This window comes from Amycolatopsis sp. NPDC050768 (assembly GCF_040654155.1).
In the GTDB taxonomy this organism is placed as follows: Bacteria; Actinomycetota; Actinomycetes; order Mycobacteriales; family Pseudonocardiaceae; genus Amycolatopsis.
Genome location: NZ_JBFAHL010000001.1, coordinates 951,467 through 1,062,565 on the forward strand (window position 1 = coordinate 951,467; position 111,099 = coordinate 1,062,565).

Genomic DNA, 111,099 nt, shown 5'->3' on the forward strand with positions numbered 1-111,099 from the left:
GGCATCTGGGTCTCCCTTTTCCCTCGGCTGCCCCATAGGACGCAACAAGGGTGCACCCAGATACACGGAGAGCGAAGATTTCTGGGAACTTTTCGTCTCCGCTGGTCAGATGGGCTGGCGCGGCTCCCTCGGATGCGGAACCACCGTGACCCCCGGTAGGGCGGCGGCCACCGCCTCGGCCACGTCGGGCGCCAGCACCGCGGCCCAGTCGCGGTACCCGACCGGCCCCGGGTGGAAGCGGTCCTCGGCGAACGTGCCCTCGTGCAGGAGGTCGGGCGTCATCGCCGAGTACGTGACGCCCGGCAGCCGTGCGAGCTCGGCCGCCGCTGTGTCCAACGCCGTCGAGCGCGCGGACAGCGCGTCCCGCAGCGGCCGTGGCAACGACGGGAAGCTCGCCATCGGCGGCACCCCGGCCAGGACCACCGGCACCGGCCCCAGCCGTCGCCGCACGTCGACGACCACCCCGAGCAGGTCGCGCCGGAACCGCGCGGCCGAGTGCAGCTCGAGGGTGTCGTTCACCCCCAGCGCGACCACCACGACGTCAGCCGGCGCCAGCCGCGCGATCAGCGAGCTCCGGACCACGGCGGCGGTCGCCCCCGTCAGGCCGACCGCCTGCCAGCGCACCCGCAGACCTCGGCGCGCGAGCTCGTTCGCGAGCTGCCCGGTGAGGCCGTCGGCGTGCGCGGGCACTCCGACGCCGTCCACGGTGGACTCCCCGAGCACGGCGAGCCGGACCACCGGACCGTCGCCGGTGCCGCCCTCGGCGGGGCCGCCGGCGCCGGGCAGGCGTGGGGTGCCGCGGCGGACGCGCAGCGCTTGCACCGCGAGGACCGGGGCCAGCGCGGCGAAAAGGAAGAACCGGAGGAGAGCCATGCCACCGACCTTAAACACGATCACCGACCGTCCCGGCCAATCCGGCCGAGTTGTCCACAGCCAGAGCGAGTTGTGGACAACTGCCCCTCAACCGCGCGCGATCCCGACGGTTTCCCCGATCAACGCCGTATCCTCCGCCGCGTCGAGCAGGAACGTCGCAACGTCGGCGCGCGAAATGACGAAGCCGCCACGCAACGCGCCGTGCTTGCTGAAGCGCACGCGGCCCGTGGCCGGACCGTCGGTGAGCCGAGGCGGACGCACGATCGTCCACCGCAGGTCGCTGGCCCGGATCGCCGACTCCATCACGCGCAGATCGTCGAAACCGTTGCGCAGCAACGCACCCAGGATGGGCTTGACCACGAACCGCGTGAACGGGTCGTCGCCCTCGGTCGTCAGGCCGATCGCGCTCACGGCGACGAACCGCGTGGCCCCCGCCGCCGCGATCACGGCCCGCGCGCCGTCGGCGTTCACCGTGGTCGGACGGCGGTCGCGCGCCCCGAGCGCCAGCACGATCGCGTCGCGCCCCTGCAACGCCTCGGCCAGCGAAGGGTCGTCCAGCGCGTGCACCGCGACGTCCAGCCGCGGATGGCTCGCGACGTGCAGCCGCTCGGGCGACCGGACCACCGCCGTCACGTACCAGCCCCGGCCCAGCGCCTCCCGCACGGCCAGCGTGCCGATCCGCCCACTCGCGCCGAGAACGGTGATCTTCATGGCAGCTCCTCCTCGAACCCCAGGGGTGAGTGTTCACTCACCAGGTAGGGTGAGTGAACACTCACCACGCTGAGAACGTCCTCAGGGAGCACCGTTGGGAAGCCGTCAGGACCTCGTCGCCGCAGCCGCCAAGGTCATGCGAGAGCAGGGCTACGCACACGCGACCACCAAGGCCATCGCGCAGGCCGCGGGTTATTCGGAAGCCTTGCTGTACAAGCACTTCCGCGACAAGACGGCGTTGTTCCTCGCCGTGCTGAGCGAGGAACTGCCGGCGCTGGGCGCCACGGCCGCGCGCCTCACGCGCCACGCCGCGGACGCGTCGCTCGAACAGAACCTGACCGAGCTCGCCGGCACCGCACTCGAGTTCTACCGGGCGAGCTTCCCGATTTCGGTCTCGATCTTCTCGTCGCGCGACCTGCTGCGCACCCACCGCGCCGCACTCGACAGCGGACACGGCCCCGACCAGCCGATCGTCCTGGTGGAGACGTACCTGCGGGCCGAAGCCGCACTCGGCCGCATCCCCGCCCACACCGACCTCGACGCGGCCGCGCGCCTGCTGCTCGGCGCGTGCTTCCAGCAGGCCTTCCTGGACTCCTTCGAAGACACCGACAGCGGCAACGCCGTCGCGGCCCGCCTGGCGAAGACCGTGATCGCCGGGCTCCGGTGAACCGTCAGGCTTCCGCGGCCCGCCGCTTCGCCCGCTCCTCGTGCCACCGGTCGTAGAGGTTCGTGATCTCTTTCAGCGCGAACGACAGGAAATCCTGCATCTCCGCCAGCCGCTTGCCGGCCGGCGTGTCCGCGCCCAGCGCGTCGATGCCTTCCTCGGCCGCGTCGCGCCACATGATCAGGAACCGGTCGCGCTTGAGGAACGTGGCGTACCAAAGGTCGTCGTAGAGCCGGTAGTGGTCACGGCGCTCCCCCGGCTCGCGGACCTTCGTCACGAGCCCCACCTGCTCCAGGTACCGCACGGCACCGGAAACAGCCGCGGGGCTCACCGACAGCTGCGACGCCAGATCGGCGGCCGTGAGCTGACCTTCGTCGGTCGTCATCAGGGCCGCGAAGACGCGGGCGGCCATGCGCTGCATCCCGATCTGCGACAGCACGAGGCCCAGGCTCTCGACGTACCGGCGGACGGCGTCCTCGTCTCGCTGCGTCGTCATCCGTCCATCCTCTCGCACGCCCCAGGCCATGATCACTAGATCCAGACATTTTCTTAACTTCACAACTTCGTGAAACAAGTGTAGCTTCCGAAACATGGGAAACGCCATCTCGATCTCCGGCCTTCACAAGTCGTTCGGCGCGGCGAAGGCCCTAGACGGCCTCGATCTCCAGGTTCCCGTGGGGGAAGTCCACGGTTTTCTCGGCCCGAACGGCGCCGGGAAATCCACCACCGTCCGAGTTCTGCTCGGGCTGCTGCACGCCGACGCCGGCGAGGTCAGCCTGCTCGACGGCGACCCGTGGCGCGACGCGGCGAGCCTGCACCACCGCCTCGCCTACGTGCCCGGCGACGTCAACCTCTGGCCCAACCTGTCGGGCGGCGAGGTGATCGACCTGCTCGGGCGCCTGCGCGGCGGGCTCGACCAGCGCCGGCGCAAGGACCTCATCGAGCGGTTCGACCTCGATCCGCGCAAGAAAGGCCGCACGTACTCGAAGGGCAACCGGCAGAAGGTCGCCATCGTGGCCGCGCTCGCGTCCACTGTGGACCTGCTGATCCTCGACGAGCCGACCTCGGGCCTCGACCCGCTCATGGAGTCGGTGTTCCAGGAGTGCATCCAGGAGGAACGCGCGCAGGGCCGCACCGTGCTGCTGTCGAGCCACATCCTTGCGGAGGTGGAAGCGTTGTGCGACAAGGTGAGCATCATCCGCAACGGCCGCACCGTCGAGTCCGGCACGCTCGCCGAGCTGCGCCACCTCACCCGCACTTCGATCACCGCGGAGCTGGCCGGCCCACCCAACGGCCTGGCCAAGCTCGCCGACATCCACGACCTCGAGGTCACCGGCAACCGCGTGCGCTTCGACGTCGAGACGCGGTCACTCGACGACGCGTTGCGCCAGCTCACGCAGGTCGGCGTGCGCAGCCTGGTGAGCCAGCCGCCGACGCTGGAGGAGCTCTTCCTGCGCCACTACACCGAAGGGGCCGGGAAATGACCGCGACCCTCACGAGGGCGCCGGCCACGAACACGGCACTCGTCGGCACCTGGCACCTCACGCGGCTGGCGCTGCGGCGCGACCGCGTGATCGTGGCGATCTGGATCGTGCTGCTCAGCATCGTCCCGGCCGCCACGGTGTCGAGCTACGACCAGTTCTACCCCGACGCCGCCAGCCGCGCGGCGCTCACCGCGGGCGCCCTGGCCAACCCGTCGTTCTCCCTCCTCTACGGCCCGGCCTTCGACCTCACGACGGCGGGCGGTTTCATCGCGTGGCGCATGGGCGGGTTCCTCGCGCTGCTCATCGGGCTGATGGCCGTCTTCACGGTCACGCGCCACACTCGCGCCGAGGAGGACTCGGGCCGTGCGGAGCTGCTGGCGTCCACTGTGGTCGGTCGCTACGCGGCACTGACGGCGGCCGTCCTCGTGTCCGGCGCGGCGAGCGTGCTGATCGGCGTGATCCAGGTCGGCACCATGATCAGCGCGAAGCTGCCGGCCGACGGCGCGCTCGCCTTCGGCGCGGGCACGGCGCTGGCGGGCCTGGTGTTCACGGGCGTCGCGGCGGTGGCCGTGCAGCTCGCCGAGTACTCGCGTACGGCCAACGGCATCGGCACCGCCGTGATCGGCATCGCCTTCCTGCTGCGCGGCGCGGGCGACTCGACGTCCGACGCCCACTGGCTCTCGTGGCTCTCGCCGATCGGCTGGTCGCAGCAGGTGCGCCCCTTCGCGGGCGAACGCTGGTGGGTGCTGCTGCTGCCCGTCGCGGCGACACTGGTGCTCGGCGCCGCCGGCTACGCCCTCCTGCCGCGACGCGACGTCGGCACCGGCTTGGTGCCGCCCCGTCCGGGGCCCGCGGGTGGTGCGCCTTCACTGCGCACGCCGTTCGCGCTGGCGTGGCGACTGCAACGCGGCCCCCTGCTGGGCTGGGTCATCGGCTTCGCCGTCGGCGGCGCGCTGTTCGGCTCCATCGCGAGCGGCATCTCCGGCCTCGTCGGCGACACCGAGCAGACGCGCCAGATCTTCGAGCGCCTCGGCGGTTCCGACGCGATCGTCGACGCGTTCCTCGCGACGATGGTGAGCCTGTTCGCCATGCTCAGCGCGCTGTACGGCGTGCAGGCGACGCTGCGGATGCGCACCGAGGAAACGGGCATGCGTTTCGAACCGCTCCTCGCCACCCGCGTCGGCCGCCTCCGGCTGGCCGCGAGCCACCTCGTGTTCGCCTACGCCGGGACGGCGCTGCTGGTGCTCGTCGGCGGGGTGCTGCTCGGCATTTCGCACGGCCTGCGATCCGGCGATGTCGGCGGTTCCGTGGCCGACATGCTGACGGCCGTGCTGGTGCAGGTACCGGCGACGTGGGTGATCGTTTCGGTGTGCACGCTACTTTTCGGGCTGCTGCCGCGATTCACCGGGCTTGCCTGGGCCGCGGGCGCGCTGGGGCTGCTGATCAGCCTGTTCGGGCCGGTGGTGAACGCGCCGCAGGCGGTGCTGGACGTTTCGCCGTTCCAGCACCCGCCGAAGCTCCCGGGCGCCGCATTCACGGCGACGCCGATCGTGTGGCTGCTGGTGGTCGCGGTGGTGTGCCTGATGGCTGGGCTCTTCGGCTGGCGCCGGCGGGACGTGGGTTAGCGAACGGTCCCGTCGGGCCCCACGACCAGGCGGGCTTGGACTCCCGGTTCGCCGCACTGGCTCGCTCGGGGCGCCTGGGGGTGGACGGTCGTTCGCCGGGGTTCGCCGCCGTCGAACACGACCTTGACGTCAACGGGCGCGGCGGGCAGTCCGGGGATCTCGACGAACCCGTACCGCCCGCCGGTCGGCACGGCCGATGCTGCGCAGGCGGTCGGGGTGCAGGTGGTGGGGCCGGGGGTGGTTGTTTGTCGGAGCTCCACCTGGCGATGGGTGCACTGGGTGGCCCAGCACGCGGTCACTTCGGCTCGGCTGAACTGCCCTGCCGGCACGTCGATGGCCAACCCTGCGGGCGCCGCGACCGCGGGGCACGTCGGCGGTGGTGGGCTGCAGGCGGTGAGGCCGAGCAGGAGAACGGCGGCGGCTAGGTGTCTTCGCACGTCAGCCAGACGTGCGGTACCGGCCGGCTGGTTGCATCCACCACTGCGGCGACGCGACGTTCGGCGCGATGGCCGACGTCGGCCCCAACGACGTCGGCGACCCCGACCCCGTCACCGGCGCCGGCGGCTCGCGGGTTACGGAGACCGTCGACGTCGTCGTGCTCGGCGGCGGCGGAGGTTCCGACATCGACTGCGACTGCGGCTGCGTGACCGTCACCGGGGGTGGCGGCTGGCCCGTCACCGTCACCGTGACCGGTTGCGCGGGTGGCGGCGACGACGGAACGGACGAATCGGCCGGACGGGTCGGTGAGTTCCCGGCCACGAGGAGTGCCGCCACAAGCAGACCGACGGCAAAGCCCGCCAGCCCGGTTACGACGACAGAACCCCAGGTCGGAGCCGTGTTGGACAAACCGGCACCTCCCTCGCCGAGCCGACGCGCGGGTACGAGGAGTAGTCGCGTTGATCTTATGCGCCGTTACAGACTGTGCAAGTTGAGCTGGTTTAACTCAAGTTTGTGATCAGGTGGCATCGAGCCTCAGATTCGAGGTGCTCGGAGAGGTGTCCCGGCTGGCCTGGCCAGGAGCAAACGTTGTTCAGTACCACCGGGTTTTACCGATTTCGTCTCGCCACCGGCGCTGCCCCTCGCGACCCTGCCGCTCTGACGGCACTCGCACCGGCACCGCGGCTCTTCACCGCCGCCGCAGCGCCCCGCTCGACGCTCGCCAAATGCCTTTTGCGAGGCGCTCACCAGGCAAAACCCCCGCCCTCCCAAGGGGGGCGTCCCATCTCCATTCTACCGGCCGGTGCTGACAGGACCGTTGAAAAGCTGCGCAGAGGGCCGAGTTGTCCACAACTCGGGGTCACTGTGGATAACTCGGGCGATCGCGAGGGGAACCTCGGCGGGTTACGGGGAAAAGGTCACAGAGAGTCGAGGGCGCAGGGGTCGAGGTTGGACGCGGCGCAGCGACCACAGGCGTTGGGTAACTAAGGAAACGATGGCCGGGGTCCGGTTCCGCCTGACCAGAGAGGCCGCGGGCGGATCTCGCCTGGCCAGAGTCGCGAGGGCCCGGGCCCCGCCCGCCCTGGTCGGGCGGGGATCCAGGTGAACCCCCAGCCGGGGCGTGGCCCGGGTTCACCTGCCGGAATGCCGCCAAGCAGGAATGCGGTGGAAGACCCTGCGACTCAAAGGGCCCGCGGCCGGCGCCTGCCTCCTGATCCGCGCGGCGCAACCAAGGCGCGCACTCTCGTCACTCCACGATCCGAAATCGCCAAAAGCTGTAAAAGGCAACGAGATCGTCCGAGCTGCTCGGCATGGTCGCGAGGCTGTTCCACTCGATGCCCATGACTCCTCAGTCATGACCTCGGACTCCCGCCGGTCGCGATTGCGCCACTGATCCTCACCGGCGCGATCCGGCCAGACTTCACCGCTGCGGAGACTCAGGACCCTGCCGAACCAACCGCGCGCAGACCGTCAAGCAGGACACGAACCAGATGATGGCTACCCGGCGAATACCGCTCCACCGCCAAAGCCCCGACGATCAGCGCACGGAGGTCATCCCCATCGAGGTCGGTGCGAACCGCTCCCGCGGCCTGCGCGCGTTCGAGCAGGGCGGCGAGGTTCGTGCGGAACTCGGTGCCGATCTCCGCCTTGTACGCGGAGCCTGTGGTGGCGCCCAGTGCTTCGCAGATCGCGCGGTTGAGGGAGGCCTGCTTGATCACGCGCGCGAAGTAGTCGTAGAACGCCGCGCCCGGGTCTTCGGCGTCGGCGAGTTCGCGGGCCTCCAAGGCGAACTGCTCCAGGCGTTCCAGCACCACGGCCTGGAAAAGCGCCTCCTTGCTGGGGAAATGCCGATAAACAGTGCCCGCGCCGACGCCCGCTAGCCGCGCGATGTCGTCGAGAGGCACGGCCAGCCCGTCGGCCGCGAAGGCCTCCTCGGCGGCAGCCAGCACCCGCGCCCGGTTGCGGCGCGCGTCGGCGCGCAACAGTGGCTTGTCCACGGGCGTCCTCCTCGATCTCGTTGACAACCGGAGCGCTCACTCCGTATCGTGGGAACCGGGTGCACCGTTCCGATTCAACCCTATTCTTCCTCGGAGAAGTCCTGATGAGCCGAACCGTGTCCGAAATCTCGCAGCTCTTCGTCCGCAGCATGCAGACGCTCGACCCTGGGCCGCTCGCCGACGTCTTCGCCGCCGAAGCCGTGTACGAGCTCCCCTTTCACGGCCACCGCGTCGAAGGCCGGGAAGCGATCCTGGCGACGCTCGGCGACGGCGCCGTCCGAGCCCGTGCGCTCGGGCTGGACTCCGTGCGGGTCGGCATCCGCGAACTGGCCGACGGGTTCGTCGCAGAGCTCACCGTCGAGGGCCGCAATCCGCATACCGGTGAGAGCTACGGGTTTCCGTCGTCGGTCGGGCTGGTGACCGTCCACAATGGAGAGATCCTGGCGTACCGCGACTTCCCCAACACCGCGGCGGCGCACACCATGACCGGCGCTGCGACAGTGTTCCAGCGATTCCTGGACGCGTCCGTGGAGAACCGCTGGGACGACCTCGCCGACCTCTACGCCGAGGACGTCGTGCTGGAAATGCCCTTCACGCCGGCCGGAGTGCCGCGCCTGACGCACGGGCGCGAAGAGCTGCGCCGCCGGTTCCGCGCCGCGGGCGCAGTGCGCCGGATGACCAAGGCGGACAACGTCGTCGTGCACGAAACCACCGACCCGGCCGTGCTTGTCACGGAGTTCGACCTCCACGGCGAGTTCGGTGGCGAAGGGTTCGTCTCGTCGTACGTCATGGTGCTGACCATCCGCGACGGCAAGATCGCCCACACCCGCGACTACGCCGACACCGCCGCGGCGGCGAAGCGGATCACTGCGTCGCAGTCTGCGCCGCCGGTGGGCTGAAAAGCCGTTCGGCCGTCGAGGTCGTCCAGCCCCACACGCCGGGCACCAGAAGCACTCCCACAACGACGAAAATGGGGAACACCAACCGCGTCTCCACCTTCTTGCCCGTCCGCAGCCGGAAAACCTTCGGTGGCCGGATTTCGTACCAGGTCTCGCCCGCGATGGGCAGGGGGAAGAGGAACGGACAGCCGGACTCTGTCAGCGAGTCGCCGAGGCAGTGCACGAAACACCCGGCCGCCACGGCGATCCCGAGCCAGCCCGAGATCTGCTGCAGCTGCGCGGCATGGTCGGGCGGCGCGGTGAAGTACCACCACAGGATGGCGCCGACGCTGATCGGCAAGAGCCAGTCGCCCAAGGCGCCCTCGGCGAGCAACAGCCCGAAGACCACGACGCCGAACACCGCCCACGGGCCGCCGGCCGCGGTGCCCGCCGACGTTGCCAAGCCGAGGCCCGCGGCGAAGAGCACGGTGTGCGACAGGTGGCGGTGCTTGCCAGTCACCTTCTCGTCGCGGGGACCCTTCGTCAGGGCGTACACGGCCGACGAAACGCGGCGCAGGAGCCACGACAACCCGCCCGTCAGCCAGCCGAGGAGACGGGACGCGCTGGCGCCGGGGTGGTCGAGGTCGGGGAGCAACGCAAAGCCGGCCGTGGTGGCGGCGAAGACCGCCGCCTGGTGCAACGAACCGGCGCCGACCGCGGGCGCGAGGGCGAGGCCCGCGCACCAGCCGGTCATGGCGTGGGTGCGCCCCATCATCGTGGATCTCCCCCAGGTCGCGAGCGGAATTCAGGTCCGCGCGACCGTATCGGGGATCAGGCGGGCGGTTCCTCCGACACGCTCAGGTGTTCGGCCACTCCCGTGAGCTCGATGACGCGGCTCACAGCCGAGCTGGGGACCACCGCGAGCTCGACGTCCTGCTCACGGGCCTGCCGCTGGGCGTGCAGGACCACGTTCAACGCCGAGGAGTCGAAGAAGGTCACCCCGGTCAGGTCGGCCACCACGCGCTGCGAGCTCTTGTCCGCGATCAACCCGGCAAGGGCTTCCTGCAGCTGCGGGCTGGTGAGCAGGTCGAGCTCACCGTTGACCACCACCCGCGGCTCGGCGGCCTCGGTGTCCAGCGTGATGCCGAACCCGGGAGGGGTGGCGTTCTGGTCGGCTGCGGGCATGCAGTTTCTCCTCGTCAGGCGCTGCTGCTGCTGCGCCGGTACGCGCCTGTATCTCAAGCGGCAACCGTTCACGGTTCCAGGCATCTGGAAAGTCCAACCCTAACCCAGTGGGTGACTGCCGCCGCGTCGGCCGCCACTGTCCCGGACAACGGCACGGGCGGGCAAGAGCCGGACGGCGGCATGGTCATTCCGACGAACGGCCGCGCGCACAGCGACCCGCGTGCCGGCGGGGCACGCGGGGCAGGTTCGGGGCTGGGTCAGGCGGACAGCGGGTCGCGCTTGGCGGCGCGGCGTTCACGCATGAACAGCTCACGGCGCTCGATCTCGCCGAGGCCGCCCCAGATGCCGTACGGCTCCTGTACGGTCAGAGCGTGCTTACGGCACTGCGCCAGCACGGGGCAGGTCTGGCAGATCGCCTTCGCGCGCGACTCACGACGCTCGCGTGCGGACCCACGCTCGTTGTCGGTGTGGAAGAACAGACTGCTGTCCGCGCCACGGCAGGAACCTTGCAGCTGCCACTCCCACTCCTCGGCGACCACGTTGGGCAGCCGGCTCACGTCAGCCATCTCGTCCCCACCTTTCCCGGGATCAGCACTTCGACCGCTACATGCCCGCCGGTCGCGCGAATCAAACCCGGGTTTGGTTTGCTCACACCCCGGGCATGAGCAGACCGGGCAGCACAGCACACGGCCGAGTGAGCCGGAGAGAGGACCGCACGTGGAGGACAACGCCCCGCTCGATCGGGAGGACGCCCAGCTCATCGAGGTGCGGACGGCGGCCATCCCGCACGTGGTGCCCACGCTGCGCACGATCGTCGCGGACATCGCGATGCGCCAGGACTTCGACCTCGACGCGGTGGAAGACCTGCGGATGGCGGTGGACGAGGCTTGCTCGATGCTCCTGCCGTCCGCGGCCGACGGCAAGCTGACCTGCGTCTTCTCCTGGATCGAGGGGCGCATCGAGGTCACTGTGTCGGTGGTCGCCGACACCCCGGACCACGGTGACGACACCGGTCTGTCCTGGCAGCTGCTCACGGCGCTGGCCACGTCGGCGCGACGCACGGTGACCCCGGCCGACGGCCGGTACCTCTCCCGGGTTCAGCTCGTCCGGGAGAGTGAGGTGGCGCGCCCGTGACCACCCCCGCCGAAGGCGACGAGACCGATGTGGCGTCGCTGTTCGACGAGTTGGCCCAGCTGCCCGAAGGCTCCCCGCGCCGCGAGGAGATCAGGGACAGACTGGTGCGCGAGCACTTGGAGCTCGCCCGCAACCTCGCGCGGAAGTTCCGCAACCGCGACGAGGCCATGGACGACCTGGTGCAGATCGCGACGGTCGGCCTGATCCACGCCGTCGACCGCTACGACCCGACGCAGGGCACCGACTTCCTGGCGTTCGCCGTCCCCACCATTTCGGGTGAACTGCGTCACCACTTCCGGGACAACAGCTGGTCGGTGCGGGTGCCGCGGCGGCTGAAGGAGCTCAACGCGTCCATCTCCGCCACGCGCGAGGAGCTCACCGTGCGGCTCTCGCGCGCGCCGCGCCCGAGTGAGATCGCGCAGCACCTCGGCGTGCCGATGGAGGACGTCTACGAAGGCCTGCGCGCCGGCCAGGGCCGCTACGGCGCTTCGCTGGACAACCTGCTGGAGAACTCCGCGCACACGCGCTTCGGCGCGCCCGACGCGAACCTCAGCCAGGCGGAGCTGCGCGAGGCGCTGCGGCCCATGTTGGAGAGCCTGCCGGAGCGGGAGCGCAAGATCGTCGCGCTGCGGTTCGGGTCGGGGATGAGCCAGTCGGACATCGCCCGCCGCGTGGGCGTTTCGCAGATGCAGGTGTCGCGCCTGCTCGCGTCGACGCTGAAGAAACTGCGCGCGGGACTGGTCGAGACGGACATCACCGAGGGCACCTGATTCGGGGTCCCCCCGCTTGGGTAGTAAGCCGGTGCGAGTAACGGACAGGTCGGGAGGTGTGGAAGCCATGACGACGTCGAAGATGCCGACGCGAGGCACCACGACACCCGCCACCGTGCGCCTGGCGCTCCCGGACGACGTCACCGCGCCCACGATCGCCCGCCACGCGGTCCGCGCCAAGCTCGATGAGCTGGCGGTGGGCTGCGAATGGCGGGACGACATTCTGCTGGCGACGTCCGAGCTGGTGACCAACGCGTTCGAGCACGGTGAGCGGCCGGATCGGCTGGAGCTGCGGCTGTCGGAGGGACGGCTGGTGGTCTGCGTTTTCGACGCCGGCCAGGAGGTGCCGCGCCTCAAGGAGCCCTCCCCGGAGGCGGCGCGCAGCCGGGGGCTGCAGCTGGTCCACGTGCTGTCGCAGGAGTGGGGCTACGAGCCGTGCGTGGGCGGGAAGTACGTCTGGGCAGCGTTCGCGGTGGGACCGGTCGCGTGAGTGCCCGCGGTTGATCAGGGTCCGCTTAGGATCGCTTGTATGGAGACTCGCAAGATCACCCGGCTGGGGCGTGAGGTGTCCGCCGTCGGCCTCGGGTGCTGGCAGCTCGGCGCCGACTGGGGCACCGTCGACGAAACCGAGGCCATGGGCGTGCTGCACGCGGCGGCCGACGAGGGCGTCACGTTCTTCGACACCGCCGACGTCTACGGCGACGGCCGCAGCGAGACGCTGGTCGGCCGCTTCCGCCAGGAGCGTGGTGACGGCGTGTTCGTGGCCACGAAGATGGGCCGCCGCGCCGAGCAGGTGCCGGAGAACTACGTCGAGAAGAACTTCCGCGAGTGGAACGACCGGTCCCGCCGGAACCTCGGGATGGACACGCTGGATCTCGTCCAGCTCCACTGCCCGCCGACCGCCGTGTACTCGTCGGACGCCGTGTATGACGCGTTGGACCGGATGGTCGACGAGGGCCGGATCAAGGCTTACGGCGTCAGCGTCGAGACGTGCGACGAGGCGTTGACGGCGCTTTCGCGGCCGAATGTCGCTTCGGTTCAGATCATCCTGAACGGCCTGCGGCTCAAGCCGCTGGAGCGCGTGCTGCCGACGGCGGTGGAGACGGGCGCCGGGATCATCGCGCGGGTGCCGCTGGCGTCGGGTCTGCTGTCCGGGCGCTACACGGCCGCGACGACGTTCGGGGCCGACGACCACCGCAACTTCAACCGCCACGGTGAGGCGTTCGACGTCGGCGAGACCTTCTCGGGGGTGCCGTTCGAGGTCGGGCTGGAGGCCGTGGAGCGCCTGCGCGGGCTGGTGCCGGAGGGGCAGACGCTGGCGCAGTTCGCGCTGCGCTGGATTCTGGATCAGCTGGGGGTTTCCGTGGTGATCCCGGGTGCGCGCAACGCGGAGCAGGCGCGGGGGAACACGGTTGCGGCCGGGCTGGCCCCGCTGCCGGAAGAAGCGGCGGCCGGGGTGCGGGCCACGTATGACGAGCTGATCCGGCCGTTGGTGCACGACAAGTGGTGACGGGGTTCGGCTGCGCCTGGTAACGATCCGCCGTGGGGCGGGATTGTCGCTTCAAAAGCCTTGCGCGACAACGCTTCTCAGTATTGCCGGTCGGCTGAAGGTCCGTGAAGGGCACCTTGAGGGAACCTGTCCCTGAAGGTGCCCTTCACCGCTCTACTTGACCGGCCTTATTCGACAGTGAGCGTCAGCCGTTGCACTCCCCAGTCGTTGGCCTGGTTGCCGGGCAGCCAGACGTCGAGGATGTCGTCCTTGATCCAGCTGCCGATGTCGGCCGCGTAGCAGTGGCCGTAGCCAGGGACGGAAATCCTGGTGCCCCAAGGGATGTTGCGGGCGTCGACGGCGCAGAAGCCCGGGCCGGCCTGGTAGCCGAGGGCGGTTTGGGCGACGTCGTTGTAGGCGGTGACGCGGTAGTTGAGCGTGGTGCCCTTGGCGAGGGCGTAGGGGGCCAGCTGACCTGACGAGCCCACGCGGTACGCGGTGGAGATCTGGCCGAGCGAGCCGGGCGAGTTGTCCTCGGCGGTCATGGCGTAGAGCTGGTAGTTGGCGTTCTGGCAGGGGCTCGCGTCGGTGACCTGGAGCGTCGGCTGGCCCCAGTCGCTGATCCACTGCAGGGCCTGGCCGTTGCGGAACGCGCGGTACGCCTTGGCGCCCGGCACGCGGGAGAACGTGAAGGTGACCTTGCCGTCGCCGCCGAGGCCGCCGGAGACGCCGGTGGGCGCGGGCAGGCGGTTGCTCACGTTGACCGCGCCGACGAGGGAGCCCGGGCCGTGGCCGCCGGAGACGGGTCGGTCGGGGATCGGGCCGGTGTAGAAGTGCTGGCACGCGGGCAAAGTCGCGGCGCTGGCCGTCGCGACGGGGACGGTGACGAGCGCGCCGAGCGCGAGCACGGCGGCGCTGAGGGCTCTGAGTTTCACTTTCGGAACCTCCAGTGGGGACCGGGGTGGAGGAACCGTGCACGGGAGACCGACGTTAGGGATCGCCGGGCCAGCCCGTCAATAGGTCTGGACCATTTGGCGGCGGCCTGGTGTCAGAGCGTGGCGAAATACCGCTCGAGCCGCTCGGCCAGCTCAACCGGACGGCTCAACGCGACGCCGTGGGACCCGTCGATCTCGTCGGCCTCGAAGCCGAGCCGCTCACGCGCGACGCGCCGCTGCAGCTCGGGCGAGAAGAACTTGTCGTCGCGGCAGAGAAGCACGCGCGTGGGGATGTCGGGCAGCCGCGCGTCGGGCCACGGGTCGTCCCACTCCGCGCTGAGCTGGTCGCGGCTGCGGGTCAAGGCTTCGGCCGCCAGCTCGGGTGGAACGTCGCCGAGGTAGGTCTCCGTCTCGGTGAGGCCCGAGTCAGGGCCTTCGAACCCGACGTTGCCCCACCACTGCCCCGGCGCCTCCCCGGGCGCAGGAACCATGCCGGCGAGGAAGACGAGCAACCGCGCGTTTTCCAGCCTCGCCGCGGCCAAGGGAGCGGTGAATCCGCCGTAGGAATGCCCGACCACGACGATGTCCGGCTTCCCCTCGACCGCCGCGGTGGCCGTGGCCGCGAAGTCCGCCAGCTTCGCCTCGGGGTCCCCGATCGGCAGGTCCGGGGCGACGGCTTCGTGGCCGCGCCACCGCAGCTCGTCGACGACGAGGTGCCAGTCCCAGCCGCTGCCACCACCGCCGTGGATGAGGAGGAAGGTCGCCATGCCGGGGACAGTAACCGAGGGGTCTGACAATTCCGGCCCGCGCGACGTCGGCTACGGGTCCGAATCCGTCCGGAAGCCAAAGTACGCGGCGTGCGGGAGGTGGACTTCGCTCTCTCCGGCTCGGCCGGGTCAGCCGAGGACCATAGCGAGCCTGTTGCGCCCGTCGGCGTCGTCAGGCGCCAGCTCGACGCACCTCGTCGACGGCGCGGAGGGGTCCCGTGGCGGAGATCAGCTCGCCGCCGGGCAGCGGCGCAGCATGTCCTGCAGCGCCGCCTTCTCCCCCGTCGTGATGGTGAGGCCGTAGAAGTGCTTCACGGTCACCCAGTCCGTGGCGTAGGTGCACCAGAACGACACCAGCGGGGGCTTCCACTCGTCGGGTGCCTTGTCACTCTTCTGCTGGTTGAGGTTGTCCGTCACGGCGAACAGCTGGGGGCGCGTGAGGTCGTTGGCGAACTGTTCGCGTTTGTCCTGGGGCCAGTCGCGCGCGCCGCTGGCCCAGGCCTGGCCGAGGGGCACCATGTGGTCGATGTCGACGTCGCCGGGTTTGGTCCAGGTCTCGGCGTCGTAGACGCTGAACCAGGTGCCGGACGTCGGGTTGCAGTCGGTGCCGGCCTTCACGTCCTTGCCGTCGCGCTTGAGCACGAGCTCGCGCGTGTTGCAGTTGTGCCCCTGGTTGTCCCAGTGCGGGAATTTGTCACGGGAGTAGCCGGACATCGACGCGCGCGGCGCGATTTTCAGCTCCGCCAGCTGCTGCGTGACGTCGGCGGGCGCGGCACCCGTGGACTCGGCGCCGCTTTGCCGTCCGGCGTACCAGATCCCGGCGACAGCCACCACGAGAACCACGACGACCAGCAGAATCCGCTGGGTGGGAAACGTCCGGGCCATGCGCGCGTGATCCTCTCGACGGGTTCGGGAGGCGGCAGTATGCCCGGCGCGAGGCCCGTGACCGCGCCGACACTCTCAGCTGCGCGCGAACCGTGTCCGGGACCACGGTGTCACGTCCGCGGCGCGCCGAGCGACTACCGAGGTGAGGACAGGCGGAAGGGAGCGTGGCCGATGAGCGGGCGGCTGCGGAAGTGGAACTCGCGCGTCGACGACTACCTGCAGCGCAAGGCCGCGGAAGGCGGCAACGTCGTCGCGATGACACGCCTCGGAGCGGCGCTGCGAGAACGGGGCGAAGCAGCGGAGGCCGAGACGTGGTTCCGCCGCGCCGCGGCCGGCGGCGACCGCATCGCGATGACCGCGTTGGCGAACCTCCTGGCCGAGCGCGGCGTGCTCGACGAGGCCGAACGCTGGTACCACGAGGCCGCCCACGCCGGCGAGCCGCGCGGGATGCTGGGGCTCGGGCGCGCGTACGAACGGCGCGGCCGCGTCGAGGACGCCGAGTACTGGTTCCACGAGGCCGCCGTGACCGGTGACGTCGAGGCGATGGGCGCGCTTGGGCACCTGCTCGCCGAACGCGGCCGCTACGACGAGGCCGAGGACTGGTGCCGCCGCGCCGCGAGCGCGGGCAACACGTCCGCGATGATCGACGTCGGCATCGTCATGCGCGAACGCGGCCGCTACAGCGAGGCCACGCGCTGGTGGCGCGAGGCCCTCGCCGACGGCGACCTCTCGGCGACATGCCTGCTCGGCCGCCAGTCCGAACGCTTCGGCAAGGTCCAGGACGCCGAATCCTGGTACCGCCAGGGCGCGACCTCCGGCAACGTCGAGGCCACCGTCCGCCTGGGCCTGCTCCTGCACCGCCGCGGCGACGTCGACGAGGCCGAAGCCTGGTACCTCGACGCGGCCGAAGCCGGCGACGCCGCCGCGATGACCAACCTCGGCGTCCTGGCCCGCAACCGCGGCGACGAGGGCGAAGCCGCGGCCTGGTACCGCAAGGCGGCGGAGCACGGGAGCATTCCGGCCCTGACGAACCTCGGGCACCTCGCGGAGGCGCGCGACGAGCTGGCGAAGGCGGAACGGTTCTTCCGCGCGGCGGCAGAGACCGGGGATGTGCAGGGGATGTTGAGCTTGGCCCGGATGCTGCAGGCGCGCGGGGCGGTGGAGGAGGCGGATACGTGGTTGTCGCGGGCGGAGGAGTCTCAGGGGGAGCATGACCGCGCTTGACGACGGGTTCGGGGACCGGCTGGGCACGAGGCCTTGTTGAGCCGCCGGACAGAGCCACACAGCCGCCGGACGGAAACACACAGCCGCCGGGAAGAGACGCTCAGCCGCGGAGCGGAGACACGCAGTCGCCTGGGCAGAGACACACAGCCCCCGCCCTCCCAGGGGCGCCGTCCCCGTCCCATTTTATCGGCCCCCACCGACAATTCCGGGAAAACGACGCCCAAGGGGCGCAGTTGTCCACAGCCCCAAGCGGCTGTGGATAAATCAAAGAACCAAGATCAACGTCAGCCGCCACTCGGGTGAATTACTGCCCATTACCGCGATCTATTGTGTGATCCAACTCACAGCTCTAATGTGGGACGGGACTGCTCCCACCACCGAGCGTAGGGAAGTGCCGCCATGGTCGGCTCTCCGAGTACTTCTCCCGGTGCGGTGGCGGCGCTTTTCGAGCGCCGCGTCGTGCCGGGTGGAGAGCTGGGCGGGCAAGCCGAGGCGGTGGCCCAGGCGTGTCACGGGATGGCGCAGCGGTTCCACCGCGGCGGGAAGCTCGTGGTGTTCGGCAACGGGGGCGCGGGCACCGATGCGCAGCACGTGGCCGTGGAGTTCGTGCACCCCGTGATCGTCGGAAAGCGGGCGTTGCCGGCAATTTCGCTGACGGCCGATGTCGCGACCCTCACCAGCGTCGCGAACCGCCGAGGGCTCAACGAGATTTTCGCCTACCAGATCAAGTTCCTCGCCGAGCCGCAGGACATCGCGCTCGGCATCTCGTCCGACGGCGACTGTGCCAACGTCCGGCGCGGCCTCGAAGCCGCCCGTGAGCTGGGGATGCTCACCGTCGCGCTCACGGGCGGGACCGGCCCGGGCACCATCACGGCCGACCACGTGCTGCGAGCGCGCTCCGAGGACCCCCGCGTGGTCAAGGAAATCCACGTCACGACCTACCACGTCCTGTGGGAACTCGTGCACGTGTTCTTCGAACAGCCCGGTGTCCTCGCACCGGAGGTGGCGACGTGAACGCCCGTGACGCCGACAGAGCACCGGCCCCCGCCTGTCACGACGGGGTGTGCATCACCTGTTCCGATATCGCAGTCGAAGTGACCGTCGTCGAACTCCTGGACCTCGGGTTCGCAGTCGTGGATACCGGCCAAGGCAGGGAAGAAGTGAGCGTCGCACTGGTGCAAGCCGGTGTCGGCGATCGCATCCTCGTCCACGCCGGCGAAGCCATCGCACGTCTGGAGATTCCCGAATAGCCGAGGGAGTTGAGCGGCCATGGCAAGGGATTCCGTGGGCGCAAGTGGACTCGAGGAGCTGTACCCGTTCCTGTACTCGGGTACGAGCGACCTCGACGCCGTCCTGACCCAGGTCCGACAGTCCACTGTGGAGAAAGCCCGCGAGATCGTCGCGCTGCGCCGTCAGGTTCTCGAGACCGACGGCGAGCGCCTCGCCGCGTGCGCGCGGGACCTCGCGCAGGCGTTCGCCGGCGGTGGCCGGTTGCTGGCCTTCGGCAACGGCGGCAGCTCCACCGACGCGCAGGACCTCGCGAGCCTGTTCCTCAGCCCCGACAGCCCCGACGGCGATGCGAGGCCACTGCCCGCGTTCGGCCTCACCAACGACATCGCGGTGGTCACCGCCCTGTCCAACGACATCGGGTTCGACGTCGTGTTCTCCCGGCAGGTCGCCGCGTTCGGCCGCCGCGGTGACATCGCCGTGGGGCTGTCAACCAGCGGGAACTCGGCGAACCTGCTGTCCGCGTTCGACGAGGCCGCGCGCCGCGGCCTCGTCACCGTCGGCATCGCCGGGTACGACGGCGGCAAGATGGCCGAGCTGCACTCGATCGACCACCTCTTCGTGGTGCCGTCGCCTTCCGTGCACCGCATCCAAGAAGCCCAGACGACCCTTTACCACGCACTGTGGGAACTCACCCTCGGTGCGCTCGACGACCTCGAGGGTGAACAGCCGTGACCCATGCCCAAGAAGAAGAGAAGCCCATCCACATCCTGTGGATCAACGCCGGACTGTCCTGCGACGGCGACTCGGTCGCGCTGACCGCCGCCACGCAGCCGAGCATCGAGGAGATCGTGCTCGGCGCGCTGCCCGGCCTGCCGAAGATCCAGGTGCACTGGCCGCTGATCGACTTCGAGTGCGGTCCGGACAAGGGCGCCGACACGTTCATCGAGTGGTTCTACAAGGCCGACCGCGGCGAGCTGGAACCGTTCGTGCTGGTCGTGGAAGGATCGATTCCCAACGAGGCCATCAAGGCTGAGGGCTACTGGTGCGGCTTCGGCAACAACCCCGCGACCGGCCAGCCGATGACCACGAGCGAGTGGCTCGACCGCCTGACGCCCAAGGCCCTCGCTGTGGTCGCGGCCGGCACGTGCGCCGCGTACGGCGGCATCCACGCCATGGAGGGCAACCCCACCGGCGCGATGGGCGTGCCCGACTACCTGGGCTGGGACTGGAAATCGAAAGCCGGCCTGCCGATCGTGTGCATCCCCGGCTGCCCGACGCACCCGGACAACTTCTCCGAGACACTCACCTACCTGCTCTACCAGGCGGCCGGCCACGCGCCGATGATCCCGCTCGACGACCACCTCCGTCCACAGTGGCTCTTCGGCGCGACAGTCCACGAGGGGTGCGATCGCGCCGGCTACTACGAGCAGGGCCAGTTCGCCGAGGAGTACGACTCGCCGAAGTGCCTGGTGAAGCTCGGCTGCTGGGGCCCGGTCGTGAAGTGCAACGTGCCCAAGCGCGGCTGGATCAACGGTGTGGGTGGCTGCCCGAACGTCGGCGGCATCTGCATCGGCTGCACCATGCCCGGCTTCCCGGACAAGTTCATGCCGTTCATGGACGAACCGCCCGGCGCTCACATCTCCTCGCTCGCGAGCGGCGCGTACGGCTCGGTGATCCGGCGCCTGCGCAAGATCACCGAACGCAAGGCCGATGCCGAACCCAAGTGGCGGCACAAGGGCAAGCAGCTCGAGACCGGCTACCGCTCCTCGTGGCGCTGAAAGGACTGGGGACATGACGCGAACGGAAAGCGACAAGGGCATCAGCACCAAGGGCAAAACCGACCTCGTCGAGATGGCCTGGGACCCGATCACGCGCATCGTCGGCAGCCTCGGGATCTACACGAAGATCGACTGGGCGGCCAAGAAGGTCGTCGAGTGCCACAGCACGTCTTCGGTCTTCCGCGGCTACAGCATCTTCATGAAAGGCAAGGACCCGCGCGACGCGCACTTCATCACCAGCCGCATCTGCGGGATCTGCGGCGACAACCACGCCACGTGCTCGGTCTACAACCAGAACATGGCCTACGGCGTACGCCCGCCGCACCTCGGCGAGTGGATCATCAACCTCGGCGAGGCCGCCGAGTACATGTTCGACCACAACATCTTTCAAGAGAACCTGGTCGGGGTCGACTACTGCGAGAAGATGGTGGCCGAGACCAACCCCGGCGTGCTGGAGCTGGCCAACCGCACCGAGGCGCCGCACGCGCGTGACCACGGGTACAAGACCATCGGCGACATCATGCGCTCGCTCAACCCGCTGGAGGGCGAGTTCTACCGCGAGGCCCTGCAGGTCAGCCGTTCCACGCGCGAGATGTTCTGCCTCATGGAAGGCCGCCACGTCCATCCGTCCACTTTGTACCCGGGCGGCGTCGGGACGATCGCGACGGTGCAGCTGTTCACCGACTACCTCACCCGGCTGATGCGCTACGTCGAGTTCATGAAGCGCTGCCTGCCGATGCACGACGACCTGTTCGACTTCTTCTACGAAGCCATCCCCGGTTACGAAGAGGTCGGCCGCCGGCGCATCCTGCTCGGCTGCTGGGGCAGTCTCAACGATCCGCAGTACTGCGACTTCACCTACGAGAACATGGAGTCGTGGGGCCGCAAGATGTTCGTCACGCCCGGCGTGGTCGTCGACGGCAAGCTGGTCACCACGAGCCTGCTCGACATCAACCTCGGCATCCGGATCCTGCTCGGCTCGTCCTTCTACGAAGACTGGGAGGGCATGGACAAGTTCGTGACGCACGACCCGCTGGGCAACCCCGTGGACGCGCGCCACCCGTGGAACCAGCACACGATCCCGCGCCCGCAGAAGCGCGACTTCGACGACAAGTACTCGTGGACGATGTCGCCGCGCTGGTTCGACGGCACCGACCACCTCGCGCTCGACACCGGCGGCGGCCCGATCGCCCGGCTGTGGGTCACGGCGCTGGCCGGCCTCGTGGACACCGACTACGTGAAGTCCACCGGCCACAGCGTGGTGATCAACCTCCCGCGCACGGCCACGAAACCCGAGGTCAGCTTCGAGTGGAAGATCCCGAAGTGGAGCAACGCGCTCGAACGCAACCGGGCGCGCACGTACTTCCAGGCGTATGCGGCCGGCCTCGCGCTGCACTTCGCGGAACGCGCGCTGGGCGAGGTCCGCAGCGGCAACACGAAGACGTGGGAGCCGTTCAAGGTGCCCGAGGAAGGCGTGTCGTGCGGGTTCACCGAGGCGGTGCGCGGGATCCTTTCGCACCACATGGTGATCAAGGGCGGCAAGATCGCGAACTACCACCCGTACCCGCCGACGCCGTGGAACGGCAGCGTGCGCGACTCCTTCGGCACACCGGGCCCATACGAGGACGCGGTGCAGAACACGCCGATCTTCGAGGAGAACACGCAGGAGAACTTCAAGGGCATCGACATCATGCGCGCCGTGCGCAGCTTCGACCCCTGCCTGCCCTGCGGCGTGCACATGTACACCGGCAAGGGCAAGACGCTCGACCGGATCCACACCCCCCACGCATTCGGCGGAGAGGTGTTCTGAACCATGACGGAGCGCGACATCGGCCAGGTCGGCGAACGCATCGAGCAGCTCCTCGGTGAGCTCGCGGCGGAGGCGGGCAGCACCGTGGCGGACAGGGCCGAGGACCTCGTCCACACGCTGCTCGAGTTCTACGGCGCCGGCCTGACGACGATCGTGTCCGTCCTGCGAGAGGACGTCGCCGGCGAGGTGCTGCTGGAGCGCCTCGCCGGCGACGACCACGTACGTGGGCTGCTGGTCCTCCACGACCTGCACCCGAAGTCCACTTTGGACCGCGTCAGCGAGGCGCTCGACGAGGTGCGGCCCTACCTGGGTTCGCACTCCGGAGACGTCGACATCGTCGGCATCGACGCCGAAGGCGTGCTGCGGCTGCAGCTGCAGGGCACGTGCGACGGCTGCCCGTCCTCGACCGTCACGGCGAAGATGGCGATCGAACGCGTGGTGCGCGAGGCTGCGCCGGAGCTCACCGACGTCGTCGTGGCCGGGGTGGTGCCCGAAGAGACCGGCCCGGGCGGACGTCCGCTGCTGCCGCTCGAAGCGATCGAGTGCCCGGTCCCCGTGGAGCAGGCATGACGGGCGGTCTGCGCAAGTTCCTGACACCGGCCGAACGACCGGCGCGCGGTGAAAGGTGTGAGTTGTGCACGGAGCCGATCGGCATCGGCCACGGGCACGTGATCGACCTCGAATCCCGCACCATCATGTGCACGTGCCGGGGCTGCTACCTCCTGTTCACCCACACCGGTGCCGGCGGCCTGCGCCACCGCGCGGTGCCGACCCGCTACCGGCACGCCGCGCGGTTCCCGGCCGGCGCGACGCTGTGGGAGACAGCCGGGATCCCCGTGCGGATGGCGTTCCTGTTCTACAACTCGGTGCAGGACCGCGCGGTCGCGTTCTACCCGAGCCCGGCCGGCGCGACGGAGTCGCTGCTGCCGTTGGACACGTGGACGGAGCTGCTGCGGGAGGAGCCCGAGTTCGCCACCGTGGCCCCCGACGTGGAAGCGGTGCTGATCAACAAGCACGACGTCGGGTTCGAGGCCTTCCTCGTGCCCATCGACGTGTGTTACGAGCTCGTCGGCCTGGTCCGCCTGCACTGGCGCGGATTCGACGGCGGCGACGAAGCGCACGAAGCCATCGACAGCTTCTTCGCCGACCTTCGCGCCCGCGGAGAGGTCGCCGCGGATGGCTGAGCTCACCTTCGACTGCCTGGACGTGCGCCCCGTGAAGTACGCGGCGTCGCCGACGCTCGCGTTCAGCATGAAGATCACCGAGCTCACCGCCCAGCCGATCCACGCGCTGGTGCTGCGAGTCCAGCTGCGGATCGAACCGCAGCGGCGCCGCTACAGCAGCGGGGAGTCGGAGCTGCTCACGAACCTGTTCGGCGACCCGGCGCGCTGGGGCGAGACGCTGCGGCCGTTCCAGTTCGCGACCGTGGCGGTGATGGTGCCGAGCTTCACGCGCACCACGGAGTTCCAGCTCGAGGTGCCCTGCACGTACGACCTGGAAGTGGCCGCCGGCAAGTACTTCCACGCGCTCGCCGACGGTGTGGTCCCGCTCGTGCTGCTGTTCAGCGGCACGGTGTTCGCGAAGGGTGGCCCGGGGTTCTGGGTCGAGCCGGTGCCGTGGCACACCGAAGCCGAGTGCCGGATGCCGATCGCCGCGTGGGACGAGCTGATGAACCAGTACTTCCCCAACGTCGCGTGGCTGAAGCTGCACCGCGAGACCGTCGATGCGCTGCTGCGGTACAAGTCGCGCCACGCCATCCCGACCTGGGACGCGGCGATGGAGCACCTGCTGGCGAACGTGGGTGATGGCCCGTGACCAGCGTGTTCGACCAGGCTCGCGCCGTCGGCGACGCCGTGCTGTACGAGGGGTACCTGCTCTACCCGTACCGCGCGTCGGCGCGGAAGAACCGCGTGCGCTGGCAGTGGGGTGTGCTGATGCCGCCAACGTATGCGTCGGAGGAGCGCGGCGAGTACGCGACTTCACGCACGGAGTGCCTGCTGGAGCCCCGCAAGCACACCTCGGTGCACCTGACGCTGCGGTTCCTGCAGGCCCAGGAGCGCCTGGTGCACGACGGCCACGGGTTCGTCGACTCCGCGACCGTGGCCGGCAAGGACTACACGACGTGGGACGAGGCCGTGGAGCACGAGCTGAACTTCGTGGTCCCCGTGGCCGAGCTGCTCGCGCAGCCCGTGGAGCTGCCGTTCTCCGTGCCGCCGGCCGAGACGCGCGAGTGCGTGGGCAACCACTGCACGCTCGTGCGCCGCTCCGGCGCGCTGACCGGCGCGCTCACGGCTCGCCTCGACGCGCTCGACGGCCCCTTCGGCGGCACGCGGCTGCGACTGGACCTGCGCAACACGAGTGCGTGGCCGTCGGACGGCGTCCGCGAATCGGCGCTGCGCAGGGCGTTGCTCGCCGCGCACGTGATCCTGGCGGTGGACTCGGGCCACTTCCTCTCGATGCTCGACCCGCCCGAATGGGCGAAGCCGGCCGTCGAGGCGTGTGTGAACGAGCGCGTGTGGCCGGTGCTGATCGGCGGGTCGTCGCGAAGCGGGGTGATGCTGGCGTCCCCCATCATCCTCTACGACGACCCGTCGATCGCGCCCGAAAGCCCAGGTGAGCTCTTCGACGGCACGGAGATCGACGAGATCCTGACGCTGCGCACGATGGCGCTCACCGACGAGGAGAAGCGCCAGGCCCGCGCGACGGATCCCCGGGCGGCCGCGCTGCTGGACCGCGTGGACGACCTGCCGCAGGAGCTGCTCGACCGGCTGCACGGGACGGTGCGATACCTGCGTTCGGTGACCGGGGAGGAAACCGATCTGCCGGTGAACCCCGACGTGCCCTGGTGGGACCCCGGGGCCGACGCGTCCGTCTCCCCGGAGACCGACGGCGTCGTGGTCGCCGGCGTCCGCGTGGCCGCGGGCTCGCGCGTGCGGCTGCACCCGAACCTGCGTGGTGCCGACGCCCAGGACATGTTCCTCACCGGCCGCGTCGCCACTGTGCGCGCGGTGCTGTCCGATGTGGACGGAACCACGCACGTGGCCGTGACGCTCGACGACGACCCGGGCGCCGACCTGCAGAACGCCCACGGCCGCTTCCGCTACTTCTCCCCTGACGAGCTGGAGCCGACATGAGACCACAGGTGCTGGTGGCGGGGATCGGCAACATCTTCCTCGGCGACGACGGCTTCGGCGTCGAAGTGCTCAAGCAGCTCGAACACGAAGTGCTGCCGGAGTGGGTGCAGATCGCCGACTACGGCGTCTCCGGCCTGCATCTGGCCTACGACCTGCTCGGTGGCTACGACACCACGATACTGCTCGACGCGACGCCGCACGGGGTCGAGCCGGGCACGTTGTCGCTGATCGAGGCCGACGTCGACGCGATGGCGGCGGCGCCCGTGATCGACGCCCACGGCATGCAGCCCGAGGCGGTGTTCCGCCTGCTGCGGCTGCTCGGCGGCGACGCGGGGCGCGTGCTGATCGTGGGCTGCGAGCCGAAGTCAGTCGAGTCCGGGATCGGGCTCAGCAAGGAGGTCGCGGCGGCCGTGCCCGCGGCCGTGCGCGCCGTGAAGGAACTGGCGTGGGGCACCACCCCGCGTCTCCCGGAAGACACCCTCAAGACGGAGGTCTGACCATGCTCAAGCGGTTGCTGCTGCTGATCGTGCTCGTCGGCGTGGTGGCGTGGATCGCCATGCAGGTGAAGCCGGACGTGCAGCGTTACGTCGACATGAGCCGGAAATAGCCGTGTGCCTCGGCATTCCGGGCGAGATCATCGAGATTAGCGAGGAACGTCCGGACCTCGCGAAAGTCTCGGTGTGCGGGGTGAAGCGGGCCATCAACATCGGCCTGCTCGCCGACGACCCACCCGAGCCCGGTGAGTGGATCCTCATCCACGTCGGGTTCGCACTGTCCAAAATAGATGAGGAGGAGGCCGCCGCGGCGCTGGAGTTCCTGGAGAGCATCGGGAAGGCGTACGAGGACGAGATGGCCGCCCTGCTCGAGTCCAGAATCGATTAGGAGCGCTCATGCGGTTCGTCGACGAGTTCCGCGACGCGGACAAGGCGCGGGCGCTGTCCGCCAAGATCACCGCGCTGTGCGAGCCCGGCAGGCACTACAAGTTCATGGAGGTGTGCGGGGGCCACACGCACACGATCTACAAGCACGGCCTCGAGGACTACCTGCCCGAGAGCGTCGAGCTCGTGCACGGCCCGGGCTGCCCGGTGTGCGTGATCCCGATGGGCCGCATCGACGACGCGATCAGCATCGCGCGCCGGCCCGGGGTGCTGATGACCTCGTTCGGCGACATGATGCGCGTGCCGGGCTCGGGCGGGAACTTCTTCGACTCCAACGCCGAGGGCACCAACATCAGGATGGTGTACTCGCCGCTCGACTCGCTGAAGATCGCCCGGCAGAACCCCGACCTGCAGGTGGTCTTCATGGCCATCGGGTTCGAGACGACCACGCCGTCGACCGCGATGACGCTGCTGCGTGCGGCCGACGAGGGCCTCCCGAACTTCTCGGTGTTCGCCAACCACGTGACGATCGTGCCGGCCATCAAAGCCATCCTCGACTCGCCCGACCTGCGGCTCGACGGGTTCCTCGGCCCGGGCCACGTCTCGACGGTGATCGGCTGCCGGCCGTACGAGTTCATCTCGCGCGACTACGGCAAGCCCGTGGTGGTGGCCGGGTTCGAGCCGCTGGACATCCTGCAGTCGATCTATATGTTGATGGTGCAGCTGTCCGAAGACCGCGCCGAGGTGGAGAACCAGTACTCACGCGTGGTGCCGTGGGACGGCAACCTCGTGGCGCTCAAGGTGATCAACGAGGTGATGGAGCTGCGGCCGTACTTCGAGTGGCGCGGCCTCGGGTTCATCTCGCACTCGGCGATGCGCGTGCGCGAGAAGTACGCGGCGTTCGACGCCGAGCGCCTCTTCGACGTGCCGGGCGTACGAGTGGCGGATCCCAAGGCGTGCCAGTGCGGTGAGGTGCTCAAGGGCGTGCTGAAGCCGTGGGAGTGCAAGGTGTTCGGCACGGCGTGCACACCGGAGACGCCGATCGGCACCTGCATGGTCTCGCCCGAAGGCGCGTGCGCGGCGTACTACAACTTCGGCCGGTTCAGCCGCAAGCGCGTGCGGGAGGCGAGCCACGCATGACCACCACGGAACGCGAGCAGCAGGTGCTCGATCGCATCGAACGCGCCCGGCGGCGGCGCGCGAAGGTGCGCGAGGAGCGCATCACGCTGTCCCACGGCTCGGGCGGCAAGGCGACGCACACGCTGATCGAGGCGGTGTTCCTCGACGCGTTCCGCAACCCGCTGCTGGAGCCGCTGGAGGACGCGGCCGCGCTCGCCATCGGCGGGGCGCAGCTGGCGCTGACCACGGACTCGTTCGTGGTGTCGCCGCTGTTCTTCCCCGGCGGCGACATCGGCGACCTGGCCGTGAACGGCACGGTCAACGACCTCGCTGTGTCCGGCTCGCGGCCGCTCTACCTCACGGCCGGGTTCATCCTCGAGGAAGGCTTCCCCGTCGAGGACCTGCTGAAGATCGTCGACTCGATGAAGGCGGCGGCGCTCGCGGCCGACGTGCAGATCGTCACCGGGGACACGAAGGTCGTGCAGCGCGGCAAGGGCGACGGCGTGTACATCAACACCGCCGGCATCGGCGTCTCGATCCGTTCGGGGCTGGGGGTTTCCTCGGTTCGACCGGGCGACGCGGTGCTGGTGTCGGGGCCGATCGGGGACCACGGCGTCACGATCATGCTGGCCCGTGGCGAGCTGGACATCGACGCCGACATCGAGTCCGACACCGCGCCCGTGCACGGGCTGGTGGCGGGGCTGCTCGCGGCGGTGCCCGGCGTGCGCGCGATGCGCGACGCGACCCGCGGCGGCGTGGCGACGATCCTCAACGAGGTCGCCAAGGCCGCCGAGGTCGCGGTGATCGTCGACGAGAACGCGGTGCCCGTGCGCGACGAGGTGCGCGGTGCGTCGGAGCTGCTGGGCATCGACCCGCTGTACGTGGCGTGCGAGGGCCGGATCGTGACGTTCGTCGACGGCGCCCAGGTCGACGCCGCGCTGGCCGCGCTGCGTTCGCACCCGCTCGGCGCGGAGGCGGCGGTGATCGGCCGCGTGGCCGACGATCCGCCGGGCCTGGTGCTGCTGAACACCGCGTTCGGCGGCACACGGATCGTGGACATGCTGGTGGGCGACCCGCTGCCGAGGATCTGCTAGTGCACGAGATGTCGATCACGCAGAGCGTCGTGGACGCGATCGTCTCGCGGCTGGGGTCTCAGGCCGTGCGCAGTGTGCGGCTGGAGATCGGGCGGCTGTCCGGCGTGGTGCCGGACAGCGTGCGGTTCTGCTTCGACGTGGTGTGCGAGGGGACGTCGTTGCAGGGCGCGGAGTTGGAGATCGACGAGCCACCCGGGCGGGCCGCGTGCCGGGACTGCGGGGCGGAGTTCGGGATCGACGACCCGATCCTGCTGTGCGCGTGCGGCAGCGCGAACGTCGAGGTGCTGGCGGGACGGCAGCTTCGCATCAAGTCCGTGGAGGTGGTTTGAGGTGTGTGCGACGTGTGGTTGTTCGGATGACGCGGCGGTCCATTCCCACGCCGATGATCATTCGCACGCGGAGGGTTCTCACACGGTGCTGCTGGAGCAGGACGTGCTGGCCAAGAACGACCACCTGGCCGGGCACAACCGCTCACGGCTTGCCGAGCTGGGGGTCTTCGCGGTCAACCTGATGAGTTCCCCTGGTGCGGGCAAGACGACGTTGCTGGAACAGACCGTGCACGCTTTGGGTGCGTCAGTGCCGCTCGCGGTGGTCGAAGGTGACCAGGAGACACTGCTGGACGCCGACCGGATCAAGGCTTCGGGCGCGCCGGTCGTGCAGATCAACACCGGCGCCGGCTGTCACCTCGACGCGACGATGCTCTCGCGCGCGCTCGACACGTTGGCGCCGGCGCGGGGTTCGGTGCTGTTCGTGGAGAACGTCGGGAACCTCGTGTGCCCCGCGTTGTTCGACCTCGGCGAGGCGGCGCGCGTGGTGATCATGTCCGTGACCGAGGGGCCGGGGAAACCGCTGAAGTACCCGCACATGTTCGCATCGACGGATCTGGTGCTGCTCAACAAGATCGACCTGCTGCCGTATGTGTCGTTCTCGGTGCCGGAGTTCCTGCACGACCTGCGGCACGTCAACCCGGACGCGCGCGTGGTGGAGATCAGCGCGACCCGGGGTGACGGCCTGGACGAGTGGTACGGCTGGCTGCGACAGCGACCTGGCCGAGGCTGATGCCGCCGTCGTTGGTCGGCACACGGGAGTGGGTGAGGACCCGGAAACCCTTGTCTTCCAATGATTCCACGGTTCTTTCCAGGAGAAGAAGATTCTGGAAGACGCCGCCGGACAGGGCGACGGTCGTGAGTGCTGTCGTGTCCCTGAGCCGCGTGCAGGTTTCGGTGATGGCTTCGGCGACGCCGTTGTGGAAACGGGCGGCGACGACCGGGCGTGGGGTGCCGTGGTCGAGGTCCTCGACGACGGCTCGGAGCAAGTCCACACCGGACACTCCCGCCGGGGTCTGCTCGCAGCGGTAAGCGGTGCGTTCTGCCGGATCGGCGAGTTGCTCCAGCTCGACGGCGGCCTGGCCCTCGTAGTTGATCTCGTCGCGGACGCCGAGCACGGCGGCGACGGCGTCGAACAGCCGGCCGGCGCTGGACGTCAGAGGGGAAGCCAGGCCGGTGCGGGCGAGGTGGAGGACGTCTTCCCACTGGTCTTCGTGGCGGGCTCGCAGGGCTGTCACCTGGATGTTTGCGGCGTCGAGGTAGGCGGCGGCCATGCGCCAGGGCTGGCGGATGGCCGTGGTGCCGCCGGGCAGCCGGATGGGCGCGAGGTGCGCCAGACGGTCGAACCCGGCGAGGTCGGCTTTGAGGAACTCGCCGCCCCAGAGCGTGCCGTCGGTGCCGTAGCCGGTGCCGTCGAACGCGACGCCGAGGACGGGGCCGGCTTCGCCGTTGTCGGCGAGGCAGGAGGCGATGTGGGCGTGGTGGTGCTGCACGCCGACGAGCTCGACGTCGTCCAGGTCCAGGGCGTATTTCGTCGACAGGTACTCGGGGTGCAGGTCGTGGGCGACGACTGTCGGCGTGAGGTCGAACAGCTCGCGGAAGTGCGCGATGCCGGTCTCGTAGGCCTTGAACGTCTCGTAGTTGTCAAGGTCACCGATGTGGTGGGAGAGGAACGCGTGGGTGTCCTTGGCCAGGCAGAACGTGTTCTTCAGTTCGGCGCCGCACCCCAGGATGTGCTCGGGGAGCCTTGAGCGCAGCGTCACGGGCTCCGGCACGTAACCACGCGAACGGCGCTGCAGCTGCACCCGGTCGCGCCACACCCGCACCACGGAGTCGTCGGTTCGGGTGTGGATGGCCCGGCCGTGCGTGAGGAAGGCGTCGGCGATCCCGGACAGCCGCTCGAAGGCGTCTTCGTCGCGGTAGACGATGGGTTCGTCGGACACGTTCGCGCTGGTCAGCACGATCGGCCGGCCGAGATCACCGAGCAGCAGGTGGTGCAGCGGCGTGTACGGCAGCATGACCCCGACGCGTCGGTTGCCGGGCGCCACCGAGCGCGCGAGCGGTCCGTTCGCGACGCGTGGGAGCAGCACGATCGGCCGCCGGTGCCCGGTCAGCACTGCCGCGGCGACCTCGTCGACCTCCGCGATCTCCCGCGCGGCCGCGAGATCGGGGACCATCACGGCGAACGGCTTGTCCTCGCGGTGTTTCCTGCCGCGCAGCGCGGCGACGGCCGTTTCGTTCGCCGCGTCAACGGCGAGGTGATAACCGCCGAGTCCCTTCACCGCGACCACCGCGCCCGCTGCCAATGCGTCCACAGTGGACCTGATCGGCTCCCCGCCACCCGAGAACTCCAGCCGTGGCCCGCAAACCGGGCAGCACACGGGCTGCGCGTGGAACCGCCGATCACCCGGATCTTCGTACTCCTGCTTGCATTCCGCGCACAACGCGAACCCGGCCATCGTCGTCAACGGCCGGTCGTACGGCACCCCGCGCACGATCGTGAACCGCGGCCCGCAGTTGGTGCAGTTGACGAACGGGTACCGGTACCTTCGGTCCCCCGGATTCCGCAGCTCGGCCAGGCACTCCGCGCAGGTCGCACTGTCCGCGGACACCAACGTCGCCGCTTCGCCTCCGGCCGGGCTGGCGACGATCTCGAAGCCGATTGATCCCGTGGCCGACACTGACGTCACCCGCACGTCGTCGACCACAGCCAACGGCGGCGCCTCGTCCCGCAACGCCGTCACGAAGGCGTTCAGTGCCTCGGAAGCGCCTTCAACCTCGGCAAACACCCCGCGGCTGTCGTTGCCGACGAAGCCGGTGAGCCCGAACCGCCGCGCGAGCCCGTGGACGAAGGGCCGGAACCCTACGCCCTGCACCACTCCGTCGACCCGCACCGCGAAGCGCCCGAGCGCCATCGGCTCAGTCTGCGCCGCCCCGGCCGGGAGCGGAAGCGATCCGCCACTCCCGTGGTGAAACCCCGTAGGCCGCCTTGAACGAACGGCTGAAGTGCGCAGCGTCCGAGAAGCCCCAGCGGTGGGCGATGGCGGCGACCGTCGCGCTGGTGCGGCCCAGGTCGCGGCGCGATTCCGCCAGCCGCTGCTGCTGGATCCAGCGCACGACGGACACGCCGTCGGCGGAGAAGAGCTTGTGCAGGTAGCGCACGGAAATCCGGTGCGCGGCCGCGATCGTCGCCGGCGACAGGTCGGGCTCGCCGAGGTGGTCGGCGATGAAGGTGCGGATCCGCAGCAGGAGCGTCGGCTCGGGCGTTTCGGCGCCGTCGAGGACCAGCGATTCGAGCAGGTTCAACGCCGACGCGGCCAGCCGTTCGCCCGCCGCGCCTTCGGCCGCGGTGAGCCGCGCCAGGAACGGCGAGGCGAGCGCGGGCACGCCGGCGTCGGGGCGCAGCGTGGTGGCCGTGACGCGGTGCAGATCCGCGTCGCCGACGCCGAGGAACCGGCGCGGCACCATGAAGACCTTCATCTCGAACTCGCCGGGGAACCACAGCTCGTACGGACGCGCGGCGTCGTAGAACACCAGGTCGCCGGGGCGGATCACGGCGCGGCGGCCGTCCTGCGTGACCACGCCGGGGCCGAGCCGCTGCAAACCGAGGAGCACGAACTCGTCGCCCGCCTCGGCCACGAGCCGCGGAGTCCGGCGGACGCGCTGCGCGGCGGCGTGCACGGTGGAGAGCTGGACGCGGCCGAGGCGGTCATTGGCGACGGAGCCGGAGAACGCTTCGGCGTCGGGAGTGGCGACGTTGAGCGGCACGAACGAACGGCACACGACCTCGTGCCAGAAGGCCACGCGTTCGGCCTCCGGCTGCGTGTCGGTTGTCAGCACCATGCTCATCGCACCACCACCTGAGCAGCAAGTATGCGCTGATCCGGGCGCGACACACCAGCCGTGCGCTCTCCGTCAACCCCCGGTGCGCTGTGAGGCAAGCCACTGGGTTCGGGTGCTCCTACCTTCGGCCGAACAGGCAGGCGAAGGGAAGGACAGCGCGTGATCACCTACTCGGGCTCTTTCAAGGCAGCGGCCGTGCAGGCGGAGCCGGTGTGGCTGGACGCCGACGCGACCATCGACAAGTCGATCGCACTCATGGCCGAGGCCTCGCGCAACGGCGCCGGTTTGATCACCTTCCCGGAGACGTTCGTCCCGGGGTACCCGTGGTGGCTGTGGCTCGACTCGCCGGCGTGGGGCATGCAGTTCGTGGGCCGCTACCACGAAAACTCGATCAGCCTCGACAGCCCGCGCTTCAAGCGGCTGCTCGACGGCGCGAAGCAGCACGGCATCAACGTGGTGATGGGCTTTTCCGAGCAGTCGGGCGGCAGCCTGTACATGGCGCAGGCGACGATCTCCGCCGACGGCGAGCTGGTCGGCGCCCGCCGCAAGCTGAAGCCGACGTTCGTGGAGCGCACGGTGTACGGCGAGGGCGACGGCTCCGACCTGGTGGTGCACGACGTCGCCGGCATCGGCCGCGTCGGCGCGCTGTGCTGCTGGGAGCACCTGCAGCCGCTCACGAAGTACGCGATGTACGGCATGGACGAGCAGGTGCACGTGGCTTCGTGGCCGAGCTTCTCCGTCTACAAGGGAGCGGCGTACGCGCTCGGGGCGGAGGTGAACACGTCGGCTTCGCGCATGTACGCGGTGGAGGGGCAGTGTTTCGTGATCGCTCCGTGCGCGCTCGTGGGTGACGCCGGGATGGAGCTGTTCTGCGACACCCCGATGAAGGAACAGCTGCTCCAGCGCGGCGGCGGGTTCGCGCGCATCTTCGGCCCGGACGGCAGCCCGCTCGCCGAGCCGCTGGCGGAGGACGAGGAAGGAATCCTGTACGCGGACATCGATCTTTCGGCGATCCCGATCGCGAAGGCGGCGGCGGACCCGGTCGGGCACTACTCGCGGCCCGATGTGACGCGGCTGCTGCTGAACCGCACCCGGCGTCGTCCGGTGGAGGAAACCCGGCCGGCGCCTGAGCAGATCGAGGAAATCCCCGCCGAGCCGGCGGCTGTCTAACCCGTTTCGCCCCCCGGCGGTGGCGCGCTCATCCCCTGTCACCGCTGGGTCCCCAAGGTTGTCCACAGCCGTTCGGGCGTTGTGGACAACCTTGGTCCATTTCGGCTTCGTGGCCGGTTGTTGTCGGATGGCGGCGGTAGCTTCCGAGGCATGACCCACTTCGAGCTCCAGCCCATCGCCCATGTCGAATCCTCGTTGACGGACCTCGACGGGGCGCCGAAACAACCTGATGAAGGCGCGCCCCCGGCGTGGCTGGTGTTTTCTCCGTCTGTCGGCGAAGGCTTGCGCGATTTGCGAGCCGGTCAGCAGGTGCTCGTGTTCACCTGGCTGCACCTGGCCGACCGCTCGGTGCTGTCCGTGCGCCCGCGCAGCGATCCGACGCGCGCGATGGCCGGGGTGTTCAGCACACGCTCGCCCGCGCGGCCGAATCCGATCGGGCTGCACCGCGCGGAGATCGTCGAGGTCGACGGGTTGCGCGTGCTCGTTTCGCACCTCGAAGCGATCGACGGCACCCCCGTGGTCGACGTGAAGCCGGTGCGCTCTCCGGACGACGGGTAGAAAATCTTCGAGATCGGTGAACCACCCCCAGGCCGGCGTCCGTTTTCAGAGCAACGGACGAGAGGGTGGTGACGGATGACCGGGATGCGAGCCCGCCGGCAGGTGGCCGACGAGGCACTCGTGCGGACGTTGTTCGCCGAACACGGCAAGGCGATGCTCGCCTACGCCACGCGGCTGCTTGGCGACCGCGCGGCGGCGGAGGACGTTGTGCAGGAGGCGCTGGTCCGTGCGTGGCGCAACCCGGACAGCCTGGTCAACGGCAAGGGTTCCGTACGGGCGTGGCTGCTCACGGTCGTACGCAACCTCGTCGTCGACAAGGTCCGGGCGCGCGCGGCCCGGCCAACGGAGGTCGCCGAATCGCCGACGACCGTGCCGGTCGCACGTGACCACTCCTCGGCGGTGGTCGACTCGATCGTGGTGCGGGAGGCGCTCGACGGCCTGTCGCCCGAACACCGCGAGGTGCTGGAGCAGGTGTACCTGCGTGGCCACACGGTGCCGGAAGCCGCAGCGCAGCTGGGCATTCCGGCAGGCACCGTGAAGTCGCGCTCGCACCGCGCCCTGCGCCTGCTGCGCGAATCGTTCGGCGGTCGGCAACCGGTGGGTGCCGCGTGAACCACGACCCCCTCGACCACACCCACGCGATGACCTGCGAGCACTGCCGGAAGGAGGTGGAATCAGTGCGCGAGATGCAGGAGTTCCTCGAGGCGATCCCGCCCGAACTGCTCCTCGACGGCCCACCCGACGACGCGGACCTACTGCTGCAACGCACGTTGCGGCAGGTGCGCTCCGAAGCGTCGGGTGCGCGCCGGCGCGGCAGAACGCTGGCCGCCATGGCTGCCGTGGCCGTGGCGGCCGCCGCGCTCGGCCTCGGCGCGCTGCTCGGCCACGCCGGCACCGCACCGCCGCTGCTCCCGGCCGCCGCCCCCGACCCGGACCTGGCCGTCGCACCCAGGCCCGACCCTGTGCTGCTCACCGGCTCCGCCGGTCCCACCCATCTCTCTGCCGCCGTCACCCCGGCCAGCGGCTGGGTCCGCGTGGAGGCCCACGTCCAAGGCCTTCCGGACGGCACCCAGTGCCGCCTGGTCGTCCTCGGCAAGGACGGCACCCGCCAGCTCACGGGGGGCTGGCAGTTCTCGACCTCGGCCACGGGTGACGGGGCTGAGCTGTACGGCTCCGCCAGCATGCCCGCGTCGGAAGTCGCCGCGGTGACCCTGGAAGACATGTCCGGCCACGAGTTCGTCCGAACGGGGGTGTGAGTCGGCGATTCGTCGCAGTCCGCCGGAGAAACCGCGCTCGCGGGCCGGTGATGGCCGAGGGTCGAGCGCGCCTGCCGAGCGGCGAAGCCTCTGGCGCACCACCACCGCAGGCGGGGCACCTCGCCCACGGCCCTCCCCGGCAACGTCACGGCCACCACCGATGCGCCTCGCGCAACGGCTCGGAACGCCGCCGGCCGGGAAACCCCAGGCGTCCCCATGGTTCTCCGGCCGGCGGGCTGTGCAACGCGGTCTGGCGCTCCCCGACACCAGACCCACGCAGGTCACTTCCCCGACCGAAAATCCCGGGCGTCCGCGGAATGCCCCGGCCGGCCGCTGAGGCAGCACGGTCGGGCACTCGCCGACGCCATGCCCGTGCGGTCACTCCGTCGGCCCGTACCACTGGTCGGGAACCTCAGGCGTCCCCGGGGTTTCCCGACCAGGCGGTCAAGCAGCGTGGTCGAGCACGACCCGGAACCGGGCGTGGCCCGTCATCATGTGGTCGTACGCCTTCGGCGCCTCGGCCCACGGGCGGACCTCCGTGTAGGGACGGATGCCCTGCGCGAGGCTGAAGGCGAGGTTGTCCTCGTTGTCGATCGCGCTGCCGGTGAGGCTGCCGGCAATCGTGCGGGTGCCGAAGATCAGGTCCATGGTCTGCACGGACATCGGGTCGGGTGCGGCGCCGACCACCATGAGACGGCCCTGCGGCGCGAGGCCCGTGACCAGCGGAGACATCGACGCGCCGCTGACCGCCGTCGCGACGATCGTTTCCGCGCCGCCCAGCTTCTGCAGGGCCGTGCCGGGGTCTTCGGCTGTGCTGTCGAGGTAGACGTCGGCACCCAGTTCGGTCGCGAGCTCGGCCTTGTCCGTGCCGCGCGCGATGGCGGCGACGCGGAAGCCGAGGTGCTTGGCCTGCTGCACCGCGAGGTGCCCCAGCCCGCCGATCCCTTGCACCGCAACCAAAGCACCCGGGCGCCCACCCGCCAAGCGCAGCGCGGTGAGCGTGGTCAGTCCGGCGCACAGCAGTGGCGCGGCGGTGATCGCGTCCATCCCTTCGGGCACGCGCACCAGGCCGCTGGCGCGCACGTACGCGTATTCGGCGTAGCCACCGTCCACTGTGGTCCCGGTGTAGGGCTGGTCGGTGCAGTTGATGAAGTCGCCGCGGCGGCACCGCTCGCATTCGCCGCAGTGGCCGCCGAGGAACCCGACGCCGACGCGGTCATCGACGTGCCACGCGTGCACCCCGGCCCCGACCGCGTCGATCACGCCGACGACCTCGTGGCCCGGCACGATCGGCGCCGAGGGGTCTTCGCGCATCCCCTCGACGGCCGCGACGTCGGAGTGGCAGATGCCGCACGCTTCGACGCGGATCCGGACCTGGCCCGGCAGTGGCTCGACGAGAGTGCGCTCGACCAGCTCGAACTGGCGCGTCCCGGTGACTTGGAACGCCTGGTAGGTAGGCATTTCTTCTCCGTGAAGGGTGGGTGCGGGCGCCGCCGCTGGAGGTCGGCCGCGCCCGCACCGGGTTAAATATGACCGGTCGTCTTCCTGAATGTCAAGGAAGTCCCGACATCCGAAGCACCACTCTCAGAACGTGAACAGCACCTTGCCCGCACGACCGGGCTTGCGAGCGTGGTCGAACGCGGCCTGGTAGTCCTCGAGCTGGTACGTCGCCTCGACCTTCGCGCTCAGCACGCCCTTCGCGACGAGGTCGGCCAGCTCGCCGTAAACGCGCTGAATTTCCTCACGCGGCGCGGTGCGGATCCAGTTGATGAGCCAGAACCCGCGCAGGTTCAGCTCGCGGTAGATCAGGTCGCCGAGCGGCAGCTGGGCCGCCGCGCCCGTCGCGGACGAGTACGCGACCACCGTGCCGCCGAACTCGAGCGCCGTGGCCAGCGCGCCGGCGGTGGCGTCGGCCGCACCGTCGAGCACGAGCTTCAGCTGCGCGCCGTCCAACGCGCCGGCGATGCGCTCGCCGAGGTCCTCGCCATCGACCAGCACCAGGTCACCGCCGAGGTCGCGCACCTGCTGGGCGGCGTCCTCGCGCCGGACGATGCTGAGCGTCTTCACGCCGGCCCGCTTGGCCAGCGCGACCACGGCCTGCCCGACGGCCGAGTTGCCGAGGTTCTGTCCGATCCAGTCGCCCGGCTTGAGGTCGACGTAGCGGCTGAGCAGCAGGTACGCCGTCGCCGGGTTGATGGCGAGCATCGCCAGCTGCCGCGCGTCGGCGTCGTCGGGGACCACAACCAGGTTGCGCGCCGGCACCACGGCCTGGTCGGCCCAGGTGCCCTGCTCGTACGTCGGCAGGATGACCACGCGCTTGCCGGCCAGCGCCGCGTCCACGTTCGGGCCGACGCTCGCGACGCGGCCGACACCCTCCGAACCGAGCACACTCGGGATCTGCGGCTGCACGCCGTACCAGCCGTTGGCGAGCAGGAAGTCGGCCGGGTTCACGGGCGCGGCCTCCAGGGTCACCAGCACGTCGCCGTCGCCGAGTGCCAGGTCCGCGTTGCGCTCGATGCGGATGTTGGCGTCGCCGACGCCGGTGAGGATGAGCTGACTCATGGGAGTTCCCCTTGAAGTGAAGGTGTTCCGTAATCGTCTTCGGAACTTTGACGATTACCGTTCTAGCACCCTTCCGGCGGAGCTGTAAAGATCTTTTCAAAAAAGACCATTTCACGTACGCTGACGCCATGACCACCACTGCCGCCTCGGAGGCGAGCGTCCCGTCGACCGCGGCCGCGGTCGTGGACCTGCTCAACTCCCGCGCTTACGCCATCCACGCCGACAAACTCGACGACCCAGCCCTCGCCCACACCCTGCTGGCCCCCTTCGGCCAGGACGCCGGCGCCATCCCGCCCCAGCGCCTGGACCTCGTCCGCGGCCTGCGGGGCAACTTGATGACGCTCCTGACCACCGAAGACCCGGCCGAGGCCTGGACGACGTTCACCGAACGCACGTCGGGCGTCGCCTTCACCCAGGACTTCTCGACCCCCGGCGAGGTCGTCCCCCACCAGATCACCGGCGACGCGGTCGTCGGCGGCATCACGCTGCACGTCGCCGAGCTCGTGGCCAACGGCACTTGGTCACGCCTTCGGATCTGCGCCAACCACGAGTGCGCCAAGGTCTTCTACGACACCACCCGCAGCCGCACGCGCCGCTGGCACTCCTATGAGCTCTGCGGCAACCGCGCCAACGTCGCGACCCACCGCGCCCGCAAATCCGGCCACTGACCAGGAGAAACCATGTACTTCCTCGCGACGGGCCGAATCCTGCGCCCCGAAGAAACCGCCGCCCACATGGCCGAAGAGGTCCGCGAGTTCGACCGCCTGCGCGCCGAGGGCTTCATCCAGGAAGTCTTCTTCCTGCAACCCGGCCCGGGCGTGGTGAACGTCGTCGAAGCCGCCTCACGCGAAGACGCGGAAGCCAAGCTGGCGCAGCTGCCGTTCGTCTCCCTCGGCCTGATGGAGTTCGAGCTGGCGGAGGTCACGCGGCATTGACGGTCCCTTGTGGACCGTGACCTTCGCCAAGGACAGACGTGTAGCTCATTGGGTTATTTCTTCTCGTTGGCACGAGACCTGCATCACTCCACCACGGCAACGTGCTCGCCCCGCCGCATACTGTGACAAGACAGAGCTAACCAAGTTACAGTTATGTCGAGAGGGCGAACCCCATGACCACCCTGTCCTACGACGTCCTGGTCACCGCCGGCGCCAGACGCGAGCGCGGCCAGACCCTTCCGACGGGCGAGCCGATCATCTCCTCGCCGGTCTCCACCACGCTCATCACCGGGGCCGAAGACGCCGTGCTCGTGGACCCGCCGTTCCTCGACTTCCAGATCCGCGAGGTCGCCGGCTGGGTCGCCCGCAGCGGCAAACGCCTGCGCCACATCTTCGCCACCCACGGCCACGGTGACCACTGGTTCGGCACCGCCGAGCTGCTCGGCCGGTTCCCCGGCGCCCAGGTCTACGCGACCCCCGGCACCATCGACGTGATGCACAAGCAGGCCACCGACGGCCGCGCTCAGATGTGGGATCTCGACTTCCCCGGCCGCATCCCGCCGTCACCCGTGCTGGCGCAACCGATCCCCGAAGACGGTTTCCTGTTGGAGGGCCACGTCGTGCGCGCGGTGGACGTCGGCCACACCGACACCGACGCCACCTCCGTGCTCCATGTGCCGGACCTCGGCCTCGTCGTCGCCGGCGACACCGTCTACAACGGAATCCACCAGTACATCCTCGAAGGCGGCGACGGCGGCCTGCAGGACTGGCTCCGCGCGCTCGACCGGATCGCCGAACTCAAGCCGCGCGCCGTCGTCGCCGGCCACAAGAACAAGGACCTGCCCGACGACCCGCTCACCATCGACCAGACGCGCGCCTACCTGCTCGACGTCATCCGCCTGCTCGAAACCAAACCGACCGCCCGCGAGTTCTACGACGAAATCTTGCGCCTGCACCCAGAGCGCCTCAACCCGGGCCCCGTCTGGTACGGCGCCGTCGCACTGCTGGGGGACTGAATGAACATCGAATCCGCAGGCCTGGACGCGAAGTCCGCGTACAAGCTCCTCATCGGCAGCATCATCCCGCGCCCCATCGCATGGATCAGCACGGAGTCGACGTCCGGCGTCGGCAACCTCGCGCCCGTGTCGTTCTTCACCTGCGTCGGCCGCAAACCGCCCAAGGTTTCCCTGTCCATCCAACCGAAATCCGACGGCGCGACGCTCAAGGACAGCTTCGTCAACATCCGCGACACGGGCGAGTTCGTCACCAACATGGCCACGCTGCCCCAAGCCTTCGCCCTGCACCGCAGCGCCACCGAGTTCGAACCCGACGTCGACGAGTTCGACGCGGTGGGCGTCGAAAAGGTCGCCTCGGGTCTCGTGAAACCCCCACGCATCAAGGACGCGCCCGTCGCCCTCGAGTGCAAAGTGGACCAGATCTTCTCCGCCCCCGACGGCCTCCACCACATCGTCTGGGGCGAAGTCGTCAACTTCTACGTCCGCGACGACCTCTACGTCAACGGCCGCATCGACTTCGGCGCCATCGCCCCCATCGGCCGCCTCGCCGCCGAATACACCGTGGTGGACAACGCCTTCGTGCCCCCTCTGGACCCCACCGTCCTCGCCGAACGCGCCTCCCGCCGCATGCGCCGCCTCGACGGCCAAGGCGAGGAATACTCCGCGGTGGACTCCCCGACGTGGTCGGCGTCGGGCTCCGTACAGGGGTGAGGTTTCAGCGCTGAACGCCGCCCGCGCCCACGCCGGATCGACGCCGCGTTCGGCAGGCCAGGCAGGGCCTCCCGAACTTCGACCTGCCCGGAACGTCAGCAGAACCCCGAGCGCACCCGGACCCGGTCCGGTGCCGAACCGAACTCAGCCGGTTGGCAGGTGGTTTCGAGAACCGACATCCACAGGTCACCGTCGGGGTCGACCTGGTTGCGGCGGCTGGTCATGAGGGACAGCGGGACGTGGACGAAGCGGCGCCGCCAGCGGGCGACGGCGGCCTCGGTGTGGCCGGCCATGGCGGCGTGCACCGCGGCATGGGCCAGCCGCAGGCAGTAGACGGCGTCGTAGGCGTTGGCGGCGATGCTGCGGACCGCGTAGCTCGGGTCGATGTAGCGCATTGTGGGGGGCAGGCCGACGGACAGCAGGTGTGCTGTGATGCGCTCCTTGAGCAGTTCCCCGATGTTGCCGAGTTTGACGTTGCCGGATGCGTCGCGGCCGTTGAGCTGAGGCAGGCCGTGTTCTTCGAGGAGGTCCTGGCCCGCTCCCTCGGCGAGGACGATGACGACGAAACCCTTGGCTCTCACGCGCTGCTCCACGTGGGCCAGCAGGCCGTCCGCTCCCTCGAGGGCGAACGGGATCTCGGGGATCAAGACGATGTCCGCGGCGTTGGCGGACAACGCGGCATAGCTGGCGATGAAACCCGAGTGCCGGCCCATCAGCTTCACGATCCCGACGCCGTTCGGGCTGGCCGCGGCTTCGACGGAGACCGCGGTGATGAAGTCGGTGGCCCGCGCGAACGCGCTTTGGAACCCGAATGACTGGTCGGTGAAGGGCAGGTCGTTGTCGATCGTCTTCGGCACTCCGATGACCGCGATGTCCAGACCACGCGCCCGGATCGCCTTGCTGAGGAACGTCGCCGCGCGCATCCCCCCGTCGCCGCCGATGACGAACATGATGTCGACGCCGCGCAGGACGAGGCTGTCGACCATTTCGTCGGCGTCCTGGCCGCCGCGCGAGCTGCCCAGGATGGTACCGCCGGCGTTGTGGATGTCGCGGACGCGATCAGGCGTCAGGTCGACGGTGTCGTAGCGGTGTTGTTCCGTCAGGCCCTGGAGACCGTTGCGGAAACCCAGAATTCGCTTGACCTTGTAGTGCACCGCGAGTTCTTGCACGAGACCGCGGATGACGTTGTTGAGCCCGGGACACAACCCCCCGCAGGTGACGATGCCGGCGGTCACGCGCGGAGGGTCGAAATAGATCTTCCGCCGAGGACCGGCGGCTTCGAAACTCGGCACCTGGCCGGGCGGGAGGCTGTGCTCGGCGAGCATGGAAACGGTGTCCTCGAGCAGGACCCGGTCGCCTTCCGCGACGTAGTGCGGAGAGGTCTGCTTGGTGGAGAGCATCTCGGAGAACGGCGAGTCGTAACGGCACTCGCCGAGGCGGCGAACGCCGAGGTCGTCCAGGTGCAACGTCACCGTGTCTCCTTGATCTCGATGGTCAACGGGGTTCGCGTTGAGCGCGAACCAGCCGGGAAGTCAGTCGAAGGTGGTGTGTGTTACGTGGCGAACCTGGCCCCGGGAAATCAGGAGCGATTCGGTGATGGTCGCCCCGGCGCCGGTGCGCGGCCGCCCGACCAGCGGCCCGCCGTTGACGCCGGTGGCGACGAAAAACGCGTCGCCGGTGACGAGCTCGGCACACTCGTAAACGCGGTCGAGGGACATGCCCGCGGCGCGGATGGCGTCCGCTTCGTCGGCGCGTTGCGGGGCCAGGCGGCCCAGCATCCCGCCGCCCAGTGCCCGGACCGCGGCGGCGGTCAGCACTCCCTCGGGCGTGCCGCCGACTCCGATGAGCAGGTCGACATCGAGCGTCGGCAGGAGCACCGCGAGGCTGCCCCCGACGTCGCCGCCCGCCGGGGTCTGCACGGCAGCGCCGGCCCGCACCACCCGGGCGATCAGGTCCTTGTGCCGCGGCTTGTCCATGATGACCACGCGCAGCTCGCTGACCTGCTTGCCGAGCGCCTTGGCGACGTTGGCCAAGGTCACCTCGGCGGGATCGTCGAGATCGATGACGTCCTTCGCCGCGGCGGGCACCACGATCTTGTCCATGTAGAACCCGGGCCCGGGTGACCACAGCGTGCCCGGTTCGCCGAACGCGATCGTGGCCAGCGCACCGGGCAGGTCCTTCGCGCAGAACGACGTTCCCTCAAGGGGGTCGACGGCGATGTCGAAGTCCGGGCCGTGGCCGTTGCCGACGACCTCACCGTTGAACAACATGGGGGCGTCGTCCTTCTCGCCCTCCCCGATGACGACGGTCCCGCGCCCGGGCGCGTCGGCCAGCGCCGCCCGCATCGCTGCGGTCGCGGCCGCGTCGGCGCCTTTCTGGTCGTGCCGGCCCACCCAGGCGTAGCTGGCCACCGCGGCGCGGCAGGTGGCGGCCAGCGCCACCGCCTCCAAAGTGTGGATGTCAACGCAAGTCCGCGCTTCGACCTCAGTCTGATACTGCATCTCGAACTCCTCTTCTCGTCTGTAGCATCAGGACAGTGAGATCGCGGCACCTGCGTTGCGGTCACTCGAGATTCGCGTGCAGCCGCCACAGTTCGCGGGCCTGGCTCCCGCTGGTCTTCCACAACGCGTGGAACAGCGCGTCGGTGGTCAGCAGCACGGACTGTTCGAACAGGCTGCCGGCGTACTGCACGGAGGCGGCGCCGTCGAAGTCCTGCTTGTCCGCGGCCGGGATGATCAGCACTTCGGTCGCGGTCTTGGCCAGCGGTGACTCCGCCGCCGTGGTCAGCGCGATCACGTCCGCGCCCTGGTCACGGGCGGTCTGAGCGGCCCGCACCACGCGCGCCGTGGTCCCCGAGCCCGACGCCGCCACGAGGACGTCGCGCGCGCCGATCGCCGGCGCGGTCACCTCACCGACGACGTGGGTGGGGAGCCCGAGGTGCATGAACCGCATCGCGGCCATCTGCAGAGCCAGCCCACTGCGCCCGGTGCCGATCGTGAACACGGCCGGAGCCTTGAGCAACAACGCGCCGGCCCGGATCCAGGACGGGGACTGCACCCCCGCGCTCACCCGGTCGACTTCGCCGATGACAGCTCGCGTTGCGTCCACGAACACGCCGGTGTCGAGCTTCTTCGAAATCGAGTGCGTCACCGAGATCTTCCTCCACAACTCAAGTAGGACAACGAATTCACGGCCGCGCGGCGCGCACGCTCCGCCGGGCCGCTTCGACCACGGCCTCGGTGGTGATGCCGAACTGGCTGAACAGGGTCTTGAAGTCGGCCGAAGCACCGAAGTGCTCCAGTGACACGATTTCTCCCGCGTCGCCGGCGAACCGGTGCCACGGCTGCGCGATACCGGCTTCGACGACCACCCGCGCGCGCACCGACGGGGGCAGCACCTTGTCCCGGTAGGACCGGTCCTGCCGGTCGAACCACTCCACGCACGGCACCGACACGACGCGGGTGGGCACCCCTTCGGCCTCGAGCACCTCCCTGGCCGCCACGGCCAACTGCACCTCGGAACCAGTACCGACCAGCAGCACCTCGGGCCGCCCCGTGGAAGCCTCGGCGAGGACGTAACCGCCGCGGGCCACCCCCTCGGCGGAGGTGCCCTCCAGCGTCGGCAGGTCCTGGCGGCTCAGCGCCAGCCCGGCCGGGCCGGCGGTGTCCTCCAGCACGGCCTTCCAGGCGTATGCGGTCTCGTTCGCGTCGGCCGGGCGGACCACCGACATCCCGGGGATGGCGCGCAGGGACGCCAGCTGCTCGACGGGCTGGTGCGTCGGGCCGTCCTCGCCGAGGCCGATCGAGTCGTGCGTCCACACGTAGATGACGGGCAGCCGCATCAGCGCGGCCAGGCGCACCGCCGGGCGCATGTAGTCGCTGAAGATGAGGAAGGTACCGCCGTACGGGCGGGTTCCGCCGTGCAGCGCGATGCCGTTGAGGATCGAACCCATCGCGTGCTCACGGATACCGAAGTGCAGCGTGCGACCGTAGGGGTTGGCCTGCCAGGCGTTGGTGGAGATCTCGACCGGGCCGAAGGAGTCCGCGCCCTTGATCGTGGTGTTGTTGCTCTCGGCCAGGTCCGCCGACCCACCCCAGAGTTCCGGCAGCACCGCGCCGAGCTTGGCCAGTACCGCGGCCGACGCCTTGCGGGTGGCGACGCTCTTGGCGTCGGGCTGCCAGGTGGGCAGATCGTCGGCCCACCTGGCCGGCAGCGCGCGCCTGCTGATGCGGTCGAGCAGCGCCTTTTGCTGCGGGTTGCTCTTCGCCCAGGCGTCGAACTCCAGCTGCCACTTCTCGTGGTCGGCCCGCCCGCGCTCGGCCACCTCACGGGTGTGGCGCAGCACGTCGTCGTCGACCTGGAAGCTCTGCTTCGGGTCCAGGCCCACGGCGCGCTTGACCGCGGCGAGCTCGTCTGCGCCCAGCGCGGCACCGTGCGCCTTGCCGGTGTTCATCTTGGTCGGGGCCGGGTACCCGATCACGGTGCGCAGCACGATCAGGGTCGGGCGGGCGGTCTCGGCCTTGGCCTGCTCGATCGCCGCCAGGATTCCGGTCACGTCCTCACCGCCGTAGACCGTGACGACGTGCCAGCCATACGCTTCGTAGCGCTTGGCGGTGTCTTCGGACAGCGCGATGCGGGTGTCGTCCTCGATGGAGATCTCGTTGCTGTCGTAGATCACCGTGAGGTTGCCGAGCTGCTGCGTGCCGGCCAGCGACGAAGCCTCCGAGGTGACGCCCTCCTCGATGTCGCCGTCCGAGGCGATCACGTAGACCTGGTGGTCGAACGGGCTCTTGCCCGGCTCGGCGTCCGGGTCGAACAGGCCACGCTCGCGGCGGGCGGCCATGGCCATCCCGACCGCGGTGGCCAGGCCCTGGCCCAGCGGGCCGGTGGTGGTCTCCACGCCCTTGGTGTGCCCGTACTCGGGGTGACCAGGGGTCAGCGAACCCCACTTGCGCAGGGCCTTCAGGTCGTCGAGCTCCAGGCCGTAGCCGGAGAGGAACAGCTGGATGTACAGGGTGAGGCTCGAATGCCCGGCCGACAGCACGAACCGGTCCCGGCCGAGCCACTGCGCGTCGGCGGGGTCGTGCCGCATGACCCGCTGGAACAGCGCGTAGGCGACGGGCGCGAGGCTCATGGCCGTGCCGGGGTGCCCGCTCCCGCAGTGCTCGACCGCGTCCGCCGCCAGCACGCGGGCGGTGTCCACCGCACGCCGGTCCAACTCGGTCCAGTCTTCGGGGAGTCGCTTGGTGGTCAAGCGAACAAGCTCTTCGGCTGATTCGATCGCGCGGGAACGGGAGATCGATCCGTTTGCTGCCATGGACGCGCACTCCTGATAATTCTCACTCGGCACATTCCGGCCAAATTAGAAAATGTGATATCGGGTCTTTTTCGCTGTGTGCCGAGCCGGTGCCCGGCACACAGCGAGTGGGTTCGGTCAGGCGGTGGCGCGCTTTTTGAGTTCCTTCGCTGCGGCACCCGGGTCGGCGGCGTTGTAGATCGCACCCCCGGCGACGGCGACGGTCGCACCCGCGTCGCGGACCGCGCCGATCGTGTCGATCTTGATCCCGCCCGCGATCGAGAACGGGACACCGGCGAGGCGGCCGTCTTCCAGCAGGGTGTCGATCGTGTAACCGGGGCGGGCCTGCTCGTCCAGACCGGCGTGGATCTCCACAAAGGACACACCCAGCTTCGAGACCTCCCGGATCCGCGCGACCCGGCCCTCCACCACCGTGATCATGTCCGCCACGACCTGCTTGCCGTACTTACGACCCGCCGCCACCGCACCGCGCACAGTGTCGTCATCAGCCGCACCCATCACCGTCACCAGGTCCGCGCCGGCCTCGAACGCCAGCGCCGCTTCCAGCTCACCCGCATCCGCGGTCTTCAAATCCACGAACACCAGCTTGTCCGGATGAGCCGCCTTGATCGCACTCACCGCCGCGATCCCCGCCGACTTCACCAACGGCGTCCCCAACTCCAAAATGTCCACATGCTCAGCCACCTGATTCGCCAACGTCAACGCCGCCGGCAGATCCAACACATCCAACGCCACCTGCAACCGCACAACGATCTCCTCACAACCCACCGACGGCGAACCCGCCGACCAACAGACCAGCCACTAACCCCCACAACAATTCCCCACCCACCCGAAAACCGGCAACACTCCACCACATGCAAAAACACAATCCCCCAATGCGCACAACAAATACCCACCCATCGACCCACGCTGCTTTACGCTTGACGGCGTGTCGAACCAGCCCTTGATCGCGCCGTCCATCCTCTCCGCCGACTTCGCCCGGCTCGCCGACGAAGTCGCTGCCGTGCAAGGAAAACCAGGCCGCGGAGCGGACTGGCTGCACGTGGACGTGATGGACGCGCACTTCGTGCCGAACCTGACCCTGGGCCTGCCGGTCGTGCAGTCGTTGCTGGCCACCACGGACCTACCGCTGGACTGCCACCTGATGATCGAGAACCCGGATCACTGGGCGATCGGTTACGCGGAAGCGGGTTCCTACAACGTGACCGTGCACGTCGAAGCCGCCGACGATCCGGTCAAGCTCGCGAAGGACTTGCGCGCCGCGGGTTCGAAGGCGGGGCTGGCGATCAAGCCGAACACACCCCTGGAACCGTACGTCGACGTGCTCAAGCACTACGACACCCTGCTGGTGATGTCCGTGGAGCCCGGGTTCGGCGGCCAGAAGTTCATCGCGGACGTGCTCGACAAGGTCCGCAAGGCGCGCAGGATGGTCGACACCGGCCACCTGAACCTGGTCGTGGAGATCGACGGCGGCATCAACACCGACACGATCGAACAGGCCGCCGAGGCCGGCGTCGACTGCTTCGTCGCCGGCTCGGCCGTCTACGCCGCCGACGATCCGGCGCACGCCGTGGAGGGCCTGCGCCGCCAGGCACAGGCCCTCTCCGCCCGCGCCCAGCGGTGATTCCCTTGGCGCGGACCGGTTTCGGTCAGACGCCGAGCAACCGCCGCAGCTCCGGCGCGTGGCGTCGCGACACGGGAACGAACTCGTGGGAGCGGGAATCCATGATCAGGAAGAGCTCACCCTTGATCCCCCGCTCCAGTTCCGCCACCCGGCGGAGATTGACCAGAAAACGCCGGTGCACCCGGCTGAACCCGTAGGGCGTCAGTAAGCGCTCGACGTTTTCCAGGCCACGAGTCGCGGCTTGGATCCTCCCCCGTTCCGTGACCAGCCAGACGATGTTCCGGTCCGCCTCGGCGTAGCGGATCTCAGACGGGGCAAGCAGAACCAGACGGTCGTTGCGCATCCCGATCACGCGCCGGGGCAGCGGGCCGACGTCCGATTCCGAAGTGCTCTCGTACGGCTCGCCCTCTTGCACGCCGAACACGCACAGCATGCCCACCACGTGGTTCGAGTCGACAACGGGCCGCATGGTCACCGGAGTCGCTTCCTCCCCCGGGCTCACCGGCAGGTACGCGTAGCCGCTCCATTGTGTACTGCCCTGTGCCCGTTCCTTGGCCCACCGCACCACCTCAGGAAGCCCTGAGATATCCGGCATCCAGCGTTGCGCCGGCTCGATCGCGCCCGCGACGATGGTGGTTTCGCCGGCCAACCCGAGCAACGCGACGGCGGCCTCGTTCGCGGTGATCACGTTTCCACCCCGGTCCATCGCCATGAACGGACCATTGGCCTGGGCACACTTCTTGTTGAACTCGGAGATCACCTTGTCCGCCTCGTAGACGGCACGCCGGTAAATCTCCTGTTCGACGCACGAGACTGCTGTTGTCAGCCACGACGGCACGAGCTTGGACAGCGAAGCGTTCCACCGCGAGATGTTGATCGACGCGACCGGCGCGCCGGTCACCACGTCACGGATGGAAATGCCCGCGCAGGCCCATTGGTGGAAGGCTTCGCACCAGTGCTCCGGCCCGGTCACCGTGACCGGGCCGGACACCTCGAGCGAGGTCCCCATCCCGTTCGTGCCGGTGCACTCCTCCGACCACGACGACCACGGAGCGAGGTTGTGCAGCTCGGCCCGCCGCTGCGCGGAGGGATCACCCCAGGCCCCCAGGACTCGCCCGTCCCCGTCCGTGACGGTGACGACGGCGCCATCCTCTTCCACTTCCTGACCGGCCATCGCACCGAGGCCGCCGAGCGCGGTGAAGATGACGCCGTTGTCGATACGCGGGGAGTCGTCGCCCAGCGCTCCCGGAGCGACGTCCAACCTCCGATCCACCTCGTACCGATCGCGGCAGCGGTACCAGGACGCGAGGATCTCAGGCCGGACGCCCGTTTCGATGTCTTCGCCCCCGGCAAAACTTTCCCAGGCGCGAGCCACTTCTCTCGACGAAGTGGTCACCAGGGAGCCACCCGTCACCTGGTCACGTCCGCTCGGCCTGCTCGGCCCGATCGCCAGCGGCGGCACTCTCCCGGTCATCGCGACCTCCTTGTCGCCAGGCACGCCGGGGCCAGAGGGGACCACCGGGCAGTGACGGAAGTTACAAACTAACGCGATGACGCGAGCATTTCAAGACAGCTTCGCGTCGTTCAGCCACTTAGCTGTAGACATAACACGACCAGCTCGGCGCCGCCGGATCAACGGCGCAACCCGGCGGAACAACCGCCAAAACGGGCAGTGCCGGCAACAGGAAAACACCTTATGGCACAACATCATTTGGCGGAGTCAGCCGGGCCGGTCCCCGTGGTTCCCCCTGGTCAGAACGAAAACCCTGTCTCCGGCGGCCTCGTCGAGGGCTTTTGTGGAAAGCCACAACAAAATACGCCGTTCACCAACAGGCAGTGGACCACAAATGATCTTGTTCCAAATACGGAACGCCGATCATCGAAGCCGATACCGGGTGACCGTTGATGGGCGGATGACAACCGATAATCGCCGCAGCGCGACCGTTCGTTGGTCTTCCGCCCACAGTCAGCACAGTCTGCTTGCCCTCTAATCAGTGGAGAGTTTAGCTTGCGACGGCGGCGAAGCTACGCGGTGCGGCCCGATACGTCGGGATGCACCCGAGCGGTCATCGGCACCCCGGCGCTGGGGTGCCGTCCGGGGTGGCACCAGACCAAAGGCGGTCTCAGATGACACAGGTACGCCGGCTCGACCCGACCTCTCGCAGCTGCGGTGACGCCACGGTACAGGGGGCGTGGGAGCGGTTCGTGCGGGGCGAGGACGACCTGCGTGGCGTGCGGCCCGAGATAGCGATTTCTTGGCAGCGGTGCCGGGACCAGTACCGGGTCGACCCGTACCTCACCGAAGCCCCCGTAGCCGTCGCCGAAGTCGACCACGCGCTGGAGCACGACGTCGTGATCGCCGAACTCGGCTTCCGCGCCGCCTCGCTGGCCCGCGAGGTCAGCAGCATCGGCGGCATCGTGACCATCACCGACGCCTCCGGCCGCGTCCTGGCCCAGTGGGGCGACCAGGCGACGCGCACCGTCGCCGCCGAGGCCAACCTGGCGCCGTGGTTCTGCTGGGCGGAGGGCGCGACCGGCACGAACGGCATGGGTACCGCGCTGATGTCCTACACCCCCGTGCTGATCCGCGGTGCGGAGCACTGGTGCCAAGCCTTCCACGACTGGACCTGCGCGGGTGTGGCGGTCCGCGACGTCGTGACCAGGGAACCGGTCGCGGTCCTCAACATCTCGTGCTGGCGCAGCGAGCCTCCCGCGTCGACGGGTGCCTGGCTCGGCAACGCCGCCACGATGACGCAGCGCATCCTGCGCCAGCGCGCCCAGGACGACGGTGCCGAACTGATGGCCGCCTTCAACCACGCCAGGTCACGCTCGATCGCGGCGCTCGCCGCCGTGGATCCCGCCGGCAAGGTGGTGCTCGCCGACGACACCGCGGGCGTGCTCCTCGGTATCCCGGGCTCCACGCCGGCGCCCGATCCTTCGGTGCGGTGGAAGCCGGAGCTACCGGAGTTCATCCGGGCCACCCGGTACGCCGCCAAGCAGGCCGCCCGCAACCGTGACTGGACCGGTTCGACGCAGATCTTCACCCGCCTCTCCAGCGAGCCGACCTCGATCAGCATCCGGCCGGTATTCCTGTCCGGGCACCTGGTCGGCACCCTGGTCTCGTTCGGAGTGTCCGAAGGCGATCCGCTACCCCGGGCCGGAGGCGACAGTCCCCTTCGCGCGCAACCGCACCGAATGGTCGCGACGCGCGAGAACCGCATGGTCCTGCTGCGGCTCCCCGAGGTCTCATTCGCACAATCGGACGGCAGTGACGTGTGGCTGTCCACCGACCAGGGACGATTGCGATCCGCCTCGCCGGGCCTCGACAAGCTCGAGACCGAGCTGGGCGATTCCGGTTTCCTGCGCGTGCACCGCCAGTACGTGGTGAACCTCAGTCGCATCAGGGAAGTCGAGCGCCGGTACAAGGGCGAGTTGTTCCTCGTCATGGACGACCAGGCGAAAACGATGGTGCCGGTTTCCCGGCGGAACACCCCCGCGGTGCGCCGAGCGCTGGAGATCTGATGGCCCCGTTCGTGGGCTTGACAAGGTTTTCCTTGCCCCAGAACACCGTTGGCGCAGTGCACGAACGGTACCTCTCGTCGGGAGAACGGCGGAGTCTGGCCGATCTGTGGTGACGCATATCGGAACCCCTTGCGCGGAGGTAGAGTTCAAACTCGTTACAGGCTCGGAAATCAGCGCTCGGGTCGAAGCGGAATTCGGAACCGGCCAACGCCTGTAACCGCCGCGCAGAGCCAATTGTGGTGTGGCACTTGAGAAATTACGCGATCTCGCCGCCGACGAGCCGGCGCTTTCGTGTAGGTGAAGTGTATCCGCGAAATCTGTCAGAAGTTTCATTTTTGCTGACGAGGAGGTGAAGTCCGATGACGGCTACCCAGGATCGTGAAGATCTCTTGGCCGAGCTCAGCGGACAGAACAAGGCAACCATCGGTGCCGTGCTCGGCACCGGCACGATCGCCAAGGCGACCGAGCGTCCCGACGGGACGATGGAAGGGACCATCCGGATCCCGGAGGACGCGATGGCGTGGGAGCCGGGGGTGCTGATCATGCCGCACGCCGGCATCCTCGAACTGACGATCATCAACGACGACAAGAACACCCACGCCTGCCTGCTGCCCAGCAACGGCGACCGGCAGTTCATCGGTCTGCTGAACCACTCGAAGGGCAGCGCGACGCTCGAGCTGGACGGTCCGGGCTGCTACTGGTACGGCTCGCCGGCCGGCAACGACGAGGGTCGCGGCCTGCAGGGCGCCATCGTCGTGTCCGGTGAGGTTCCGCCGGAAGCCAAGCTCGACCGACCCGCCCAGCCCCGGCCGTAGAAAGGCAGGACTCGCCATGACCCTCGAATACATCGACGCCGGTAAGGCGTTCAACCACAACAAGCTCTCGAACCTGCCGCACAGCGCGCCGGACGTGACGCGCGGCGTCAACTACGAGCGCATCCTCGACGCGCGCAACGAAGCCCAGAACTGGCTCACCTACTACGGCGACTACGACGGCAAGCGGCACAGCCTGCTCGACCAGATCAACGTCGACACCGTCAAGAACCTGAAGGTCGCCTGGATCCACCAGGCGAGCGCGACGGGGATGATCGCCTCGACGTCGACCTACGCCTTCGAGGCCAGCCCGCTGATGATCGACGGCGTCATGTTCGTCACTGGCTGGGACGGCTGGCTCTGGGCGCTCGACGCCAGGACCGGCGAGCAGCTGTGGCGCTACAAGCACGCGATCCCGATCGACGTGACCCTGTGCTGTGCCAACGTCAACCGCGGCTGCGCGGTGGCCAACGGCAAGGTCTACATGGTGACCCAGAACGCCCAGCTGGTGGCGCTCGACGCCACCACCGGCCAGAAGGTCTGGCAGAAGACCATCGGCGACGTGCGCGCGGGAGAGAGCGCTTCCATCGCTCCGCTGGTCATCAAGGACACGCTCATCACGGGTTCCGCCGGTGGCGAGTACGGCGTCCGCGGTCACATCGACTGCTGGGACCTGGAGACCGGCGAGCGGCGCTGGCGCACCTACACCGTGCCGAAGCCGGGTGAGCCCGGCTCGGAGACCTGGCCAGCCGACGGCGAGGCCTGGCAGCGCGGCGGTGCGAACCACTGGGTCACCGGAACGTTCGACCCCGACCTGAACCTGTACTACGCGGGCACCGGTAACCCGGCTCCCGACTTCGACGGCGAGGTCCGTGAAGGGGACAACCTCTACACCGACAGCGTGGTCGCGCTGGACGTCGACACGGGCGAGATCAAGTGGCACTACCAGTTCACGCCGCACGACCTGTGGGACTACGACTCCACAATGGAGATGACCCTGTTCGAGCGGGACGGCAAGAAGCTGCTGGCCCACTTCGACAAGAACGGGTACATGTTCGTCCTCGACCGCACCAACGGCGAGCTGCAGCACGTCACGCCGTTCGTCGACCGGATCGACTGGGGCGTCATCACCCGCGACGGCAAGGTGACCCCGCGCAAGTACCCGGACAAGGAAGGCGAGCCCTGCCACTTCTACCCCGGCCCCGCCGGTGCGAAGGAGTGGACGCACGCCTCGTACAACCCGGAGCACGACCTGTTCTACGTTCCGGTCGCCGACGTGGGCGCCACGGCCACCCGCCGTCGTCGCGAGTTCAAGGAAGGCATGCCCTACTGGGGTGCCGCCGTCGAGGTCGACGTCGACAACATGGCCGGGTCGGTCAGCGCGTTCGACTCCCACGGTGAAGAGAAGTGGCGCTACCGGCTCCCATTCCCGATGGCCGCTTCGACCCTGAGCACCGCGGGCAACCTGGTGTTCGCCGGCACGCCGGCGGGCGAGTTCATGGCGCTGCACGCCGAGACCGGTGAGAAGCTCTGGAGTTTCCAGTGCGGTAGCGGTCACCACAGCAGCCCGTCGACCTGGTCCCTTGACGGCAAGCAGTACATCTCGGTGCCGGTCGGCTGGGGTGGCTGGCTCGAAGGCATCGTCCCCGGCATGTCCGGCCAGGGTCACGGTGCCGCGCTGATCACGTTCTCCCTGTGACAACGAGTGCACCACTGATGCGAGACCCGGGGTGACATCCCGACAGTCCCCCTTCCGCCCGTCCGGTGATCGAGGCCTCTCGATCACCGGGCGGGCGCCTTCGCGCGCGCAGGAAAGCCGCGCACCCCGGTCAAGGGCAAACAGCGAAAGGTGACGTGATGAGCCAGTCGTCGATCCCCCAGCAGGACAACGAAATCGAGCGCCTGCCGTGCTTCAACTGCGGGGATTCCTACGAGTCCGGCGATCTCGCACGGCACACCGAGCCGGTGCACTGCGGGCCCTGCATCTCGTGCGTCGACCGGCCCGCGTGCTTCACCTGCCGGCTCATGTACTGCGTGTGCGAGGTGCACAAGTACCGGGGCTGAGGAGCCCCGGTCGGGGTCAGCGCAGGTCGAACCGGTCGAGCTCCATGACCTTGACCCAGGCGGACACGAAGTCCCGCACGAACTTCGCGCCGGCGTCCTCGCTCGCGTAGACCTCCGAGAGCGCCCGCAGCTCGGAGTTCGATCCGAAGATGAGGTCGACCCGGCTCGCGATCCACTTCACCTCACCGGTGCCGCGGTCTCGGCCTTCGTAGACCACCGTCCAGATGTCCGCGTTCCGCCTCGGCGCCCACTCCGTCCCCAGGTCCAGCAGGTTGACGAAGAAGTCGTTGGTCAACGTCCCGGGCGCCGAGGTCAACGCACCCAGCGGGGACCGCCGGTGGTTGGCTCCGAGCACGCGCAACCCGCCGACCAGCACGGTCAGCTCGGGCGCGGTCAAGGTCAGCAGGTTCGCCCGGTCCACCAGCAAGTGCTCCGGCGACATCCAGAAGCCGTCGCCGAGGTAGTTCCGGAAGCCGTCGGCAAGGGGCCGCAACGCATCGAACCACTCGACGTCGGTCCAGTCCTGCGTCGCGTCGGTGCGCCCGGGGCGGAACGGGACGTCGACGACGTGGCCGCCGGCCGCGGCGGCGTGTTCCACCGCGGCACACCCGCCGAGCACGATCAAGTCGGCCATCGAGATCCGTGTGCCCGACGGCTGCGAGGCGTTGAACCGCTCCCGGATCGCCTCCAGCACGGGCAGGACGACATCCAGCTGCTCGGGCTCGTTGACCGCCCAGCCGCACTGCGGCTCGAGCCGCAGCCGCGCCCCGTTCGCGCCACCTCGCTTGTCGCTGTCGCGGTAAGTCGACGCCGAGGCCCACGCCGTCGAGACGAGCTGCGCGACCGTCAGGCCCGATTCGAGAAGCTCGCGCTTGAGGGCGGCGACGTCGTCGGCGCCCACGAGCTCGTGGTCCGGCTCCGGCACCGGGTCCTGCCAGATCAGCCGCTCGGCCGGGACGAGCGACCCGAGATAACGCTGGATCGGGCCCATGTCGACGTGCGTCAGTTTGAACCAGGCCCGCGCGAACGCGTCCTCGAACTCGTCCGGGTGCTCCAGGAACCGCCGGGAGATCCGCTCGTAGGCCGAATCCTCCTGCAGGGACAGGTCCGTGGTGAGCATGACCGGGTGGTGCTTCTCGTCCGGGTCGTACGGGTCCGGCACGGTGCCCTCACCCTGGCCGTCGGCCGGGATCCATTGCCACAGCCCGGCCGGGCTGAGCTCGACGTCCCACTTGTACTCGAACAGCGTCTCGAAGAACGTGTGATCCCACGTGACAGGCGTGCGCGTCCACATCCCCTCCAGCCCGCTGCTCGTGGTGTCGGGGCCCTTGCCGGTGCCGTGTTCGTTCGCCCAGCCCAGGCCTTGCGCGGTGAGCGGCGCGGCTTCGGGGTCGGGGCCGAGGTGCACGGCCGGGTCCAGCAGCCCGTGGGTCTTTCCGAAGCTGTGGCCGCCGGCGATCAGCGCGACCGTCTCCTCGTCGTTCAGGCCCATCCGCCGGAACGTCTGCCGGATGTCGCGGGCCGCGAGTACCGGGTCGGGGTTGGTGGCGGGGCCCTGCGGGTCGACGTAGATCAGGCCCATGTCGCTGGCCGCCAGCGGCTCGTCGAGGTCACGGCGGCCGCTGTGCCGGTCGTCCGCCAACCACTTGCGTTCCGGCCCCCAGTACGTCTCGTCGGGCTCCCACACCTCGGCCCGGCCGCCGCCGAAGCCGAAGGTCTTGAAGCCCATCGACTCCAGTGCCCGGTTGCCGGCGAAGACCATCAGGTCCGCCCAGGAGATCCCGCGCCCGTATTTCTTCTTCACCGGCCACAACAACCGGCGCGCCTTGTCCAGGTTTCGGTTGTCGGGCCAGCTGTTCAAGGGGGCGAAGCGTTGCATCCCGGCGCTCGCACCGCCTCGGCCGTCGCTGACGCGATAGGTACCCGCCGCGTGCCAGGCCATGCGCAGCACGAGCGGGCCGTAATGCCCGAAGTCGGCGGGCCACCAGTCCTGCGAGGTTGTCAGCACCTCGTCGACGTCACGCGCCAGCTCGTCGAGGTCCACCGTCGCGAACTGCTCGGCGTAGTCGAAATCCGGGTCCAGCGGGCTGTCGGCGGGTTGGTTGCGGTGCAAGGTCCTCAAGTCGATGCGGTGCGGCCACCAGTCGTTGGGGTTGCCGCTCGCCGTGGGGTGGTTGCGCCGCCGAGCCGGCCGCGACTCTTCCAGGACCCGGTCGTAAGTGCGGTAGACGTGGGTATCGGGATTCTCCGGCATGGCTGTCCTCCCCCGGCCGCGTCGATCAGTCGAAGACCAGCGGCAGCAGGATCGCCGCGCCGAGCAGCGAGATGCCGCAGAGCAAGTCGGCACGAACGCGGATGACCTTGGCCGCCATCTTCCCGACGAAGAGCCCGACGAACGACATGATCATCGTCATGACACCGAAGGCCACCATGGGGACGATGAGGGAGAACCCGGCGATCCCCAGACCGGCGCCCGCGACGAAATTGTCGATGCTCAGCGAAAGCGGCATGCCGAAGAGCGTCACCCACGGGTGGTCCAGGTCTTCCTCCGCCGGCTCCGGGTTCCGGATCGCTCCGACGATGAAGTAGATGCCGTACAACCCGAGCGCGGCCGCCCCGACGTAGTCCGCCCAGTCTCCGAGGAAGTCACCCAGGAAGTGCCCGATCAACCCGCCCAGCAGCGGACTCACGGCATCCCACACTCCGAAGACGACGGCGACCTGCACGGCGCGACGCCAACCGAAAGGAATGGTTCCGATAGCGATCGACGAGCGGAAATTGTCGAGACTGAGCCCGAAGGCAAGCGCTATCAGCGGAAGAAATTCAAGAGACACCTGAACCACCTCAACAGATCAACCAGGGTTCACCGGGGAGGGAGACTGTGAATATCAGCCTGTTCTCGACAGGGGGTTTTGCTACTTTCCGCGGGTGCCGCAAGGCCCCGGCGCGATGGATTCACTCGCTCCGGGGCCTTGCGTCAACACAGAGGTAGCCTGGCCGCGGATTTCAGCCCTCTGCCGCGGCTACGAGAAATCAAGCGACACGGGCCGTGGAGCCCGGCTGTCAGGCCCGGTAAAAGTAGCCGGTGGCCTCAGCGCACACCTCGACGACCGTGTACTCCGGAGTTTCCCACTGCATGTTTTCCTCCTCAGCTGTTGGCTGCGCCCGGCGACTGAGCCAAAACCGGACATCCGTGATCCGCGCAATTTCGCGAACAACGTCGCGAAATTTCGCGGTCATGAAACAGCATCTTGGATTTAACGTAGGTGTCGCAACCGACCTTGAACCAGTGGTCGGGAACCGGTGTCGAACGGCGCCCTGAGGCCGACGAGTGGAGGAGGCACGCTCACCGACGGCACGCGGCACGACACCCGGCCGTCCCACCAAACACCCCTACGACCTGCGAGAACGTGGTCCCGAGCAGCTGGACCGACACCGGTGCCGCGGCGGCGGGCATCACCTGGCCCCGCCGGCAGACCCCGCTGTGTCGAAGCCCGTTCTCGGACATACTCCAGCACCAGAGTACGAGTCAGCGGGCGCGGACGTCAATCGTCCCCATCAACGATCCCAATGCCGTCCCAGCGAATAACGAAGCACCGATTCACAAATCCGGAATTAGACTGCTCACGTGCGAATCTACCTTGGCTCCGATCACGCCGGACTCGAACTCAAGAACCACTTCGTCAAAAGGCTCACCGACCTCGGCCACGAGGTGATCGACGTCGGCCCCGCGACCTATGACGCGAATGACGACTACCCACCGTTCTGCGTCGAGGCGGCGCAGCGCGTGGTCGCCGACGAAGGCAGTCTCGGTCTCGTCATCGGCGGTTCCGGAAACGGGGAACAGATCGCCGCGAACAAGGTGCCCGGCGCCCGCGCCGCGCTGACCTGGAACGAGGACACGGCGAAGCTGGCCCGGCGGCACAACAACGCACAGCTGGCCGGCATCGGCGCCCGGATGCACACCGTCGAGGAGGCCGAGCGCATCGCGGACGCGTTCCTCGGCACCGAGTTCGAGGGCGGCCGCCACCAGCGCCGGATCGACTTGCTGGCCGACTACGAGCGCACCGGTGAACCGCCCGCGCTGCCAGGACAGTGACGTGAGGGGCCGCGCCGGGGAGAACCGGCGCGGCCCTCACGAACGCTTTCACAGCAACCAGGTCACCGGGCTTCATCGAGCCGGCGGAGTCCGAGCTGTCGTTCGATCTCGTCCCACCGGCCGTCGTCGTCGGAGACCGCACGACCGGCGTCGCGAGCGGCCCACGCCGTGATGACGACGGACCGCAGCGCTTGGCCGTCGTCACCGCCGTACGGCATGCGGGGGACGGCGTCCGGCCCGAGGTCGACGAGGTGCTCGGGCGAAGTGGCGGACAACCGCAGTGCGGGCGCGAGCAGCCCGCTCAGATCGGTGGCGACATACGTCGGACGCGCGGCTCGCTCGGCGAAGGCCAGGTCCCGCAGCCGCGACGCCCCGGTCAGGACGAAGAGCGAGTCGAGGCCGGCCGAGTTGGCGCCCTCGATGTCGGTCTCCAGCCGGTCCCCGCACACCAGGGTGTCCGGCCGATCGGTCCCGAGCCGGGAGCGGGACAGGTCGAACAGGGCGGCCTGCGGCTTGCCGACGACGTGGGGCGCCGCGTCGACCGCCGTCTGCACCAAGGCGACCAGCGCGCCGTTGCCGGGCGCTTCTCCGTACGGCGTGGGCAGCGTGAGGTCGACGTTCGTGGCCACCCAGGTGGCTCCGGCCCCGACGAGGTAGCCCACCGCCGCGAGCTCGGTCCAGGTGACGTCGGATCCCAGCCCCTGAACCACGGCTTCGACCGGCCTGCCGCTCAGATCCGCGACGCGGACCGGCGTCAAGCCGGCTTCGGTGAGTGCCTGGGCGACGCCCGGGCCGCCCACCGCACACACCAGCGCACCCGGCACCAGCCGCTCGGCCAGGTACGCCGCGGCCGCCTGCGAGCTGTTGACGACCGACCAGCGCCGCGGTGCGATCCCCAGCCCGCGCAGGTGGTTGCCCACGTCTTCGGGAGGGCGCGACGCGTTATTGGTCGCGAACACGACCGGGACACCGTCCGCCGTCACCCGGTTCAAGGTCTCCACCGCACGGGGGACCGCGTCCGCACCGCGGTAGACCACGCCGTCGAGATCGCAGATCAGTCCGCGGTAGCGCGTGATGAGGGGCTCGGCCCGGACGGACGTCGTGGTGTCCCCGGTCATGCGGATCGGTGTTGGGTCTTGACGATCCGCGCCGTTTCCGGCTGCGAACACAGCACAATGGACTGTGTCGTGGTCCGGCCGGCGTGCTGCTGCACCCCGCGCAGCACCTCGCTGCCGGTCACCCCGGTGGCGCAGAACAGAATGCGCTCGCCGCGGACCAGGTCCTCGGTGTGGAGAACATCGTGGCGGGTGCCGGAGTCGTCCGACCGCAACCGCGCCTGCACGGACCCGCCGAGGCAGGACAGGGCAGCCGCGGCGATGACCCCCTCCGCCGCGCCCCCGGTGCCCAGCAAGACGTCCACCGGGCTCTCCGGACGGGCCACGGCGATCGCACCCGCGATCTCGCCGCCCTCGATCAGGTGCACGCGCGCACCCGCGTCGCGGATTTCGTGCACGAGCTCCCGGTGCCATGGCCGGTTGAGCACGGCGACGACGACGTCCGAAACCCGGCCGCCCTTGGCCGAGGCGACCGCTCGCAGGTTCTCGGCCACCGGGCGGTCGAGCTCGACGACGCCGGCGCACTCGGGCCCGACGACCAGCTTCTCCATGGCGACATCCGGCGGCGGGTCGAAAAGCGCACCACGCTCGGCCACCGCGACCGCCGCGAGCGCGTTCGGCACGTCTCTGGCCACGGAAAGCGCGCCGTCACCCGCGTTGATCGCGACGTCGCAGGCCGGCCCGGCTCCGGTGCCGACCTCTTCGCCCTTGATCAGTCGTTTCCCGTCCTCGCCGAGCACCACGACGCCACGCATCGGCACCGACCCGATCACGTTGTGCATCGCCTCGACGGCGGCGGCCTTGCCGCTGATCTCGTCACCATGCCCGACCCACCGGCCGGCCGCGAGCGCGGCGGCTTCGGTGACCTGCACGAGTTCGAGCGCAAGGGCGTGATCGAGTCCGTCGACTCCGGTGGCCCATTCCTTGGTTTTCATGAACCTCAATCCCCTCGGACTGGTCGGTGAAGGGTGTGCTGTCGTGAACACCGAACCGAGGGCGACCGGACCGGCAGACCACCTCGCCGTTCCGGTCGCCCCCTTCAAGGAGGCGCCGGCCGCCGGCACCGCGGACGGCCCCCCGGCTCGAACGCTCAGCGGGCGGCGGCGTTCGCGACAGCTCGGTCGGAGAGCACCTGCTGGGCGGCGGCCCGCTTGCCCTCGTCGCCCCGCCACGCCTCCAGAGCCGGCCCGACCAGTGCCCGGCCGAAGGAGTACGTGAGCTCCCAGGGCAGCGGATCGAGCTTCTGCATCGCTCCGAGGTGCTGGGTCGCCACCTCCGGGCGTTGCCCACCGGAAAGGAAGGCGATGCCCGGCACGGACGCCGGCACCGTCGCGCGCAGAGTGTCCACTGTGGCCTTGGCGACATCGGCGACCGAGGGCCGATCCGAGCTGCCCGCTCCGGCGACGACCATGTTGGGCTTGAGGACGATGCCGTCGAGCTGCACCCGCATCAGGTCGAGCTCCTCGAACAACACCTCCAGCACCGACGTCGTCACCTGCCGGCACTGGGCCAGCGAGTGGGAACCATCCATCAGCACCTCGGGTTCCACGATGGGCACCAGGCCGCCTTCCTGGCAGAGGCCCGCGTACCGCGCCAACGCGTGCACGTTCGCGTGCACCGCGCGCTCCGACGGCACGTTGTCGCCGATCGTGATCACCGCGCGCCACTTGGCGAACGTCGCTCCGCCTCGCACGTAGGCCGCGACTCGTTCACGCAGCCCGTCGAGCCCTTCGGTGATCTTCTCGTCGGAGGCGCCCGCCAACGGCTTCGCCCCGGTGTCGACCTTGATCCCGGCCAGAATCCCGAGATCGTCGAGGAACTCCGGGAACGTACGTCCGTTGGTCAATTTCTGGTGGAACGTCTCGTCCGCGAGAATGACGCCGCTGATCGATTCGGCGAGCCGGGGGGTCGTGACGATCAGCTCGCGGTAGACCCGGCGGCTTTCCTCGGTCGGCTCGACCCCCACCTTCTCCAGGCGAGAAGACATCGTCCCGATGCTCTCATCGGCAGCGAGAATACCGCGCCTGTTGGAGACGAGCGTGCGCGCGATTTTATTCAGTGCTGACATCTACCTTGCTCCTCCTGAGTCTCGACCGACGTTGACCGTCGTCTTACGTTTTGGTGGTGGTTTTCGCGACCGCGAGCCGACTGCCTTTGACTTTCTGCCCAGGCACGAAAACCGGCATCGGACTGCCTTTCGACGCTGCGATCTCCACCAGTTCCCGCGCGTACCCCGGGAGATCCCGGCGCTCACTCCACGCCGCGTAGATGGGTTTCGCCGGCATTTCCTGGTCGACTGCCACCAGGTGCAGCCGGCCTTCCGCGAGTTCGGACCGCACGGTCGAAATGTTCAGCACGGTCACCCGCTGGCTCGTCGCGACCGCTTGCTTGATCGCGGCGCTGGAGGGAAATTCGACGTAACTGCGCGGGGTGCGGGCAGTTCCCAGCAGCTCATCCGTGAACTCCCGGAGTCCTGAGCCGCGCTCGCGCAGGACGAGTGGCGCGGATGCCAGCTCCCGCACCGTCAGGGGACGGGTCCTCCTGGCCCACGGGTGCTTCGCGCCGACCACCACGGCCAGCATGTCGTCGCAGATGTAGCGGGTGACCATGTCGTCGCCGAACTGCTTCTGCACGTGGCTTCCGGCCTGGCACCAGCCATCGATGAACGCGAGATCGACGTGGCCCGCCCGGATCAGCCGGCGGAGCTCGTCGATGCTGCCGGTCTGCACCTCCACCCGGGCCTCACCGAACGAGAACCCGGACCGGTTCAGCCATTCAGGGATCAAATGCTCGGAGACGGCCGGGCTGCCCGCGACCCGCAGCCGTTTCGCATCGGCGGACGGAGCCCCGGATCCGAACTCCAGCAACTCCCGCGCGGCGCTCATCACGTTGCGGGCGTACTTCGCCAGCATTTCCCCGTCCTCGGTGAGCTTCGAACCGGTAGGAGAACGCTCCAGCAGCCGAAGACCCAGACGGCGTTCCATCGCGCTGATCCGGATACTGGCGGCCGGCTGCGAAAGACTGTGCGCTTGAGCGGCTTTTCCCACGCTGCCATAACTTTCCACTGACAGCAGTAAATCGAGGTCGGCGAGCTGAGGCATCTTTGACGGAAGAACCACGTTTCCACCTCTCGCTCCGCAGAAAAGCAGTTGTCGGCTACACCGGCGGCTCCCGGTGTGCAACGAGCGTGCCCGGCCCGGATTGCGTGGTCAATCTGTTGAGCACGAACGCGCACTGTGCGGACATGAACGGTGTGCACCGCGCCACATACGGACGTTCGGGGTAATCGGGCGGCGGCGAAGAGGCCGTGAACTGCACCCGTTCGGCAATCTCAACACGGCGAACGGCCGGTAGTCAAGGGACTCGTGTTCCCCTTCGTGGCAGCCCCGACACCGTTCGTCCTGGATTCACGGCCATTCGTTCGACCTGGCTTGCCGCAATTTCCACGCGCCGACCATAGTTCGGCGACGAAGTTCCGTGTTTCGGGACGCAGCTGCTTTTCCCGGACAGTAACAGTTCCATTCCCTTTCTCGCCATCGCGGCGGTCGGCCGGCACCCGCGGGCGGGACTCCTGCTGGCGCAAGGTTCCGGCCTGCACAGAGCACCGGGGCCTTGCGCCATCCACCTCGCTTCCACCTCAGCGCGCCGCGTCGCACGCCCGCGCGGCCCGCATGAGCGCCAGTTCGGTCCGCTCCTCGCGGACGACCTTACGCACGTTTTCGGGGAGCAATCCGTTCTCCAGCAAGCGATCCGTGCGGGCCAGCACGGCGTGCTCGTCGGTGGTGAACCGCGGGTACAGCCCCCGCGCGAACGCCAGCGCGGACTCAGCCTCGCCTGCGCCGCTCTCCAACGCCCGCAGGTAGCGGTCCGCGTACGGGGTGAGCAGCGCCTCCTGCCCCGGTTGCCGCAGCCCCGCCATGACGGCTTTCCGTTCCGCGAGCGAGAAACCCTCGCCGACCACCCGCGTCCAGGCCTCTTCTTTGGCGGCCCGCGTGGGACGCGCGGCTTCTGCCGTCAAGGCGTTGCGGCGGCCGCCGTCCCCCGGATCGGCTTCCCGTGCGACGCGCAGCAGTCCGTCGACGTCGCCTCCGGTCGAGGCCAGGCGGACCGCTGCCCGCCACCGCAGGTCCTGATCCACTTCCAGGTCCGGCCACGGCGACCGGCCGCGCACGAGGTCGCTCAGCAAGCCGTGGTCCTGGCCGACACCGACGAGAGCTCGGGCGAGAACCAGCCGGCGGTCACTGCCGAGCGCGGCGGCGGCCAGCTGCGCGCGCACCCGGCGCGCGACGGCTTCGAGCAGCCGGTCCCGGTCGAGCGGGTCTCCGTAGAGCTCGACCGCTCGCACCGCACGTTCCACCAACGCTTCCAGCACACCGACATCGCTCTCCCGGACGCCGTGGGTGAGCACGGCCGCCGCGTAGCTGCGTGCCGGCAGGCGTGCGTCGAGCACGTCGTCCCACAACGCTCCCCAGACGACTGCCCGCGCCCGCCGATCATCCAATGTGGACAGACTCCGCAGGGCCGTCCGCCGGGACCGCGGGTCCAGCCTGACCTTGACGTGGCGCACCGCGTCGTCGTTGGGCACGAGCAGGTCGGCGCCGGCGACGGCACGGTCACCCTCACGGGGACCGAGTGACACGTGCGCGCGGTGCCGCAGCAGCAGCTCGCCCTCGCGTTCGTCAAACGCGGCGACCCGCAACGTCAAGTGGCGCGGCCGAACCTCCGGATCGGGAAGCTGGACCAGGCGGCCGCGAGCCACCTCGACCGTGTTGACCCCGCGGCGCAGCAGCCACTCGTCGACCCACCGGTCCACGTCCTCGTTCGACAGCTTCCGAAGCGCGGCCACGAAATCATCGAGGTCGGCGTTGCCCCACGCGTGCGTCCGCAAGAAGGTCCGCACGCCGGCGACGAACGTTTCCCAGCCCACGCGCGAAGCGAGGTCGTGGAGCACCGCCGCGCCCCTCAGGTAGACGATCGGCCCGAGATTCGACCGCGCGGCGGCGGTGTCGGCGGTTTCCACCCGGATCGCGTGGGCCGTGGGCAGCCGGTCGGCGTGCCGGGCGGCCGGCAGGGCGTGGTGGGCGAACGCGGTCCAGCCTTCCCCGTACGGCGTCGCTTCGGCCTGCGCGACGACGGCCATCATCGTCGCGAAGGCCTCGTTCAGCCACAGGTCGTCCCACCAGCGCATCGTCACGTAGTCGCCGAACCACATGTGCGCCATCTCGTGCAGCAGGACCTCGGCGCGTTTTCGCCGCGCTTCCGCGGTGACCCGGTGCTGGAACACGAACCGCTCGTTGAGCGTCACGCAGCCCGGGTGTTCCATCCCGCCGAACGCGTACTCGGGCGCGAAAACGTGGTCGTACTTGGTGAACGGGTACGGCAGGTCGAACAACCGGCCGTAGAAGTCGAGCCCGCGCCCGATCACGTCGAAGAGTTCGGGCGCGTCGCGAGTGAGCTCCTCGAAGAGCGAGCCACGCGCGTACAGTGCCAGCGGCACGGCGCGGTGGCTGGACCGCAGCCGCCGGAACGGGCCGGCGGCGAAAGCCACCAGATACGGCGGCAGCGGTGGCGTACGGCCGAAGCGCCACGTCGAACGATCGCCGACCGGCGTCGGTGGTTCCTCGGGGTCGGTGTTGGCGACCACGACCCAGCCGGCGTCGGCGATGACAGTCAGGTCGACCGTCGCCTTCAGATCGGGCTGGTCGAAGCACGCGTACACCTGGTGCGCCGCGAAAGGTTCGAACTTCGTGTGCACGTAAACCTGGCCGTCGAGCGGATCCTCGAACCGATGCAGCCCCTCACCGGTTCGCGAATACGCCGCGAAGCCGGCCACGCGAACGGTGTTCCCGCCGGTGCGCACGGCCAGCCGGATGCGCGTTCCTTCGTGCGCGTCCGGCCCCAGCTCACGGCCGTTGCACTCGACCGACTCGACCTGCCCCGCGAAGTCGAGGAAGACGAACGCATCCCCGGACCGAGCCTGGAAGCGGACCACCGTGCTCGTCGCGAACTTCCGCGCACCGACGGTCAAGTCGAGCTCCACCGCGTAGTGGACGTCGAAAATCTCGGCCGAACGCGCTGCCGCCTCGTCCTGCGTCAGCTTGTCACCGGAGGCGACCCGGCCGTCGAACGGCATCCGTCAGGGCCGGTGCGCCGACACCGTCGGGCGGCGGTAAACCAGCTTTTCGCGGAGCTTTTCACCGTCGGTCGGGACATCCTCCTGGTTGGCGCGAACGAGAGCGTCCTGCACCAAGTGGTGGTCGGGCGAGTGCATGCACACGGGATCGGTGCGCGCCGCGTCACCGGTCAACGCGAACGCCTGGCACCGGCAGCCGCCGAAATCGAGCTCCTTGCGCGGGCAGCTCTGGCACGGGTCGGGCATCCACTCCGTTCCGCGGTAGGCCTGGAACGCCTCGGACTTCTCCCAGATCCACGCGAGATCGTGGTCGCGAACCGAGGAGAAGGTCATCGTCGTGATCTCCGCGGCCACCGGGCACGGGTACACGGTGCCGTCCGGCGCGACGGTCAGTGCGTTCTGCGCCCAGCCGCCCATGCACGGCTTCGGGTAGGGCTCGTAGTAGTCCGGAAGGATCCAGAGGAGTTCCATGCTCTCCCCCAGCTCGGCCTTCCGGCGTTCGTAAACACCGACCGCGTCGTCGAGCTGGGCCTTGGTCGGCATCAGCAGATCACGGTTGCGCAGGGCCCAGCCGTAGTACTGGGAGTTCGCGAGCTCCAGCCGCTCGGCGCCCCACGACACGCAGACATCGATGATCGCGTCCAGCCGCGGCAGGTTCATCCGGTGCAGGACCACGTTCATGTTCAACGGCAGGCCGGCGTCGCGGATGATGCGTGCGGCGGCCTCCTTCTTGTCGAACCGCTTGCTCGCCGCGACCAGGTTCGTCGACTCGGCGGCGTCGCCCTGGATGCTCAGCTGCGCGCTGTTGAGGCCGGCCTCGACAAGTGATTTCGCCCGGCTCTCCGTGAGCCCGAGGCCGCTGGTGATCAGGTTCGTGTACAGCCCGAGGCGACGGCATTCGGCGACCAGCGTCTCCAGATCGCCGCGAACGAGGGGTTCACCGCCCGAGAAGTGCACCTGCACGACCCCGAGCCCAACCGCCTCGTTGATCACCCGCAACCAGTCTTCGGTGGTGAGCTCGTCCTGCCGATCCAGCAGCTCCAACGGGTTCGAGCAGTAGACGCAGTGCAACGGGCACTGGTGCGTGACTTCGGCCAGCAGGCCGTACGGCTGCGGCGCGCCGTTCATGAGACCACCACCCAACCCCGTCCGCGGGCATCCTGGAGGAACGTCATCACGTCGTTCGCGAGATCGGCGGCCGCGAAGTCCTGCTCGAGCTGGTCGACCAGCTGCCGCACGGTCCGGCTGCCGTCGCACAGCCCCAAGATCGCCGCCCCGGACTTGTTCAGGAGCACGACCCGCTCCGGCAACAGGAGCAGCTCCACGTCACGGACGTTGTCGTGCTTGAGCATCGCCTTGGTCGCCAGCTTCGGGATGGCCGTCAAGTCGGATTCGTCCATCACGAACTCTTGCTGTACGCGAGTTCCACGGCATCCAGCAGGCTCCACAGGACGTCACACTTGAACTCCAGGGCTCGTGCGCACGCGTCCTGCTGTTCCTTCGACTTCGCGTGGTTGAGCACCAGTTCGAGCAGGTGTGCGATGTCCTTGGGCTGCTGGGTGAGCCGCGCCCGGAAGTACTCAAGGCCTTCCGAAGCGATCCACGGGTAATGGTGCTGCACGTCGGTGATCCGCCGGCTGAGCAGATCCGGCGCGAACAGTTCGGTCAGCGCCGACGCCACGGCCTCCAGCCACGGCTTCTGGCGGCAGAAGTCCACATAGGCGTCGACGGCGAACCGCACTCCGGGAAGCACCGTGTCGGTGTCGAACAACGCTTCGCGGCTCAGGCCGACAGCCGCGCCGAGGCGAATCCACTTCTCGAGACCGCCCTCTGCGCCCGTTCGCCCGTCATGGTCGATGATGCGCTGGATCCACTGGCGCCGATCCTCCCGGCCGGGGAGCTTGGTCAGGATGAACGCGTCCTTCTTGGGCAGGTTCATCTGGTAGTAGAAGCGATTCCGCACCCAACCCCGGAACTCCTCCTCGGTCAGCGTGCCCGAGTGCATCCGCTCGTTGAACGGGTGCAGATGGTGGTACCGCTTTTCTCCGATGGACCGCAGGTGCGCCTCGAACTCCTCGGCAGACCACGGGTTCATACTTCCACCTCCAAGCCGGCTCGGCCGATCTCGATGCCCAAGTCCGTCACCCAACGCCGTTCCGGGGACTCTTCGTCGAGAATCGGGTTCGTGTTGTTGATGTGCGTGTAGATCTTTCGCTTCGCGGGAAGTGCGGCCAGCGCGCGGGCCGAACCGTCGTCACCGCTGACGGGCATGTGGCCCATGGAGCGCCCGGTCCGGCTTCCCGCACCCTGGCCGGCCATTTCGTCGTCCGTCCAGAACGTGCCGTCCACGAAGACGCAGTCGGCCGACGCCACCTGCTCGGAGAACTTGTCGTCCCACTTCGGCAGCGTCGGCGCGTACACCGCGATCCCGCCGGTCACCTTGTCTTCCAGGCGGTAGCCCACCTCCCACTCCGACGACGGGCCACGAAGCCGGGACTCCCCGATGTAGCGCGGCGCCTTGGAACCGGTCAGGAACGGGGTCACGCGCACTCGATCGTCCAGATCCAGCGGCTTGCCGACCTCGACCTGGGACCAGGTGAAGTCCGCGTAGTCGCTGAGCAGTTCGCGGATCGGGAACCACAGGGTCAGTGCCTCCAGCACGGGGTATGTCCCGTACACCGTCAGCGAAGACCCTTCGCGCAGCATCAGCAGACCGATCGTGTGGTCGAACTCCGCGTCGGTTAGCAACACACCGGCAACCGGCGTCTTCCTGACCTCCGGGCCGGGGTGCAACGAGGGATCCGCCGCGATCTGGTGGTGGACGTCCGGGGTCGCGTTCAGCAGGAACCACTGCTCGCCGTCTCCGGAAACCGCGATCCCGGCGTGTGTCGTCGCGCCTTCAGGCTTGGCCCGGGCCTTGCGGCAGCCGGCACAAGCGCAATTCCACTGCGGATAACCGCCACCAGCCGCGGCTCCGAGGCAATGTATGAACACAGTACGAAAACAATCCGTCAATACCGGCGCGGGCCGGCGTCGGAGCACGCGTCGAGCAGCGCGAAATAAGGCGTTTGCCACCTCATGGCGTCCTCCCTCACATTCGACCCCGACAACGGCCGGATAAACTCAGGCACCGTTGCCCGTCAAGGGTTCGACCAGGGCGGCTTTCTGGTAACGTCGCCCTGAACTCGGCTTGTCTTTTCCCAGCTTCTTCGCCCTCGCCTGGCCTGGCAACCAATCGCGAACGACCGGCACCGAATCATGGACGAACGGCCGCCGCGCCACCACGAGCGGACTGCCGCGTCCACGGCGGTGCGGCCAGTGCCGAGCAACCCGCCAAAAACAGCCTGTGACCTGCTGTTGTTCGATGATCGGGCAGGCGATCGCACAGCACGAAGCCGAGGCCCGAGGTCGATGACGGCCGCCTCGGGCCACGGCCGGCGACGCGGCTCGACCGGTCGATGGGTGGGTATTTGTTGTGCGCATTGGGGGATTGTGTTTTTGCATGTGGTGGAGTGTTGCCGGTTTTCGGGTGGGTGAGGATTGTTGTGGGGGCTATCGGTTGGTTGGTCGGCGGGTTCGCCGTCGGTGGGTTGTGAGGAGATCGTTGTGCGGTTGCAGGTGGCGTTGGATGTGTTGGATCTGCCGGCGGCGTTGACGTTGGCGAATCAGGTGGCTGAGCATGTGGACATTTTGGAGTTGGGGACGCCGTTGGTGAAGTCGGCGGGGATCGCGGCGGTGAGTGCGATCAAGGCGGCTCATCCGGACAAGCTGGTGTTCGTGGATTTGAAGACCGCGGATGCGGGTGAGCTGGAAGCGGCGCTGGCGTTCGAGGCCGGCGCGGACCTGGTGACGGTGATGGGCGCGGCTGATGACGACACCGTGCGCGGTGCGGTGGCGGCGGGTCGTAAGTACGGCAAGCAGGTCGTGGCGGACATGATCACGGTGGTGGAGGGCCGGGTCGCGCGGATCCGGGAGGTCTCGAAGCTGGGTGTGTCCTTTGTGGAGATCCACGCCGGTCTGGACGAGCAGGCCCGCCCCGGTTACACGATCGACACCCTGCTGGAAGACGGCCGCCTCGCCGGTGTCCCGTTCTCCATCGCGGGCGGCATCAAGATCGACACCATCGCCGCGGTCCGCGACGCGGGTGCGACCGTCGCCGTCGCCGGGGGTGCGATCTACAACGCCGCCGACCCGGGTGCCGCAGCGAAGGAACTCAAAAAGCGCGCCACCGCCTGACCGGCCGCGTCGGGAGACTTGACGAGAGAAGGGAGTCCGCGTGAAAGGCAAACAGTCAGGTGCTCGATCCGATCGGGCACCAGCTGCGCACAATACGTACTGCGCCTTGCTGATGCAGGCCGCGGGGGTGCTGCGGCTGCGCTACGTGCAGTGCAGCCAGGACACCAGCCTGTCCCCGACCGCGGCGACCGAGCTGGCCGCCGTCTTCGAGGGAATCGCCAAGGGGCATCCCGACTTCGACCAGATCGATCCCAAAGAGGCGATCGCCTTGGCGCACCGCCTGATCGACGACGACCACCCCGAGCTGTCAGGAATGTGGCCCAGAACCCAGTGAAGCGGTTCTCCCCCATCGGGAGATCACCCGGCGCGGCCCGCTCAGTCGCAGGCGGTCGTCACGGCGCAGTTCGATCCGCCGGGTCCGCCGCTTCGCCCTGGCGCCGGTGACCCGGCTCGGTGTGGAAAGCGGGTTGTGCCACCGCGTCTCCGCGTCCGGCCGATCACCGACGAGTCCGCCGCTTCGGCCCGGAGCCACTGACCCAGCTCGGACGGAAAGCGGGTGGCGGCACCGCGTCTCTCACTCCGGCTGGTCCGCCGCTTCAGCTCGGAGCCGGTGACCAGCTAGGCGGAGAAAGCGGGTGGTCCCACCGCGTCTCTCCATCGGCCCGATCGCCGACAGGTCCGCCGCTTCAGCCCGGAGCCGGTGACCAGCTCGGCTCGGAAAGCGGGCGGTGCCACCGCGTAACCCCGTCCGGCCGATCTCGGACCACCGCCCAGCCTGACCGCACTCGAGGATCATTCGCAGCTCAACGAGGAGTACACGATGTCCACTGATGTTGCCACCGAAGTCGAAGCCCCTGCCCAAACCGCACCCGTGGGCGACCCCGGCATGATCGGGCTGCCCACCTTCATCGTCGGCACGATCGCGCTCGGCCTGGTTCTGACCGGGTACGTCCCGGCCAGTGCCGTCGGCGCCTCGATCGCCATCATCCTGCCCGCGACGGGCCTTGGCCAGTTCGTCGCCGCGGTGTGGGCGCTGTCGCTGGGCCAGAACGCCGTCGCCTCGGTGTTCGGCATCTTCGCCGGGTTCTGGTGGAGCTACTCGGCGCTGGTGCTCGGCCTGACCCACAACTGGTTCGGCATCACCTCGGACGCGGCCATCGCCACGCAGGGCATCTTCCTGATCGCCTGGCTGATCACGATCGTCCTGCTGACCCTCGGCACGCTGCGGCTGCCTGCCATGTTCACCGTGCTGTTCGTGCTGATCGACCTCGCCGTGGCCCTCGTGCTCTACGGCACGGTGGGCGACGCCCCGGGCGCCTCCACCGCCGGCGGTTACGTCTGCTTCGTCTTCGCCGCGGTCGGCGTCTACCTGTACCTCGGCGCGATGTCCGCCGCGACGGGCGGCAAGGGACTGCCGCTGGGCCGCCCGGTGCTGACCTGAGTGACCCCGGGCGGGCGTGACTCTTCGCCGCCCACCCGCGGTGGTCGACGGACCACCCCGAGCAGACCCCGCCTGGACACGGCCCCGGGCGGGGTCTGCTCCGTGCGCGGGGTCCCCCTGAGTGAACCGGCCCTGGCTACTGAACAAAGCCCGGACAGCAAGAAGCCCGCCGTCTCCGGCGGGCTTCTTGGTACTGCTGTCTCAACCAGACGTGCGCCCGAAGGGATTCGAACCCCTGACCTTCTGATCCGTAGTCAGATGCTCTATCCAGCTGAGCTACGGGCGCTTGTTCAGTTGTTAATCTAGCACCTGCCGAAACAGGCACCAGCGGAGGCTCCGGGATTTGAACCCGGGAGGGGGGGTTACCCCCAACCGCATTAGCAGTGCGGCGCCATAGACCAGACTAGGCGAAGCCTCCTGGGCCTTGTCGACCACTGCCCAGATAGCTTACACACCCCCCATTACCCCGCGAAGGCACCCCCCGAAAGTGAAGATCAGCGTTGCAGCAGGCGCCGCAACCAGGGGGAACGGCCGCCGAGGCCCTCGGCTTCGAAGGTGGCCACGCCGACGCGCGGGAGTTCGCGCACGCCGGGGTACACGAGGTACCGCGGGACCCACCGCGGCTGGAACTTGGCGTTGAAGCGGTACAGGCTCTCGATCTGGATCCAGCGAGAGAAGAAGTGCAGGACCTTTGCCGAGATACGCGCCACAGGACCCGCGCCGATGCGTTGCCCCTGTTCCATCAATGACCGGAACGCGGCGAAGTTCAGAGAGACGTGGTCGATGTCGTGCTCGTGCGAATAGACCAGCAACTCCGAGATCATCAGCTCGTTCACGCCGTTGTCGGCCGAACGGTCCCGCCGCATCACGTCGAGCGACAGGCCCCGCCCACCCCACGGCACGAACTGCAGGACGCCGCGTACGCGTCCGCCCTGTTCGGCCGTCACGATCACCGCGCCGGGGTCGCCCATGCGGCCCAGGGCCATCGAGAAGCCGCGTTCCGTCTCGGTGCCCCGCCACGCAGCGGCCAACAGCACCAGCTCGTCCAGCTCCCCCGGCCGCAGGTCCTCCGCCCGCCGCACCAGCACCTTGTACCCCGCCCGGCGCGTCCGCGAAGCCGCCTGGCGGACACCGCGCATGATACGGCCCTCCAGCGTGAAGCCGGCCGTGTCGACGATGGCCTCGTCGCCGATCTCCAGCACCTCCAGCCCGAAGCGCGCCCACACCGTCGCCCCGAGCTCCGACGCGCCCATCGCCGCCGGCACCCACGCGTTGCGCTTGCAGATCTCCAGGTACTCCTCGATCGCGCCGGGCCACGCCTCGTGGTCGCCCAGCGGATCGGCCGACGTCAGCGCAACGCCGGCGATCACGCGGTACGTCACAGCCGCCTTGCCCGTCTTCGAGAACACCGCGAACTTGTCACGCCGCAGCGCGAAGTAGCCCAGCGAGTCGCGGTCGCCGTGCTCGGCCAGCAGGGCCTGCAGGCGCGCCAGCTCGTCGTCCGACAGCTCCGGCGCGGGCTCCGCCGAACGCAGCAGGAAGTACGCGGACACGAGCACCGCCGCGATGCTGAACAGCAGCCCGATCGCCGCCGACAGGTCCTCCAGCCACGCGCCGTGGAACACGGCGGGACCGCTCACGCCCACCAGCGCCAGCCCGGACTGTGAAAGCCGGCCGGGGAAGCTCAGCGGCTCGAGCATCCGCCCGGACGCCACCGAAAGCAGCACCACGTTGATCACGAACCCCGCCAGCACCAGCTGCAGGAACACCCGCACCGCGCGCCAGCGGCCCGTGGTCGGGTCCGGCTCCGCGACGAAGTAGCGGCGGTTCACGATCAGCCCGACCAGCAGCACCACCGACACCACGCCCGCGCCGAACACGTGCCGCAGCCCCAGGTGTGACAAGGTCAACAACACCGCGAAGCCGACCGCGAGCTGCCACGCCCGGCGCTTGCGCCGCCGCAGTCCCGCCGCGAGCATGATCAGCAACACGCCCGTGACCACGGCCACGGTCGCCGCCGCGACGGTCGCCCCCGGCGGCAGCTCCAGCCACTCGGCCAGGTGACCACGCAGGTTACGGCCGGAGGGAACCACCACGGAAAGTAGTGTCAGCAGGCCGGCGAGCCTGGTCACCCAGGTGATCGCCTTGACGGTCGTCACGCCCGCCACCTGCCAGCTGTGCTGCGCGCGTGTCCCCGTCACCACGCGTGCAACACGTACGGCCCAGCCATGCTTCCCCCTGCTTCGTCACCGCCCGGCGAGCTCCCCCGCGAGCTCCGTGAACGGGGCCAACGCGGCCGGGTTGGCCAGCGCGTCCCTGCTCACAGCCCTCTCCGGCGCGACTCCGGAGAGTATCTTCTTCACCGGCACCTCACACTTCTTACCGTTCAAGGTACGGGGGATTTCGCCGACCACCACGAACCGGTCGGGAACGTGGCGCGGTGACAGAGCGCTACGAAGCTCCTTCCGCAGCTTCGGCTCCACGTCGGCAAGATCCACACCCGGCGCCAGCACGAGGAAACACAGCAGCTGCCCGTCGTCGTTGCCGACCGCGGAAGTGTCCACGACCAGGGAGTCGGCGACCTCGTCGAAACCCTCCACCACGCGGTAGAACTCCGCCGTGCCCATGCGCACGCCGCCGCGGTTGAGCGTGGAGTCGCTGCGGCCGTAGATCACCGCGGAGCCGCGCGGGGTCACGCGGATCCAGTCGCCGTGGCGCCAGACGCCGGGGTACATGTCGAAGTACGCCTCGTGCAGCCGCGTGCCGTCGGGGTCGTTCCAGAAGAACACCGGCATCGACGGCATGGGCTCCGTGATCACCAGCTCGCCGACCTGGTCGACCAGCGGATAACCGGCCTCGTCGTACGACGCGACGGCCGCGCCCAGCGCCCGGCACGATAGCTCCCCCAGCCACACCGGCACGTCCGGCGACGCCGCCACGAACGCCGCGCACAGGTCCGTGCCGCCGGAGACAGAGCAGATCTGCACCGCCTTCCCGATCTTGTCGGCAATCCACCGGAAGCCCTCGACCGACAGCGGCGCACCCGTGGAACCCAAGGCGCGCAACGCACTCAGGTCGTAACGCGCCGACGGTTCCAGCCCCGCCTTGAGGCAGCTCTGGATAAACGGCGCCGACGTGCCGAAGTACGTGATGCGGTGCTGCTCGGCCAGGTGCCACAGCACGTTGAGGTCCGGGTGGCCGGGGCTGCCGTCGTAGAGGACGATCGTGGACCCGACGAGCAGGCCCGAGATGAGGAAGTTCCACATCATCCAGCCGGTGGTGGTGAACCAGAAGAACCGCTCGCCCGGCCCGAGATCCGCTTGCAGGGAAAGGGCTTTGAGGTGCTCGACGACGATCCCGCCGTGCCCCTGCACGATCCCCTTCGGCAAACCCGTGGTGCCGGACGAGTACAACACCCACAGCGGATGCCCGAACTCCACCGGCGCGTACGCCAGCTCGGTGCCGGCGTGCTCGGCGAGCAGCGCGTTCCAGTCGAGGGCGCCGTCAACGGTCCCGCCACCCACGTATTTCACGAGAACGGTCGCGCTCAGCGACGGGATGTCGGCACTCAACCGCTCGACCGTGGGAGTGACGTCGAACTCGCGGCCGTTGTAGGCGTAGCCGTTCACCGCGATGAGCACCTTCGGCTCGATCTGCGTGAAACGGTCGGAAATCGCGCGCACGCCGAAGTCCGGTGAGCACGACGACCAGATCGCGCCCAGCGACGCCGCCGCCAGGAACGCGACGAGCGTCTGCGGGCAGTTCGGTGCCAGCGCCACCACCCGGTCGCCCTTCGTCACGCCCAACGCCTTCAGCGCTCCGCGCGCCGCGGCGACCTGCGCGCGAAGGTCGCCGTACGTGAGCTGCTCGGCGAAGCCGTCTTCGCGGTGGAAGATCACGGCGAGCTCGTCGTCGCTCTTCGCCGCGCCCGCGACACCCGGGCTGAGCGCGTGTTCCGCGTAGTTCAGCGTGCCGCCGTCGAACCACTTCGCGTTCGGCATCGCGCCCGAGAGGACCTCTCGCGGCTTCTCGTGCCAGCGCACGCCGGAGAACTCGGCGACGGCCGCCCAGAATTCAGGCACGTGCTCCACGGAGTAGCGCCAGAGCGAGTCGTAGTCGTCGACCTCCACGCCGCGTTCTTCCCGCAGCCACCTGCGGAACGCTTCGATGCGAGTGTCGGACACGCGGCTCGGGTCGGGTCGCCAGAGCACTTCGGGAACATCGGCAGTCTGGGTCACCCGCCGATGTTAACTGCGGCTAACCACCCCGGCCACCGTCTTGTCTCTGGCCTGTCTTCGGTCTACCGCAGGTGCGCGTCGAACCAGTCCAACGTGCGCTGCCAGGCTTCCTCGGCCGCGCTGGGGTCGGCGTCGAAGCGGTGGTTGGCGCCCGGGTAGCGCACGACGTTCGTGGCCACCCTCGCCGACGCCGCCGCTTCGCGCAGCTGCTCCACCTCGGCGCCGCCGGCTTCGTCACCGGCGTCGCCGTACATGCCGAGCCACGGGCTGGTCAGGTGGCCCGCGATGTCCAGCAGCCGCGGCAGCTCCGTCACGCGCTGGCCGCCCACACTCACCGCCGCGCCGAGCCGGCGGTGCGACGCGACCACGAGCGCCGCCGTGCCACCCAGGTCGAACCCGACGACGCCGCGCAGATCGGCCTCCACACCGTGCTCGACCAGCCATTCGAGTGTGATGTCCGTCGCGTCGAGGAGGTCCTGTTGCGTGAGCTTCTCGCCGCCGTCGATGTGGGGCGTGACGGTGAGCCAGCCTTCGTTCGCCAGGCTCGCGACGAGCAGCACCACACCGTCGGTGACCCCGTCGCCTTCGTGCAGGACAACGAGGCCGCCGCGGATGGCACCGTCGGGCTCCGCGAAGGTGAGGCGCAGCGCGCGACCGTCGGTACGCTGGTAATCCACGGTGCTCGTCGACGTCATCACCTCATGCAATCACCTCCGGGTGAACATTGGGAACCTTTGTGGATCCGACGTCGCGAGATACGGTGGCCAGGCCATCCCGTTTGACCCGAGGAGTACCGACGATGCCGTCCCTCGCACCGCGCCCCGACCTCGATTCGTTGCCGAAGTACGTCCCCGGCCGGACGATCCAAGGCGCGATCAAGCTCGCGAGCAACGAGGTGCCAGGCGGCCCGCTGCCCAGCGTGCGCGCCGCCGTCACCGACGCGATGGCCGACGTCAATCGCTACCCCGACAGCGGTTCCCACGCCCTGCGCGAACGCCTCGCTCGTGACTTGGACGTCCCCATCGAGCACCTCGCGGTCGGCTGCGGCTCGGTTTCCTTGTGCCAGCAGCTCATCCAGGCCGTCTGCGGCCCTGGCGACGAGGTGATGTTCGCGTGGCGCTCGTTCGAGGCGTACCCGATCGTCACGCAGGTCGCGCACGCTCAGTCGGTCAAGGTGCCACTGACCTCCGGGCACGGGCTCGACCTCGACGCCATGCTCGCGGCCATCACCGACCGCACGAAGCTCATCTTCGTCTGCAACCCCAACAACCCCACCGGCACCGTGCTGACGCACGACGAGCTGGAGCGCTTCATCGACGCCGTGCCGCCCCACGTGCTGGTGGTGCTGGACGAGGCCTACAAGGAATTCGTCACAGATATTGACGTGCCGGACGGCGTGGAAATCGCGCGTACCCGGGAGAACGTGGCGGTGCTGCGGACTTTCTCGAAGGCCTACGGGCTGGCCGGCCTGCGGGTTGGCTACGCCGTGGCTTGCGCTTCAATCGCGGAGGCGCTTCGCCAGGTGTACGTGGCCTTCTCGGTGAACGCCATCGCCCAGGTCGCCGCCATGGCTTCGCTGGACGCCGCCGACGAGCTCATGGAACGCTGCGCCGAAATCATCTCCGAACGCGACCGCGTTCGTACAGCGTTGGTTTCCATGGGCTACGAGATTCCGGTTACTCAGGCCAATTTCGTGTGGTTCCCACTGGGCGAGCGCACGGTCGCCTTCTCCGAGCACATGCTGGACCGCAAGCTGATCGTGCGCCCGTTCCCGGGCGATGGTGCTCGCGTGACCATCGGGACCCCGGAGGAGAACGACCTGTTCCTGGCGGCCGCCCGGGAGTTCCTGGCGTGATCTTTGGTGTGACAGGGTGGCATGGGTTGGCGGGACGGCATCCGTTCCGCTGATCTTTCCGCGTCGCACTCCCTCTGCGAGTGGGACTGGCTGAACAGACAGAAGCTTCTGCGCCGCGTGAACCCGCCCAGGTTCAGCGCGTCCATCCACGAAGACGTGCTTCGCGCGCCGGTCGCGGAGCCCGAGGTGATGCGTGATCAGCTCTTCCACCTGCTGTTCGTCTCGTCGGAGCCGCACTGTGCTGTGCGAGTGATCCGGCCGACAGCTGCCCGGCCGGGGTTTTCGGACCGGCGTTTCGTTTGCTGCATTTCCGGAACCACAAGCCGGTTGTGTACGCGGAGAATCAATTCACGTCGCTGTACCTCGAGAGCCCAAACGAGCTCAGTGAGTACCGGCAAGTTCTCGACCGGGTCAAAGAATTCGCCCTCGACACCGACCGATCAAGGACGCTCCTTGCCACAGTGGCAAGTCACCACGAAGACATCAGCGGCCGGCGTCTCACCCCTGCCACCACCCGTGCACAACACTCACGACCGTGGCAGTGGCAGTCACTTCAGGACTAGTTCCACCACAGCCGCAACACCGATCACCACGATCACGGCCCTCAACACCGTCGGCGACAACTTGCGGCCGACCTTCGCCCCGATCTGCCCCCCGATCGTCGACCCGACGGCCAGCAGCCCGATCACCGGCCAGCTCACCGGGGCGACCACGGCGTAGATGAGGCCGGCGATGACGTTGACGACGGCCGCGAGGACGTTCTTGACCCCGTTGAGCCGTTGCAGGGGCTCCGACAGCAGCATCCCCATGACGGCCATCATCATCACGCCCTGCGCGGCGGTGAAATAGCCGCCGTAAATGCCGATGACGAACAGCAACCCGAGAAGCAGCGGCCCGGGTTTGTGCTCGGTGCCGTTGGCGTCACGACGCTTCTGCACCCACTTCGACACCCTCGGCTGCACGATCACCAGCACCACCGCCAGCCCCACGAGCACCGGCACGATCGTCTCGAAGGCGTCCTTGGGCAACGTCAGCAGCAGAATCGTCCCCCCGATCGCGCCGAAGAACGACGCCACCGAGAACCTCAGCACCTGCGGCCAGTACCCCTCCAGCTCGGCCCGGTAGCCGTACGCCCCACTGATCGTGCCGGGCGCGAGCCCCACGGCGTTGGACGTCGTCGCCGTGATCGGCGGGTACCCCAACGCCACGAGCACCGGAAACGTCACCAACGTCCCCGACCCGACCACCGCGTTGATCGTCCCCGCCCACACCCCGGCGACGAAGATGATCACCGCATGCCACCACGTCATAACGCACCCACCCCGGCACCCTAAGCACCCCCGCCCACCCCCGCGACGCGATGTGTCAGGAGCGACAGTGCCGGTTGGCCCCTAGTAGGTGACGCTCTGTCCCCTTTGTCTCGGTAACCTGGAGTAACCGGCCGCCTCCGGCCGGCTCATCCGAGGGGATGGCAGTGGGTATCTCTTGGCGGCTTGTCGCCTTGTGTGGGGTTGTGGTGGTTGTCGCCACGACCTCCGGCTGCTCGGGGCATGCACGGGCCGGCTCACCGGTTACCCCGGCTCCGTCACCCACCACCAAGCCTCTGCCCCACAGCGGCGCTCCGAAGGTCGAACACCCCCTGCCCGCATCGGTCCTGTCCGGCGACCCTTGCCAGGAGGCGTTGACCTCGGACCAACTGGAATTGATCCTCGGCACCACGCCCGCCGGCAACCGTGACGACTCGGCTCTGGGCCCAGCATGTGATTGGAGCGCCAACGCCCTGGCATCGGTGAGCTATGCGACCAAACAACAGCATGGGCTCAGCGCCGTCTACGCAGGCACAAAACCCCAGGCCAAAGTGTGGCGAGAACTCTTACCCATCCAAGGCCTGCCAGCAGTAGCCCACTCGACGTACAGCCTCGACACTCCGAACGACTTCTGCCAGGTGAGCGTCGGCATCAGCGACGAGCTGGAGTTCGACGCCTCGCTGGTGCTGAGCTCGTCCAGAGTCGCCAAAGCCGACCCCTGCGACCTGGCGGCCCGGGTGGCCGACATGGTCGTCACGAACCTCCGCCACAAGGCCGGCGTGTGATGGACAGCCTCCACCCGATCGGCGACAGCGCCCTAGCGCCTTTCGCCCGACTTCGGCAAAATGCCCACCCGAGGGTGATCAGTCCATTACCGTTGCCGCAGGGGACGGTCCGCCACCGGACTGAAGCGTCATGAGGGGGAATGCAGTGGCTCTACCTGCGCCGGAGTCGAACTGGCTCACTGGCATGAACTTCACCATCACCGGCGACCAACCCGCCGGCGGCGGTGCGTCCGGCGGAGCGGCCGCGCCCAGCCCCGGTGGCGGCAGCGGCTTCAGCCTGAGCCGTGACGAGGCGCAGAGCATGCTGACGGTCGCCAAACGCGTCCGCGACAACCTCCGGCACATGAACACCCAAGCCGAGGCACTGCGAAAGATCCGGCCTCCGACGGACGATCCGGGTAGCACCAGCTACAACACACTCCTCGTCGGCGATGGCCGCAGCGGGGGCGCGTTCGGTGAAGGCTCCGATCAGGTCGGTCGCGAGCTCAAGTACGCCGGGCAGTTGGTAAGCAAGCTCGAACTGGCACTGGGTATCACCGTCGCGGCAGACGAGAATGCTGGCGCCGACGTGAAGGCCGCGGCCGGCGGGGACCAAGACAAGGGGTTCGCGTGACAACCAAGCGACTGCTACTGCTTCTATCCGGCACCGCAGCCACCGTTGCTGTCGTCGCAGGATGCTCGAGTGGGAACGCCGCCGCCCCGACAAGCATCCCGGCCCCGTCACCATCTGCGGCCAGTTTGCCGCACGACGGCGCTCCGAAGGTGGAGCACCCGTTGCCGGCGTCGGTGCTCTCGGGTGACCCGTGCCAGGATGCGTTGACGTCGGACCAGCTCAAGCAAATCCTGGGCTCAGCGCCGCAGGGAAAGCGCGACGACAACGCCGCTCTCGGACGGGCGTGCAACTGGGACGCCGATGCCGGCGTCGGAGTCGGCTACGACACCCAGACGCATGAAGGTCTCAGCGGCGTGTACGCGAACACGAAACCGCAGGCCAGCGTATGGCACGAACTCAAGCCCATCCAAGGCTTCCCCGCAGCCGCGCATTCTTCGGAAAAGCAAGGCGCTGCGCAGGAGTTTTGCCAGGTGAGTGTCGGTATCCGAGATGACCTTTCCTTCGACGCCTCGCTTTACCTGAGTCAAGCAAACATCGGAGTCGCCGACCCCTGCGAACTCGCCGCGAGGGTGGCCGACATGGTCGTCACCAACCTGCGCCAGAAAGCTGGTGGCTGATGAGCTTCTTCAGCAAGATCGGTGACGCCGCGAAGTGGGCGGGCGACCGTGTCAACGACGCCGAGCAGTGGGTCGACGACGTCGGGCACGGGAACGTCGGCCAGCAGGCCGTGCCGGCACCCGAGTTGGTGCAAAAGGTGCTCAACAGCAAGGGCGCCGGCGGTTGGCACGAGGGGGCCGGGCAGGCCACGCAGCTCGCGGCGGATCACCACACCATCAGCGCCGACATCCAGAACCTCAGCACCGGCCTCGAGTCCGTCTGGACCGGCGGCGGGGCCGAGGCCGCGCAGCAGCGGATCAAGGTCTTCTCCGACACGACGGCCGCGGCGTCCCAGACATACACCACCAACGGGCAGAACCTCACCGGTCTCGCGCACGGGTTCGACGAGATGAAGCAGTCCCTGCAGCCGATGCCGGGAACGCCGCCGCACAAGGATTTCATCGATGTGGCGACGCCGTGGGACACGGACACCGAAGACAAGATCAACCAGTACAACCAGCTCGCCCAGCAGAACCTCGACCGGTACAACGGCTACGCCCAGCAGGCGCAGAACAGCGGTCAGGGCCTCAAGACCGACTACGGCAAGCTGAACGAGTTCGACGGCACCGTCACGATCACCCAGCCCGGCAAGGTCGTCCGCAAGAAGATCACTCACAACAGCAAGAACACGACCGGCGACGACAAGACCTCCACCTCACAGTCCGAGGTCGACACCCGGCACATCACGACGCCTCCGCCGACGACACCCCCGCCGACCACGCCGCCGCCCAATATTCCGCCGCCGACAGTGTTGCCGCCGCCGACAGGGCGGCCGGTGGTGCCGCCGGAGCAGTGGCCGCCGCGGGATGAGGAGCGGCCGGGGAGGCGGCCGGGTGACGATGACGACACGCACACGTCGAGTGATCTCGACGACCCGCGGGTCCCGCCGCCGGGGCAGAGGTTCCCGGTCGGCAGTGGGAATCCGTCGTGGTCGGCGACGGGTGGAGGGGACGGCTTCGGGCCTGGCGGCTTCGGCGTAGGTGCCGGTGCCGGTGCGGGCGGCGCAGGCGGGTCCGGGGCGTTCGGCGGACGCGGCGGGGCAGGGACCGGAACCGGGTCGCGGCTCGGTGGTGGTGCCGGGTCCGGTGTGCTCGGGGAAGAGCGCGGTGCATTGGCCGGCCGCGGCGCAGCAGCCGGTGCGGCCGGCGCCAAGGGCTCGCCCGGAATGGGCGGCATGGGCGCAGCCGGCAACAAGGGCAAGGGCGAGGAAGACGCCGAGCACCAACGCAAGTACGGCATCGACGACGACTCCGCCTTCTCGCTCCTCGACGACGAAGACGGCAGGCTCCTCGATCCCCACACCGGCCTTCCGCCGACGCCCCCGACCATCGGAGCCTGAGCAGACCGATGACGATCATCGACAGACCGGTGCGGTTGCCCCGGCCGGTGTTCCTGGTTGCCTGGACCGTCGCCGCGCTCGGTGAGCCGCCGATTGTCGTGGGGCCGGACCAGACGTACCGCACCGACGAAGCCGAGGCGACGCTGCGCCGACGTGCGCTGGATGCGTTGTACGACCGGGGGCTGGCCACATCGGCCGGTGAGCTCGCCCGGCCGTGGCGCGCGACGCTGGACGTCCTCGCCGACCCGGCGCGCGAGATGTACTCGTGGAGCAACTTCCGCGACGGCGCGGACGACGGCGCGATCCTCGTGGCCGAGTCGGGCCGTGACGCCGTCCGCCTGATCACCGACCACCGCGTGGTGCAGCTCGACCCGATCCCGGCGCGGGAGGTTGCGGAGCACCTGGTGGACGCGCTGCCCACGCGCCCGCCGGCGCGGCTGGCGCCGATGAGCGTGCCGAAGGCCCATTTCGAGGACGCGGGGCGCGACTACGAGTCCGACAATCCACTGACCGAGATGTCCCATGAAGCCGACGAGCTCCGCCGCCTCATGCGCGCCGGTCGCGATGCCGCGCACCAGCTGTACGTCGCGACGCGCGACGACGCGGGCCGGCGGACGCGCAGCACCCCGATGTCCGTCCTTGACCTCACCGACCGCGGCCGCGTGCTGACGTTCATCGGCAACACCCACGGCGAGGCGCGCATCAACGTCCACCCCGGACACCGTGCGCACCTGATCGAGGCGCTGCACCTGGCGTCGAACGCGCTCGGTTAACGCTCGGCGAGGCCTTCCGCGGTGGCTTTCAGCAGCCGCGTGAGGCGGGGCTCGAAGTCGAGCGCTGTGTGGGACCAGCGGGGTTCCTGGCGGTAGAGCTCGGCGAGGGTGGCCGTCGGGTGGGAGAGCTGCCAGAAGTACGACGTGGTGCCGAGCAGCGCGGCGATGACGTCGTGGACCTGTTGCGCGGTAAGGGTTCCGGCGTTGACGAGGGTGTCGACGATCACGTCGTACGCCTTGAAGGACCTCGTCTTGTACTGGCGCGCCCGCTCGACGGAGACGTCGCCTTCGAGGCTCAGCGACACGTGCGTGAGCAGGTCGCAGAAGAGCGGGAGCGTGACGATCGTCGTGCTCAGCGCCTCGGCGAGCTCGCCCGGAGGCAGGCCGCGGGCGCCGGCGAGGCGGGCGGTGAGGACGTCGCGCCATTCCTCCCAGCCGCGTTCGGCGAGCTCGAGGAACAGCTCCTCGCGGCTGGCGAAGTACCGCCGCACGGCCGACGCGTGCAGCCCCGCCGCCTCCGTGACGGCCGCGAGCGTCACGTGCCGCACCCCGCCCAGCTCGACGGCCAGCCCGCGGGCCGCGGCGAGGAGGTCCTCGGCGCGCTGCAGCTTGGCTTCCTCGGAACGCGCTCGGCGATGCACACCACACTTTAACGCAAGCCGGATGCGTTACCCCGTCTCGGGGTGCTACGGTCCTGGTAACGCAATCAACTTGCGTTAAATCGGACTTCGGAGGTTGTCGTGGTTTTCTTCGTGACCGGCGCTTCGCGCGGCCTGGGCCGCCAGATCGTGGAGCGCGCCTTGGCGGCCGGGCACCAGGTCGTGGCGACCGCCCGTGACCCGCGTTCGCTCGATGACCTGCGGGAACGCTTCGGGTCGCAGGTGCACGTCGAGGCGCTGGACGTCACCGATCCTGCCGCTGCGGAGGCCGCTGTCGCCGGTGGTGTTCGGGCGTTCGGGCGCCTCGACGTCGTCGTGAACAACGCCGGCCAGGGGGATCGAGCGGCCCTTGAGGACACGTCGCTGGACGTCTTCCGGCGCCAGGTGGAGACCAATTTCCTGGGCACGGTCTATGTCACGAAGGCCGCGGTTCCGGTTCTTCGCCGGCAGGGTGGCGGGCGGATCATCCAGATTTCCTCGGTGGGCGGCCGGATCGGGAGCCCGGGGATGACGGCGTATCAGTCAGCGAAGTGGGCTGTCGGCGGGTTCAGCGAGGCGCTTGCCGCGGAGGTCGTGCCGCTCGGGATCAAGGTCACCGTGCTCGAGCCGGGCGGCATGCGCACCGACTGGGCCGGCTCGTCGATGGCGACGCCGCCGATCAGCGCGCCCTACGAGCCGACGGTCGGCGCTTCCGCCCGCGCCATGGCGGGGTTCGAGAAGACCGCGACCAGCGACCCGGCTCTCGTCGCCGACCTGGTGCTTCGCGTTGCGGAGCTTCCGGACCCGCCGCTGCGACTGCTGGCCGGCAGCGACGCATACGAATACGGCCGCGAAGTCTGGCGCAACCGCTTGGCTGTGGACGAGAAATGGGCGGAACTGAGCCGTTCGACGGATCACCCGGACGCCGGTGAGAATTGGCATCAGCAACGGGGAAACAGTCTTCCGGCAGTCAGCAACTGAAAGCAGCCACCCAACTCCAACTGCACCCAGACCCGGATCTGACACCTCGATCCCCGCCCTCCACGCGGGATCGAGGTGTCAACACTCACCCCCGGAGCGCAATGATCCACGCAGCGGGTCGAGCCGCCCATTCACCGTGGTTCAAACACACAAAACTCATTCCCCTCCGGATCCGCCATCACCCACCAATCGATATCCGCACCCTTGTTCCTCACCAGCACCGCCCCCAACGAAACCAACTCCCCCACATCCCCGAACACGTCGAGGTGCATCCTGTTCTTCACCGTCTTCACCTCAGGCACCGGATTGACCCAGGTCAACGGCCCCACCCCGGCGGCGTCGACGATCGGCACCGGGTCGTCGGCTGAGCGGGTGTCGCCGCGCCGCACGTAGCCCAGCGCGACGCACCACCAGTCGGCCAGCTTCTGGTGGTCCTGGGCGTCGAGGGCCAAGTCCTTGAACTTCGCAGTCACGTCCTCAGAGTGGCACGCACCACCGACATTTTCCGCCGCCCGCCGCGGCCTGCCAGGATGGGCGGGTGGCCCACGAATCCGAACAGGTCTGGAGCGCCACCGTCGACCGCCTGCGCGCGATGATCGACAGTGGCGAGCTCCCGCCGGGCTCGAGGCTGCCCGCGGAACGCGCCCTGTGCGAGCAGCTCGGCATCAGCCGCGGATCGCTGCGGCAGGCGCTGCGGGTGCTGGACTCGATCGGCTACGTCCAGATCCGCGCGGGCTCCGGCACCTACGTCCGCGAGCAGACCGAAGCGCCGCTGAGTAGCTGGTTCTCCGAGCACGAGCAGCTGGTGGAGAAGCTGTTCGACCTGCGCGCGACGGTCGAGCCGACGCTGGCGGAGCGACTCGCCGGCAACCACTCGCCGCGGACGATCCAGAAGCTCGAGGACAACGTCGCCGAGATGGAAGCCGCGGCCGCCGAGGGCGACATGCTGCGCGTCATCGCGACGGACGCCGAGTTCCACCGCGTTATGGCGGGCAACGCCGGCAACGACGACGTCGCCGACCTCCTGCGTTCCGTCCTGGCCCTGGTGGGCGAGGAGCGCCGGGCGGCGCTGCGGTTACCGGGCCAGATCCGCAAGGCGGTGGATGAACACCGGGCGATCCTGTCGGCCTTGAAGGCCTCCGACGGACCTGCCGCGCGGGAGATCACGCTGAAGCATTTGTTGGATGCGAAGTCTTATGCCCACGATTACGCGGCGGGCAACGACTCTGCCGTGTAGCCGAGTCGGAGCCGGCTGAAGTACGTCGGGGAAATCCGAGCACGCTGTGCCTGAGCTGTTGCGTGAGCTTCCGCGTGCATCGCCCGGACCCGGCGCGTCGGCACTACTCCGCCGCGGCCTCGGACCTGCACGGGCGGCGCTCGGTGTCAACCGCGACCCCCGACTTGTCCACACCTCCCGCAGTCGATACCGCAGTTGTCCACAGATTCCCCGATGGCCGTTTTTCGGGGCCTGGCAACGGTAAACTGGGATGGGGACGCCCCCCTTGGGAGGGCGGGGGCTGTCTGGCGGGCGGGGGCTGTCTGGCGGGCGCGAAGGTGGGTGCTGGAAACAAAAATCGCGGTCGAACTTCGGTGGAAGCACTCCGCCATGACGTCCTCACGCCACAACCGTTCCCCGTCAACCACTTCGGTATACGGGCCGTAGTCGGTGTCAACGGTCGAGAACCCGCTGGCGCCCAGCTCGGCCAACAGGGCGCTCTTGCCCACCCCCGACCTGCCTGTGACGAGCACCCGCATTAGTGCGGTTCCAGGATCCGGTCCACAAACCTCCGCACATGGTCCTCCATGCGCGCCACGCGTTCGTCCAGGGTCAGGGTCTCCACGGGCTGCGGGACGGCCGGCTTGAGTTCGCCGCGGACGTACGCGCTGCAAGACAGGTTGGCGCAGACGTACGTGCCCAGGGTGTTGCCCTCGCGGCCGGACTTGCCGGCGCGGCGGCCGGAGAAGAGGGTGATGTCGGACGTGGCGTGGGTGGTGGAGCAGAAGGCGCACATGTTGCTGCGCAAGCGCGACGTCGCGGGGGGCGCGGCGCGCAGGGACAGCCCCACAACCCCGCCGTCTCGGGGCACCACGAGGTACGCGCGGCCGGGGGCCTTCGGGTCGCGCCAGCCGAGGAAGTCGCGCGTGGCCCAGGGGACGTCGGCGGGGAGGGTGACGGACTTGGCCTCGCCGCGGGAGCAGTTCACGAAGGAGGCGCGGATCGCGTCGGCGTCGAGGGGTTGCATGGGCAGCACGGTAGCGACGCGGCCGCGAGAGCTGCCACGCCTTTTCTCGCCGAGCCGGACGCGAGCGCCAGCCCGTACGATCGGCGGCGTGCGCAAGCGAACGGCGGGGCGGTTCCGGCTGGTCCTGCGCACCAGTCTGGGCTTCGCCGCGCTCGGCATCGGGTCGAGTGTCGCCGGGTCGGCCGTCGTCGCGTTGCTGCTGTTCCTGCAGGGGCTGCCCGGGGACGTCGGCGACCGCGGGTGGATCCTCGGCCTGACGGCGGGCGGGATCGTGGCCGCGAGCCTGCTCGTGGGCACGCTCTGGACCGCCTACCTGCAGCGACGCACCGTGGTGTGGTTCACGATCGGCCGCCCGCCGACCGAGGACGAGGCCAAGCGCGCCCTGCGGCTGCCCGTGGACATGGCCGTGGTCAGCGGCACGCTGTGGCTCATCGGCACGATCGCGCTCGGCACGCTGGCCGGCGTGCTCGGCTCGTTCGACGACGCGTCCGGCATGGCGCTGACGATCGGCCTCGGCGGGCTGACCACCGTCGGCCTGATGTACCTCGCCGCGGAGTGGGTGGCGCGGCCGGTGATGACGATCGCGCTCGACGTGACGCCGCCCCACGGCTCACTGCCGGTCACCGTGCTGACCAGGCTGATCGTCACGTGGGCGCTGGCCAGCGGCGTGCCGCTCGTCGGCGTGCTGCTGGTCGCGACGCCGCCCGACGTCAGCCGCGCCAACCCGACGGCGAGCCTGATCACGCTGTCCGTGATCGGCCTCACCACGGGCGCCATCGGCACGGCGCTGCTCGCCCGCGCCGTCGCCGCGCCGCTGCACCGCCTGCGCGTGGCGCTGGACCGGATCGCGCGCGGGACCACGGACGTGTCGGTGGACGTCGACGACTCCAGCGAGATCGGCATGCTCCAGACCTCCGTGAACGAGCTCGCCGCCGGCTTGCGCGAGCAGGAGCGGATGCGGGACCTGTTCGGCCGGCACGTCGGCACGGACGTCGCGCGGCACGCCCTGGAATACGGCGCCTCGCTGTCCGGCGACGTGCGCGAGGTGACGGCGCTGTTCGTGGACGTCGTCGACTCCACCGCGCTCGCGTCGCGCACGCCGCCGGAGGAGCTCGTGGCCAAGCTGAACCGCTTCTTCGCCAGCGTGGTCTCGGCCGTCGACGCGCGCGGCGGCCTGGTCAACAAGTTCCAGGGCGACGCGGCCCTGTGCATCTTCGGCGCGCCCACGCGCTTGTCCGACGCCCCGACCATGGCGCTGGCCGCCGCTCGCGCGATCCGCGACGCCGTGGTGGCGGACGGCGAACTCGACCTGGGCATCGGCGTCGCGTGCGGGCAGGTGTTCGCGGGCCAGCTGGGCACGTCGAGCCGGCTGGAGTACACCGTGATCGGCGACGCCGTGAACGAAGCCGCGCGGCTCACCGAGCACGCGAAGTCCGTGCCGTCACGCATCCTGGCCAGCGAAGGCGCCGTGAAAGCCGCGCTCGGCGGCGAGCGCGAGTTCTGGCAGCCGCACGGCCCGCTCCTGCTGCGCGGCCGTCAGCAAGCGACTGAGGCGTGGACGAACTAGGGCCTGGACGATCTAGCCCAGCTCAGGCCAGGTCAGCAACGTCGAACCCCAGGTCAGCCCGGCCCCGAACGCGGTCAGCAGCACCCGGTGGCCGGGCACCAACGTCCCGTCCTCCACGGCGTCCGCCAAAGCGAGCGGGATCGAGGCGGCGCTGGTGTTGCCGACGCGGTCGATGTTGGCCACCACAGCGTCCGCAGGCAGCCCGAGTTGTTTCGCCGTCGCCTGGAGGATGCGGATGTTCGCCTGGTGGCCCACGAACCGGTCGACGTCGCCGACCATCCAGCCGGCCTGCTCCAGCACGGCGCGCGACGATTCGGCCATGCGCGCACACGCGTGGCGGAACACCGCCGTGCCCTGCATGACGAGGTGATGGTCGCGCGGGTCCTCGGAGAAGCGGTGCTTCGAGCCGCCCGCCTCGACCCACAGCAGGTCAGCCAGCTCGCCCTCACTGTGGAGGTCGAACGGGCCGATCGCGCCCGGCTCGTTCGAGTCGCCGGCGCGCAGGACGACCGCGCCCGCGCCGTCGCCGAAGATGGGCACGGTGGTGCGGTCCGTCGGGTCGACCAGCGAGGTGAAGACGTCGGCGCCGATCACCAGCACGCGCTTGGCGATGCCGCCGGCGATGAAGCCCTGCGCGGTGGCCAGGGCGTAGACGAAGCCGCTGCACACGGCGTTCACGTCGAACGCGGCGGCTGTGCCGAGCCCGAGCCGCGCGGCCACCTGGGGCGCGCTGGCGGGGCAGAGCTGGTCGGCGGTGGAGGTGGCGAGCACCACGGCGTCGACGGAGCTGTCGCCGAGCGCTTCGCGGCCCGCGGCGACGGCGAGATCCACTGTGGACTCGCCGGGCGCGGCCATGCGGCGCTCGCGGATGCCGGTGCGCGTGCGGATCCACTCGTCGGAGGTGTCGAGGGTCTGCGCGATCTCGTCGTTGGTCACGACCCGTTCGGGCAGCGCGCGGCCGAGAGCGGTCACGACAGCGGTACGACCAGGTGGGAACCCGACAGGACTCACAGTTACTACCTCCCCGGCCGGTGGACGGCGGTTCCACCGGCTCGCTCCACTTCTATGGGCTACCCCTGGGTAGACCGGTCAGTTGTGGTGCACGTCACTAATCCTCCTCTTTCACGTTCGCTCGATAGGAGGTATTGGGCGAACCCGTTCTTGATCAGTGGGTGAGCCTCGGTAAAGACGAAGCGTCGAGTCGGTGCACCCGGTTAGCCTGAAGCGTGCTCACTCCCGACCTCGACCGGCTGGACCTCGCCATCCTCGCCTGCCTGCAGGCCGACTCGCGCACAATCGCCGAGGTCATCGGCGCGAAGGTGGGCCTCTCGGCCGCCGCCGTGCAGCGCCGCATCAAGCGCCTGCGCGAGACGGGCGTGATCGAGAAGGAGGTCGCCGTGCTGTCCCCCGGCGCCCTCGGGCTGTCGATGACGTTCGTCGTCATGGTGGAGATGGAGCGGGAGAATCTGGCCGTGCTGGACGCGTTCCGCCGGCAGGTGCTGGGCGACGACTGCGTGCAGCAGTGTTACTACGTCACGGGCACGGCGGATTTCGTGTTGATCGTGACCTGCCCCGACATGGCGGGGTTCGAGACATTCACGCGGCGGATGTTCTTCGACAACCCCAACGTCCGGCACTTCACCACGAGCGTGGCCATGGACCGGGTGAAGGTCGGGCTCACGCTTCCACTGGACTGAACCCCACGGAAAGCCCCGGAAAAGCCACGGTCTACATCGGACCGTGACACTTCCGTGACCCTGCACGAAAGTCCCCCACCCCCTGCCCTCCCGGGTGACGGATGGTCAGCGGTCGAACGCAAGGGGTATGTGGTCCGTGTTACGCCATTGAGGACGGATGCAGCCGATCGCGTGAATGGCGGGAAACCGGCGTCACGAGAGCCGAAGCTGATCATCTCCTTGCCGACCAGTTCGCAGGGCGCGAACCACCGGAGGAAACCCCAGGAGCAGCCGTGCACACCGACGCCGTACACCAGACCCAGTTCGTGTTGCTGAACGAGAGCACCACGCCGGTGCTGTCCCGCTTGTCCTATCACTGTGCGGAGCCGTTCGCGGTCACCGTGGCGTTCCGGACCGAGCGCGGCCGGTGGATCGAGTGGACGTTCGCACGTGACCTGCTCGTGACCGGGCTCGAGGAGCCGTCCGGGCTGGGCGACGTGCGCATCCGCCCCGACCTGTCCCAGGATCCGGCGATGCTCACACTGGAGATCGAGTCACCCGACGGGTACGCGTCGTTCGAGCTGGAGCGCGAGGACGTCGAGACGTTCCTGGAGTCCTCCTACGAACTGGTTCCGCTCGGCACCGAGAGCGAAAACTTCGACATCGACGGGCTGATCGAGGAGATCAGCAACGTCTGACCCCTGAGACTGCCGATCCCGCGGCGGACTGTGCCGATCGTTACCAGTCCGACCACAGTCACGGCCGAATGGCTTCGTAGCAACGGTTACGTGCCGGGTGGGGTTCGGCCTACTTTTGGCCGGACTAGTAACAGGAGAAGGGCGGCTCGAGTGCTCTGGAGGCACTCGATCCGCCCTTCTCCTGTTCGCGGGGGAAATCAGCCGCGCACGAGCGTCGTGCCGGTTGCCGACAGGGCGCTGACGATCGGGTAGAAGTACGTGTTCACGGTGTCACCGCCGGAAAGCAGGCCCTGCGCCTGGTTGCCGGAGATGAACGAGCCGCCCGAGTCACCGTGGTCGGAGCGGGCGTTGGTGAGCACCATGCCGCTGACTGTGCCCTCGGGGTAGCGCACGGTCTGGTTCTTGGCGCGGATCGTGCCGCAGGTCCAGCCCGTGGTGGAGCCCGACTTGCAGACGGACGCGCCCACGGCCGCAGCCGTCGAGCCCGTCACGCGGGTGCCGTTGTTGATCTGGCCGACCGGGGTCCAGTTGCTGTTGACCCGTGCGTACGCGTAGTCGCTGCCCGGGAAACGGTAGGTTGAGAACGAGCCCATGGACACCCGGTTGTAGCCGGTCAGCGGGCCCGCACCGGTGAGCGCGGCGCAGTGGCCGGCCGTGAGGAAGCCGCCGTTCACGGAGAAGCCGACGGAGCAGCGCGACGAACCGCCGATGTAGTACGCGTCACCGCCGAGCACGTTGTAGTGCAGCTGCGGCTTGGCGGCGGTCTCCGTGACCTCCAGCGCGGAAGTGTCCACACCGGACTGGCGGGCGAACTTCTCCGCCGCCGCCCGCTGTCCCTTGAGGACGGTGATCGTCACTCGGTTCGACGCCGGGTCCACGCCCCACGCCGTGACCGACTGCGGCGCGGTCTTCTCACCCGCGTTGAGCTTGGCCACGCTGGAGTCGAGCTGACGCTCGCTGAAGCGCACGACCTGCGCCTCCGCGCCCGCCGCGCGCACCTTCTCCACGAGCGAAGCGTCGGTCACGCCGACGCGCGCCTTGCCCGTGGCCGCGTCGTAGCTCGCGCCGCCGAAGCTGTCGCCGAGCGCGGTTTCCAGCGCCTGGCCCACCTTCGTTGCGGAGTCCTCGGCGGCGAGCCGGGCGATGGCCTGGTCGTGGGTGAGACCGAGGTCGCGCTGCATCGCCGGCACCATGTCGGGGTTCAACAAGGTGGCACCCGCGACCGGGCTCGTGACCGCGGCCATCGTGCCCGCCGTCGCGGCGGCGACGGCGGCGATACCGAGGAATCTGATGATCTTCATGCTTCCTCCCTCGTGATTACGCGCGGCACCGGTGCGGCCACGCGGCGCATCCCTTCCCCCGGGATGAGAGCGTGCAGCGTGGTCCAGTCCACTGCAATAAGGGCTCGGCGCGGATAGGTATACGCAATCCCCTTGGCGGAACGTCCTGCTCCAGACGCCGTATCGGCACCATTTTCTCTCGCGGCACCGTCCATAAGTAGGGATTCCGGCAACTACTTTGCGTAGCTCTTTCAGCGGCCGGAACGTGTTATGCGCCCCTGGAACGAGGGGATGCCCGAAGTTTCGTACGCATGGTGATCCTGCGCCGAAGATCCGTCTGCCAACCGGTGACGCTGTGTACGCAGACGTGTGAGCCGGGTGCCGAGACGCAGGTCGTCGGCTGGTTTACGGGTGGCTGAACGCTGCTTAGGCTCCCGACGAAACGGACAAGCGTGCAGGGAGGTCGACATGTCGCAGGCCGTCCCCCGTCCGACGTCGGTCACCGTGCGCACCGGGCCGACGGCTTTCGCGGGCCGGGACCAGGAGCTCACCGCGATGGCCGAGGTACTCACCCACCGACCGGCCGCCGTGCTCGTGGAGGGTGAACCGGGGATGGGCCGCTCGCGCCTGCTGGCCGAGCTGGCGCGACGGCCCGAGTTCTCCGATGGCCGCGTGCTGCGTGGGATTTGCCAGCCGTTGCGCGAGCCGTTCCCGTATGGGCCGGTGCTGGAGGCGTTGCACGCGGTGGGCGAGCGTCCGCTGGGACCGCTGAGCCCCGTGGCCGGCGTGCTGCGGCCGCTGCTGCCGGAGCTGGCCGACCGGCTGCCGCCGACGCCCGAGCCGTTGGACGACCCGAGCGCGCAGCGGCACCGCGTGTTCCGCGCCGTGCGGGAGCTGTTTGTCGCTTGTGGACCGACGATCCTGCTGGTCGACGACCTGCAGTGGGCCGACGAGGGCACGTGCGACCTGATGCGGTTCCTCGCCGTCGACCTGCCGCCCGAGCTGGCCGTGGTGGCCGCTTATCGCACGAGCGCGCAGCCGTGGCCGGGGCCGTTGGGCGCGCCGGTGCGGGCGGCGCCGAGTGTCCACACGGCACGCGTCGCGCTCGGGCCGCTCGACGTCGCGGCGGTGCGGGCGATGGCTGTGCACGTGCTTGAGCTGCCGCGCGTGACTGACGAGTTCGCGGCGAAGCTGCACGAGTGCACGGGTGGGATCCCGTTCGTGGTCGAGGAAACGTTGCGGGCCTTACGGAACGTGCCGTTGCCGGCCGGCGAGGGACTGTCGGACCGGCTGCTGGAGAACCTGGAGGTGCCGGCGCCGTTGCGGGAGTCCGTGACGGAGCGGCTGGCCGCGTTGCCCGCGGAGGCGGCGCAGCTGACGCGGGCCGCGGCGGTGCTGGCGGTGCCCGCGGAGCCGGCGACTCTGGCCGAGGTGGCGGGGCTCGGTGAGGAGTCGCTGCGGGCGGCGCTGCTGGCCGCGTTGGCCGGGGGTTTGGTGGCTGAGCTGGGTGAGAACCGGTACGGCTTCCGTCATCCACTGGTGCGCAAGGCCGTGTACGACACGGTGAGCGGCCCGGAGCGCACCTTGCTGCACACGGAATCGATGCGGGTGCTGGGTTCGTTGCCGTCGCCGCCCTCGTTGTTGCTGGCTCAGCACGCTTATGCGGCCGGGCGCACGGAGAAATGGCTTCGTTACGCGGAGGCGGCGGCCGACGAGGCCATCGTCCACGGCGAGACCTCGCGCGCGATCGACCTGTTGCAGGCCGTGCTGCCGGCCTCTGACGACGCCGGACGGCTCGCCACGAAGCTGAGCCAGGTGGCGCTGCGCGGCTTTCGCCCGGACGTGATCGAGACGTTGGAACGCGTGCTGGAGGACCGGCCGCTGCCGCCGACCGTGCGCGGGACGATCCGGCTGTCGCTCGGCATGCTGCTGGTGCGCACGATCGGACGGCTGGAACGCGGGCGCGAGGAGGTGGAGCGTGCCGTCGCCGAGCTCGTGGACCGGCCGGAGCTGGCCGCGCGCGGCATCAACCTGCTGGCGCAACCCATCGACGGGCTCACTCCCCTTTCGTGGCACGAAGGCTGGATGCGGCGGGCGCGGGAAGTCCATTCCGGACTGACGGACCCGGAGCTGCGGCTGGCGCTGACCGTCGACCGGATCACCAACGCTTCGCACATCGGCGACGGTTCGGCGTGGGCGGAGTTCGAGGCGCTGCCGGACGTCGGCGACAGCGTGGCCGAGCGCGTGCAGCTCGCGCGGCTGTGGTGCAACCTGGCCGACGCGCAGTCGTGGGCCGGGCGCCTCGACCGGGCCACCCGGCTCGTCGAGGAGGGCGCGCGGCGCGCTTCGGACGCGGGGGCGCTGTACGCGATCGGCCTGATCCAGGGCACACACGCGCGGCTGGCGTGGTTCCGCGGCGAGTGGGACGGGCTCGCGGAGACGGCGGAGGACGTACGCTCGCGGTACCCGGAGCTGGGGCCGATCGTGATGGAGACTTCGCTGGTGCTCGGCGGTTTGGCGGCGGTTCGGGGCGAATTCGCTGTGGCTGCTGAACATTTGGCGCGCGCGTCGGTTCCCGCTGACGGACCGATCCCCGTGGTGCTTTCGGCCGCTTCGGTGCAGATCGGGATCCTGTTGGCGGGCGAGGACGTGGCGGGTGCCGTCGCCGTCGCCGACGTCGCCGTCGATGCGGCGCGACGCAAGGGCGTCTGGGTGTGGGCGGCGTCCCTGGTGCCCGCGGCGGCCGAGGCATTCGCGCGCGCGGGCCGCTGGTCGGACGCCGACGCGTTCGTCGAGGAGTTCGCGCGCGGCATCACCGGCCGCGACGCACCCCTGGCCGTGGCCGCGTTGTCCGCGGGCCGCGCGGTGTTGACGGGCGCCCGCGGCAAACACCTGGCCGCGGCCGCGGGCTTCGACGCGGCGGCCGCCGCATACGCACGCCTGCCGATGCCGTACCTGGCGACGTCAATGGTCGAGCGCGCCGCCTGCCTGCGCCTGCTGGCGGGCCAACGCCCGGCCGTCGACGCGCTGTCCGCCGCGGCCCGCGCGTACGAACGCCTCGGCGCCACGCGCGACGCCGGCCGCTGCCACCACCTGCTCCGCGAGCACGGCGCGTGGGCCCCTTCGCAACGCGGCCGCCGCGGCTACGGCCGCGAGCTGTCCCCGCGCGAACGCGAGGTCGCCCGCATGCTCGCCGAAGGCCGGACGAACCGCGAGATCGCCGACGGGCTGTTTTTGTCGCCGCGCACGGTGGAACAACACGTGGCGAAGGTGCTGCGCAAGCTGGGGGCACGGGGGCGGGCGGACGTCGGCCGCCACCTCCCGTCGGGAGACGCGGCGGTTTCGTGACAGGGTGCTTGGATGGCACCCATCGAACTGGCCCTCGGCGACCTCACCGAACAACACGTCGACGCCATCGTCAACGCCGCCAACTCCTCGCTCCTCGGCGGCGGCGGAGTCGACGGCGCCATCCACCGCAAGGGCGGCCCCGAGATTCTGGCCGAGTGCCGTGCGTTGCGCGCCGGCCACTACGGGAAGGGGCTCCGTACGGGTCGGGCCGTGGCCACTACCGCGGGCCGGCTGCCTGCCCGTTGGGTTATCCACACGGTGGGGCCGGTGTGGTCTTCTTCGGAAGACCGGTCCTCCTTGCTGGTGGACTGCCACCGCAACTCGCTCGCGGTGGCCGCTTCCCTCGGCGCTCGGACGGTCGCGTTTCCGGCGATCTCGACGGGCGTGTATCGGTGGCCGCTCGAGGATGCGGCGCGGATCGCGGTGTCGACGGTTCGGGATGCGGATACGTCGGCGTTCGATTTTGTGCGGTTTGTGTTGTTTGATCAGCGGGCGTATGACGCGTTCGCGGCGGTGCTGTAGTCCGTATCCGGCGCGCCGCGGTGTGGTGGTCGCCGGTCGGCGCCGGCCCTCCCCAGTCCTTGCCGACACAGCGCAGGGCTCCCAAGGCGCCCGGTTCGACCCGCGGACGTATGACGCGTTTGCGGCGGTGCCGTAGGTCGTACCCGGCGCGCCGGTACATGTGCGCTGCCGCCGGTCAGGTGCCGGCGCTTTTGCCCGCCTCCGGCCGCCCGACACACAGCCCCCGCCCTCCCTTGGGGGGCGTCCCCAAGCCAAGTCTATCGGCGGGGTACGACAAAAAACCCAAGTCCGCAGTCAGGGGCCTCAGTTGTCCACAACTCGGCATGGTTGTGGACAACCGAGCGACCGGCCGGACTTCGCGCAGCAGCAGGGAAGTGCCGGCGGCGTGGGTGTCCCGGAGTCGCGCGGGATGGGCCCGCCCGAGTGAAAGCTCGGAATCGCGAGAAATTCGTCGCGGGATGCCGCGGAAGCGGGCCGGGGACCGCGGCGGGCAACGGTTGAAGCCGCTTCGGCAGGTAGCCGTGAAGCGGAGAGCTCGGCGGCAGACTCCAGCCGCTCCGTCGTGACGGAACGAGCGAAATACCCAATCAAGCCAAACACCCCACCCCACCACCACGTGCTGCGCCACACCCCCCACCGCCTTACCGTGACCCACGTGAACTCAGGTGAAGCCGGCGCCCTGCCGGCGTGGCGGAGGGCGACCGCCGGGGAGACGCGGTGGCCGGCTGCCGGGGTGGTGGTGGGGACGCTCGCGTTGCAGTTGGCGTTGCCGGACAGGGTGGTGTTGAGGCCGTGGTGGCTGTTGCCCGCGGTGTCGGTGCTGTTGCTCGTCGCGTTGTTGTTGATCAATCCCGGGCGGATGGGCGAGTTCAGCAGGGTCGAGCGGATCGTGTCGTTGGTGCTGCTGGCGCTGGTGAGCGCGACCACGGCGGCGTCGGCGGTGCGGCTGGTGCTGGGGATCGTGCAGGGGTCGTTCAGCGGGCACGCGCCGCAGGTGCTGGTGAGTGGCGCGATCGTGTACTGGACGAACATCGTCGTCTTCTCGCTCTGGTACTGGGAGTTCGACCGCGGCGGACCGGCGCGTCGGGCGAAGGGGCGGGCGGAGTTCCCCGACCTGCAGTTCCCTCAGATGGACAGCCCCGAGCTCACCAGCGAGGACTGGGAGCCGCGCTACGCCGACTACCTGTACCTCTCCTTCACCAACTCCACGGCTTTCAGTCCCACCGACGTCATGCCGCTGCGGATCTGGGCGAAGCTGACGATGATGGTGCAGGCCGGGGTGTCGCTGCTGCTCGCGGTGATGGTGTTCGCGTGGGCGGTCGGAGCGCTGCAGGGATAAACATTCGCGCGACACGGGCCCAACCAGGTATACACCGAGCATGCCCGAACCCCCGTACTACGCGGTGATCTTCACGTCCCGCCGCACCGAAGGCGACCACGGCTACGCCGAGCGCACCGCCCGGATGTCGGCGCTCGCGGCGGAGCAGGACGGGTACCTGGGCGAGGAGTCGGCGCGCGACGAGTCGGGCCTCGGGATCACGGTGTCGTACTGGCGGGACGAGGAGGCCATCGCCGGCTGGCGCAAGAACCTCGAGCACACCGAGAGCCGCCGACGGGGCCGCGCGGAGTGGTACGAGGAGTTCGAAGTGCGGGTGGCGCGCGTCGAGCGGTCGTACGGCTTCACGCGCTGACGTCCGGTCCGCGAAGCACCGAGCCCCGCGGACCGGACCGAACGTCAGTGCCGCGTCATCGTGAAGCTCTGGCCGTCCGAGCCGATGGCGCCCGGGCTGAAGGTGGCGGAGCCGCGGTCGTCCGCGTCGAGGCCTTCGGGGCTGGTCGACGCGAGGCTCTGCCCGTTGAACTTCACGCCGCTGAACGAGATCCCGCCCGAGATCGTCGGGTACGAGTCCGTCGGCGACTCGATGATCGCCTCGGCCGAGGAGTGCTTGGAGGTCAAGGTCTTGCTGATCGTCTTCGACCAGCCCTTGGTGGTGTCGCTGATGTCCAGCTTGTAGGTGTTCGTCCCGGTGCGCGTGACCGTTGCGGCGATGTGGTCACCGGCGCTGACCGGGGCGGACGAGGACGAGTAGTACACCGGCGCCGCCGGGTACATCTCGTACCAGGCCTGGTAGACGGGGCGGCCGCTGGAGCAGTCCGTGGCCACGCCCGTCTGCTCCACAGTGGACGATCCGTCACCGTCGATGCCGACCCACGGAGCGAACAGGTCGTTGCTGGACCGGCAGGTCACCGACGGTTCCGTCCAGCTCGCGGTCGCGGTCGTGAAGCTGCCGAAGCTCACGTAGCCGCCCCAGTTGCCGCCCGAGAAGCTCTGGCCGTGGAACGAGCCGAACGACGGCGTGCTGACCGTGGCGACGCCGGCCGCGGCCGCGATGCTCGCCGCGGCGGCCGCCGTGACGGCCAGCACCCGCGCGGTCCGTGAGGAGAGGAGGGAGTTCATGCGGATCCAATCTGATCACCGATGGGGACTCGGGGTGTTACAGGCGGTGCGCACCGGTAACAAGTGTTGGATCCGCGTGAGCAGGTGGGTAGCTACTTTCGAAGGGTATTCACATCTCGGGAAAACTTCACCAATATGTCCCGAATTTCCCTTCTGTACGCCGAAGTCCGTGACGGCCGCCCAGGGAAGGCGAGGCGGCCGCCACGGTGTGTCCGTCCTCCGCGCGGAAGGACGGACACGGGTGGACTACCGCGCCGAGCGCGTGAGCGCGGCGTCCACGAACTGGGTGGTGTAGGTCTTCGAGAGGTCGATCTGGTCCTTCTTCGGCTTCACGTTGCTCGACGACGCGCCGAGCACGTTGAGCACGTTCCGCGCCCCGGCCGGATCCATGCGGCCGTCGGCAGTGAACATCGGGAGACTGTCCTTGAGGGACTTCACGTACAACGCCTTGTCCCCGCCCGCGAACGACGGCGGCATCACGTCGGCGACCTGCTCCGCCGTGTGGTTCTTCAACCACCGCAACGAATCCACGTACGCGTTGGCCAGCTTCTGCACGATGTCCGGGTAGCGCTTCACGATCTCGCAGCTCATGTAGAGCGAGCTGGCCGGGTACAGCCCGCCGAGCGCGGCGCGCGTGCCCTCGACCGTGCGCATGTCGTAGAGGATCTTGGCCTGGCCGGTGTTGGTGAGCTGCGCGATCGTCGGGTCCGTGGTCATGCCCGCGTCGATGGAACCCTGCTGCATGGCGGAAATGAACGTCTGGCCGGCGCCGACCTTCACCGGCGTGTAGTCCTTGCCGTCCACTCCGCCGCGGCTCGCGAGCGCCTTGGTGAGGAAGTCCGTGGACGAACCCAGCGACGTCACGCCGAGGTTCTTGCCGCGGAAGTCCTTTCCGGACTGGATCTCCGGCGCCTTGGCGGACGCGACCATCTCGGCCTCACCCGGAACGTTCGAGAACTGCACCACGCTCGTGAGGCACTGCTCCTTGGCCTGCAGGTCGATCGTGTGGTCGTAGAACCCGACCACGGCCTGCACCTCACCGGCCAGCAGCGACGTCTCCGCATTCGCGCCCGACGGTTGGTCGAACAGCTCGACGTCGAGGCCCTGCTTCTCGTATTCGCCGAGCTGCTGGGCGAGCTGACCTGGGAGGTAGATGACCTTGGAGATGCCGCCGATCATGATCTTCAGGTGCGGCTTGCCGCCGTTGCCGAGGTCGATCTGGCGCGAGTCACGGCAGGCCGTGACGCCGGCGAGGGTGAGCAGAGCGGCGCCGACCGCGAGTGTCCTTTTCAGACGCATCAGATCACCGCGCCGGCCTGGGTGGTGATCTGCGGCCGCCAGCGCAGCAGCCGCGACTCGGCCGTGCCGATACCCCATTCCGCCAGCAGCGCGACGACGGTGACGATCAGCATGCCCGCGTAGACACCGGCGGTGTCGAAGGTGCCCTGCGCATTGGCGATCAGGAAGCCCATGCCGGCCTTCGCGCCGGTGTACTCGCCCACGACCGCGCCGATCAGCGCGAACCCGAACGCCACGTGCAGCGACGACAGGATCCACGACGTCGCGCTAGGCAGCACGATCGAGCGCAGCACGGCCCAGCGCGACGCGCCGAGGATGCGCGCGTTGTCGATCAGGTTGCGGTCCACCTCACGAGCACCGGTGAAGGCGTTGAAGAACACCGCGAAGAACACGAGAACCACGACCGTCGCGACCTTCGACGACATGCCGAGGCCGAACCAGATCACGAACAACGCGGCGAGCACGATACGCGGCAAAGCGTTGGCGGCCTTGATGAACGGCGCCAGCACGTCGGCGAGATACTGGCTGCGGCCCAGCACCACGCCGAACACCACGCCGAGGATCGCGCCGAGCACGAACCCGAGCACGGCTTCCTCCACCGTCACCAGGATCTGGTACCAGATGGAGCCGAAATCGGTGCCGGTCGTGAACCACTCCACGAGCCGTTCCCAGATCTTCGACGGCATCGAGTAGAAGAACGGGTCGATCCAGTAGCGGCCCGCGAGTTCCCAGCTGCCGAGCCACACCACGACGATCGCCAGGCGCAGCAACCAGATGTTGCGCCGGCGCGCGTTGGTCTTGAGCTTCTGCCGCGCGATGAGGCTCGCTTCGTCTTCGATCCGCGGGTTCGGGTTCGACGGCGGGACGATCAGATCAAGCGACACTGGTCGCCCCCTTCTGGCGGGCCTTGTCGACCTCGCCGCGCAGCGATTCCCAGATGTCGGAGTAGATCGAGCGGAACTCTTCGGTGAGGCGCAGGTCCTCGACCTTGCGTGGACGTTCCAGCGGGATCTCGAAGACGTCCTTCACCGTCGCCGGGCTCGTGGTCAGAACCACGACCTTGTCGGCGAGCGCGATGGCCTCGTCGAGGTCGTGCGTCACGAAGATCACGGCGGCGCCGGAACCGGACCACAAGCGCAGCAGCTCGTCCTGCATGAGGGCGCGGGTCTGCACGTCGAGCGCGGAGAACGGCTCGTCCATCAGCAGGATCTTCGGGTCGGTGACCAGCGTCTGCGCCAGGGCGACGCGCTTGCGCATGCCGCCGGAAAGCTGGTGGGGGTAGTACTTCTCGAAGCCTTCGAGCCCCACGCGGCCGATCCAGTCACGGGCCTTCTCGCGAGCGTCCGCTTTGGACACTCCGCGGAAGCGCGGGCCGGACGCGACGTTGTCCAGCACCGAACGCCACGGCATCACGGCGTCGGTCTGGAACATGTAGCCCACACCGTCCGGAATGGACTTCACCTCGGCGCCGTTCACGCGGACGCTGCCGGCCGAGGCCGGCTGCAGGCCGCTGACCAGGGACAACGTGGTCGACTTGCCGCAGCCGGTGGGACCGACGACCGCGACGAACTCGCCCGGCTGCACGGTCATGGTCAGGTCGCGGACCGCGGTGTGCACGGATCCGGAGCCGCTGGGGAACCTCTTGGTCGCGTGCTCGAGTTCGATGAGGGGTGGCGCCATCGTGGTGACTCCTTCGTCACGGTGGGGACTGCGACGGAGGTTAAGAGCGCATCAAGAGCCCGGGAAGCTTGTCGACGTTCTGCGTGCGCTCTGCTCGTTCTCCACGTTTTGCTCATTTCGCGCACGGCCCTGAGCTGGGGGTATGTTGCCTGGCATGCCGAAGTGGGCGTTGTTCGAACGCATGCGGTTCACCCGCCAGGTCCTGCTGTTGCAGATCGGGGTGGTGGTGCTGGTGGTGGGGCTCGGCGTCGCTCTCGTGAGCTGGCAGCTGCGGTCGACATTGACGGAGCAATACGGCGAGCGCGCCCTGGCGGTCGCGAAGTCGGTGGCGGTGGACCCCGTGGTGGTGGAGGGTGCGGCGGCGCGGCGGCAAGGTGGGGTGCTGGAGGCGCACGCGGCCGCGGTGTCGAAGGTCAATGGCGCGCTGTTCGTGGTGGTGACGGACGACCGCGGCATCCGCCTCGCACACCCGACGCCGGCCGAGATCGGCGACAAAGTCAGTACCTCGGCAGCGGAAGCGCTGGCGGGCAACGATGTCATCAGCGAGTTCGACGGCGGCACGCTCGGGCCTTCCGTGCGGAGCAAGACGCCGATCTGGCAAGGGAAACGAGTGGTCGGCGAGGTCAGCGTCGGCTACCAGGTCGGCAAGCTGACCGAGGACTTCGACCGGCTGCTGCTGATCACGCTTCCTTTCGCGGCGGGCGCGCTGCTGCTCGGCGCCGGCGCGTCCGCACTGCTCAACCGCCGGCTGCGCCGCGTGACCCACGGCCTCGAACCGCACGAGCTGACCGAGCTGCTCTACGAACGCGAAGCCGTGCTGCACGGGATCGGCGAGGGGATGCTGGCCGTCGACGGGTCACGCCGGGTGTCGGTGCGCAACGACGAAGCCGAGCGGCTGCTCGGGATCGACCTGCCGGTGGGGGCCACTTTGGACGAGCTGGAGCTGTCGCCGCGGGTGCGCAAGGCCGTGGCCGACGGGCAGCCCGTGGACAATCTCCTTGCGGTGGCGGGAAACCGCGTGCTGGTGATGAACTCCCGCGCGGTGCAGCGGGAGGACCGGGCGCTCGGGACCGTGCTGACGTTCCGCGATCGAACCGACCTCGACACGCTCAGCCGTGAGCTCGACGGCATCCGCTCGCTGTCCGACGGCCTGCGCGCGCAGCGGCACGAGTTCGCGAACCGGCTGCACACGTTGTCGGGGCTGTTGCAGCTCGGGCACCACGCAGAGGCTGAGGAGTACCTGCAGACGCTGACCGAGACGACGTCGGCGCGCTCGGCGCCGCTGGGTGGTGACGCGGTGCGCGACCCGTACCTGCAGGCGTTGCTGGTGGCGAAATCCGAGCAGGGGCTGGAAAAGGGCGTGGAGCTGAAGCTGGCGGACGACTCGTTCGTGCGCGGCTCGGTGACCGACCCCGTCGCGACCGGGACCGTGATCGGCAACCTCGTGGACAACGCCCTGCACGCCGCCCGCATGGGCCCGCGCCGGCCGGCGACGGTGGAGGTCGGGCTGTTCGCGGAGGGCTCGGCGCTGCATGTGTCCGTTGTGGACAGTGGGCTCGGCGTGCCGGAGCCGTTGCGTGACACACTCTTCGACGAAGGCGTCTCGACGAAACTCACGCCCGGCCACGGGCTGGGGCTCGCCCTCGCGCGGCAGGCGGCCCGCGTTCGCGGCGGGGACGTCTGGCTCGCCGACGCCGGCGGCGAGGCGGCGGGCGCGTTGTTCGTCGCGAAACTCCCTGATCTGCTGGTGGAGGCTCGCTCATGATCCGCACGCTCATCGTCGACGACGACTTCCGGGTGGCGGGCGTCCACGCAGGGTTCGTGGCGGAGGTGCCGGGCTTCACCGTCGCTGGCATCGCGCACACCGCCGCGGAGGCGGCGCGCCCGCGTGCGCGAACTGACGCCGGACCTCGTGCTGCTCGACGTCTACCTGCCCGACGAGCCCGGCCTCTCCGTGCTGCCGGACCTCGCGACGGACACCATCGTCCTCTCCGCCGCGACCGACGCGGCGTCCATCACCGCCGCCATCCGCGCCGGCGCCCTGAACTACCTGATCAAGCCCTTCACGACGCGCCAGCTGGCCGAGCGGCTCACCGCGTACGCCCGCTTCCGCACCCAGGTGACCACCGACCGCCCCTTCACCCAGGACGACGTCGACCGCGCCTACCGGGCACTGCACGACCAGGACCGCGCGACCACCCCGAAGGGCCAGTCCAGCGCGACGGCCCGCCTCGTGTCGGAGCAGCTGCGGACGTCGGGCGCTCCGCTGTCGGCAGCGGAGATCGCTGGCGAGCTGGGCATGGCGCGCGCCACGGCCCAGCGCTACCTCACCGCCCTGGCCGACTCGGGCGCGGTGGAAATGCGCCTGCGCTACGGGGCGACCGGTCGCCCGGAACACGAGTACGTCTGGATCGGCTAATCCTGGCCGAACTGAAAGAACCGCTGGTCAGCGACGTGACATTCGGTCAGCCAAGTCGATCCACGGCTGCCACTGCGACATGTACTCGTCGAACTGCGTGGCGGCCGGTGACTTGGCCGGAGTGGACTTCGTGTCGGAGCGGAGGTCGTCGTCGTCCGGGGTGGAGGTGGGGCGGTGGTCGGAACCGCCGGCGGAGGTGCGGGGGGTGGTGGGGCGGCTGGCAACGTGCTGCTTCGCGGGCGTGGCGGCCTTGTGGTCGGGGACCGGGACGTACACGGTCACCGGGGCGGCCGGGGGCGCGGCGGGGGCGACAGGCGTCGAGGCGGGGGCTGGAAGCGGAGCGGCCGGGGCGACAAGCTCGCGCTGGTCGGCCGGCACGGCGACGTCATCGGTGGTGGTGCGGCCGGTGAAGGAGCCCGAGAAGAGACCGCCGGCGAACCAGCCGAGGGCGAGCAGGGCCAAAGCGGCGGTGCCGGCGACCCATCCGCGCGTGCGGCGGCGGGCGACGACGCGCGGGCGCGGCGCGAGAGGCGCGAGCACCGTGGCGCTGGCCCCGTCGCCGGCGATGGGCAGGAGGGCGGGCACCACGGGGATCGGCTGGGTGTCCTCCGGACTGCGGCGCCCGCGCGGCACGCTCGCCGCGAGGATGCCGGTGCGGTCGAGCAGCTCATCGGCGGGCGAGGTGGCGCGTCGCTCGGCGGTGCGCGGCATGGAAGGTACCTCCGGGGTACGGGCACTCGGATGGACGTCAGCATTCTGGTGCATTTCCGACGGGTTTGTCAGAAAGGCAACTCCATTGGGTGACGGTGACTTTCCGGGGCAACCGAACTCCCGCACGTCGGACGCGATTCAGTTCTTCCCCATCCGTTTGAAGCCGAGCCGCGCCATAGTCGCGAGCGGCCGCTGATACGCCGACCCGAGCAATCGCGGGATGGCGTCGATGACGTACGCGTCGGGTCCGATGAGGATCCTGGCGGACCGCCGTTCCACCCCGCGGATGATCGTTTCGGCGGCTTTCTTCGGTGTGGTCAGCGCAATTTTCTCGAAGCCCGCCGCCGCGGCCTCCTGATCGCCGTCGTTGCCGCCGCGCGCGTGGCGGGCGATGTTGGTCTTGATGCCGCCCGGGTGCACGCAGCTCACGGCCACCGGATGACGCGCCGCGAGCATTTCTTCGCGCAACGCCTCGGTGAATCCGCGAACGGCGAACTTGGCCGCGTTGTAAGCACTCTGAGTGGGCACTCCGACGAATCCGAACACGCTCGAAATGTTCACGAGGTGTCCATCGCCGGAGCCGATGAGGTGCGGCAGGAACGCCTTGGTCCCGTTCACGACGCCGCCGAGGTTGATCCCCATCAGCCAGTCGTAGTCCTCGAACGTCATGTCCTCCACCGTGGCGCCCAGCGCAACGCCGGCGTTGTTGACCACGACGTTGACGCGGCCGAACGCACTGGCCACCTCGTCCGCGTGCACAAGTACGGCGGCGCGGTCGGAGACGTCGAGCGAGTAGCCCCGTACGTCCGCACCCTGCGCCTTCGCCGCCTCGACCGTGCTCTCCAGGCTCTCGGCGTCCACATCGGACAGTGCCAGCCGCGCGCCGCGCAGGCCCAACCCGAGCGCGAGCGCGCGGCCGATGCCCGAGCCCGCTCCGGTGACGACCGCGACCTTGTCGGTGAACTCCTTCATCGCCGCTCCCCTCGTCCGGTGCTCCAGGTTTTGGATACTAGTGGCGGGAGCGATCTTCGGGAGGATGGATGCGGCGGGCACGGGTGGTGCTCGCGCTGGGCGCGGTGGTGGTGCTCGGCGCGACGGGGACCGTCGTGGCCGTCGCCGGACACCGTGCGTCACCAGCGCAAACGGCTTCACAGCCCGACAACGCGGCCGTCGGCGCGCTGTTCCTCAACGGCTCCCACTACTGCACCGCGAGCGTCGTCCACAGCGACCGCGGCGACGAGCTGCTCACCGCCGCCCACTGCCTCCACGACGGCGCGGGCGGCACGTACTTCACCGGCGTCACCTTCGCGCCCGGCTTCCACGACGGCGTGGCTCCGTTCGGCTACTGGGACGTCGGCGACGAGCTCGTGGCGCAGGGCTGGGCCGACGACTCCGACCAGGACCTCGACGTCGGCTTCGCCACCGCCCACCAGGCCGGCGCGAGTGGACCGCTCGAGACCGTGACGGGCGCGAACCGCCTCGGCGCGAACGGTCCGTTCGCGCGATCCGTGACGGTCACCGGCTACCCCGACGGCTCCGACGTCCCCGCCGTCTGCAGCACGACGACGTCGAAGGAGGACACGTTCCAGCTGCGCGTGGACTGCCCAGGCTTCGCCACCGGCACCAGCGGCGGCCCGTTCGTGGTCCACGCCGACCCGCGCACGAAGCTCGGCACCGTCGTCGGCGTGATCGGCGGCTTTGAGACCGGCGGCGATACCGACGACGTGTCGTACTCCAGCTACTTCGACGACGACGTCACCGCGCTGTACCGGCAAGCCACCTCGCGCCCATGAGCGCCGATGGCGGATGATGCGGCTTATGAGCGAGCCCGTGCGTGACGTGCCCATCACCGGCGAACCGATCCGGCTCGGCCAGTTCCTGAAGCTGGCCGGCCTCGCCGAGGACGGCGGCCACGCCAAGGACCTCATCGAGAACGAAGAGGTCACCGTGAACGACGAGGTCGAGACCCGCCGCGGCCGCCAGCTCTCCGACGGCGACGTGGTGGCCGTCGGTGGCGACCGCGGACGGGTGGCGCTCGCGCGCTAACCCATGCTGGTCAGCGGCGGTAGCCCCAACCCGAGCGCCAGCGAATCGAGCTGCCGCCGCACCGGGGCGCTGAGGGGCACGCCCAGCGCCCGGCATTGTTCGAGGTACTGGGCTTCGCGCCAGCCCGGGTAGCGGATCGGCGTGCCGCCTTCCCAGCCGAGCATGCTGCCGAACAAGGCGCTGGCCGCGCGGTAGAAGCCGTCGGCGCTGCGCAGCGTGGTGGGCGCGATGGCGAGCACGAGCAGGCCCGTGTCGTTCTCGTGGTCGGCGACGCCGGAGAGCACGCCCGCCAGCACGTCCACGAGCAACGCGAAGCCCGCGAACTGCGGGTTGCGCGAGGCGTCGCCCAGGTCGACGTCGAGGACGAACTCCGGGTACGCGCCGGCGGGCGCGGCCATGCCGAGCGGGTGGCCGGAACCGACCTCGCCGGCGGCCATCACGAGGCCGATCATCCCGTGGGGCAACGCGCGCGCCGCGTGGTGCCCGACGCGACCGAACGGCCCGACGCCCCGCATCGAAATCAGCCCGACGCCGAAGCGCCCGGCCCGCGTGACGGCGCGGTCCATCGCGTCGCCGACAGCCCACAGGCCGGTGGCGCGCCGGTAGTCGATGAGCGCGGCGGCACCGCGGTCGGCAATCAGCAACGGCTCGGCGCGCGCCGCGACCTCACCGTTTTCCAAAGCGGGCAGGTGAATTCGCAGCAGCTCCACGACGCCGGTGTCGGGCGAACCCGTGAGATCGCCGTGGCACAAGGCTTCCGCGGCCATGCGCGCGCGATCGTCGGGAAAATCATGTGCCACAAGGATCAGGGAAACGAGCGTGACCAGTTCATCGGCGGGCACGCGCTGCCAGACCTGTTCGGGAATCGGTGTGTCTTCAGGGACTTCTTGAGCGACGGCGGAGCGGGCGGGACGCAGCGAACGTGGTCTGAGGGGCACTTCATCGAGACTGCCCAAGCGCGTCTGGCGGCGTCAACGAGGATGGCCCGACAGTGTGATGAGGGCTCCCGAGGGGACGTACCCTGTCACGCATGTGCCGAAACATCACGACGCTGCGCGGGCTCCAACCGTCCGCGACAACCGAAGAGATCGAAGCGGCAGCACGCCAGTACGTCCGCAAGGTGACCGGCGTGCAGTCGCTTTCGGACGCCACGCGCGACCCGTTCGAGGCGGCGGTGGCGGAAATCGCGGCGATCACCGCGCGGTTGCTGGACGAGCTCCCGGACCGCCGTCAGCCCCCGGCGACCGTGCCGCCGCTGCGCCGGCCGGAAGTGCGGGCGCGGATGGCGTTGAAGGAACTGAAGAAGCCCTGACGCTGCCTGGGAACGAGTCAGACGTTCGCGGCGCGACCTGGGGGTCCGCCGGAGTGACAGGTTCAGGGTCGGGCTCGGGGACGTTCCCGATCCGCGCCGACCGGCTGTCTCCCTAGCGTCGGCGGCATGCGTAAAAGATCCCTGATCGCCGTTTTCACCGCCGCGCTGTGCTTGCTCGGCTCCGTCCCCGCGACGGCCGCGCCGCGGCTGCACCTGCCCGCGCCGAGCGGGCGTCACGCCGTCGGCACGCAGGACCGCTACCTCGTGGACCGGACGCGCGAAGACCCGTGGACCGGCGGGCCGCGCGAGCTGATGATCACGCTCACCTATCCGGCGCTGCCCGGCGGCCGGCCGGCGCCGTACCTGCCGGACGGCATCGCCGCGGCCGTGAACGCGCAGGCCCACGCCGCCCTCGGCGCCGGCCCGTTCGACTTCGGCTTCACGACACCCGCCCGCGCGGGCGCGCCGATGCTGCCCGGCCGGCACCCGGTGCTCCTCTACTCCCCCGGCGCGCAGAGCTCGCGCCTGCTCGGCACCGTGCTGGTCGAGCAGCTGGCCAGTGAGGGTTACGTCGTCGTCAGCCTCGACCACACGCACGACGCGCTCGCGGTGGACCTGCCCGGCGGACGCGTCGAACCGAGCACACTGCCGCCTTCATCGGAAGCCGTGAACCGGAAGCTCATCGCTACCCGCGTGGCCGACGTGGAGTTCGTGCTGGACCGGCTGGGGCTCGACCGCGTCGGCATGTTCGGCCACTCCGCCGGCGGGTTCACCGCGGCCGAGGTCATGGCCACCGACCCGCGCGTGGTGGCCGGCGCGAACCTCGACGGCAGCATGGTCTTCAACGCGGCCGAGGGCCGGTTCGGCCGAGCCGCGACCGAGGGGCTGGACCGGCCGTTCCTGCTGATGAGCGCGGGTGACCACAGCAGCGCGATCGATCCGTCTTGGGCTTCGTTCGTCAGCCATCAGCAGGGGCCGCTCGTCGACCTCCACGAGCCGGCGGGCGAGCACGGCTCGTTCACGGACTACCAGGCGTGGCTGCCGCAGCTCGGCGCCGACCCGGCGAAGGTGCGCGCCGTGATCGGCGACGTAGACCCGGAGACCATGCTGCGCAAGGAAAAAGCCGCCCTCAGCGGCTTTTTCGACGCGCACTTGCGGAAGCGGAGGGATTTGAACCCCCGGTAGGTTTCCCTACGGACGCTTTCAAGGCGTCTGCATTCGGCCGCTCTGCCACGCTTCCCTGTCGGTCAGGGTATCGCGCCGGTTGTCCAGGTCGTCCAGGTGTTCGAGGACGCGGCCGAACACCGCGCCGACCGTGGACTGTTCCTCCGGGGTGAGCAGGTCGATGAGGTGCTCGCGGGCGCCGCGCACGTGGGTCGGCGCGGCGGCGTCGAGCAGGGCCTGGCCGGCGCCGGTGAGCTCGGTGATGACGCCGCGCTTGTCGTCCGGGTCGGGGCAGCGCCGGACGAGGCCGCCGACCTCCAGCTTGCTGATCTGGTGCGACAGGCGGCTCTTCGTGGAGCCCAGCTGGTAGGCGAGCTCGGACATCCGGACGCGCTTGTCGGGGTAGATGGCGAGGCAGACGAGCACCTCGTAGTCGGCGAGCGAAACCCCGTGGGCCTCGGTGAGCTCGCGATGCAGGCGCTGGCGCAGCCGGAGCGAGGCGACGATGTACATCTGCCACGCGTGCTGCTCGACGCCGGTCAGCCAGCGCACGGCCTGCTCGTCGGTCATCGCAAAAGGGTAGAAGGCGGGCCGACGCGCTGCGCGTCCCGGCACCAGGTCGAGACCCAACCGAGGAGTCAGGTGAAAAACTCGGGAAGCTTCCCCCGAAGGTGGGTTACGAAACGGTTGAGACTTGAGCCGAAAAAGCGCATCCTTCTTGTCAACGGATGGGCTGATCAGGTATCAGGCGGGCCGTCAGGGCACCGTCGGACCGACCTCCCACCGGGAAGGCCAGGTGGTTGCATGGCAGGTGATTCCCGCGGTTGACCGCCCGCTGTGTCCCCGCGGCCGGCACGGCCTGAATACGGACCGGTCGCGACTGTGAACAGCACGAGTGGGCATCTACGGTGCGCTCGGCATTCTTCTCGCGCATCCGGCGTCGATCTGGCGTTGTTCTCTCCTCGCGGCCTCGGCACCGCGACGGCTCCGCCGGACGCCGGCCCGGCCGGTGGCCAACCGCCGTCAACAGAAGAACCTCGGTAGTTCCTGGGTGCGGTCCGCAGCGCATGGGCCGCACCCAGGCTTGTATCCGGGGTACGGCCCGCAGGACGGCTTGTGTCCGGCTCGCCCGTTACGCTGCCGCTGTGCAATTCGACGACGACGCGGGGCTGGACACCTCGGAGGTCCAGGACCTCCGCGGCAGCGGTGGTGGCGGTGGCATCGGCGGCCGCGTGGCGATCGGGGGTGGCGGGATCGGGGTGGTGGGCCTGATCATCTACTTCCTGATCTCGCAGTTCGGCGGGGCGAGCCTCGGAACCAACAGCGCGTCGAGCGGACTGGGCCTCGACAACGTCGGGTCCGGCCAGCAACTGGAGAGCACCACGCTCTCGCAGAAGTGCCACACCGGCGCGGACGCGAACCGCGACCACGACTGCGCGATCGTCGCGATCATCAACTCCGTGCAGGACTACTGGTCGCAGGAGTTCGCGCGCAGCGGCCAGACCTACCGCAAGGCGCCGACGCGCTTCTTCACCGGCGGCGTGCGCACGGGCTGCGGCAGCGCGACGTCGGACACGGGCCCGTTCTACTGCCCGGCCGACTCCGACGTATACATCGACCTCTCGTTCTTCGACGAGCTCAAGACCCGCTTCGGCGCGCAGGGCGGGCTGTTCACGGAGGCGTACGTGCTGGCCCACGAATACGGCCACCACGTCCAGAACCTCACCGGCACCTCCAAGCGCGGCACCGGCACCGGGCCGACGTCGGGCTCCGTCCGGCTGGAGCTGCAGGCCGACTGCTACGCCGGCGTCTGGGCCAACCACGCCTCGACGACACCGACGGAATCCGGTAAGCCGCTGGTGCAGAACATCACTCAGGACGACATCGCCAGCGCCCTCGACACGGCGTCGCGCATCGGCGACGACTACATCCAGACGAAGCTCGGCAGCGGGCAGGCGGACCCGTCGAGCTTCACCCACGGCACGTCGGCGCAGCGGGAGAAGTGGTTCACCACCGGCTTCACCTCAGGGCAGCCGGCGCGCTGCAACACGTTCAGCACCAACAACCTGGGCTGACCCGCGCAAAACAAGGAAGGGCACCTTGAGGGACTCTGAGTCCCTCAAGGTGCCCTTCCTTGTTTCGGAACCTACGCGGCCGCCGTGTCTCCGGTCGCGGCGAGCTTGTGCGCGGAGTGCTTCTTCGCGGCCTTGCCCGGCTTGCCGGGCGCGACGCCGTTCACCGACTCCGTGCTGGTCGCGTAGACACCCAGCGCCCACGCGAGGCCATCGGCGTTGCGGTCCAGGGCGACGCGGTCGACGTTGCCCAGGTTGTCGCACGCCTGGTGGTAACACGGGTCGAACGCGATACCCGCCGTGCCGCCCCACTTCGTAGCCTGGGCCTGGGTCTTGAGCACCTCGGCGCCCGTGTCGAGGCCGCCCGCCGGGATGCCGACGGCGATGAACTCGCCGTAGTCCGAGCGGCCCGTGAAGTCGGTGCCCTCGATGGCGACGCCGCGGCCGGTCAGGTAGTCGACGAACGTCTTCTCGATCTGCGCCGAGCCGTACGGGCCGGGGCCCGCGCCGACGTGGTCGGAATCGTCGCCGTCGTAGGCGAAGTAGCCGGCGTTGGGCGAGCCGATCATGTCGAAG

At 69.2% G+C, this 111,099-nt stretch carries 114 protein-coding genes, 3 tRNA genes and 1 pseudogene (2 of these 118 only partly in view); 64 read left to right on the top strand and 54 right to left on the bottom strand.

Annotated elements, in window-relative coordinates; translation table 11 throughout:
- The 3 genes from AB0H62_RS04875 to AB0H62_RS04885 form a co-directional block, all read right to left on the bottom strand.
- Nucleotides 1-5 carry the beginning of a hypothetical protein gene (locus AB0H62_RS04875; protein WP_220245751.1) on the bottom strand. 133 nt of this gene lie to the left of the window's left edge, so only the first 5 of its 138 coding nucleotides appear in the window; its start codon is at nucleotides 3-5; its stop codon lies beyond the left edge, outside the window.
- 100 nt (nucleotides 6-105) lie between these two features.
- Nucleotides 106-873: an SGNH/GDSL hydrolase family protein gene (locus AB0H62_RS04880; protein WP_220245750.1), complete on the bottom strand. Its 768-nt coding sequence runs from the start codon at nucleotides 871-873 to the stop codon at nucleotides 106-108.
- A gap of 87 nt (nucleotides 874-960) precedes the next feature.
- Nucleotides 961-1,584 carry an NAD(P)H-binding protein gene (locus tag AB0H62_RS04885; RefSeq protein ID WP_220245749.1) on the bottom strand — a complete coding sequence of 208 codons (624 nt, stop codon included), beginning with the start codon at nucleotides 1,582-1,584 and terminating at the stop codon, nucleotides 961-963.
- A 94-nt stretch (nucleotides 1,585-1,678) separates the two neighbouring features.
- Between AB0H62_RS04885 and AB0H62_RS04890 the strand changes: the two genes are divergently transcribed.
- Nucleotides 1,679-2,251 carry a TetR family transcriptional regulator gene (locus AB0H62_RS04890; protein WP_360584166.1) on the top strand — a complete coding sequence of 191 codons (573 nt, stop codon included), beginning with the start codon at nucleotides 1,679-1,681 and terminating at the stop codon, nucleotides 2,249-2,251.
- 4 nt (nucleotides 2,252-2,255) lie between these two features.
- On the opposite strand, the gene AB0H62_RS04895 is transcribed toward AB0H62_RS04890, so the two are convergent.
- Nucleotides 2,256-2,744, bottom strand: coding sequence for a MarR family transcriptional regulator (locus AB0H62_RS04895; RefSeq protein WP_354872906.1), 489 nt, complete (start codon nucleotides 2,742-2,744; stop codon nucleotides 2,256-2,258).
- A gap of 94 nt (nucleotides 2,745-2,838) precedes the next feature.
- Between AB0H62_RS04895 and AB0H62_RS04900 the strand changes: the two genes are divergently transcribed.
- Nucleotides 2,839-3,732 carry an ABC transporter ATP-binding protein gene (locus AB0H62_RS04900; protein ID WP_220245746.1) on the top strand — a complete coding sequence of 298 codons (894 nt, stop codon included), beginning with the start codon at nucleotides 2,839-2,841 and terminating at the stop codon, nucleotides 3,730-3,732.
- Nucleotides 3,729-5,357, top strand: coding sequence for an ABC transporter permease (locus AB0H62_RS04905; RefSeq protein ID WP_360584169.1), 1,629 nt, complete (start codon nucleotides 3,729-3,731; stop codon nucleotides 5,355-5,357). The genes AB0H62_RS04900 and AB0H62_RS04905 overlap by 4 nt, the downstream gene beginning before the upstream one ends.
- Nucleotides 5,358-7,231: 1,874 nt before the next feature.
- Here the strand turns inward: AB0H62_RS04905 and AB0H62_RS04910 are convergent.
- Nucleotides 7,232-7,792 (bottom strand): TetR/AcrR family transcriptional regulator, encoded by a 561-nt coding sequence (locus tag AB0H62_RS04910; protein WP_360584171.1) that lies wholly within the window; start codon nucleotides 7,790-7,792, stop codon nucleotides 7,232-7,234.
- Nucleotides 7,793-7,896: 104 nt separating this feature from the next.
- Here AB0H62_RS04910 and AB0H62_RS04915 point away from each other — a divergent pair, with 104 nt between their 5' ends.
- Nucleotides 7,897-8,691, top strand: coding sequence for a nuclear transport factor 2 family protein (locus tag AB0H62_RS04915; protein WP_220245743.1), 795 nt, complete (start codon nucleotides 7,897-7,899; stop codon nucleotides 8,689-8,691).
- On the opposite strand, the gene AB0H62_RS04920 is transcribed toward AB0H62_RS04915, so the two are convergent.
- The 3 genes from AB0H62_RS04920 to AB0H62_RS04930 all read right to left on the bottom strand — a co-directional run bounded on the left by AB0H62_RS04920 (nucleotide 8,657) and on the right by AB0H62_RS04930 (nucleotide 10,421).
- The gene (locus AB0H62_RS04920) at nucleotides 8,657-9,442 is read right to left on the bottom strand and encodes a metal-dependent hydrolase (RefSeq protein WP_360584670.1); all 786 of its coding nucleotides are present in this window, start codon (nucleotides 9,440-9,442) and stop codon (nucleotides 8,657-8,659) included. The genes AB0H62_RS04915 and AB0H62_RS04920 overlap by 35 nt on opposite strands.
- Before the next feature lie 59 nt (nucleotides 9,443-9,501).
- Nucleotides 9,502-9,855, bottom strand: a complete 354-nt coding sequence (locus tag AB0H62_RS04925) for an STAS domain-containing protein (RefSeq protein WP_220245742.1) — start codon at nucleotides 9,853-9,855, stop codon at nucleotides 9,502-9,504.
- Nucleotides 9,856-10,112: 257 nt separating this feature from the next.
- Nucleotides 10,113-10,421, bottom strand: a complete 309-nt coding sequence (locus AB0H62_RS04930) for a WhiB family transcriptional regulator (RefSeq protein WP_220245741.1) — start codon at nucleotides 10,419-10,421, stop codon at nucleotides 10,113-10,115.
- A 151-nt stretch (nucleotides 10,422-10,572) separates the two neighbouring features.
- Here AB0H62_RS04930 and AB0H62_RS04935 point away from each other — a divergent pair, with 151 nt between their 5' ends.
- From AB0H62_RS04935 to AB0H62_RS04950, 4 genes are all read left to right on the top strand, one after another.
- Nucleotides 10,573-10,989, top strand: a complete 417-nt coding sequence (locus AB0H62_RS04935) for an anti-sigma factor (RefSeq protein ID WP_220245740.1) — start codon at nucleotides 10,573-10,575, stop codon at nucleotides 10,987-10,989.
- Nucleotides 10,986-11,759 carry a SigB/SigF/SigG family RNA polymerase sigma factor gene (locus AB0H62_RS04940; protein WP_220245739.1) on the top strand — a complete coding sequence of 258 codons (774 nt, stop codon included), beginning with the start codon at nucleotides 10,986-10,988 and terminating at the stop codon, nucleotides 11,757-11,759. The genes AB0H62_RS04935 and AB0H62_RS04940 overlap by 4 nt, the downstream gene beginning before the upstream one ends.
- Nucleotides 11,760-11,826: 67 nt before the next feature.
- Nucleotides 11,827-12,249 carry an ATP-binding protein gene (locus AB0H62_RS04945; RefSeq protein ID WP_220245738.1) on the top strand — a complete coding sequence of 141 codons (423 nt, stop codon included), beginning with the start codon at nucleotides 11,827-11,829 and terminating at the stop codon, nucleotides 12,247-12,249.
- A 39-nt stretch (nucleotides 12,250-12,288) separates the two neighbouring features.
- The gene (locus tag AB0H62_RS04950) at nucleotides 12,289-13,269 is read left to right on the top strand and encodes an aldo/keto reductase (RefSeq protein ID WP_360584175.1); all 981 of its coding nucleotides are present in this window, start codon (nucleotides 12,289-12,291) and stop codon (nucleotides 13,267-13,269) included.
- Between the two features lie 167 nt (nucleotides 13,270-13,436).
- On the opposite strand, the gene AB0H62_RS04955 is transcribed toward AB0H62_RS04950, so the two are convergent.
- The 3 genes from AB0H62_RS04955 to AB0H62_RS04965 form a co-directional block, all read right to left on the bottom strand.
- Complete coding sequence (locus tag AB0H62_RS04955) at nucleotides 13,437-14,183, bottom strand: 3D domain-containing protein (protein WP_220245736.1); 747 nt, start codon at nucleotides 14,181-14,183, stop codon at nucleotides 13,437-13,439.
- Nucleotides 14,184-14,296: 113 nt separating this feature from the next.
- Nucleotides 14,297-14,950, bottom strand: coding sequence for an alpha/beta hydrolase (locus AB0H62_RS04960; RefSeq protein ID WP_360584176.1), 654 nt, complete (start codon nucleotides 14,948-14,950; stop codon nucleotides 14,297-14,299).
- A 228-nt stretch (nucleotides 14,951-15,178) separates the two neighbouring features.
- Nucleotides 15,179-15,835 carry an HNH endonuclease family protein gene (locus tag AB0H62_RS04965; protein ID WP_220245734.1) on the bottom strand — a complete coding sequence of 219 codons (657 nt, stop codon included), beginning with the start codon at nucleotides 15,833-15,835 and terminating at the stop codon, nucleotides 15,179-15,181.
- A gap of 171 nt (nucleotides 15,836-16,006) precedes the next feature.
- Between AB0H62_RS04965 and AB0H62_RS04970 the strand changes: the two genes are divergently transcribed.
- The 16 genes from AB0H62_RS04970 (at nucleotide 16,007) to hypB (ending at nucleotide 29,161) form a co-directional block, all read left to right on the top strand.
- A complete protein-coding gene (locus AB0H62_RS04970; protein WP_220245733.1) occupies nucleotides 16,007-17,059 on the top strand; it encodes a tetratricopeptide repeat protein in 1,053 nt (350 codons plus the stop codon).
- 399 nt (nucleotides 17,060-17,458) lie between these two features.
- Entirely contained in the window at nucleotides 17,459-18,073 is a 615-nt protein-coding gene (locus tag AB0H62_RS04975; RefSeq protein WP_360584179.1) for an SIS domain-containing protein, read from the top strand.
- Between the two features lie 47 nt (nucleotides 18,074-18,120).
- The gene (locus tag AB0H62_RS04980) at nucleotides 18,121-18,309 is read left to right on the top strand and encodes a HypC/HybG/HupF family hydrogenase formation chaperone (RefSeq protein WP_220247300.1); all 189 of its coding nucleotides are present in this window, start codon (nucleotides 18,121-18,123) and stop codon (nucleotides 18,307-18,309) included.
- 19 nt (nucleotides 18,310-18,328) lie between these two features.
- Complete coding sequence (locus AB0H62_RS04985) at nucleotides 18,329-19,021, top strand: SIS domain-containing protein (RefSeq protein ID WP_220245731.1); 693 nt, start codon at nucleotides 18,329-18,331, stop codon at nucleotides 19,019-19,021.
- Nucleotides 19,018-20,067, top strand: coding sequence for a hydrogenase expression protein HypE (locus tag AB0H62_RS04990; protein WP_220245730.1), 1,050 nt, complete (start codon nucleotides 19,018-19,020; stop codon nucleotides 20,065-20,067). The genes AB0H62_RS04985 and AB0H62_RS04990 overlap by 4 nt, the downstream gene beginning before the upstream one ends.
- Nucleotides 20,068-20,080: 13 nt before the next feature.
- A complete protein-coding gene (locus tag AB0H62_RS04995) occupies nucleotides 20,081-21,877 on the top strand; it encodes a nickel-dependent hydrogenase large subunit (protein ID WP_220245729.1) in 1,797 nt (598 codons plus the stop codon).
- A 3-nt stretch (nucleotides 21,878-21,880) separates the two neighbouring features.
- Nucleotides 21,881-22,447 (top strand): NifU family protein, encoded by a 567-nt coding sequence (locus AB0H62_RS05000; protein WP_220245728.1) that lies wholly within the window; start codon nucleotides 21,881-21,883, stop codon nucleotides 22,445-22,447.
- Nucleotides 22,448-22,509: 62 nt separating this feature from the next.
- Nucleotides 22,510-23,061: a DUF5947 family protein gene (locus AB0H62_RS05005; RefSeq protein ID WP_255638599.1), complete on the top strand. Its 552-nt coding sequence runs from the start codon at nucleotides 22,510-22,512 to the stop codon at nucleotides 23,059-23,061.
- A complete protein-coding gene (locus tag AB0H62_RS05010) occupies nucleotides 23,054-23,692 on the top strand; it encodes a DUF6084 family protein (RefSeq protein ID WP_220245726.1) in 639 nt (212 codons plus the stop codon). The genes AB0H62_RS05005 and AB0H62_RS05010 overlap by 8 nt, the downstream gene beginning before the upstream one ends.
- The gene (locus AB0H62_RS05015; protein WP_360584184.1) at nucleotides 23,689-25,011 is read left to right on the top strand and encodes a hypothetical protein; all 1,323 of its coding nucleotides are present in this window, start codon (nucleotides 23,689-23,691) and stop codon (nucleotides 25,009-25,011) included. The genes AB0H62_RS05010 and AB0H62_RS05015 overlap by 4 nt, the downstream gene beginning before the upstream one ends.
- Nucleotides 25,008-25,508, top strand: a complete 501-nt coding sequence (locus AB0H62_RS05020) for a hydrogenase maturation protease (protein ID WP_360584186.1) — start codon at nucleotides 25,008-25,010, stop codon at nucleotides 25,506-25,508. Before AB0H62_RS05015 ends, AB0H62_RS05020 begins: the two co-directional genes overlap by 4 nt.
- Nucleotides 25,509-25,620: 112 nt before the next feature.
- Nucleotides 25,621-25,893: a HypC/HybG/HupF family hydrogenase formation chaperone gene (gene hypC, locus AB0H62_RS05025; protein ID WP_220245723.1), complete on the top strand. Its 273-nt coding sequence runs from the start codon at nucleotides 25,621-25,623 to the stop codon at nucleotides 25,891-25,893.
- Between the two features lie 8 nt (nucleotides 25,894-25,901).
- Nucleotides 25,902-27,029, top strand: coding sequence for a hydrogenase formation protein HypD (gene hypD, locus AB0H62_RS05030; RefSeq protein WP_220245722.1), 1,128 nt, complete (start codon nucleotides 25,902-25,904; stop codon nucleotides 27,027-27,029).
- Nucleotides 27,026-28,102: a hydrogenase expression/formation protein HypE gene (gene hypE, locus AB0H62_RS05035; protein ID WP_220245721.1), complete on the top strand. Its 1,077-nt coding sequence runs from the start codon at nucleotides 27,026-27,028 to the stop codon at nucleotides 28,100-28,102. The genes hypD and hypE overlap by 4 nt, the downstream gene beginning before the upstream one ends.
- Entirely contained in the window at nucleotides 28,102-28,431 is a 330-nt protein-coding gene (gene hypA, locus AB0H62_RS05040; protein ID WP_220245720.1) for a hydrogenase maturation nickel metallochaperone HypA, read from the top strand. The genes hypE and hypA overlap by 1 nt, the downstream gene beginning before the upstream one ends.
- Nucleotides 28,432-28,516: 85 nt before the next feature.
- Entirely contained in the window at nucleotides 28,517-29,161 is a 645-nt protein-coding gene (gene hypB, locus AB0H62_RS05045) for a hydrogenase nickel incorporation protein HypB (RefSeq protein ID WP_255638598.1), read from the top strand.
- On the opposite strand, the gene hypF is transcribed toward hypB, so the two are convergent.
- Together hypF and AB0H62_RS05055 are read right to left on the bottom strand one after the other, a co-directional pair.
- Entirely contained in the window at nucleotides 29,091-31,343 is a 2,253-nt protein-coding gene (gene hypF, locus AB0H62_RS05050; RefSeq protein WP_360584189.1) for a carbamoyltransferase HypF, read from the bottom strand. The two genes, hypB and hypF, sit on opposite strands and share 71 nt — an antisense overlap.
- Before the next feature lie 4 nt (nucleotides 31,344-31,347).
- On the bottom strand, nucleotides 31,348-32,277 hold the full coding sequence (locus AB0H62_RS05055) for a helix-turn-helix domain-containing protein (protein ID WP_220245717.1): 930 nt from the start codon (nucleotides 32,275-32,277) through the stop codon (nucleotides 31,348-31,350).
- A 153-nt stretch (nucleotides 32,278-32,430) separates the two neighbouring features.
- Between AB0H62_RS05055 and AB0H62_RS05060 the strand changes: the two genes are divergently transcribed.
- From AB0H62_RS05060 to AB0H62_RS05075, 4 genes are all read left to right on the top strand, one after another.
- On the top strand, nucleotides 32,431-33,441 hold the full coding sequence (locus AB0H62_RS05060; RefSeq protein WP_255638597.1) for a carbon-nitrogen hydrolase family protein: 1,011 nt from the start codon (nucleotides 32,431-32,433) through the stop codon (nucleotides 33,439-33,441).
- A 150-nt stretch (nucleotides 33,442-33,591) separates the two neighbouring features.
- Nucleotides 33,592-33,999, top strand: a complete 408-nt coding sequence (tsaA, locus tag AB0H62_RS05065; RefSeq protein ID WP_220245716.1) for a tRNA (N6-threonylcarbamoyladenosine(37)-N6)-methyltransferase TrmO — start codon at nucleotides 33,592-33,594, stop codon at nucleotides 33,997-33,999.
- Between the two features lie 75 nt (nucleotides 34,000-34,074).
- Entirely contained in the window at nucleotides 34,075-34,611 is a 537-nt protein-coding gene (locus AB0H62_RS05070; protein ID WP_220245715.1) for a sigma-70 family RNA polymerase sigma factor, read from the top strand.
- Nucleotides 34,608-35,255: a hypothetical protein gene (locus AB0H62_RS05075; RefSeq protein ID WP_360584193.1), complete on the top strand. Its 648-nt coding sequence runs from the start codon at nucleotides 34,608-34,610 to the stop codon at nucleotides 35,253-35,255. Before AB0H62_RS05070 ends, AB0H62_RS05075 begins: the two co-directional genes overlap by 4 nt.
- Nucleotides 35,256-35,699: 444 nt before the next feature.
- Here AB0H62_RS05075 and AB0H62_RS05080 read toward each other — a convergent pair whose 3' ends face one another.
- Entirely contained in the window at nucleotides 35,700-36,716 is a 1,017-nt protein-coding gene (locus AB0H62_RS05080) for an alcohol dehydrogenase catalytic domain-containing protein (protein WP_360584195.1), read from the bottom strand.
- Between the two features lie 123 nt (nucleotides 36,717-36,839).
- A complete protein-coding gene (locus tag AB0H62_RS05085; RefSeq protein ID WP_360584197.1) occupies nucleotides 36,840-37,817 on the bottom strand; it encodes a zinc-dependent alcohol dehydrogenase family protein in 978 nt (325 codons plus the stop codon).
- Nucleotides 37,818-37,945: 128 nt separating this feature from the next.
- On the opposite strand from AB0H62_RS05085, the gene AB0H62_RS05090 reads away from it, so the two are divergent.
- From AB0H62_RS05090 to AB0H62_RS05105, 4 genes are all read left to right on the top strand, one after another.
- A complete protein-coding gene (locus tag AB0H62_RS05090) occupies nucleotides 37,946-38,485 on the top strand; it encodes a CGNR zinc finger domain-containing protein (protein ID WP_360584199.1) in 540 nt (179 codons plus the stop codon).
- Between the two features lie 12 nt (nucleotides 38,486-38,497).
- Nucleotides 38,498-38,752, top strand: a complete 255-nt coding sequence (locus tag AB0H62_RS05095) for a hypothetical protein (RefSeq protein WP_360584201.1) — start codon at nucleotides 38,498-38,500, stop codon at nucleotides 38,750-38,752.
- Between the two features lie 173 nt (nucleotides 38,753-38,925).
- The gene (locus AB0H62_RS05100) at nucleotides 38,926-39,768 is read left to right on the top strand and encodes an MBL fold metallo-hydrolase (RefSeq protein ID WP_360584202.1); all 843 of its coding nucleotides are present in this window, start codon (nucleotides 38,926-38,928) and stop codon (nucleotides 39,766-39,768) included.
- Nucleotides 39,769-40,479: a flavin reductase family protein gene (locus tag AB0H62_RS05105; protein WP_360584204.1), complete on the top strand. Its 711-nt coding sequence runs from the start codon at nucleotides 39,769-39,771 to the stop codon at nucleotides 40,477-40,479.
- Between the two features lie 95 nt (nucleotides 40,480-40,574).
- Here AB0H62_RS05105 and AB0H62_RS05110 read toward each other — a convergent pair whose 3' ends face one another.
- From AB0H62_RS05110 to hxlA (AB0H62_RS05130), 5 genes are all read right to left on the bottom strand, one after another.
- The gene (locus tag AB0H62_RS05110) at nucleotides 40,575-41,951 is read right to left on the bottom strand and encodes an ATP-dependent 6-phosphofructokinase (protein WP_220245708.1); all 1,377 of its coding nucleotides are present in this window, start codon (nucleotides 41,949-41,951) and stop codon (nucleotides 40,575-40,577) included.
- A gap of 60 nt (nucleotides 41,952-42,011) precedes the next feature.
- Complete coding sequence (locus AB0H62_RS05115) at nucleotides 42,012-42,980, bottom strand: fructose-bisphosphatase class II family protein (RefSeq protein ID WP_220245707.1); 969 nt, start codon at nucleotides 42,978-42,980, stop codon at nucleotides 42,012-42,014.
- A 61-nt stretch (nucleotides 42,981-43,041) separates the two neighbouring features.
- A complete protein-coding gene (gene hxlB / locus AB0H62_RS05120) occupies nucleotides 43,042-43,629 on the bottom strand; it encodes a 6-phospho-3-hexuloisomerase (protein WP_360584207.1) in 588 nt (195 codons plus the stop codon).
- Nucleotides 43,630-43,666: 37 nt separating this feature from the next.
- The gene (gene tkt, locus AB0H62_RS05125) at nucleotides 43,667-45,796 is read right to left on the bottom strand and encodes a transketolase (RefSeq protein ID WP_360584208.1); all 2,130 of its coding nucleotides are present in this window, start codon (nucleotides 45,794-45,796) and stop codon (nucleotides 43,667-43,669) included.
- 117 nt (nucleotides 45,797-45,913) lie between these two features.
- Nucleotides 45,914-46,543, bottom strand: a complete 630-nt coding sequence (gene hxlA / locus AB0H62_RS05130) for a 3-hexulose-6-phosphate synthase (protein WP_360584210.1) — start codon at nucleotides 46,541-46,543, stop codon at nucleotides 45,914-45,916.
- A gap of 181 nt (nucleotides 46,544-46,724) precedes the next feature.
- On the opposite strand from hxlA (AB0H62_RS05130), the gene rpe reads away from it, so the two are divergent.
- Nucleotides 46,725-47,420 carry a ribulose-phosphate 3-epimerase gene (gene rpe, locus AB0H62_RS05135; RefSeq protein WP_255638594.1) on the top strand — a complete coding sequence of 232 codons (696 nt, stop codon included), beginning with the start codon at nucleotides 46,725-46,727 and terminating at the stop codon, nucleotides 47,418-47,420.
- A gap of 25 nt (nucleotides 47,421-47,445) precedes the next feature.
- On the opposite strand, the gene AB0H62_RS05140 is transcribed toward rpe, so the two are convergent.
- Nucleotides 47,446-48,882, bottom strand: coding sequence for a LytTR family transcriptional regulator DNA-binding domain-containing protein (locus AB0H62_RS05140; protein ID WP_360584212.1), 1,437 nt, complete (start codon nucleotides 48,880-48,882; stop codon nucleotides 47,446-47,448).
- A 665-nt stretch (nucleotides 48,883-49,547) separates the two neighbouring features.
- Here AB0H62_RS05140 and AB0H62_RS05145 point away from each other — a divergent pair.
- From AB0H62_RS05145 to AB0H62_RS05160, 4 genes are all read left to right on the top strand, one after another.
- A complete protein-coding gene (locus tag AB0H62_RS05145; protein ID WP_360584214.1) occupies nucleotides 49,548-50,942 on the top strand; it encodes a LytTR family transcriptional regulator DNA-binding domain-containing protein in 1,395 nt (464 codons plus the stop codon).
- A 359-nt stretch (nucleotides 50,943-51,301) separates the two neighbouring features.
- Entirely contained in the window at nucleotides 51,302-51,757 is a 456-nt protein-coding gene (locus tag AB0H62_RS05150; protein ID WP_220245701.1) for an MSMEG_3727 family PQQ-associated protein, read from the top strand.
- A gap of 16 nt (nucleotides 51,758-51,773) precedes the next feature.
- Complete coding sequence (locus AB0H62_RS05155; RefSeq protein ID WP_220245700.1) at nucleotides 51,774-53,453, top strand: PQQ-dependent dehydrogenase, methanol/ethanol family; 1,680 nt, start codon at nucleotides 51,774-51,776, stop codon at nucleotides 53,451-53,453.
- A gap of 158 nt (nucleotides 53,454-53,611) precedes the next feature.
- Nucleotides 53,612-53,818, top strand: a complete 207-nt coding sequence (locus AB0H62_RS05160) for a recombination activating protein 1 (protein ID WP_360584217.1) — start codon at nucleotides 53,612-53,614, stop codon at nucleotides 53,816-53,818.
- Nucleotides 53,819-53,834: 16 nt separating this feature from the next.
- On the opposite strand, the gene katG is transcribed toward AB0H62_RS05160, so the two are convergent.
- From katG to AB0H62_RS05175, 3 genes are all read right to left on the bottom strand, one after another.
- Nucleotides 53,835-56,072, bottom strand: a complete 2,238-nt coding sequence (gene katG / locus AB0H62_RS05165) for a catalase/peroxidase HPI (RefSeq protein ID WP_360584219.1) — start codon at nucleotides 56,070-56,072, stop codon at nucleotides 53,835-53,837.
- Nucleotides 56,073-56,097: 25 nt separating this feature from the next.
- The gene (locus AB0H62_RS05170; RefSeq protein WP_255638592.1) at nucleotides 56,098-56,661 is read right to left on the bottom strand and encodes a manganese efflux pump; all 564 of its coding nucleotides are present in this window, start codon (nucleotides 56,659-56,661) and stop codon (nucleotides 56,098-56,100) included.
- Nucleotides 56,662-56,881: 220 nt separating this feature from the next.
- A complete protein-coding gene (locus AB0H62_RS05175) occupies nucleotides 56,882-57,058 on the bottom strand; it encodes a hypothetical protein (protein ID WP_220245697.1) in 177 nt (58 codons plus the stop codon).
- A gap of 388 nt (nucleotides 57,059-57,446) precedes the next feature.
- Here AB0H62_RS05175 and AB0H62_RS05180 point away from each other — a divergent pair, with 388 nt between their 5' ends.
- A complete protein-coding gene (locus AB0H62_RS05180; protein ID WP_220245696.1) occupies nucleotides 57,447-57,917 on the top strand; it encodes a ribose-5-phosphate isomerase in 471 nt (156 codons plus the stop codon).
- Between the two features lie 62 nt (nucleotides 57,918-57,979).
- Here AB0H62_RS05180 and AB0H62_RS05185 read toward each other — a convergent pair whose 3' ends face one another.
- The 9 genes from AB0H62_RS05185 to pqqB form a co-directional block, all read right to left on the bottom strand.
- On the bottom strand, nucleotides 57,980-59,035 hold the full coding sequence (locus AB0H62_RS05185; RefSeq protein ID WP_360584222.1) for an HAD-IIA family hydrolase: 1,056 nt from the start codon (nucleotides 59,033-59,035) through the stop codon (nucleotides 57,980-57,982).
- Nucleotides 59,032-59,967 (bottom strand): fructose-bisphosphatase class II family protein, encoded by a 936-nt coding sequence (locus AB0H62_RS05190; RefSeq protein ID WP_360584224.1) that lies wholly within the window; start codon nucleotides 59,965-59,967, stop codon nucleotides 59,032-59,034. Before AB0H62_RS05190 ends, AB0H62_RS05185 begins: the two co-directional genes overlap by 4 nt.
- Nucleotides 59,968-60,122: 155 nt before the next feature.
- A complete protein-coding gene (locus tag AB0H62_RS05195) occupies nucleotides 60,123-61,100 on the bottom strand; it encodes a class I fructose-bisphosphate aldolase (protein WP_220245693.1) in 978 nt (325 codons plus the stop codon).
- 43 nt (nucleotides 61,101-61,143) lie between these two features.
- Entirely contained in the window at nucleotides 61,144-62,133 is a 990-nt protein-coding gene (locus tag AB0H62_RS05200) for a LysR substrate-binding domain-containing protein (RefSeq protein ID WP_220245692.1), read from the bottom strand.
- Nucleotides 62,134-62,669: 536 nt separating this feature from the next.
- Nucleotides 62,670-65,165 carry an aminopeptidase N gene (gene pepN, locus AB0H62_RS05205; RefSeq protein WP_360584227.1) on the bottom strand — a complete coding sequence of 832 codons (2,496 nt, stop codon included), beginning with the start codon at nucleotides 65,163-65,165 and terminating at the stop codon, nucleotides 62,670-62,672.
- A 3-nt stretch (nucleotides 65,166-65,168) separates the two neighbouring features.
- A complete protein-coding gene (gene pqqE / locus AB0H62_RS05210; protein ID WP_360584229.1) occupies nucleotides 65,169-66,293 on the bottom strand; it encodes a pyrroloquinoline quinone biosynthesis protein PqqE in 1,125 nt (374 codons plus the stop codon).
- Nucleotides 66,290-66,565 carry a pyrroloquinoline quinone biosynthesis peptide chaperone PqqD gene (pqqD, locus tag AB0H62_RS05215; protein ID WP_220245689.1) on the bottom strand — a complete coding sequence of 92 codons (276 nt, stop codon included), beginning with the start codon at nucleotides 66,563-66,565 and terminating at the stop codon, nucleotides 66,290-66,292. Before pqqD ends, pqqE begins: the two co-directional genes overlap by 4 nt.
- Complete coding sequence (gene pqqC / locus AB0H62_RS05220; protein WP_220245688.1) at nucleotides 66,565-67,260, bottom strand: pyrroloquinoline-quinone synthase PqqC; 696 nt, start codon at nucleotides 67,258-67,260, stop codon at nucleotides 66,565-66,567. The genes pqqD and pqqC overlap by 1 nt, the downstream gene beginning before the upstream one ends.
- Nucleotides 67,257-68,240, bottom strand: a complete 984-nt coding sequence (gene pqqB, locus AB0H62_RS05225; RefSeq protein WP_360584232.1) for a pyrroloquinoline quinone biosynthesis protein PqqB — start codon at nucleotides 68,238-68,240, stop codon at nucleotides 67,257-67,259. Before pqqB ends, pqqC begins: the two co-directional genes overlap by 4 nt.
- Before the next feature lie 531 nt (nucleotides 68,241-68,771).
- Between pqqB and hxlA (AB0H62_RS05230) the strand changes: the two genes are divergently transcribed.
- From hxlA (AB0H62_RS05230) to AB0H62_RS05240, 3 genes are all read left to right on the top strand, one after another.
- Nucleotides 68,772-69,401: a 3-hexulose-6-phosphate synthase gene (hxlA, locus tag AB0H62_RS05230; protein ID WP_360584234.1), complete on the top strand. Its 630-nt coding sequence runs from the start codon at nucleotides 68,772-68,774 to the stop codon at nucleotides 69,399-69,401.
- A 112-nt stretch (nucleotides 69,402-69,513) separates the two neighbouring features.
- Complete coding sequence (locus AB0H62_RS05235) at nucleotides 69,514-69,735, top strand: hypothetical protein (RefSeq protein ID WP_266118435.1); 222 nt, start codon at nucleotides 69,514-69,516, stop codon at nucleotides 69,733-69,735.
- Nucleotides 69,736-70,221: 486 nt separating this feature from the next.
- Nucleotides 70,222-70,842 (top strand): GPR1/FUN34/YaaH family transporter, encoded by a 621-nt coding sequence (locus AB0H62_RS05240; RefSeq protein ID WP_220245685.1) that lies wholly within the window; start codon nucleotides 70,222-70,224, stop codon nucleotides 70,840-70,842.
- 212 nt (nucleotides 70,843-71,054) lie between these two features.
- On the opposite strand, the gene AB0H62_RS05245 is transcribed toward AB0H62_RS05240, so the two are convergent.
- The 5 genes from AB0H62_RS05245 to AB0H62_RS05265 form a co-directional block, all read right to left on the bottom strand.
- Nucleotides 71,055-71,128 (bottom strand) — tRNA-Arg (locus tag AB0H62_RS05245).
- Nucleotides 71,129-71,170: 42 nt separating this feature from the next.
- Nucleotides 71,171-71,260 (bottom strand) — tRNA-Ser (locus AB0H62_RS05250).
- A gap of 76 nt (nucleotides 71,261-71,336) precedes the next feature.
- A complete protein-coding gene (locus tag AB0H62_RS05255; RefSeq protein ID WP_360584237.1) occupies nucleotides 71,337-73,046 on the bottom strand; it encodes a phosphatidylglycerol lysyltransferase domain-containing protein in 1,710 nt (569 codons plus the stop codon).
- Nucleotides 73,047-73,088: 42 nt separating this feature from the next.
- The gene (locus tag AB0H62_RS05260) at nucleotides 73,089-75,080 is read right to left on the bottom strand and encodes an acetoacetate--CoA ligase (RefSeq protein WP_360584239.1); all 1,992 of its coding nucleotides are present in this window, start codon (nucleotides 75,078-75,080) and stop codon (nucleotides 73,089-73,091) included.
- A 62-nt stretch (nucleotides 75,081-75,142) separates the two neighbouring features.
- Nucleotides 75,143-75,775, bottom strand: coding sequence for a dienelactone hydrolase family protein (locus AB0H62_RS05265; RefSeq protein WP_220245682.1), 633 nt, complete (start codon nucleotides 75,773-75,775; stop codon nucleotides 75,143-75,145).
- A 104-nt stretch (nucleotides 75,776-75,879) separates the two neighbouring features.
- Between AB0H62_RS05265 and hisC the strand changes: the two genes are divergently transcribed.
- Complete coding sequence (gene hisC, locus AB0H62_RS05270) at nucleotides 75,880-76,935, top strand: histidinol-phosphate transaminase (RefSeq protein WP_360584241.1); 1,056 nt, start codon at nucleotides 75,880-75,882, stop codon at nucleotides 76,933-76,935.
- A gap of 21 nt (nucleotides 76,936-76,956) precedes the next feature.
- Nucleotides 76,957-77,498, top strand: a pseudogene (locus tag AB0H62_RS05275) (DUF5753 domain-containing protein).
- On the opposite strand, the gene AB0H62_RS05280 reads toward AB0H62_RS05275, so the two are convergent.
- Nucleotides 77,484-78,245 carry a sulfite exporter TauE/SafE family protein gene (locus AB0H62_RS05280; RefSeq protein ID WP_220245679.1) on the bottom strand — a complete coding sequence of 254 codons (762 nt, stop codon included), beginning with the start codon at nucleotides 78,243-78,245 and terminating at the stop codon, nucleotides 77,484-77,486. The pseudogene AB0H62_RS05275 and the gene AB0H62_RS05280 sit on opposite strands and share 15 nt — an antisense overlap.
- Nucleotides 78,246-78,403: 158 nt before the next feature.
- On the opposite strand from AB0H62_RS05280, the gene AB0H62_RS05285 reads away from it, so the two are divergent.
- The 5 genes from AB0H62_RS05285 to AB0H62_RS05305 all read left to right on the top strand — a co-directional run bounded on the left by AB0H62_RS05285 (nucleotide 78,404) and on the right by AB0H62_RS05305 (nucleotide 82,409).
- The gene (locus AB0H62_RS05285; protein ID WP_360584243.1) at nucleotides 78,404-79,027 is read left to right on the top strand and encodes a DUF3558 domain-containing protein; all 624 of its coding nucleotides are present in this window, start codon (nucleotides 78,404-78,406) and stop codon (nucleotides 79,025-79,027) included.
- 184 nt (nucleotides 79,028-79,211) lie between these two features.
- Nucleotides 79,212-79,640, top strand: a complete 429-nt coding sequence (locus AB0H62_RS05290) for a hypothetical protein (protein ID WP_360584245.1) — start codon at nucleotides 79,212-79,214, stop codon at nucleotides 79,638-79,640.
- Complete coding sequence (locus AB0H62_RS05295) at nucleotides 79,637-80,257, top strand: DUF3558 domain-containing protein (RefSeq protein WP_360584247.1); 621 nt, start codon at nucleotides 79,637-79,639, stop codon at nucleotides 80,255-80,257. Before AB0H62_RS05290 ends, AB0H62_RS05295 begins: the two co-directional genes overlap by 4 nt.
- The gene (locus AB0H62_RS05300) at nucleotides 80,257-81,636 is read left to right on the top strand and encodes a hypothetical protein (protein WP_360584249.1); all 1,380 of its coding nucleotides are present in this window, start codon (nucleotides 80,257-80,259) and stop codon (nucleotides 81,634-81,636) included. The genes AB0H62_RS05295 and AB0H62_RS05300 overlap by 1 nt, the downstream gene beginning before the upstream one ends.
- 8 nt (nucleotides 81,637-81,644) lie before the next feature.
- Nucleotides 81,645-82,409, top strand: coding sequence for an ESX secretion-associated protein EspG (locus AB0H62_RS05305; RefSeq protein ID WP_220245676.1), 765 nt, complete (start codon nucleotides 81,645-81,647; stop codon nucleotides 82,407-82,409).
- Here the strand turns inward: AB0H62_RS05305 and AB0H62_RS05310 are convergent.
- Nucleotides 82,406-83,050: a TetR family transcriptional regulator gene (locus AB0H62_RS05310; RefSeq protein WP_220245675.1), complete on the bottom strand. Its 645-nt coding sequence runs from the start codon at nucleotides 83,048-83,050 to the stop codon at nucleotides 82,406-82,408. The two genes, AB0H62_RS05305 and AB0H62_RS05310, sit on opposite strands and share 4 nt — an antisense overlap.
- A gap of 99 nt (nucleotides 83,051-83,149) precedes the next feature.
- Between AB0H62_RS05310 and AB0H62_RS05315 the strand changes: the two genes are divergently transcribed.
- Entirely contained in the window at nucleotides 83,150-84,028 is an 879-nt protein-coding gene (locus tag AB0H62_RS05315) for an SDR family NAD(P)-dependent oxidoreductase (RefSeq protein WP_360584251.1), read from the top strand.
- A 131-nt stretch (nucleotides 84,029-84,159) separates the two neighbouring features.
- Here the strand turns inward: AB0H62_RS05315 and AB0H62_RS05320 are convergent, their stop codons facing one another.
- Nucleotides 84,160-84,501: a VOC family protein gene (locus AB0H62_RS05320; RefSeq protein ID WP_360584253.1), complete on the bottom strand. Its 342-nt coding sequence runs from the start codon at nucleotides 84,499-84,501 to the stop codon at nucleotides 84,160-84,162.
- Between the two features lie 65 nt (nucleotides 84,502-84,566).
- Here AB0H62_RS05320 and AB0H62_RS05325 point away from each other — a divergent pair, with 65 nt between their 5' ends.
- Nucleotides 84,567-85,265, top strand: coding sequence for an FCD domain-containing protein (locus AB0H62_RS05325; protein ID WP_220245672.1), 699 nt, complete (start codon nucleotides 84,567-84,569; stop codon nucleotides 85,263-85,265).
- Between the two features lie 517 nt (nucleotides 85,266-85,782).
- Here AB0H62_RS05325 and AB0H62_RS05330 read toward each other — a convergent pair.
- Nucleotides 85,783-86,271: an FBP domain-containing protein gene (locus tag AB0H62_RS05330; protein ID WP_220245671.1), complete on the bottom strand. Its 489-nt coding sequence runs from the start codon at nucleotides 86,269-86,271 to the stop codon at nucleotides 85,783-85,785.
- 88 nt (nucleotides 86,272-86,359) lie between these two features.
- Here AB0H62_RS05330 and AB0H62_RS05335 point away from each other — a divergent pair, with 88 nt between their 5' ends.
- Nucleotides 86,360-87,838, top strand: a complete 1,479-nt coding sequence (locus AB0H62_RS05335) for an adenylate/guanylate cyclase domain-containing protein (protein WP_255638588.1) — start codon at nucleotides 86,360-86,362, stop codon at nucleotides 87,836-87,838.
- Between the two features lie 12 nt (nucleotides 87,839-87,850).
- On the opposite strand, the gene AB0H62_RS05340 is transcribed toward AB0H62_RS05335, so the two are convergent.
- Complete coding sequence (locus AB0H62_RS05340) at nucleotides 87,851-88,810, bottom strand: beta-ketoacyl-ACP synthase III (protein WP_255638587.1); 960 nt, start codon at nucleotides 88,808-88,810, stop codon at nucleotides 87,851-87,853.
- A 254-nt stretch (nucleotides 88,811-89,064) separates the two neighbouring features.
- Between AB0H62_RS05340 and AB0H62_RS05345 the strand changes: the two genes are divergently transcribed.
- Nucleotides 89,065-89,535 (top strand): Lrp/AsnC family transcriptional regulator, encoded by a 471-nt coding sequence (locus AB0H62_RS05345; protein WP_360584256.1) that lies wholly within the window; start codon nucleotides 89,065-89,067, stop codon nucleotides 89,533-89,535.
- 272 nt (nucleotides 89,536-89,807) lie between these two features.
- Nucleotides 89,808-90,212, top strand: coding sequence for an SsgA family sporulation/cell division regulator (locus AB0H62_RS05350; RefSeq protein WP_220245667.1), 405 nt, complete (start codon nucleotides 89,808-89,810; stop codon nucleotides 90,210-90,212).
- Between the two features lie 197 nt (nucleotides 90,213-90,409).
- On the opposite strand, the gene AB0H62_RS05355 is transcribed toward AB0H62_RS05350, so the two are convergent.
- Nucleotides 90,410-91,513, bottom strand: coding sequence for a S1 family peptidase (locus AB0H62_RS05355; protein WP_220245666.1), 1,104 nt, complete (start codon nucleotides 91,511-91,513; stop codon nucleotides 90,410-90,412).
- A 447-nt stretch (nucleotides 91,514-91,960) separates the two neighbouring features.
- On the opposite strand from AB0H62_RS05355, the gene AB0H62_RS05360 reads away from it, so the two are divergent.
- The 4 genes from AB0H62_RS05360 to AB0H62_RS05375 all read left to right on the top strand — a co-directional run bounded on the left by AB0H62_RS05360 (nucleotide 91,961) and on the right by AB0H62_RS05375 (nucleotide 97,053).
- Nucleotides 91,961-94,840 carry an AAA family ATPase gene (locus tag AB0H62_RS05360; protein ID WP_360584259.1) on the top strand — a complete coding sequence of 960 codons (2,880 nt, stop codon included), beginning with the start codon at nucleotides 91,961-91,963 and terminating at the stop codon, nucleotides 94,838-94,840.
- 12 nt (nucleotides 94,841-94,852) lie between these two features.
- Nucleotides 94,853-95,362, top strand: coding sequence for an O-acetyl-ADP-ribose deacetylase (locus AB0H62_RS05365; RefSeq protein ID WP_220245664.1), 510 nt, complete (start codon nucleotides 94,853-94,855; stop codon nucleotides 95,360-95,362).
- 733 nt (nucleotides 95,363-96,095) lie between these two features.
- On the top strand, nucleotides 96,096-96,701 hold the full coding sequence (locus tag AB0H62_RS05370; protein ID WP_255638774.1) for a DUF1345 domain-containing protein: 606 nt from the start codon (nucleotides 96,096-96,098) through the stop codon (nucleotides 96,699-96,701).
- A 40-nt stretch (nucleotides 96,702-96,741) separates the two neighbouring features.
- Entirely contained in the window at nucleotides 96,742-97,053 is a 312-nt protein-coding gene (locus AB0H62_RS05375; RefSeq protein ID WP_220245663.1) for an antibiotic biosynthesis monooxygenase, read from the top strand.
- A gap of 44 nt (nucleotides 97,054-97,097) precedes the next feature.
- On the opposite strand, the gene AB0H62_RS05380 is transcribed toward AB0H62_RS05375, so the two are convergent.
- The 4 genes from AB0H62_RS05380 to AB0H62_RS05395 all read right to left on the bottom strand — a co-directional run bounded on the left by AB0H62_RS05380 (nucleotide 97,098) and on the right by AB0H62_RS05395 (nucleotide 100,799).
- Nucleotides 97,098-97,820, bottom strand: a complete 723-nt coding sequence (locus AB0H62_RS05380; protein ID WP_220245662.1) for a G1 family glutamic endopeptidase — start codon at nucleotides 97,818-97,820, stop codon at nucleotides 97,098-97,100.
- 246 nt (nucleotides 97,821-98,066) lie between these two features.
- Nucleotides 98,067-99,119: an ABC transporter substrate-binding protein gene (locus tag AB0H62_RS05385; RefSeq protein WP_220245661.1), complete on the bottom strand. Its 1,053-nt coding sequence runs from the start codon at nucleotides 99,117-99,119 to the stop codon at nucleotides 98,067-98,069.
- On the bottom strand, nucleotides 99,119-100,003 hold the full coding sequence (locus AB0H62_RS05390) for an ABC transporter permease (RefSeq protein ID WP_354883786.1): 885 nt from the start codon (nucleotides 100,001-100,003) through the stop codon (nucleotides 99,119-99,121). The genes AB0H62_RS05385 and AB0H62_RS05390 overlap by 1 nt, the downstream gene beginning before the upstream one ends.
- Nucleotides 99,993-100,799 carry an ABC transporter ATP-binding protein gene (locus AB0H62_RS05395; protein WP_220245659.1) on the bottom strand — a complete coding sequence of 269 codons (807 nt, stop codon included), beginning with the start codon at nucleotides 100,797-100,799 and terminating at the stop codon, nucleotides 99,993-99,995. Before AB0H62_RS05395 ends, AB0H62_RS05390 begins: the two co-directional genes overlap by 11 nt.
- A gap of 181 nt (nucleotides 100,800-100,980) precedes the next feature.
- Between AB0H62_RS05395 and AB0H62_RS05400 the strand changes: the two genes are divergently transcribed.
- Together AB0H62_RS05400 and AB0H62_RS05405 are read left to right on the top strand one after the other, a co-directional pair.
- Nucleotides 100,981-102,564, top strand: coding sequence for a sensor histidine kinase (locus AB0H62_RS05400; RefSeq protein WP_360584672.1), 1,584 nt, complete (start codon nucleotides 100,981-100,983; stop codon nucleotides 102,562-102,564).
- Between the two features lie 123 nt (nucleotides 102,565-102,687).
- Nucleotides 102,688-103,218 (top strand): response regulator, encoded by a 531-nt coding sequence (locus AB0H62_RS05405; protein WP_360584264.1) that lies wholly within the window; start codon nucleotides 102,688-102,690, stop codon nucleotides 103,216-103,218.
- A 27-nt stretch (nucleotides 103,219-103,245) separates the two neighbouring features.
- On the opposite strand, the gene AB0H62_RS05410 is transcribed toward AB0H62_RS05405, so the two are convergent.
- Nucleotides 103,246-103,929, bottom strand: a complete 684-nt coding sequence (locus AB0H62_RS05410; RefSeq protein WP_360584266.1) for a hypothetical protein — start codon at nucleotides 103,927-103,929, stop codon at nucleotides 103,246-103,248.
- A 138-nt stretch (nucleotides 103,930-104,067) separates the two neighbouring features.
- Entirely contained in the window at nucleotides 104,068-104,901 is an 834-nt protein-coding gene (locus AB0H62_RS05415; protein ID WP_360584674.1) for an SDR family NAD(P)-dependent oxidoreductase, read from the bottom strand.
- 68 nt (nucleotides 104,902-104,969) lie between these two features.
- On the opposite strand from AB0H62_RS05415, the gene AB0H62_RS05420 reads away from it, so the two are divergent.
- Together AB0H62_RS05420 and AB0H62_RS05425 are read left to right on the top strand one after the other, a co-directional pair.
- Nucleotides 104,970-105,722, top strand: coding sequence for a serine protease (locus tag AB0H62_RS05420; RefSeq protein ID WP_360584268.1), 753 nt, complete (start codon nucleotides 104,970-104,972; stop codon nucleotides 105,720-105,722).
- A 25-nt stretch (nucleotides 105,723-105,747) separates the two neighbouring features.
- Nucleotides 105,748-105,975 (top strand): RNA-binding S4 domain-containing protein, encoded by a 228-nt coding sequence (locus tag AB0H62_RS05425; RefSeq protein ID WP_220245655.1) that lies wholly within the window; start codon nucleotides 105,748-105,750, stop codon nucleotides 105,973-105,975.
- Here AB0H62_RS05425 and AB0H62_RS05430 read toward each other — a convergent pair.
- Entirely contained in the window at nucleotides 105,972-106,913 is a 942-nt protein-coding gene (locus AB0H62_RS05430) for an Ldh family oxidoreductase (protein ID WP_360584270.1), read from the bottom strand. The two genes, AB0H62_RS05425 and AB0H62_RS05430, sit on opposite strands and share 4 nt — an antisense overlap.
- Before the next feature lie 92 nt (nucleotides 106,914-107,005).
- Between AB0H62_RS05430 and AB0H62_RS05435 the strand changes: the two genes are divergently transcribed.
- The gene (locus tag AB0H62_RS05435) at nucleotides 107,006-107,287 is read left to right on the top strand and encodes a DUF2277 domain-containing protein (RefSeq protein WP_220245653.1); all 282 of its coding nucleotides are present in this window, start codon (nucleotides 107,006-107,008) and stop codon (nucleotides 107,285-107,287) included.
- 126 nt (nucleotides 107,288-107,413) lie between these two features.
- The gene (locus tag AB0H62_RS05440) at nucleotides 107,414-108,472 is read left to right on the top strand and encodes an alpha/beta fold hydrolase (protein WP_360584272.1); all 1,059 of its coding nucleotides are present in this window, start codon (nucleotides 107,414-107,416) and stop codon (nucleotides 108,470-108,472) included.
- On the opposite strand, the gene AB0H62_RS05445 is transcribed toward AB0H62_RS05440, so the two are convergent.
- Nucleotides 108,443-108,527, bottom strand: a tRNA-Ser gene (locus tag AB0H62_RS05445). The two genes, AB0H62_RS05440 and AB0H62_RS05445, sit on opposite strands and share 30 nt — an antisense overlap.
- Nucleotides 108,491-109,021, bottom strand: coding sequence for a MarR family transcriptional regulator (locus AB0H62_RS05450; RefSeq protein ID WP_220245651.1), 531 nt, complete (start codon nucleotides 109,019-109,021; stop codon nucleotides 108,491-108,493). Before AB0H62_RS05450 ends, AB0H62_RS05445 begins: the two co-directional genes overlap by 37 nt.
- Before the next feature lie 575 nt (nucleotides 109,022-109,596).
- Here AB0H62_RS05450 and AB0H62_RS05455 point away from each other — a divergent pair.
- A complete protein-coding gene (locus tag AB0H62_RS05455; protein WP_360584274.1) occupies nucleotides 109,597-110,526 on the top strand; it encodes a neutral zinc metallopeptidase in 930 nt (309 codons plus the stop codon).
- Nucleotides 110,527-110,597: 71 nt separating this feature from the next.
- Here AB0H62_RS05455 and AB0H62_RS05460 read toward each other — a convergent pair whose 3' ends face one another.
- A protein-coding gene (locus AB0H62_RS05460) for a M28 family metallopeptidase (protein ID WP_220245649.1) crosses the window boundary here: on the bottom strand, nucleotides 110,598-111,099 show its final stretch. The gene runs 995 nt beyond the window's last position; the window shows 502 of its 1,497 coding nt (coding positions 996-1,497); the start codon falls outside the window, past its right edge; its stop codon occupies nucleotides 110,598-110,600.

Bases quoted from the DNA above. Each gene is read 5' to 3' on its own strand.
- AB0H62_RS04880 (WP_220245750.1), bottom strand. From the start codon at position 873: ATGGCTCTCCTCCGGTTCTTCCTTTTCGCCGCGCTGGCCCCGGTCCTC.
- AB0H62_RS04885 (WP_220245749.1), bottom strand. From the start codon at position 1,584: ATGAAGATCACCGTTCTCGGCGCGAGTGGGCGGATCGGCACGCTGGCC.
- AB0H62_RS04895 (WP_354872906.1), bottom strand. From the start codon at position 2,744: ATGACGACGCAGCGAGACGAGGACGCCGTCCGCCGGTACGTCGAGAGC.
- AB0H62_RS04900 (WP_220245746.1), top strand. From the start codon at position 2,839: ATGGGAAACGCCATCTCGATCTCCGGCCTTCACAAGTCGTTCGGCGCG.
- AB0H62_RS04905 (WP_360584169.1), top strand. From the start codon at position 3,729: ATGACCGCGACCCTCACGAGGGCGCCGGCCACGAACACGGCACTCGTC.
- AB0H62_RS04915 (WP_220245743.1), top strand. From the start codon at position 7,897: ATGAGCCGAACCGTGTCCGAAATCTCGCAGCTCTTCGTCCGCAGCATG.
- AB0H62_RS04920 (WP_360584670.1), bottom strand. From the start codon at position 9,442: ATGGGGCGCACCCACGCCATGACCGGCTGGTGCGCGGGCCTCGCCCTC.
- AB0H62_RS04925 (WP_220245742.1), bottom strand. From the start codon at position 9,855: ATGCCCGCAGCCGACCAGAACGCCACCCCTCCCGGGTTCGGCATCACG.
- AB0H62_RS04930 (WP_220245741.1), bottom strand. From the start codon at position 10,421: ATGGCTGACGTGAGCCGGCTGCCCAACGTGGTCGCCGAGGAGTGGGAG.
- AB0H62_RS04945 (WP_220245738.1), top strand. From the start codon at position 11,827: ATGACGACGTCGAAGATGCCGACGCGAGGCACCACGACACCCGCCACC.
- AB0H62_RS04950 (WP_360584175.1), top strand. From the start codon at position 12,289: ATGGAGACTCGCAAGATCACCCGGCTGGGGCGTGAGGTGTCCGCCGTC.
- AB0H62_RS04960 (WP_360584176.1), bottom strand. From the start codon at position 14,950: ATGGCGACCTTCCTCCTCATCCACGGCGGTGGTGGCAGCGGCTGGGAC.
- AB0H62_RS04965 (WP_220245734.1), bottom strand. From the start codon at position 15,835: ATGGCCCGGACGTTTCCCACCCAGCGGATTCTGCTGGTCGTCGTGGTT.
- AB0H62_RS04970 (WP_220245733.1), top strand. From the start codon at position 16,007: ATGAGCGGGCGGCTGCGGAAGTGGAACTCGCGCGTCGACGACTACCTG.
- AB0H62_RS04975 (WP_360584179.1), top strand. From the start codon at position 17,459: ATGGTCGGCTCTCCGAGTACTTCTCCCGGTGCGGTGGCGGCGCTTTTC.
- AB0H62_RS04985 (WP_220245731.1), top strand. From the start codon at position 18,329: ATGGCAAGGGATTCCGTGGGCGCAAGTGGACTCGAGGAGCTGTACCCG.
- AB0H62_RS04995 (WP_220245729.1), top strand. From the start codon at position 20,081: ATGACGCGAACGGAAAGCGACAAGGGCATCAGCACCAAGGGCAAAACC.
- AB0H62_RS05000 (WP_220245728.1), top strand. From the start codon at position 21,881: ATGACGGAGCGCGACATCGGCCAGGTCGGCGAACGCATCGAGCAGCTC.
- AB0H62_RS05010 (WP_220245726.1), top strand. From the start codon at position 23,054: ATGGCTGAGCTCACCTTCGACTGCCTGGACGTGCGCCCCGTGAAGTAC.
- AB0H62_RS05020 (WP_360584186.1), top strand. From the start codon at position 25,008: ATGAGACCACAGGTGCTGGTGGCGGGGATCGGCAACATCTTCCTCGGC.
- hypD (WP_220245722.1), top strand. From the start codon at position 25,902: ATGCGGTTCGTCGACGAGTTCCGCGACGCGGACAAGGCGCGGGCGCTG.
- hypE (WP_220245721.1), top strand. From the start codon at position 27,026: ATGACCACCACGGAACGCGAGCAGCAGGTGCTCGATCGCATCGAACGC.
- hypF (WP_360584189.1), bottom strand. From the start codon at position 31,343: ATGGCGCTCGGGCGCTTCGCGGTGCGGGTCGACGGAGTGGTGCAGGGC.
- AB0H62_RS05055 (WP_220245717.1), bottom strand. From the start codon at position 32,277: ATGAGCATGGTGCTGACAACCGACACGCAGCCGGAGGCCGAACGCGTG.
- tsaA (WP_220245716.1), top strand. From the start codon at position 33,592: ATGACCCACTTCGAGCTCCAGCCCATCGCCCATGTCGAATCCTCGTTG.
- AB0H62_RS05070 (WP_220245715.1), top strand. From the start codon at position 34,075: ATGACCGGGATGCGAGCCCGCCGGCAGGTGGCCGACGAGGCACTCGTG.
- AB0H62_RS05080 (WP_360584195.1), bottom strand. From the start codon at position 36,716: ATGCCTACCTACCAGGCGTTCCAAGTCACCGGGACGCGCCAGTTCGAG.
- AB0H62_RS05085 (WP_360584197.1), bottom strand. From the start codon at position 37,817: ATGAGTCAGCTCATCCTCACCGGCGTCGGCGACGCCAACATCCGCATC.
- AB0H62_RS05090 (WP_360584199.1), top strand. From the start codon at position 37,946: ATGACCACCACTGCCGCCTCGGAGGCGAGCGTCCCGTCGACCGCGGCC.
- AB0H62_RS05095 (WP_360584201.1), top strand. From the start codon at position 38,498: ATGTACTTCCTCGCGACGGGCCGAATCCTGCGCCCCGAAGAAACCGCC.
- AB0H62_RS05100 (WP_360584202.1), top strand. From the start codon at position 38,926: ATGACCACCCTGTCCTACGACGTCCTGGTCACCGCCGGCGCCAGACGC.
- AB0H62_RS05105 (WP_360584204.1), top strand. From the start codon at position 39,769: ATGAACATCGAATCCGCAGGCCTGGACGCGAAGTCCGCGTACAAGCTC.
- AB0H62_RS05115 (WP_220245707.1), bottom strand. From the start codon at position 42,980: ATGCAGTATCAGACTGAGGTCGAAGCGCGGACTTGCGTTGACATCCAC.
- tkt (WP_360584208.1), bottom strand. From the start codon at position 45,796: ATGGCAGCAAACGGATCGATCTCCCGTTCCCGCGCGATCGAATCAGCC.
- AB0H62_RS05145 (WP_360584214.1), top strand. From the start codon at position 49,548: ATGACACAGGTACGCCGGCTCGACCCGACCTCTCGCAGCTGCGGTGAC.
- AB0H62_RS05150 (WP_220245701.1), top strand. From the start codon at position 51,302: ATGACGGCTACCCAGGATCGTGAAGATCTCTTGGCCGAGCTCAGCGGA.
- AB0H62_RS05155 (WP_220245700.1), top strand. From the start codon at position 51,774: ATGACCCTCGAATACATCGACGCCGGTAAGGCGTTCAACCACAACAAG.
- AB0H62_RS05160 (WP_360584217.1), top strand. From the start codon at position 53,612: ATGAGCCAGTCGTCGATCCCCCAGCAGGACAACGAAATCGAGCGCCTG.
- katG (WP_360584219.1), bottom strand. From the start codon at position 56,072: ATGCCGGAGAATCCCGATACCCACGTCTACCGCACTTACGACCGGGTC.
- AB0H62_RS05175 (WP_220245697.1), bottom strand. From the start codon at position 57,058: ATGACCGCGAAATTTCGCGACGTTGTTCGCGAAATTGCGCGGATCACG.
- AB0H62_RS05185 (WP_360584222.1), bottom strand. From the start codon at position 59,035: ATGACCGGGGACACCACGACGTCCGTCCGGGCCGAGCCCCTCATCACG.
- AB0H62_RS05190 (WP_360584224.1), bottom strand. From the start codon at position 59,967: ATGAAAACCAAGGAATGGGCCACCGGAGTCGACGGACTCGATCACGCC.
- AB0H62_RS05195 (WP_220245693.1), bottom strand. From the start codon at position 61,100: ATGTCAGCACTGAATAAAATCGCGCGCACGCTCGTCTCCAACAGGCGC.
- AB0H62_RS05200 (WP_220245692.1), bottom strand. From the start codon at position 62,133: ATGCCTCAGCTCGCCGACCTCGATTTACTGCTGTCAGTGGAAAGTTAT.
- pepN (WP_360584227.1), bottom strand. From the start codon at position 65,165: ATGCCGTTCGACGGCCGGGTCGCCTCCGGTGACAAGCTGACGCAGGAC.
- pqqE (WP_360584229.1), bottom strand. From the start codon at position 66,293: ATGAACGGCGCGCCGCAGCCGTACGGCCTGCTGGCCGAAGTCACGCAC.
- pqqD (WP_220245689.1), bottom strand. From the start codon at position 66,565: ATGGACGAATCCGACTTGACGGCCATCCCGAAGCTGGCGACCAAGGCG.
- pqqC (WP_220245688.1), bottom strand. From the start codon at position 67,260: ATGAACCCGTGGTCTGCCGAGGAGTTCGAGGCGCACCTGCGGTCCATC.
- AB0H62_RS05235 (WP_266118435.1), top strand. From the start codon at position 69,514: ATGCAGGCCGCGGGGGTGCTGCGGCTGCGCTACGTGCAGTGCAGCCAG.
- AB0H62_RS05240 (WP_220245685.1), top strand. From the start codon at position 70,222: ATGTCCACTGATGTTGCCACCGAAGTCGAAGCCCCTGCCCAAACCGCA.
- AB0H62_RS05265 (WP_220245682.1), bottom strand. From the start codon at position 75,775: ATGACGTCGACGAGCACCGTGGATTACCAGCGTACCGACGGTCGCGCG.
- hisC (WP_360584241.1), top strand. From the start codon at position 75,880: ATGCCGTCCCTCGCACCGCGCCCCGACCTCGATTCGTTGCCGAAGTAC.
- AB0H62_RS05280 (WP_220245679.1), bottom strand. From the start codon at position 78,245: ATGACGTGGTGGCATGCGGTGATCATCTTCGTCGCCGGGGTGTGGGCG.
- AB0H62_RS05285 (WP_360584243.1), top strand. From the start codon at position 78,404: ATGGCAGTGGGTATCTCTTGGCGGCTTGTCGCCTTGTGTGGGGTTGTG.
- AB0H62_RS05290 (WP_360584245.1), top strand. From the start codon at position 79,212: ATGAACTTCACCATCACCGGCGACCAACCCGCCGGCGGCGGTGCGTCC.
- AB0H62_RS05300 (WP_360584249.1), top strand. From the start codon at position 80,257: ATGAGCTTCTTCAGCAAGATCGGTGACGCCGCGAAGTGGGCGGGCGAC.
- AB0H62_RS05305 (WP_220245676.1), top strand. From the start codon at position 81,645: ATGACGATCATCGACAGACCGGTGCGGTTGCCCCGGCCGGTGTTCCTG.
- AB0H62_RS05330 (WP_220245671.1), bottom strand. From the start codon at position 86,271: ATGCAACCCCTCGACGCCGACGCGATCCGCGCCTCCTTCGTGAACTGC.
- AB0H62_RS05355 (WP_220245666.1), bottom strand. From the start codon at position 91,513: ATGAAGATCATCAGATTCCTCGGTATCGCCGCCGTCGCCGCCGCGACG.
- AB0H62_RS05360 (WP_360584259.1), top strand. From the start codon at position 91,961: ATGTCGCAGGCCGTCCCCCGTCCGACGTCGGTCACCGTGCGCACCGGG.
- AB0H62_RS05365 (WP_220245664.1), top strand. From the start codon at position 94,853: ATGGCACCCATCGAACTGGCCCTCGGCGACCTCACCGAACAACACGTC.
- AB0H62_RS05375 (WP_220245663.1), top strand. From the start codon at position 96,742: ATGCCCGAACCCCCGTACTACGCGGTGATCTTCACGTCCCGCCGCACC.
- AB0H62_RS05380 (WP_220245662.1), bottom strand. From the start codon at position 97,820: ATGAACTCCCTCCTCTCCTCACGGACCGCGCGGGTGCTGGCCGTCACG.
- AB0H62_RS05385 (WP_220245661.1), bottom strand. From the start codon at position 99,119: ATGCGTCTGAAAAGGACACTCGCGGTCGGCGCCGCTCTGCTCACCCTC.
- AB0H62_RS05395 (WP_220245659.1), bottom strand. From the start codon at position 100,799: ATGGCGCCACCCCTCATCGAACTCGAGCACGCGACCAAGAGGTTCCCC.
- AB0H62_RS05400 (WP_360584672.1), top strand. From the start codon at position 100,981: ATGCGGTTCACCCGCCAGGTCCTGCTGTTGCAGATCGGGGTGGTGGTG.
- AB0H62_RS05410 (WP_360584266.1), bottom strand. From the start codon at position 103,929: ATGCCGCGCACCGCCGAGCGACGCGCCACCTCGCCCGCCGATGAGCTG.
- AB0H62_RS05415 (WP_360584674.1), bottom strand. From the start codon at position 104,901: ATGAAGGAGTTCACCGACAAGGTCGCGGTCGTCACCGGAGCGGGCTCG.
- AB0H62_RS05420 (WP_360584268.1), top strand. From the start codon at position 104,970: ATGCGGCGGGCACGGGTGGTGCTCGCGCTGGGCGCGGTGGTGGTGCTC.
- AB0H62_RS05425 (WP_220245655.1), top strand. From the start codon at position 105,748: ATGAGCGAGCCCGTGCGTGACGTGCCCATCACCGGCGAACCGATCCGG.
- AB0H62_RS05435 (WP_220245653.1), top strand. From the start codon at position 107,006: ATGTGCCGAAACATCACGACGCTGCGCGGGCTCCAACCGTCCGCGACA.
- AB0H62_RS05440 (WP_360584272.1), top strand. From the start codon at position 107,414: ATGCGTAAAAGATCCCTGATCGCCGTTTTCACCGCCGCGCTGTGCTTG.
- AB0H62_RS05450 (WP_220245651.1), bottom strand. From the start codon at position 109,021: ATGACCGACGAGCAGGCCGTGCGCTGGCTGACCGGCGTCGAGCAGCAC.